The organism is Nocardia coubleae NBRC 108252 (genome assembly GCF_001612805.1).
In the GTDB taxonomy this organism is placed as follows: Bacteria; Actinomycetota; Actinomycetes; order Mycobacteriales; family Mycobacteriaceae; genus Nocardia; species Nocardia coubleae.
This window is the reverse complement of sequence record NZ_BDBD01000001.1, coordinates 1-112,101: the sequence shown is the minus strand read 5'-3', so window position 1 is coordinate 112,101 and position 112,101 is coordinate 1. Positions and strand designations below refer to the sequence as shown.

The following is a 112,101-nucleotide window of genomic DNA, read 5'->3' as shown; positions in this document are numbered from 1 at the left end:
GACGCCGTGATGGCCGGACTGGCCACCGCCGTCGCCGCGGTGCGCGGCATGTCACGCACCCCCGAATACGCGCCCTCGTGCACCTACGTCTCGGCGATCCTGCGCGACACCCCCGAGGGCACCGAGATCACCGTCGCCAATGTCGGTGACAGCCGGGCATTCTGGCTCGCCGCGGGCGATCCGACGGCGTCGCGCAGGCTCAGCGTCGACGACTCCTGGGCCCAGGCCCTCGTCGACGCGGGCGCCATGGACGAGGAAGCCGCCATGCGCGACCCGCGCGCGCACACCCTGCTGCGCTGGCTCGGCGCCGACGGCGGCGAGGCGCCCTGGTCGGCGAACTGCCTGCAGAGCATGCTCGTCACCGAACCCGGCACCCTGCTGTTGTGCACCGACGGGCTGTGGAACTACCTGCCCGATCCGGTCGCGCTGGCCGGGTTCACCGTCGAGACCACCCCGCAGGCCGCGGCGCGCGCCCTGGCCGACTTCGCGCTCGACAGCGGCGGCAGCGACAACATCACGGTCGCGCTCGCCCCCGTGCCCGCGCGCGCCGCTGTACCCGATCCAGGAGTGTCATGAGTTCCCCTGATATCGCAGGCCTTTCGGTCGCCGTCGACCAGAACGAATTCCTCGCCGAGGGTGCGAGCGTGGTGGACGCGGTGCTCACCGTCGCCACCGGCCCCGAACTGGCCGCCGTCGCCACCCCGCCGCCCCGGCTCGAGATCCTGATCATCGACTGCTCCGGCTCGATGGGGCACAAGCGCAAGTTCGAGAACGCGCGCACCGCCACCCGCGCCGCGCTCGACGAGATCCCCGACGGCACCGCCTTCGCCATCATCGAGGGCACCGAGTCCGCGCGGATGATCTACCCCACCGGCGCGCTGTCGGCGCCCGCCGACCACACCCACCGCACCGCCGCCAAGCGGGCCCTCGACCGGTTGCGGCCCGACGGCGGCACCGCCATGGGGTCCTGGCTCGCCCTTGCCCGCCAGGTCGCCGCCGGGCACCCGGGTGCCCAGGCGCACGCCATCCTGCTCACCGACGGCAAGAACGAACACGAGACCCCCGAGCAGCTGGCCACCGAACTCGACCGCGCCGAAGGACTTTTCGTCTGCGACTGCCGTGGTGTCGGCGCCGACTGGGCGGCGGCCGATCTGCACAAGATCTCCTCGAAGCTGTCCGGCGGCGCCGATATCGTCGCCGATCCCAAGGACCTGGCGGCCGATTTCGCCGCCATGATGCGCTCGTCGGCGGCCCGGGTGATCCCGGAACTCACCCTGCGCGTGTGGACTCCGGCCGGCGCGCGGGTGCGCATGGTCAAGCAGGTCGCACCCGTGCTGGAGGACCTCACCGGGCGCCGTACCGATTCCGGTGCGCAGGTGGGGGACTACCCGCTGTCGTCGTGGGCGGCCGAGGAACGCGAATACCATCTGCAGATCGAACTGGAACCGGCCGCGCCCGGGCGGGAGAAGCTCGCGGCCCGCCTCAGCGTGCTCGCGGGTGAGGACGTGCTCGGTCAGGGGCTGGTCCGCGCGGTGTGGACCACCGACTCCACGCTGTCGACCAGGATCAGCACCCGCGTCGCCCACTACACCGGCCAGGTCGAACTCGCCCAGGCCGTTCAGGAGGGTCTCGCCGCCCGCCGCGAGGGCGACTTGTCCACGGCCACCGCGAAATTGCGCCGCGCGGTGGAACTGGCCGCCGCCTCGGGACACGAGTCGACCGCCAAACTGCTTCGCACCGTTGTCGAGGTCGACGAGAAGGACGGAACGGTGAAGCTGCGCGGTCAGGTCGCGGCCGCCGACGAACTCGCACTCGACATCCGCTCCACCAAGACCACCCGATTGCGGTCGGAGGGTTCCTGACATGGCGGTGTGCGCGGACGGTCACCAGACGCAGGCCACCGACTACTGCGATGTGTGCGGGTCGGCGCTCACCGGTGTCCCGGCAGCCGATCCGGCCGATCTGCGCCTGTGCCCCGCGTGTTCGGTGCCGACCAGCGGACGCTTCTGCGAGAACTGCGGATACGACTCGGCCCTGCCCGCCCCGCCGCCACCGCGCACGGACTCACCCGCCGCCGATCTGCGCGGTACCGCCGATGCGCGCGAAACCGTCTGGGTGGCCAGGGTCTTCGCCGACCGCGAGTTCTACGACCGGGTGCAGGCCCGCAAAGGTCCCGACGCCGACCGGGTGGCCTTCCCCGGTTTCTACCCCGAACGCCGGATCGAGTTGCGCGGCAGCGAGTTCCTGATCGGCAAACGCTCGGCCTCGCAGGGCATCGTGCCCGAGATCGACCTGGGTATCGCCCCGGCCGACCCGGGTGTGTCGCGTGCGCACGCCCTGCTGCGCGTCGGGACCGACGGCTCGCTCACCGTCACCGACCTCGGTTCGACCAACGGGACCAGCCTCGACGGCACCGAGACACCGCTGTCGCCACAGGTTCCGCTGCCGTTGCGGGCGGGTAGCCGCCTGCACGTCGGCGGCTGGACGACCATAACCATCGATACCCTGTCGTAGACGGGAACATCGAGCGAACCGTAGGGTCGGGGCCATGACGAAGTTCGACGGGAAGACCTGTTTGATCACCGGCGCCGCCAGCGGTCTCGGCCGGGCAACCGCCTTCGCGGCCGCCGCCAAGGGCGCGTCGCTGGTGCTCACCGACATCACCGCCGACACGCTGGCCACCACCGCCGAGGAACTGCGCGCCGCCGGTGCCACCGTGCACCTGGCCCATCCCGCCGATGTGAGCGACCATTCGGCCGTCGTCGGGCTGGCCGCGCACACCTTCGACGCCGTCGGGCACGTCGACATCGTGATGAACGTGGCGGGCATCGCCACCTGGGGCACCGTCGACAAACTCACCCATCAGCAGTGGCGGCGCACCATCGACATCAACCTCATGGGCCCCATCCACGTCATCGAGGAGTTCCTGCCGCCGATGATCGCCGCGCGGCGTGGCGGTCATCTGGTGAACGTGTCCTCGGCGGCCGGACTGTTCGGGTTGCCGTGGCACGCGCCCTACAGCGCCACGAAGTTCGGGCTACGCGGTGTGTCGGAGGTGCTGCGGTTCGACCTACGCAGGCACAAGATCGGCGTCAGCCTCGTACTTCCCGGGGCGATGGCCACCCCGATGGTCGACAGCGTCGACATCGCGGGCGTCGACCGCGACAACGCCGCGCTGCGCAAGGCCATCGGCCTGTTCCTGCGCCATGCCGTCACGCCGGAACAGGCCGCCGACGCGGTGATCCGCGGTGTGGAACGCAACCGCTACTGGGTCTACACCTCCCGCGACATCCACCTCGCCCACTGGGGCCAGCGCTACGTCCCGTACGGCTACACGCTGGCCATGCGCGGCCTCAACGCCGCGATGACCAACTACGCCACCAAGAACGAACTGGTGCGCTGAGCACGCTCACACCAGGTCCGACGGGTCGGTGTTGGCACCGCACAGGATGACGCAGACCCGCTCGCCCTCGGCGGGCCGGTAGGCAGCACCGGAACCGGTGTCGCGCAGCGCCGCCAGCGCGGTCGCGGCACCGTTCTCCACGGCGATCCGGTGCTCGTCCCAGAGCTGTCGGCGCGCGGCGCGAATCGCCTCGTCCGCGACCAGCACCGACACCACGTCGGGGTGCTGGGCGGCGGCCAGCGCCATCTCCGACACGTTCGGTGCGCCGAGCGAATCGGCGGCGATCGAGTCGACGCTCACCTGCACCGGACGGCCCGCCTCGAGCGCGGCGTTCAGCGAGCGGCAGCCCACCGGTTCCACCGCGACGGTGCGGATGCCGAAATGCTGTGCGGCGACCGCGGTTCCGGTGAACAGTCCACCGCCGCCCACCGCGACGACCACCGTATCCAGATCGGGCACGCGCTGCTGGATCTCCCGCATCAGGGTGCCCGCGCCCGCCGCTATGAGCGGGTGATCGTAGGCGTGCGAGAACAGCGCCCCGGTGTCCGCCGCGAACTCCTGGCACGCGGCAAGCGCCTGCTTGTACTCGGGACCGATCAGTCGTACATCGGCGCCCAAGTCACGAAGTCGACGGATTTTGACCGGCGGCGCCGATTCGGGCAGAAACACGGTCGCCGGCACCCCCGCTTCCCGCGCCGACCACGCGCACGCGAGTCCCGCATTGCCGCCTGAGGCGATCGTCACACCGGCGGCGGGCAACTCCCCGGCGGCGCGCAGGAAGTTCTGCGCGCCACGCGCCTTGAAAGTCCCGGTGAACTGCAAGAACTCCAGTGCGAACCAGAGCGGGGAATCCCCAGGTCCAGCGGGTGCAACCGTCACCGGGCGAACCCGGCCCTCGATCCGCGCGGCGGCGGCCTCGATGTCGTCGAAAGTGGGCATCACCCCGTCGACTATGCCACCGCGCGCGGCAGCCCGGCCGACCTTGAAACCGTGCAAATCGGGCACGAATTGTTACGGCGGGTTTACGCGACGAGCGCTCTGGGTAAGTAACGGATTGGTAACAAGCTCGAAAGCGGGATGTCGTGTCGGACTGGGGACGCGAATTCCCCAGGTGTACCGGCCGCACGCACGAGCGTGTCAGCAAAGGAAGTGCACATGAGCGAGCATTGGCAGAACACAGCCGCATCGGCGGTCACGGTCGCGCCGGGCGGCAGCGAGGTGCGAGGATGACCGCCAACTTGATGATCGTCGACGACGATGTGCAGATGCGGGGCGATCTGCGCCGCGCGATGGAAGACGAGGGCTACGCCGTGGCCGAGGCGGGTGTCCCCGAGGACGCCCTCGACCGGCTGCGCAACGACGGACCGCCCGATCTGATGATCGTGGACCTGATGCGCGGGGCCACCGACGGCTTCGACTGCATCCGCGAGATCCGCCGCGACCACGACGTGCCGATCATCGTGATCAGCACCAGATACGACACCCACGACGTGGTCGCGGCCCTGGAAGCCGGTGCCGACGACTTCGTCAGCAAGCCGTTCGAGATCAAGGAGATCACCGCCCGGATGCGCGCCCTGCGCCGCCGCGCCAGGATCGCCGCCGAACGCGATGCCACTCCCGAAGTGGTCCTCGACGACGACCCGGTGCGTCCCCTTGTCCTCGCGGCCGACGCGGGCGCGGTGCGCCGTGGCAGCGAGGAACTGCACCTCACGGTCACCGAGTTCCGGTTGCTGTGCGAACTCGCCGAGACCCCCGGCCGCGTGCTCAGCCGCGCGGTGCTGCTCGAAAGAGTCTGGGATCAAGGCTTTTTCGGTGACGAACGCATCGTCGACGTCCACGTGCGCCGGTTGCGCACCAAGATCGAGCGTGACGCCTCGGATCCGCGCATCGTGGTGACCGTGCGCGGGCTGGGTTACCGGCTGGATATCCAGCCGCAGTAAACGATTCGTCATACAACCGCAAAGAGCTCGACACAAAGACCGTAAAGTCTCTTAGTCAAGGTGGAATGTATGCCGAGTCCGACTATGTCCATGGAGCCGACCGATACCGCGACGGCTCGAGGTTCGGAAATTATTCTCAGACACCCGAGATTGGGTGACGGTGCCCAATTGTGGCGCATCGCGCGCGATTCCCGCGTACTCGACGTGAATACGAGCTACGCCTATCTGCTGTGGTGCCGGGATTTCGAGGCGACCTCCATGGTCGTCGAATGTGGCGGGCAGGCAGTGGGATTCGTGATCGGGTATGTTCGTCCCGATGCGCCGGACACGCTTTTCGTCTGGCAGATCGCCGTCGACGCCGAATTCCGCGGCCGGGGTTTGGCCGCGAAACTCCTGCACGCCCTGCTCGATTCCGTGGCACCCGCCGGGATCAACACCCTGGAAACGACGATCTCCCCCGATAATTCCGCTTCCCAGGCGTTGTTCTCCGCGGTGGCCCGCGAACGTGGCGCGCAATTGCGTACCGAGGAACTATTCGAAGCACATCATTTTCCAGATTCCCACGAAGCCGAGCACCTCTACATTATTTCGCCCGCTCAGCGCCAGGAGGCATGATCATGATCACGACCACCGACACCAGCATTTTCGAAGCGATGGAATCGAATGTGCGTGGCTACTGCCGCGACTGGCCCGCCGTGTTCACCACCGCCGAAGGTGCCTGGATCCGCGATGAGCAGGGCCGCGACTATCTCGACTTCTTCGCGGGCGCAGGCGCGCTGAACTACGGCCACAACAACCCGGTGCTCAAGAAGGCGCTGCTGGAATACATCGGCAGCAACGGCATCACCCACGGTCTGGACATGTCGACCGTGGCCAAGCGTGAACTGCTCGAGACCATCCGCGAAACCCTGCTCACCCCGCGCGGGCTCGACTACAAGGTGCAGTTCCCCGGCCCCACGGGCGCCAACGCGGTCGAGGCGGCGCTGAAGCTGGCCCGCAAGGTCACCGGCCGCAAGACGATCCTGAGCTTCACCAACGCCTTCCACGGCATGACGCTCGGCGCGCTGTCGGTCACCGGCAACGCGGCCAAGCGGGCGGGCGCCGGTGTGCCGCTCGAGCACGCCACCCCGATGCCCTACGACGGCTACTTCGACAACACCATCGAGGACTTCGGCTGGATGCAGCGGGTGCTCGACGACAGCTCCTCGGGTTTCGACCGCCCCGCCGCGGTGATCGTAGAGACCGTGCAGGGTGAGGGCGGTGTGAACCTGGCCCGCGCCGAGTGGCTGCGCCACCTGGCCGGCCTGTGCGCCGCGCGCGACATCCTGCTCATCGTCGACGACGTGCAGATGGGCTGCGGCCGCACCGGCCCGTTCTTCTCCTTCGAGATCGCGGGCATCACCCCCGACATCGTCACCCTGTCCAAGTCGATCGGTGGCTACGGCCTGCCGATGGCACTGGTGCTGCTCAAGCCCGAGCACGACCAGTGGGCTCCTGGTGAGCACAACGGCACCTTCCGCGGCAACAACCCCGCCTTCGTCACCGCGACCGCCGCGCTGCGCGAGTACTGGTCCGACGACAAGCTGGCCCGGCTCACCGCCGCCAACGGCGAGTACATCGGCCGCACGCTCTCGGCTGTGGCGCAGCGGCACGAGGGCATCACCACCCGCGGTCGCGGCATGGTGCACGGCATCGTGTTCGACGACCCGTCGCAGGCGGGCAAGGTGTGCCGTACCGCGTTCGAGCAGGGTCTGCTCGTGGAGACCTCGGGTTCGATGGACGAGGTCGTGAAGTTGTTGCCGCCGTTGACCTTGCGCAGCGACGAGCTCGATCGCGGTCTGTCGATCCTGTCCGACAGCATCGATACCGTGTGTGGCGGTGCCGCATGATCGTGCGCACCACCGCCGAGATCACCGGAACCGACCGCGATGTGGCCGGCCCGGGGTGGCGAAGCAAACGGATCGTGCTCGCCGGCGACAAGGTCGGGTTCTCGTTCCACGAGACCACGATCGAGGCCGGCACCGTGCACCGGTTCCACTACCAAAACCATGTGGAAGCGGTGTGGCTGGTCGAGGGCGAGGGTGAACTGCTCGACCTCGAGGACCAGACCGTCTATCCGCTCGGTCCCGGGTCGATGTACCTGCTCGACGGTCATGAACGTCATCAGGTCACCGCCCGCACCACGCTGCGGATGTTGTGTGTGTTCAATCCGCCGGTCACCGGCCGCGAGGTACACGACGAGAACGGGGTGTATCCGCTGATTATCGAGGAGGATGCCAGTGTCTGATCGGTCCGACCGCTACCCCACGCGGTTGTCCGAGCCCGCCCCCCACATCGAGCGCACCGATCCGACGGTGTGGGGGCAGGTGAGTACACCCGAGCTGGCCGAGTTCGACGCGAACGGTTTCGCGACGATCCCGGATCTGCTCAGTGCGGACGAGGTGGCGGCTTTCGGGGCCGAGATAGGGCACCTGGCGGCCGACCCGGTGCTCTACGGCGACGAGCGAGTGATCGTGGAACCCGTTGCCGGACAGGTTCGTTCGGTGTTCCAGGTGCACCGGCTGAGCAAGCCGATCGCGGAACTGCTCGCCGAGTCGCGCATCGTCGGGCTCGCCGAGCAGATCCTCGGTTCGCCGGTGTATCTGCATCAGAGCCGGGTGAACTACATGCCGGGTTTCGGTGGCAGCGGCTTCGGCTGGCACTCCGATTTCGAGACCTGGCATGCCGAGGACGGGATGCCGACCCCGCGCGCGGTGAGTCTGTCGATCGCGTTGACCGACAACTACCCGTTCAACGGGTCGCTGATGGTGATGCCGGGCTCGCATCGCACGTTCGTGCCGTGCCTGGGTGAGACGCCGGAGGGTCATTATCGGGAGTCGTTGCGCGAGCAGCGCATCGGCATCCCGACCAACGACGACATCACCTTCCTCGCCGCGCGCTACGGGATCACCCAGTTCACCGGCAAGGCAGGCTCGGCGCTGCTGTTCGATTCCAACCTGATGCACGGGTCGTCGAACAACATCACGCCGTATGCCAGGTCGAACATCTTCCTGGTGTTCAACAGTGTCGAGAACGCACTGGTCGAGCCGTTCGCGGCGCCGCAGCGCAGGCCGGAGCACATCGCCGCACGTGATTTCACGCCCGTGCGGTCGTTATCCGCCGAGCGGCACCTGGTGGATCAGGTGCGCTGAGGCAGCTCGGCCAGGCAGGCCGCGGCCCGGGGATCCTCGTGGGCCGCGGCCTGCCACCAGGTGCGGGCGGCGCCGATATCGCCCACGTGCAGGGCGAGCAGGCCCAGGTCGTAGGCGGCGGCGCTGTTTCCGGCCTCGGCGGCTTGGGCCCAGAGCACACGAGCCGAGTCGTGTTCTCCCCGTGCGAACATGGCCGAGCCCAGGTCGTGCAGCGCGCGTCCGACATTCTGCTCCGCGTATGGCTGCGCGGTCGGTTCGGCGGCGACGACCGGCTGGACACGCGCGGTCGGCTTGGCGTACAGGGGCGGCTCAGCCCGCACGAGTGGCTGGGCGCCGACCCGCGGCAGCTGATCGGTCGGTGCGGGGTCCGCGTCGGCCCGGGTGAGTTCGACGACGAGTTCGTTGAAGTCGGGGGTACCCGGGCCGGTGCTGCACCAGAGCGTCGACGCACCGTCGGGCAGCAGGTCGACGACCATGCCGTAGTTGCCGGTCCACGACTGCTGCGGACCCGCACCGGCCACCCAGACGGGCGTGAGGGTGAACAGGGCCTCGGGCGCCTCGGCGGTGACGGTGATGTCGATGCCCGCCGCGAGCGCGTCGGACCAGATGTCCACGCCGCCTAGGGTTCGCCCGCCGAGATTCACGTGGCCGTCTGTGACGGTGAGCCCGAGACCCAATCCGGATACGTCGGCGGGCGGCATCACCGACAGCGCGCGCAGTCGTAGCGCGGTCGTCCCGGTGGGTAGTGCCTCGGTGTACATCGGGTACACGTCGGCACCGCACCAGTCGATGGGATCGGCCCCGGTGTAGCGGTGCTCGAGCGGCACGTCACCGGGGCGCTGTGCGCCAGGACGATTCATCGGTGCAGCCCACCCTTTCCGACGTAGTACCCCCTGCATCGGTCGCGCGCTACACCGTACCCGCGTCCCACCCCGAACGCGGGCTGATTCATGACACGGAATCGGTCATCTCACCTCCTCGTGATCTACCTGCGCCTCGCCGATCCGGTACCCACCGCTGCGCGGCTCACCGGATGATCTCGGCCCGGGCTCGCTCGTTCGGCGTGGCGATGTCCCAGAACCGGACGGTGCCCCGCGCCTCGCGGTAGTCGCCGGTGCCACCGGAGATCGCCATGTCGAGCGGGCTCGTCCCGCGTCTCCACAGCGACTGCATGGTGATCGAGCCGTTGCCGAGCTCCATCGTGATCGAGCACTGCATGGTGGCGTTGCCGCCGTCGATACGGAGGGTCTGACAGGTGCCGCCACCGTGGCCGACCGCGCGTCCGTCTTGGATCGCGTCGCCGGAGTAGACATCCATGTCGCCCAGGCTGGGCCCCGCCGGGCCGAGGTCGATCGCCTCGTACCGGATGTTCTGCACGCGCAGCTCGAGGACCTCGACCTGACCGGGCGGGTCGGCCGTCTCGGTCTCCGCCGTGCCGCAGCCACCGGCCACGGCGCCGATGAGCGTCATCGCGACGAGGCACTGACCGGCTTTGCCGAAACGGTTCTCGCTGAAGGGCATTCGTTCTTCCTGTCTGTCAGTTCGGGTTGCGGATGGCGTGGATGTCGGTGGTCACGATGACGGGACTCCCCGCGCCGGGGCCGCGGGAGCCTCGGGCCGGGTGCCGCCCTTGGGCCAGACCACGGAACCGGGCTTGCGCGCTTCCCGGCGGATCTTCGCCACGCCGAGTCTGCAGGTCAGTTCCTTGATCGCGGCGCCCGCACGCCCGCCGATGTAGACGTTCACCGCAACGTCGTCCTTGCGCGCGAGCTGGCGGATCCCACGACGCCTGCCGAGACTCACGCACGCTCCCGAGAACGCCACGCTCAGCGGCGCGGGGGTGGTTCCGGCGAGACGGCTCAGCACGGTGTCCACCGCTTGCGCTCCGAGCGGTCCCGCGGCGTAGGAGCTCATCCGCAGTGGGTGTCCCGACGGCGCCGCGGCGTCTCCGGCCGCGACGATCCGGTCGTCGTCGAGGCTGGTCAGCGTTTCGTCGGTGAGCAGGCGCCCGAGGGCGTCGGTGCGTAGGCCGCTCGCGCGAGCCAGGTCCGGCACGCCGAAGCCGCTCGCCCAGATGGTGACCGCGCTCGGCCGCCGGACACCGTCGGCGAGGACCACCGCGTCAGGTTCGACCTCGGCCACCGTGGCGTTCTCTAGCACATCGACACCGTGGCGGGACAACCATTTGACGATGGACCGGCGCGCAAACGTGCTGAAGGTGGGCGCCGGCGCCGTACCGCAGATCAGCGTGACGCTGCGACCGCGCTCGGCCAGTTCGGCCGCGGCCTCGATGCCGGTCAGCCCGCCACCGACGACGGTGACCGGCGAGTCGAGCGGCAGCTCGTCGAGCCTGGTGCGCAGCCGGTGTGCGTCCTCGAATTCGGCAGGGGAGCAGGCGAACTCGTCCGCGCCGAGTACTGCCGCAGTGCCTCCGGTGCTGCCGACCGCATAGATCAGGTAGTCGTAGTCCAAGGTGGACCCGGAGGCCAGTGCCACGGTGCGAGTGGCGGTATCGATGCGGGCGGCACGGTCGACGACCAGCCGCACTTGCTCGGCGAGCAGCGTGCCGAAGTCGACCTCGACCCCACCCGTGCCCGCCACGTACTGGTGGAGCCGGACCCGGTCGACGAAGGTGGGGCGTGGGTTGATCAGCGTGATGTCGACATCGGGGCGCATCCGCAGCCGGTTGGCCGCGAGCGCCCCGGCGTAACCACCGCCGACCACGAGAACCTGCTTGCTCGGTGTGCTGTGTTCAGACATGCCTCCCGAGACACCGCCGCGCGCCGGAATGTGACACCGCGGAAGCGGTTGTGGCGCACGTCACTCGATTCAGACGGCTGCCGATTCGCCGATCTCCTCCTCGATCGCACGCTCGCTGACCGGCGCAGGGGCATGCCGCGCCTCGTACTTACCCGCGACGGCGACGAGCAGCACACCGACCGCCAGCCACACGAACAACCCGCCGAGGCGTGCGCTGAAACCGGCGCCACCGTCGAAGTACAGCAGGCTGCGCAGACCTTCGACGAAATCGGCACCGTTCCAGAACGAATGCGGCGCGCCGAAGAACCCGTTCTGCAGTTCCGGCCGGTAGACACCGCCGGAGGTGGTGAAGTTGAGCATCACGAAGAGGGTGATCAGGGCGAGCGTGGTCCAGCGCTTCAGGAAGGTGTGCAGGCCGATACCGATCAGGATGATGCCCGCGGAATACAGCCAGGCGATGCCGAACACGCTCGCGAAGTCGCTGTCGATCACCCCGAACACCGGCCCCGCCACCACGACTCCGATCAGGCTCACCACCAGGGCCGTCAGCACGCCGATCGCCGCGCGCACCCGCATCCGCAGCATCGCGCCCGCGGCGCCGATCACCGCGACACTGCCGTAGGAGCCGACACTCAACGCCACCAGCAGGAAGAACAGCCCCTGCCCGGTCGGATCGCCCTCGGCCTTGCTTGTCACGTCGGTGACCACCAGCGGCACGCCCTGATGGTCGGCGACCGACCGGAACGCCACCTCGGCGGCCATCGCACTGGTGTCCGAACCGGCGGTGGCCACGAGCAGTTCGGGGCGCGCGGCATCGGGCACGTAGGCGCCGACGAGGTCGCGCTCGTGCAGCAGGTCCGCCGCTGCCTCGCGGGTGGGCACGGTGATCACGTCGACACCCGACCCACCCCGGTTCTGCATCGTCTGGGCGAGCACCATCGCCTGCGGGGAATCACCGACGACGGCCAGCGCCAGATGGTTCGGCGTGGGCTGATGGAAGGCGCCGAGATAAGCCAGAGCCATGCCGAGACACATCAACAAAGGGGTGAGCAGGTGGCCGGCGAGGTGCCGCAGCTGGGTGACGGTCATCGAGGGAAATCTCCAAGAAGGTTGGTAAATGCAACTATGATTGTTGTATCCTACAACTGTGACTGAGTCAGAGGCAAGGGACGACGCCGTCGATGTCATCCAGCGGGAGCTGACCGCCTTCGCCCGCCGCGCCCGCGGCCGCGCCGCCGAACTGCACCCGGAATTGAGCCTGGTCGCCTACAGCATCCTCGACCTGGTCCTCGAACGCGACGGCTGCCAGGCCGCCGACGTGGCCGCACAGTTCCTGCTCGACAAGTCGACCGTCAGCAGACAGGTCGGGGCGCTCGAGCAGCTCGGCTACCTCGAACGCGAAATCGACCCCGCCAACCGGCGCAACCACATCCTGCGCGCCACCCCCGAGGGCCGCGCTGCCGCACGCAAGGCCGAACGCACCCGCCGAGCCGCCTTCACGGCCCGTTTCGCCGACTGGTCCGACGACGATGTCCGCACCCTTGCCCGCCTGCTCGTCCGCTACAACCAAGGCTGAACGGGGTGTCGTGCGCGTCACTGCCGCCGAAGGTCGGTGCCCCGACTCGGGCGCCCGGTCGGTATAGTCGCCGCGGATGAGTAGTGACACCACCCACCCCGCGCAACCGACCCCACGCCCGATCAATCGAGCCTGGTGGCTGGTGCCGGTGTTGCTCGGTGTTGTCGCGGTGGTGTGCATGCGCACCCCGCTGTGGCCGTTCGAACCGTACTCCGGCGCCTTCATCGACCTGCAGGTGTATCGCCTCGGGATCGAGGCCATGCGCGACGGCGCCGACATGTACGGCCAGCTCCCCAAGACGAGTGTCGGGATCGGACTGCCGTTCATCTATCCGCCGTTCGCGGCGATCGCGCTCGCGCCGTTCGCGTTGCTGCCGTGGGGTGCGGCCAAAACCCTCTACGTCGCGGTGTCGGTCGCCGCGCTGGCCTGGACGCTGTACCTGGTTGCCCGCCGCTACAACCCCGAGCGCAAGCAGGTTGCCCTCCTGGTCACCGCCTGTGCGCTACCGGTCGCGATGCTGCTCGAACCGGTGCGTGCCACCATCGACTTCGGGCAGGTGAACCTGCTGCTCATGGTCCTGGTCGCCACCGACTGCCTGCTGCCCAAGACCCGCTACCCGCGCGGCATGCTCATCGGCCTGGCCGCCGCCGTCAAGCTCACGCCCGCCGCCTTCGTGCTGTTCTTCCTCGTCCGCAAGGACTACAAGGCCGCCGCCACCGCGGCCGCGACCGGCGCGATCGCCACGCTCGCCTCGTTCGCGATCCTGCCGACGGAGTCCGTGCGCTACTGGTTCGGGGGCCTCGGCAATGTCTCGGGGCTGAGCGGTTCGGCCTTCCACACGAACCAGTCGATTCAGGCGGTACTGGCCCGCCTGCACGTCACGGGCCTGCCGTTCGACGCCCTGTGGTTGTTCTTCGGCGCCTTGCTGCTCGCCCTCGTCGTGGTCGCCATGCGCAAGGCCGCCGACGCTCCCGCGATCGCCCTTGCCCTCAACGCCGTCTTCACCCTGCTGCTGTCGCCGATCTCGTGGTCGCACCACTGGGTGTGGATCGCACCCGCGCTGCTGGCCATCGTCTGCCACGCTCGCACCCTGCCCGCCGCGAGCGCGCGCGGCTGGTACGCCACGGCTGTCGTTGTCGCCGCTGTCTTCGTCATCGCGCCGCACAGTTTCCTGCCCGACGGTGAACACCGGGAAACGTCGTGGACCTGGGATCAGCACCTCATCGGCGATACCTATGTGTGGTTGGCGGTGGCGCTGGTTGTGCTGTTCCTCGTCACCGGCAGACGCGCGGACCGCAAGTCCGTCGCGGTGGAGCCCGCCCGTCCGGAAGTCATCCCCGCCGCCTGAGGACCGCCCTGTTTGAGGCCGGTCCGCCCGGGTATTTCGGCAGCCGTTCGAGGAAACTGACGCAGGTCGCTTCGGCGCCCGGAAAGGTTCCGTGATGGTGACTACCGATGTGCAGCGGGTCGAGCGAGCGTTGTCGGAGGTGGATTTCCCGGCGAACAAGGACGACCTGGTGCGGTGCGCGACCGACGCGAAAGCCGACGAGGACACGGTGCGCGCCCTGCGCGCCATCCCGCCGGTGGCCTACGCCAACATGACCGAAGTGCTGCAGTCGGTGACTCTCGACGACGGACGAACCGAGGCACAGCGCATGGCACAGAGCCGCGATCACGCGCACCCCGGTGTCGCCGAGCGGGACCGCGAGGTACCGCCGAACCCGATCGTGGAGGAACTGGGGGAGAACCGGGACAGCTGACGGAGGTGTGACGCATGGCCGAGACACAGGTCGACGACGAACTCTGGGACGAATTCCATCGCGTGGTGAACATGTCCTCACGCGAGCTGAGCGACTGGTTGCGCACCGCGGCGGCGGGTACCGACGCGGAACGGGAGCCGGATCTGTCCGGACCCGAGATCGGCAGGCACGTGCTGGCGATCCTCGGCAAACGCCGCACCGACGTGACCGCCGACGATGTGGCGGTCATGCGGCAGGTGGTCGACGAGATCAACGCCTCGCGCCGAGCCGATCTGGAACCCGTCGCCGGTGAGGCCCAGTTCCGGCACCGGCTCATGAGCCTCGGCCACGATCCGTTGAAAGCGCCCTGACCGGCACCTGTGTCACCGCTGTTGCGCCGCCGGGATCCGCGATGTATCCGCCAGCCCGGTTCCCGTCACCAGCGGGAGGTCGAGCGTGGTGCGGATGCCCGCCGGTGCGGCGACGACGGCGGGGATGGCGTTGACCAGGCGCATCGCGGTGCCGACGAGGCTGGCGTGGTTGTGGTCGCCGTGGTCGCTGAACATGGCCAGATCGAGGGTGTAGTTCGGCTCGCCGGTGACCTCCACCCGGTAGGAACCGCCGGCCCGGGCGGGCTGAGGCCAGTCGGGTGCGAGATCGGCGCGCAACCGGGTGACGTGCTCGAGCACCGTGACGGCGCGATCACCCACCATGCCGCGTACTTCGAACCGCAGCGCCGCCGCCGTACCCGCCTCGATGGTGCCGGAGTCGATGTCGAAGGTCTCCGGGGCGGGCAACCGCTGGTACTCCTGGGTGACGGCGTCGAGTTCGATGCCGAGCCCGGCCGCGAGCTGACGCACGACGCTGCCCCAGGCCAGCGACAGCACCCCCGGCTGCAACAGCAGCGGCGTCTCGGTCATCGGCTTGCCGAACCCCATGATGTCGAACATGACCGCCGGATTGTCGTAGGTCGAGTAGTCGACGATCTCGAGGCAGCGCACCTGCTCGACGTACCGGCAGGTGCCGAGCAGAGCGAGGGGGAGCAGATCATTGGCGAACCCGGGGTCGATCCCGTTCACGAACAGCGACGAATCACCCTGTGCCGCAGCCTGTTCGATGGAATCGAGCAGTTCCGCCGGGAGTACACCCCACGGGTACTGCAGGAACACCGGCGCGCTCGCCACCACATCGATGCCCGCGGCGAGCAACCTGCGCAGGTCTTCGAGCGCCTCGGGTAGCCGGTTGTCGGTCATCGCGGTGTAGACGACACAGTCGGGACGGCGCGCCAGCACCTCTTCGATGCCGGTGGTGGCCAGCACGCCGGACGGGGTGGCGAGTCCTGCCAGTTCCGCCGCGTCGAGACCGACCTTGTCGGGTCCGGAAACATGGACCCCGATCAGCTCGAACCGCGGGTCGGCGAGCACACCCGCCAACGCGTGCCTTCCGACATTGCCGGTACCCCAGTGGATTACGCGAACAGTCATGATGTGGTCCTCACAGATCGGGAAGTGGAATCGTCAGATTGGGTGCGATCAGGCCGCCGTCGACCTCGAGCACCTTGCCGGTGAGAAACGACCCGGCGGGCGAGGCGAGATACACCGCCGCCGCCGCGATATCGGTGGGCTCACCGAGGCGCCGCAGTGGCGTCGCCTGTTCCATCTGGCCGCGCATCTGCTCGTTGCCAGCGACGACCGCCAGCGCCGAGGTGAGGATCGAACCGGGTGCGATGGCGTTGACCCGTACCCGCGGGCTCAGATCGGCCGCGGCGGTGCGCGTGTAGTGGGCAAGCGCGGCCTTGGCCGTCGCGTACGCGGCGAACGCGCGCCCGGGCAACCGGCCCATGGTCGAGGTGATGTTGATGATCGAACCGCCCTCGGCCGTGGCGAGCATCTTCGGCACCGCGGCCCGCACCAGGGCGTGTGCGGTGCCGACATTGAAGGTGAAGGCCTCGGCCAGGTCCTCGGGGGTGGTGTCCAGCAACGGTTTCGGCAGCGCCCCACCGACATTGTTGACGGCGATGTCGAGGCGCCCGAACCGCTCGACCGCCACCTCGGCGAGCGCGGCGACCGCCGCCGGGTCGGCGAGGTCGGCGACCACGACCTCCGCTCGTCGGCCGGTGGCCGCCACCTGCTCGGCGACCGCACGCAGATCCGACTCGGTCCGCGCGGCGATCACCACATCGGCGCCCGCCTCGGCGAATCCGACGGCGATCGCGGCCCCGAGTCCGCGTCCTGCCCCGGTGACGACGGCGACGCGGTCGTCGAGCCGGAAGTGATCGAGAATCATGAAAGCCCCTCAGGCGTCGAATATTCGACTAATGTGTGGCGAATAGTCGAAGCAGTGTAGGGCGGGGCGACCCCGCGGACAAGGGGTTGTCATGGTGCAGCCGGCATCGCCGCCGACCCGACGGGTGGTCGAGGTGATGGAGTTGCTCGCGAGCGCGGGCAAGCCGCTCACGGCCTCGGAGGTCGCGACGGCACTGTCACTGGCGCGCGCCACGGTCACCGCCGTCCTCACCGAACTCGCCGCGGCCGGATGGGTGCGCCGGGACGGGGAACGCCGCTTCCGCCCCGGCCCGGCCCTGGCGGCGCTGTCTCCGGCGGAATCCGAACTGCCCGAGGGGGCCGTGCGGGCCGAACTGCGGGCGCTCGCGGTCGCGGCGGGCTGCGGGGTGACGCTGAGCAGGATCGAACGCGCCACCCTGACCGTCGTCGCGAAGGAGTACGCACCGGATGCCCGTGTGGTGCCGGGACTCGCTGTGGGTCAATCGATTCCGCTGGCCTACCCCGCGGGCGCGGCCGTGATGCCGTGGCGCGCGGAGGCCGAGCGTGCCGCGTGGTCGAAGACCGCTCCCGGCGAGGCCGCGGCACTGCTGGAATTCGTGCGGGCCAACGGGTGCGCGGTCTTCCGTCCCGACTCCGACGATGCGGGTGTTGTCGACGTGCTCGCCGACCTGCTCGGCGCCCTCGGCGCGGAACTCCTGCAACCCGACCTGCGCGCCCGCGTCCTGCGCCAGCTCGCCCGTCTCACCGCTCGCCCGTATCGCGATACCGAATTCACCGGCGACGATCCGCTGCCCGTGAGCTATCTGTCGGCCCCGGTGTTCGCCGGTGGCGCCGCACCCTACGAACTGCAGCTCGGCCCGCTGCGCCCGGCTGTCGGCCGCGCCGAGCGAATGGTCTATGTCGAGGCGATAGCCGCAGGGGCCCAAGCGATGTCGGTCGTGCTGGGCAGGTAGTTCTCAGGCGGGCCGGGGCGTCAGGATCACCACCGGTATCCGGCGTTCGGTCCACGCCTGATAGGTGTCGAAATCGGCGTAGAGGTCGACCAGTGCCGGCCACAGCCGAGTCCGCTGCTCGTCGTCGGCGACCACCGCCCGCACGGCCCGGCGCTCACGCCCGATCTGCACGTGCGTGTCCGGGTGTACGCACAGGTTCCGGTACCACTGCGGATGATTCGCCAACCCGCCCTGGGAGGCGACGACCACGATGTCGGCGCCGTCGACCAGATAGAGCAGCGGAACAGTGAACTGCTTGCCCGACTTACGGCCGCGATGCTCGAGCAACAGGGTGGGCACCGGCTTGCGGAAGCCCGCGCCGATGCGCCAGGTGCCGCCGATGCGCCCACCGGTGCGCCGGTAGATCGCCACCTGTGCGCGGCCGACGATCCGGAAGATCTTGGGCAGCACCGGATGATCGAGCTGACGAGGTCGGGGCGGAGTGGTCACGCACCAACCATACATAGCACGCCAAGATTGTATGGTCTGTTTCTCGTGCCCCGCCGCGAGTCGGCGCGGGATCAGCGGCTGCGGCCGGTGAATAATCACCACGGAAGCCGGGTAGGTCCGGGCGGCGGCGAGAGGTGCGACGATGACCGCGATCGGTTTGGTCTTCACCGGGGTGGCGGTGCTTCTGCACGCCTACATCTTCGTGATGGAGTCGCTGCAATGGACGGCTCCGAGCACCCGGCGGACCTTCGGGATGTCGGCCGCCGAGGCCGAGTCCACCAAGGAGATGGCCTTCAATCAGGGCTTCTACAACCTCTTCCTGGCCGTCGTCGCGGCCATCGGAATGGGGTTCATCGCCTTCGGCGACAAGGGCATCGGGCTCGCGCTCGTGCTCGCGGGAGCCGGTTCGATGGTCGCGGCGGGTGTCGTGCTGCTCGCGTCCTCGCCGAGCAAGGCGCGCCCGGCCCTGATCCAGTTGGTCCCGCCGCTGATCGGCTGCCTCGCGCTGGTGATCGCCCGCTTCTGAACTCGTCGGTAACTACACCTTCCGCTCGAGTAGTAACAGTGTTACTCTTCCCCGCGGCGCAGGTGTGACGGGCCTCATGGTTCCTTTCACCTGCGTCGTGAATCACTAAGGCGACGTCGCCGGGCGGTGGAAGGAAAGGTTCTCGATGGATCAGCAGGGTATCGGGCGACGACGGCCGAAGACAGGCCGCGTCGTCCTGGGAGCAGCCGTTGCTTGTGCGATGGCGGCCACCGTCATGGTCACGCAGACCGATGCCTCGTCGGCCGAGCCGGTTGGCTCGTTCTACACCCCGCCCGCGCAGATCCCGCAGGAACCCGGCGCCATTGTCAAGACCGCCCCGATGACCCTGCTCGCCACCCCGCCCACGGAGAACGGCTGGCCGGGCGCCGCCCAGCACGTCATGTACACCTCACGCCTGCAGGACGGGTCGCCCGTCGCGGTGTCGGGTACCTACCTCGAACCGACCGGCCCCTGGCTGGGTGCCGGCCCGCGCCCGACCGTCGTCATCGCGCCCGGCACCTCGGGCCAAGCCGACCGGTGCGCCATGTCGCAGGCGTTCTCCACCGGCCTGAGCGTGCACACCGATCCCGCGCTCGGCCTGTCGGCGAACCAGGAACTGCCGTCCTCGGCGGTGTGGAGCCGGCTCGGCGCCCGCGTGCTCGTCACCGACTACATCGGACTCGGCACCCCGGGCATCCACACCTACGCCAATCGCATCGAGAGCGCCCACGCGGTGCTCGACGGCGCACGCGCGGCACATCGCCTGGCGGGGGTCGGCCCGGAGACACCGGTGGTGCTCTGGGGCTACTCGCAGGGCGGCGGTTCGACCGCGGCCGCCGCGGAGATGGCGCCGGACTACGCACCGGAACTCACGGTGAAGGGCACCTGGGCGGGTGGTCCCGTCGCCGACCTGTCCGCGATCCTCGCCAAGATCGACGGCGCCCTGATCAGCGGGGCCATCGGCTTCGCCGTGAACGGCATGGTCGCCCGCTACCCCGAGCTGAACCAGGCCGTCGACCGGGTCATCAGCCCGTCGGGCCGCGACATGCTCGCCACCCTGAGCGACTCGTGCATCGCCGACCTCATCACCCGACACCCGTTCCTGAAGACCACGACGCTGACCAAGGACGGTCGCACGCTGACCGAGCACCTGGCCGAAATGCCCGAAGCCGCAGCGGCTCTGGAAGAACTCCGGGTCGGCTCGATGACCCCGGCCACACCGGTGCTCATCACCAGCGGGCTCAACGACGACACCGTCCCCTACGGCCAGGCCCGCGCGCTCGCCGAGACCTGGTGCGCCAAGGGTGCAACGGTCACCTTCCGCACCAACGACCTGCCGCCGATCCTGCCCGGGACCACCATCCCGAACCATTTCGGCCCCGAGATGATCGACGGTTTCGGTCCCGACAACGCGATCACCTACCTGCTCGATCGCCTCGCGGACAAGCCGGTCAGCGGCTGCACCTTCGACTGACTTCTTGCGAGGAAATCCCGTGAATACCTTCTCTCGCCGCAGCATGCTCGCGGCCGGGGCGGCGCTGGGCGGCATGCTGCTCGGCGCCGGCCCGGGCCTCGCCGCGCCGATTGCGGCGCGCACCGGCACCATTCCCCTGACTCGTGAGGACCATCGGGTCGTCGTCATCGGCTCCGGATTCGGTGGCGGAGTCAGCGCTCTGCGGCTGGCGCAGGCGGGCGTGCCGGTCACCGTGCTCGAACGCGGGCTGCGCTGGCCCACCGGCCCGAACGCCGAGACCTTCCCGCGCGCGTCCGCGCCGGACAAGCGGATGCTGTGGTGCCGGTCGAGCCCGAACCTGTTCGGGCGCCCACTGCTCGTCGAGCCCTATGCCGGGTTGGTCGAGGCAGTGACCGGTGAGAACATGACCGCCCTGTGCGCCGCCGGTGTCGGTGGCGGTTCGCTGGTCTATCAGGGCATGTCGCTGCAGCCCGCCCAGGACGTGTTCGAGGCGCACTTCCCGCAGGAGCTGGATTGGGCGCGGATGAACCGGGTCCACTACCCGAGGGTGGCGGCGATGCTCGGCCTCGCCGAGGCGCCCGACGAGTTGGTGAACACCGAGAACTACCGCGTCGCGAGGATCTTCGCCGAACGGGTGCGCCAGGCCGGGCTGCCGCTGTCGAAGATCCCGATGCCCATCGACTGGAACTTCGCCCTCGCCGAACTGCGCGGGGAGATGAAGGCCTCCTACACCAACGGCGACGGCGCGATGGGAGTCAACAACGGCGGCAAGCATTCCGTCGACGTCACCTATATCGCCGCCGCCGAGGCCACCGGCAACTGCCGGGTGGAGACCCTGCACGAGGTCACCGACGTCGAGCGCGCGGCCGACGGCCGCTGGGTGGTGCACGTGCAACGGCTCGACACCACGGGCGCCGTCGTCGAGCACAAGATCCTTTCCACCGGCGCGCTCATCATGGCCGCGGGCAGCCTCAACACGACCCGTCTGCTGGTCCGTGCCGGCGCCAAGGGCCTGATCCCGGACCTGCCCGACGACCTCGGCCGAGGCTGGGGAACCAATGCCGACCGCATCTACGTCTGGCGCGATCCGGCCGCGAATTTCGGTGCGGCACAGGGTGGTCCGGTGGTCTATGGCAGCAAGAACTGGCACGACCCGCACACCGCGCACACGGTGATCCAGGCGTCCATCCCGCCCGTGTCCTTCGATGCGGGCAGCACGATGCTCGTCGGCTACGGCGTGAGCGACAGCCGTGGTGCCTTCACCTACGACGCCGCACGCGACGAGGCCGTGCTGCGCTGGCCCGCCGACGGCGACCGGACCATTCAGGACAATCACATCGGACCGACGGTCGCGCGCATCGCGGGCACCGGCGCCACGCTGCTCGACACCAACACCCTGTTCCCGTCCACGTGGCACCCGCTCGGCGGTGCCAATATGGGCGCGGTGTGCGACCTGAACGGCCGCGTACACGGCCAGCCGGGGCTCTACGTACTCGACGGCGCGCTGCTGCCGGGCAGCGCCGCCGCGTGCAATCCGTCCATGACCATCGCCGCCGTGGCCGAACGGGCCATGGACACCGTGGTCGCCGAAGACATCGGGACTCGCATCTGAGCTCCGTGCACTACCCTGTCCGGGTGGCACGAAGGGGCGAAGGCGATCCGGCGCGCAGGATCACCGAGGTGACCCTCACGCTGCTCGAGACCGAAGGGTACGAGGCGGTGCAGTTGCGCACCGTCGCCCGGCTCGCCCACGCGTCGCTGAGCACCGTCTACAAGCTCTACGCCACTCGCGACGAGTTGGTCCTCGCCGCCGTCGCGCAGTGGATGGCCACCAACACCTACACCGAACTCGAGCCGCCGCGCACGGGGGAGTCGCTGGCCGAGGTGCTCATCCGGGTGATCCGCTACGTCTTCGAGCCGTGGGAGCGTTATCCACGGATGCTGGCCGCCTACCATCACGCCAGGTCGGGTCCCGGCGGCCAGCGCCTCGACAACCAGGGCTTCGCCGCCATCCTGCCCGTGGTCGCCCCGATGTTCGCCACCCTCGACAAGGACTACGCGGCAGATCTCGCGCTGGTCCTGTCGAACATGGTCTTCGCCCTGCTCGCCCGCTTCGCGCACGGCGATCTCGATATCGCCGACATCGTGCCCGCCCTCGAGCGCGCCATCACCCGGCTCACCGGTGACAACACGCCGCACGCCGCCGCCGCGCTCCGGGTGACCACCGCCGACAGCGGCGATTTCGCGTGGAACTCCGGTTTCGGTTCGCCCTACTCGCCGGGCACCGCGACCGACGAGTCGTAACTGCACCTCCCGCATCCTGCACACACACCGATGGGCCATTGCTGTCCGCGCGCGTCGATGATACTGTCCAGACAGGTGTCCAGCTCGGTGTCTCGAAGCTGAGAACACCTGGGCGACAGGGGAAGGCGGGCGACGAGATGAGCAGACGCATCGTCGTTGATCTGGATCTGTGTCAGGGGCACGCCGCGTGCCAGGAGGAAGCGCCGGAGGTGTTCACGGTGCCCAAACGCGGGAAGGTCGAAATCCTCGTCGAACGGCCGTCGAGCGCCCAGCACGCGGCCGTCGCCGACGCGGTGACCTACTGCCCCACGCGGGCGCTGTCGATCGTCGACGACAGCGCGGCCGACGACGAAGGAGAATGACATGACCGGTTTTTCGCGCGGCGAACTGGAAGAGATGGTCCAGCGCTGGCTGGATGCGAACAAGCGCTGTGAGGCCGAAGGCGACTGGCGGCCGCTGGCCGACATGTACACCGAGGACGCCACCTACGGCTGGAACTACGGACCGAACCACGAGTTCATGGCGGTGGGTCGCGAGCAGATCCGCGAGATCGCGGTCGGCCAGGAGATGGACGGCCTCGAGGGCTGGACCTACCCGTATCAGCACGTGGTGATCGACGAGAAGACCGGTGACGTCGTCGGTTTCTGGAAGCAGACCTCGAGCGCGACCCGCCCCGACGGCAGCAACTATCAGGTGCAGGGCATCGGTGGCAGCTGGTTCCGTTACGGCGGCGACTTCCAATGGTCCTGGCAGCGCGACTTCTTCGACTACGGCAATGTCGGCGCCTTGTTCATGGAGATGATGACGAACAAGGCGATGACCCCCGGCATGCTCACCCGCATCAAGAAGGCGACGACCGAGCAGCCGCTGCCGGGGTGGTACCCGATCGGGAAAGCGCCGGTTCCGCTGTGGTGACACCGAATTCGCGACAGTCCTACGCCGGGCTGTCGCGCGCGCAACTGGCCACGCTCGTCCCGGAACTGCTGCTGTGCGGCCACCTGATCGACCGGTCGGGCATGCCGCACACGATCGGCGCGTTCGGTCGCGAGGGCATGACCGAGGTCGCCATCGACGAGTGGCAGGTCGCCAGTCCCGTCTACACCCGGCGGATGCAGACCGCGCTCGGCTTCACCGGTGACGGTGTCGAGACGATTTTCAAAGGCCTGCAGCTCGATATCGGTGCCCCGCCACAGTTTCTCGACTTCCGCTTCCGCGTCGAGGATCACGATCACGGCGAGTTCTGGCTCGACCACTGTGGTGCGCTGGCCGACGTGGAACCACTCGGCGACCAGTTCGTGCGGGCCATGTGTCACGACATCGAGGATCCGACCTTCGACGCGACCGCCCTGGCCACCAATCCGCACGCCCAGGTCCGCCCGATCCACCGCCCGCCGCGTGCGCCCGCCGACCGCAAGCCGGTGTGCGCGTGGCGGGTGAGTATCGACCCGGCCAACGAACCGCCGCCGATTCCGCGCAATGCGGGGCTGGTGGCCGGGTCCGTCGCGGCGACGGTGGCATTGTCACCGATCGACCCGGCCGACGACGGCACCGCCGACTACCGTGGCCCGTTGCTGAGCGATCTGCGGTTCGGCGATTTCTCCCGGTCGGCGCTGATCCGCATCGCCGAGGAGGTCGCGCTGCAACAGCACCTGCTGGTCGCCGGTTTCCTCATCGCGATCCGCGAACGGGTCGACGCGCAGCGTGCGGCGGAAATCGGCCGCAAGCAGTTCGCCGGTGTGGCGGGGGTGGCCGCGGAGCGGATCAGATCGGCCTTGGGCCTGGGTGGTGACCCGGAGTCGCTGGCGCGCGTGCTCGACCTGCATCCGGCGCTCAATCCACGGCAGTACGTCGGCGCGAGAGTCGAAAAGGCCGGTGCTGGAGTACGTCTCGTGCTAGAGCGCGGGTGCGGTGCGATCACCGACGGTGTGTGGCCAGCCCTGCTCGACCCGGACCATCTCGCGCCGCTCGACGCGCTGGTGCGTGGAGTCGACCCGCACTACACCTGCCACACCTCGAAGGCGACCGACACCGAACTCGTCGTCGATGTCGTGCGTGCCGAGGAGCCGGCCGCCGAAGCGGTGGAGGTGGCGCTGACCAGGATCAGCACCGGGGCCGCCTTCACCTTCACCGATCGCGGAATCCCGTTGCCGTTGACCGTCGTAGATTCACCTGGAGTGCGCAGTGACCGTTGACATGGAGACCTCGATCCCGTTCGACCCGTACGACTACGCCTTCCACGAGGACCCGTACCCCACCTACGCCCGGCTGCGGGCGGAGGCGCCGGTGTACCGCAACGCGTCGATGGACTTCTGGGCGTTGTCGCGGCACCGCGATGTGCGGGCAGCCCTGCGCGACAGCGCCCGCCTGTCCAACAGCTGGGGTGTCTCGCTCGACCCCACCGCCTACGGGCCGGAAGCGCACCGGTCCATGTCGTTCCTGGCGATGGACGACCCCAAACACGCGCGCATCCGCAAACTGGTGTCCAAGGGTTTCACCCCGCGCAGGCTCGCGGACCTGAGCGAACGGATCGCCGAACTCACCCGCAGCCACTGGGATCGGTGCCTGCAACTGGGCGAGTTCGACTACATCCGTGACTTCGCCGGACTGCTGCCGATGGACGTGGTCTCGGAGATGCTCGGCGTCCCCGAGTCGGACCGCGCCCATCTGCGCACCCAGTCGGATCTGCTGCTGCACCGTGAGGAAGGCGTGCTCGACGTGCCGCAGGGCGCGATCATGGCCTATCTCGAACTCACCGGTTACTACCGCGACCTGCTCGAAGGGCGCCGCAAGAACCCCGGTGAGGATCTGGTCTCGGTGCTGATGGACGCCGAGATCACCGACGGCGACGCGGGCACCACCCGCCTGTCCGACGCCGAGATCATCGGCTTCCTGATCCTGATGGTCGTCGCGGGCAACGAGACGACGACCAAACTGCTCGGCAACGCCATGTACTGGGGTTCGCGGTTCCCCGACGAGGTCGCCAAACCTTTGGCCGACCCTTCGCTCGTGCCGGACTGGACCGAAGAGACGCTGCGCTACGACAATTCGACCCAGATCCTGGTGCGCCGCGTCCTCACGGATGTCGAATTCGGGGAGCACACCATCGCGGCGGGGGAGCGGGTGCTGTTGCTGCTCGGTTCGGCCAACCGCGACGAGGACGTCTTCGACGCCGCCGCCGAGTACCGCATCGGCCGCGACAGCTCCCAGACCCTGCTGAGCTTCGGTCTCGGCGTGCACTTCTGCCTCGGTGCGCACCTGGCGCGGATGGAGGCCAATATCGGCCTCGGGCAGATCGCGGCCTCCATCCGCGGCTACGAGATCGACACCGCCGCCGCCGAACGGGTGCACTCGGTGAGCGTGCGCGGCTTCGCCACGCTGCCGATGTCGGTGCGGGCGAGATAGGTCACTTCAGTGGCAGGGCGTTCTGCAGCCCACCGACATCGGCGATCCGCCAGTCCGCGTTGCGGTCGACCGTGAGCGAATAGGCCACGGTGGTGAGGGTGCCGGTGGGATTCTGCACGCTGGTGGAGTTGACGGTGAGATAGGCGTTCACCTTGTACACCCCGCCCGACTCGGACACGACGCCGGCCGACAAGGGTGTCGCCGTCGAGGTCCACTGCAGCGGCAGCAGGATCTGCTCGAGTTGCGGCGCTGTCGCGTCGAACTTGCCCGAAAGCTGCGGTGTGGTACCGGTTTTCAGCCGGGCCAGCCACGCCTTGGCGTCCCGGTAGTCGATGGTCGACGCCCCGAGCGCGTAGTCGAGGGCGACCTGTTCGACCCGGCGATCCTCGGCAGCGCGCCGATCGTGGTCGGCGATGGTGGTGCGCGCCGACAGATACAGCAGGCCCAAGGTGGCCGTCGCCACCACGAGCGCCGCGACGGTGCACCCGGTGAGCACGCTCGACAGCCGGATCGAGAGGGTGCGTGGCTGGGGTCCGCCGGGGGCAGGCGTGTGGGGGCGGGTCTCGAGGTCAACGGTCATGGGGTGCCGGTCCTTTCGTGCCTATTTGATGCCGATGCGCAGATGCACCGTGTCGTCGCCGAGGCCATGCAGGGCCTGGTCGAGCAGGGCGCCGAGATCGAGATCGGGTGCGGTGGCCACCGCGTCGCGCACCACCGGTTGCAGCATCGGACCCAAGGCCGCGGCGCTCGGCCCGATCTTCGCGAGCAGCGCGTCGAGTTCACGCACGAACACCAGCACCCCGCTCCCGGAGAAATAGTCGGCGACCGGTCGGCTCTCGACCAGGGCCGACCCGGACTGCACGATGGCGCTGAGGGTGATGCCGAACTCGCCGAACAGCGGGCCCGCTGTGCTCAGCGACGGTCCCATCCAGTCGATGTCGGCGCCGAGGAATTGCAGGTCGGCGAACAGCTGACGCAGCCGGTCGGTGCGGCTGAGCAGCGTCGCCGCCAGCAATGTGGTGGAGCGGCGCAGGGTCTGCATGGTCGCCTCGGTGTCGGCGAGGGCACGGTCGAAGGTGTCGACCAGGCCTGCCATCACCTCGGGGCGGATCTGATCGAGCAGGTCGATCAGCCGGGTGGACAGGGTGGTGATGGTCATCGGCGCGGGCACGCGGTGCGCCGGAATGCGTTGCCCGTCGGTGAGATACGGCCCCGCGTCGTCGACCGGGTCGAAACCGATGTAGGGCTCGCCGAGTGCCGAAAGCTGCTCCACGCGGATCCGGCTCGACACCGGAATCGGATACCGCTCGTCGATCCGCAAGGCGACGAGCACCCCGCTCGCCTGCTTGCGCACCGACTCGGCCCGGCCCACCGCGATCCCGTTGAGCAGCACCGGCGCGCCGGGACCGAGCCCTCCCGAGGTGCTCAGCTCCAGCTCGACGGCCAGGTAATCGCGACGCGGGTCGATATTCAGTACCCCGAACGTCATGTACGCGACGCCGAGCACCAGCACGGCTGCGATGGCCGAGAGCGACAGTGCGGCACGGGTATTCATCGGACGGCTCCGATCATCCGCAGCAGGTCGACGATTCGCGCGGTCTGCTCGTCGGTACTCATCGCCCCCGTGACCCCGATCTCGACCACGTCGACCTTCGGCCCGCGCTGAGCGAAGGGCAGCACCCTGGTATGGATCAGGTCGACGAGCGTCTTCAGGTTCGACGGCGACGAAGTGTCGAACGGTCTGCTGCCGAACAGCATCGGCACCACCGCGGCGGTCGTGGCGTCGAGCGAACCGAGCAGCGGCCCGAGCCAGGCGGCGCTCGGCGCGACCGGGCCGAGCGCGGTGAGGACGAAGATGACACCGATCTGGGCGTTGATCGCATCGGTGGTCTGGGTGACGCCGTAGGGCGTGAGCAGCTCGGCCAGCACGGGGGCATTGTCGAGAACCCCGTCCTCGAGGGTGGCACCGAGACCGTCGAGGATCGCGTCGACCGAGTCGAGATGATCGGCCAGGTCCGACAGGTCCGTGCCGAGGGTTTCGGAGAGGCGGGCGGTGTCGCGCGGATCGGCGGGCAGCACCCCGTTCATCGTGGTGACGATGTCCTGCAGATCGGTGACCGCGCCGGTGCCGATGAACACCGACAGCGTGGCGAGAATGTCCTCGATGGCCGGGGCGCGGGCGGTGTCGGCCAGCGGGATCGTCGCGCCAGGTCCCAGCGTGCCGGTGGTGGATTCGCGCGGTTCGGTGAGCGCGATGTGCACGTCGCCCAGTGGGGTGCTCTGGCGCAGCTCGGCCGTGGTGCCCACCGGCAGCCGAACCGCGTCGTCGATCTCGACTTCCGCTGTGGCATAGCCGTTTTCGCTGAGAGTGACCGACGAGAGCTTGCCCACCCGGACACCGTCGGCGATCACCTTCGCGCCCTGCGGCAGGTTGAGGACACTGGCGAATTCGATGCGCAGCCGATAGGTGGGTTCACCGGTGCCGGGCAGCGTCGTTCCGCATCCGAGCACAGTGCAGGCCACCACGACGATCAGGAACAGGTGCCGGAACCGGCCGCGCCACCTGAGTGAAAGCTGGTTCCGTGCCCGGCATGTCGTCGGTGTGGAGCGGGTTCGGGAAGTCGGTTCGGGGTGACCGCTGACACTCGGGCGGCCGCCGATCTTCGGAGTCAGGTGGCGGGGGCCGTGGAGAACGCGTGGTGTGCGGCTGGGCGAACGGGCTACTTCCCGCTGCAGCGCAGGGCTTGTCGTCATCGCGCACTCACCGCCGCGAGCAGTGCCGCGAGCGGGGGCACGGTGACGGTACCGTCCGGCCCGAGCGCACATGGCTGACCGGTCACCACCTGGATCGCGGCGCACAGCTGCGGGGAATCTGCCTGGGGCACAGCCAGTCTCGCGGGTGCATAGGTGATGGTCGGCCGTCCGTCCGGAGCGATGCTCGTGACCAAGCCCGTGGCGAGGGCGGGGGTGAGCCGGATGACCTCGGCAAGGGAACCGAATCCCGCCGTCAGCAGTGCGGGCAGGTCGGCGATCTTGTCGAGCGCACGGACCGCCGGGGTGCCGATCATCATCATCACGTCGTTGAGCTGGGGTAGGACCTGGATCAGGTAGGTGACGATGTCGATGATCGGTGGGAAGGCGATGGTGACGATGTCGTCGAACGTCCGCGGCAGCTCGATCGTCATCGCCCGCACGGTGTCCCACCCGTTGCGGGCGTGCCGTACCAGCTCGGTGAGGGCGTCGATGAGACTGCCGAGGTGCCCGATCGCGGCATCGGGGGCGGCCAGTGCCCGGCCGAGCTGGTGCAGGACCGCGTTGATGTCGTCGCCGGTGCCCGCGGTCGCCCGGTCGAGCGCCGACAAGCCCGAGCCGAGGGCCGTGCGCTGGGCGGGATCGTCGGCGGCGTTCAGTTCGTCGGCCAGCCCGGCGAGCGCGTCGAAGGTCTCCGAAAGGCTCAGCGGCGTCAGTGTTCTGGTGATGCACGTGCCGGGCTCCCGGCCACCGGCAGCCGGTTCGTCGCCGACGAGAGCGAGATGGCGATCGGCCACCAGGGTGTCGCTCACGGTCACCGCGCCCACATCAGGGGGCAGCCGGCGATCGGCGCGCACGGTGAACCGTACGCGAGCCGAGGCGCCGTATGGCTCGATGCCGGTGACCTCACCGACCGGGATGCCGAGCACAGTGACGGAGCTGCCCCGGTAGAGCCCGATGCTGTCGGGCATGTCCGCGCAATAGGTGTGCACCGGCGGCGCGGGCCGGGACAGCTGTAGTGCCACCGCGCCCGCGAGGACGACGACAAGCACCACCACCGTGGACATGAACCCGCGCGAACCGAGCAGGCGTGTCACCATCAGCACCCACCTCCCGGCACCGGCACACAGATACGGTCCGGCACGATCGTCACCGCCGAATGGTCGATGCTCGCCCCGTCACCACCGGCGAGCAGCGGCGTCAATCGCTGTTCCAGCGCCACCAGGGCCTCGAATAGCGAACCCAGCTGCGTACCAAGGGTTTCCAGGCCGGTGACGGCGTCGGCGAGAGGTTGGGCGCGTGCGCGCAGGTCGCGGTCCCACGCCCGCCCGAGCGGGGATGCCTTGCGCAGCACATCGGAGAGGTCGCCGAGGGCCTGGCTCACGATGGCTTTGTTGGTCTGCACCAGCGTCTCCAAGGTGTGCAGGTTGCGCACCAACTGGGCGAGTACCTGCGAACTTCCATTCAACGCGGTGAGGTACTCGTCGGCGAAGGCGAGTGCGCGCGAGATATCGGCGTTCTGGGCGTTCAGCACCGCGACGAGATCACCGGCGGCCTTCAGCGCCGACCGGAACGCGTCGGGGCTGCCGTCGAACGAGGTGGACAGCGCGGCCAGGTTCTGCCGCAGCACCGCGCCGTCGATCTCGCGCACAGGGCGTACCGCGTCCTGGAAGACCTCGGTCAGGTTATAGGGCAGGATCACCCGCTCCCGGGGGATCGTCGCCGAGCCGAGGGGAGTGGAGCCCGCCGGTCGCAACGCGACGTAGTAGCCGCCGACCACGGTCAGCATGCGGATCTCCAGGATCGTCTGATCGCCGACGGTCACGTCTTCGCGCACGGTGAACTCCATCCGCACCCGGTCCGCCAGCAGCGTCAATCCCCGCACCCGGCCCACGCTGATCCCCGCTACCCGCACGTCGTCGCCCGCGCGCAGCGCACCCGCGTCGGCCAACTCGGCGTGGTACACCCGCTCGGCCTCCGTCCCGACAACCGCGACCACGCCGAGCGCGATCATGAGCAGCACGGCACCGCACAACCCCGCCAATCCCCAGCGCAGGTCACCGGCCCGTCCATCCGCCCGATGGCCGAGCAAGGCCCGAAAGCGCGGCACAGCGCCACCCCTTACCCGTCGATCAGCACCCGCGCCGCCGCGCGCCCGTGGGTGCAAGTCCCTGCGGTCGAACATGGCGCGAAGTCGTGTCATCGGGTGCGGCACAGTGTCACCCCCTGCCCGTCGACGAGCACCCGCAGTGGTTCGGGCGCGACCGCGACCCCATGGGTGCAGGTCCCGGTCCGACCGCTCACGGGCACCGTGGCGGCCATCGTCTGGATCAATCCCGGCAGCCCGGCGAACACCTCGGCCGCCACCTGTGGATCCGGAAAAGCGTTGCGTAACACCAGGTCCAGGTCGCTGCCTTCGTCGCCGGTGATGCCCGCGACGTTCAGCATCGACCGGATCGGTTGCAGCACAGGGGGAATGGCGATGGAGAAGTCGACGAGCCCGGGCAGCTTCTCGGCGATGGCGGTGAACAACCCGGTCAGATTGGTCAGCATCCGCACCGCCTGCGCGGACTTACCGCCCAGACGCTCCGCGATCAGCGCCAGATTGCGCACCAGCGTCGACAGCACGACCTGCCGGTCGGAGGCGTAGTGGCTCAGGGTGTCGACCGCGTCGAGGGCGGGACCGAGACCGGCGCCGTCCCCCTGGACCACGGCGAGCAGGCTGGTGGTGAACCGGTTGATCTCCTCGGTGGACAGCTGCGCGAGCACCGGCTGCAACCCCTTGAACAGGGTGGTGATGTCGAACGAAGGAACGGTTTCGGCGGTCCCGAACACCTGCTCGGGCGCGCGCGGTGTGCTCGGCCGCTGCGGTGCGACGATCTCCAGATACCGGAAGCCGGTGAGGTTCTGGTACCGGACGGCGATGGTCGCGGCCGTGTCGACCGGGTGCGCGCGCAGCACGGTGAACCGGACGCGGGCCAGTGCGCCGTCGAGCTCGATTCCCGACACCTTGCCGACCGCGACACCGTGCAACCGCACGTCGTCGCCCGTGCGCAACCCGTTGGCATCGGTGAACAGCGCGGTGAAGGACTCGGTGTCGCCGCGCACCGGTCGCTCGATCAACCGGAAGATCCCGGCCAGCGCGACGGCGGTGAGCGTCAGTGCGATCACCACCCGCACGGCGAGCCCGCGAGTCCTCATCAGCGCCCTCCGCTCGGCAGCAGCGCGGCCAGCGGCCCGGCCAGACCCGGCACGGTGTCGAGTTCGACCGAGACCCGGAGCACGGGGCCGTCGGGGGTGTCACGGAACGCGGCGCCGAGGCGTTCCAGCAGCGTGGCGAGCTGATCCGCCGATCGTCCGGTTGGACCCATGGTCGCGGACACCTCGTCGAGCAGCAGTGTGGCCATCGGCATCATGTCGCCGAAATGTGTTCGCGCGGTGGTCATCAGCGCGGTGACGGCGGGCAGGAGCTGGTATTGCATATCGCCCCAGAACTGTCCGAACCGCGCGATATTCGCCGGTGAGCGCAGGTACTCGTTGGTGTAGGCGGCCTCGAGCACGTCTACGGCGCCGGTCAGCATCGGCGGCATACCGGCCAGCACCGAACCGAAGGAACTCGCCAGCTCCGACGGCGGCAGTTCGCGGGTGTCGGCGTAGGCGCGCAGGGTAGCGCCGAGGGCTTCCAGCAGCGGGGTGAAGGCACGCAGGTCACCGGCGATGGTGTGCAGCAGCGCGGCCAGTTTCGGGGTGAGTACCTGCTCGACCAGTCCGCCGGTGGAGCGCAGCAGCGCCGCCAGCGTGGCGTCGCGGACGCGGCCGTCGTCGAGGTCGACCGAGGAACCGTTCCCGAGCTCGGTGCCACCGGGCCGCGCCACGAGATTCAGCGCGCTGATGCCGAACAGATTGCCCGGCGCGAACTCGACATCGACGGTGTCGGTGAGCCCGAACAGCTGCGGCCGGTCGAGCACCAGGGTGAGCTGTTCGCGCCCCCGCCCGGCCGGTGCGATGGCCTCGACCGTCCCGACCCGCACCCCGTCGAGACGGACATCGGTGCCGGGGGCGATGCCCGCACCGACCCGCTCGGTTCGCAACGTCACCCGGATCTGCTCGGCGGCAAGAGATTCCGGCCACACCTGCCAAGCCAGCACACTCGCCAGCGCGACCAGGAGCGCGCAGACGCCGAGGACGCGGGCACGCAACGGCCCGACCTCGGTCCCGGGAAGTGCGTACGGAGGCATGCGCGTCACCCCGTGAACGTGATCGGGGAGCGCCAGCCCCACAGGACGACGGTGGCCACCATGTCGAGCGCGATGATCGCCACCAGGCTGGCGCGGATGGCCCGCCCCGAACCGATACCGACACCTTCGGGTCCACCGACCGCGAAATAGCCCTGGTAACAATGGATCAGGACCACCGCGACGGCGAACACCACCACCTTTACGGTCGCGGCGAACACATCCCAGCCGAGGACGAACTGGTCGAAGTAGTGGTCGTAGGTCCCGGTCGGCACCTCGTGGATCGATGTCACGATCAGCTGACACGACAGATAGCTCAGGATCAGCGCCACCACGAAAGCCGGTGCCACCGCGACGATCCCGGCCACCACCCGGGTGGTGACCACGAACGGCACCGACCGGATCCCCATGGATTCGAGTGCGTCGATCTCCTCCGAGATCCGCATCGACCCGATCTCCGCCGTCATCCGGCAGCCCGCCTGGGCGGCGAAACCCACCCCGGCCGCGATCGGTGCCAGCTCCCGGGTCACCCCGAACGCGGAGATGAGCCCGCTGAGCTGACCGAGTGCCAGCGCGTCCAGCGCGTGATGGGCCTCGATGCCGATGGAGGCACCCATCGCCGCACCCATCAGCAACATCAGCGGCACCACCCCGCCGCCGACGATCACCGAGCCGCGCCCCCAGGTCATATCGGTGATCGCGGTGAGTGTCTGGCGCCGGTAGTGCGCGAGGGTGTACGGCACCGACGACAGCACCTGCCAGCAGAACCCGATCACGAACCCGAGCGACTCCACGGGGCGCACCGGGCCGATGCGGCGACGCAGCCGGCCGATCCAGCGCACTCCGAACGGCAGATACGGGCTCGCGGTCATCAGGCCGCCCGCAGTGGTACGAACACCGTGACCACCTGGGTGACAACGGTATTGAGCACAGTGATCGCCGCGACCGACATCACCACCGCCGCGTTGACACCGTCGGCCACCCCGCGTGGTCCACCCCGCGCCTCCAGCCCGCGCTGACAGGCGATCACCACCACGAGGAACCCGAACATCAGCGACTTCACCAGCGACACCCACACATCCAGCGAGGTGGTGAACGCGCCGAAGGAGTCCCAATAGCTGCCCGGCGTGACATCCAGGGCCGTGACCGCCACGCCGTATCCGGCGGCGATCCCGACAACGATGATGAGCACGTCGAGCAGCGGCGCGATCAGCATCATGGCGGCGATGCGCGGAACGACCAAGCGCTGCACCGGATCCACGCCCATCACGCGCATGGCGTCGACCTCCTCGCGCACGGTGCGCGCACCGAGGTCGGCGGCGATCGCGGCGGCGCCCGCCCCGCCGAGCAGAATGCCCGCGGCCATCGGCGCGCCCTGTTTGATCACCCCCAGCCCGCCCGCGGCACCGATCATCGAGTCGGCGCCCAGCTGGGAGACGATATTGCCGACCTGGGTGGACAGGATCACCCCGAACGGCACGGCCATCAGCACGGCCGGAATCGCGGTCACCTTCACCAGGAACCAGGCCTGTTCCAAGGCCTCGTGCACCGGAAACCGCAGGCGCACGGCATCGTTCGCACCGATCCGCACGGCCGAGGTGCCCATGCGCAGGGCGCGGCCGAAGGTGGCCAGCGCCGACAGCACGGTGTCGGCGAAGTTGCGGCGCAGCACCGCGCCCGCGGTGCGTGGCTGCGCGAGTGGCTCGGCGTCGGTGGAATGGCCGTGCCCGGCTCGCGATGTGGTCCGCCCGAACAATGCACACCCCCTCGGTGTTCGAATGCCCGTTCAATTGCCTGGACACCAGTCTGGACGGTACTACACCTAGCTTCGGCGGAAGGTCGTAATCGCGAATCACTCCGAACGAGAGCGATTCTCCGTATCATGGACACCTGTCTGGACAGAAATTCAGAAATAGCGAACCGGTATCGAGTTGCGAGGCACTGCATGGTTGGTTTCAGTTTGTCGAACGTATTCGCGACCGTGGCGGCGGCGATTCCGGAGCGCGAATTCCTCGTGCACGGTGACCGCCGGCTGTCCTATGCCGAAACCGACCGCAGGGTAACGGGATTCGCGAAATTCCTGGCCGCGCGGGGGATCGGCGCCGAGATCGAGCGGACGGCCCAGCATTTGTCCGGGCAGGACCATTTGGGCGTCTATTTGCGCAACGGCACCGAGTACCCGGAGATCTTGATCGGTGCCTACCGGGCGCGCGCGGTGCCTTTCAATATCAACTACCGCTACGTCGAAGAGGAATTGCTGTACCTGCTCCGCGACGCCCGGGCACGAGTGCTGGTGTACCACGCCGAATTCGCTCCACGGGTGGCCGCGGTACTGCCCACGCTGACCGACCCGCCGCTCCTGATCCAGGTCGCCGACAGCAGTGGCAACGACCTGTTGCGGGGCGCGATCGACTACGAGACCACCGTCGCCACCACCGAGGGCGAGCTGCCGGAACCCGACGGCGACGATCTGTACCTGCTCTACACCGGCGGCACCACCGGGATGCCCAAGGGTGTGCTGTGGCGTCAGGACGACATCTACCTCGCCGCCATGGGCGGCACCCGCTTCGGCACCGGCGTGCAACTGGATTCCTATGCGGAACTGGCCGATTCGGCCACGGTCACCGGCGGCGCCTACCGCTTGGTCGTCGCCGCCCCGTTCATGCACGGCGCCGCCCAGTGGTTGCTGTTCCAGTGCGTCACCAACGGCGGAACCCTGGTGCTGCCCACCGTCGTCGACCGCTTCGACGCCACCTCGGTCCTCGAGGCCGTGGCCAGGGAGAACGTGATCGCCCTTCCGCTGGTCGGTGACGCCATGGCGCGACCGATCGTCGCCGAACTCGAGCGGCGCCACTACGATCTGCCGACGCTGGCCGCCGTGCACAACGCAGGCGCCCCGCTCACCCCGGCCGTGCGACAGCGATTGATCGCGGCCTTCGGCAAACCCGTACTCGTCGTCGACTCGGTGGGCTCCTCGGAGTCCGGCATCCAGATGACCCAGATCTACGACGCCGACGCCCGAACCACAGCGAGCAGCTTCGTCCCCGCCGACACCGACACCGCCGTGATCGACGAGGACCTCACCCGGCTGCTCGACGAACCGGGCGCCTCGGGCTGGCTGGCGCGCAAGGGCCGCATCCCGCTGGGCTATCTGGGCGACGAGGAGAAGACACGGCGCACCTTTCCGGTCGTCGACGGTGTGCGCTGGTCCATCGCGGGTGATCGCGCGAAGGTGCTGGGCGACGGCCGGATCGAACTGCTCGGCCGCGACAACCTGACCATCAACTCCGGCGGTGAGAAGATCTTCGTCGAAGAGGTCGAGCGCGCCGTCGCCGCCCACGCGAGCGTGCTCGACGTGGTCGTGGTCGGCAGACCGTCACAGCGGTGGGGTAGTGAGGTCGTCGCCCTCGTACAGATGGACGACGAGACCGTCACCGATGCCGAGCTGCTCGACGAATGCGCCAAGCACATCGCCCGCTACAAACTGCCCAAAGCCATTCTGCGCTGTCGCGAAATCCTGCGCTCACCCACCGGCAAGGCCGACTACCGGTGGGCGCGCGGCGTCGCGACGCGGATGTGAGGAGATCCCGATGCCCCCACTCACCCTGCCCGCCGGCCTCGACTTCTCCGACCCGGGACTCTGGGCCCAGCGCACGCCCGTCGAGGAATTCGCGATGTTGCGCAAGGCTGCCCCCGTGTGGTGGAACGCGCAGTCCGACGACATGTGCGTGCCCCACGACGACGGCGGATTCTGGGTCGTGAGCCGTCACGAGGACGTGCGAACGATCTCGCGCAACCCCACCCTGTTCTCCGCGAGCACCAAGGGTTCGGTGATCCGCTTCCCCGGCACCGTCACCGCCGACACCTTCGAAGCGACGAAATCCATGCTCCTCAACATGGATCCACCCAAGCACTCGGCCGTGCGCCGCATCATCTCGCGCGGATTCACCCCACGCGCGGTCGAGGCGCTGCGCGCCGCGCTGGCCGAACGCGCCGAGGCCATCGTGCACGCCGCCCGTGCGACCGGCGGCGGCGACTTCGTCCACCAGGTGGCGCGCGAGCTGCCGCTGCAGGCCATCGCCGAACTGTTCGGCATCCCGCAACCGGATCGGCTGCGCCTGTTCGACTGGTCCAACCAGATGCTCAATTTCGACGACCCCGAATACGGCGACCCCATCGGCGCCACCGCGGATCTGCTCGGCTACGCCTGGCAGCTGGCCGAATCGCGACGCCTCGACCCCGCCGGCGACCTGGTGTCGAAACTGGTCACCGCCGATATCGACGGCGGCTCACTGACACCCGACGAATTCGGCTTCTTCATGATCCTGCTGACCGTCGCGGGCAACGAGACCACCCGCAATGCCACCACCCATGGCATGAAGGCCTTCGTGGATCATCCGGAGCAGTGGGAACTCTTCCGCGCGCAGCGCCCACGCACCGCCGCCGACGAGATCGTCCGCTGGGCGACTCCGGTGATCGCGTTCCAGCGCACGGCCACCGAGGACACCGAACTGAGCGGTCAGCCGATCCGCGCGGGGCAGCGGGTGGCGATGTTCTACAGCTCGGCCAATTTCGACGAATCGGCCTTCGGCAACCCCTTCACCTTCGACATCCTGCGAGACCCCAACCCGCACCTGGGTTTCGGTGGTACAGGCCCGCACTACTGCGTGGGCGCGAATCTGGCGCGACTGCAACTGGAGCTGATCTTCGGGGCCATCGCCGACGCCATGCCGCGCCTACGGCAAGTGGCCGAGCCGACCAGGTTGCGGTCGAGCTTCGTCAACGGGATCAAGCACTGGCAGGTCGCCTACGAGTGAGGCGGATTGCCGGTCGCCGGGACCGATCCGTAGTAATGTCCAGACAGGTGTCCAGGCTCCGTCTGGACGGAAGGAAGGTGTGACCATGCCACGATTCGAACCCCACCCGCCGGCGCGCCCCGCCCTGGTCACCGGCGGCTCGTCCGGCATCGGCGCCGCCACCGCGAAAGCCCTTGCCGAACTGGGCCATCCGGTCGCGCTCGGTGCCCGGCGCGAGGCCGAGTGCGAGGCCGTCGCGGCGGCCATCCGGGAGAAGGGCGGCACCGCGTTCGCCCACCGGCTCGATGTCACCGACAACGACTCGGTGGAGGAGTTCGTCGCCGCCGCGCAGCGTGAACTCGGCGACATCGAGATCCTGGTTTCGGCCGCCGGGGTGGTGAAATTCGGGTGCGTGCACGAGCTGTCCTCGGCCGACTTCGTCCGCCAGCTCGACCTGCACCTGGCGGGCCCGCAGCGCCTGCTGCGCCTGCTCGTGCCCGGCATGATCGAACGGCGGCGCGGCGATGTGGTGCTCATCGGCTCGGACTGCTCGGTGACGCCACGTCCGCGCACCGGCGCCTACAGCGCCGCCAAAGCGGGCATCGAGACCCTGGCCACCCAGATGCGGATGGAGCTGGAGGGCACCGGCGTTCGCGTGTCGCTGGTCCGCCCCGGTCCCACCGCCACCGAGATGGGCACCGACGCGACCGTCGAGGACATCGAGCCGCTGCTGAAGGACTGGGCACGCTGGGGCTTCGCACGCCACCCCTACATGCTGCGCGCCGCCGACCTGGCCGACGCCGTCACCGCGGTGGTGTCCACGCCGCGCGGTGCCCATGTGATCGTCAGCGAGGTCCAGCCCGAGTCGCCGCTGCGCTGACTCGCCAGACGTCGAAAGCCGCCCCGAACCTTTCGGGGCGGCTTTCGCGTGTGACGTCAGCGGCGCCTGCGGTAGCGCACCCGGCACGGCTGCTGCAGCTGCACGACCATCTTGGAGTGATCGTTGCGATAGCTGTCCGACGGCTGCGCCATCTCGAACTCCCAGTCGCGCAACAGGATCGAGAAGATCGCCTTCATCTGCATGAGCGCGAACGCGGCACCGACGCAGCGATGCCTGCCCGCGCCGAACGGGATCCAGGTCCAGCGGTTGACGATATCGGCCTGTTCGGGGTCGATATAGCGGCCGGGATCGAAGGCGTCGGGATCGGGGAAGCATTCGGGCAGCCGGTTGGACACCGCCGGGGTGGCCGCCACCAGGTCGCCCGGCGCGATGCGATGCCCGCACACCTCGAACTCGTCCCTGGCCACCCGCATCAGGATGATGAGCGGCGGATGGAGCCGCAGCGTCTCCTTCAACGCCGCTTCCAACCGCGGAATCTGGCGCAACGCACGGAAACTCACCTCGGTGTCGTCGGCGAAGAGGCTGTCGAGCTCCCCGACCACATCGGCGAGCGTGCCGGGGTGGCGCAGCAGTTCGATCATCGTCCACGCCGAGGTCCCCGAGGTGGTGTGGTGACCGGCGAACATCATCGAGATGAAGATGCCGGTGACCACCGACGCCGAGAAGCGCGGTGCGCCCTGTTCGTCGCGCACCGACACCAGCACGTCGAGCAGGTCGCGTTCCTCCTTGCCCTGGGGAGGCGCGGCGATGCGGCGGTCCATGATCTCGCCGACCAATTCGACGAGTCGGCTCCGCGATTCGTCGCGTTTACGGAAGCTCTCGATCGGCATATACGGATCGACGTAGGCCAGCGCGTCGGTGCCGCGTTCGAGATCGTGATAGAGCTCGGCGAAACGGCTGTCGAGTTCATTGCGGAATTTGGTGCCGATCAGGCACGCCGAGGAGGTGTAGATGGTGAGCTCGGCGAAGAAGCCGAGCAGATCTATTTCGCCGGAATCACCCCAGTCCGCGATCATCCGGTCCACCTCGTGCGAAATCGTCGCCGCGTGGCCGCGCATGTAGTCGGCGCGCAACGCCTGATTGTGCAGCATCTCCTTGCGCCGCTCCGGGCTGGCGTCGAAGACGACGCCCTCGCCGAAGATCGGCTTCATGAAGGGATACGCGGCCTCCTGGTCGAGGTCCTCGTCGCCGGCGCGGAAGAAGAATTCATTGGCCTCGGCGCCCGAGAGCAACACCACGTCGCGCCCGGCCAACTCGAAAACGCCCACGTCGCCACATTCCTCGCGCACCCGGCGCATGAGGGCGATCGGATCGGAACGCAGTTCCTCGAGGTGACCGTGCTCGTGTTCGCCGCCGGAGACCCGTCGCGGTTTCAGAAGCGTCATCGAAGACCTCTCAATCTCTGGGTCATATAGACACGTGTCCAGACGGTACTACAGTTCTCGGGCGTGGCGCAATGCGCGAGAAAGCCGCCACCCGGTTACCCGGATGACGGCTTCTGTTGTCGCGGAGACTATTTCAGGATCAGATAGACCGATTTCTCGATCCGGTCCGCCATTTCGTCGTAGGTCCCGTATCCCATCCCGGCGCGTACCAGTGCGCCCGCGTAGAGCAATTCGAACGCCTCGAGCACATCCGGATCGTGGTCGGGACCCAGTGCCCGCGCGATCCGCTGCCGGATCTCCAGGCCGATCCGCACCCGCAGATGCGACACGTCGGGGTCCTGGCCGAGCAGGGCGCTGGTCACGGCACCTGCCAGCTCGTTCTCCCCGCCGACCATCAGCGACACCTGCCGCAGCGTCTCGACGACCCGCTCGGCCGCCGACTTGTCGTCGTCGTGTTCGAGCTGCGGCGTCTGCAGCAGGCGCCGCCAGAACACCTCGGCGACGAGGTGTTCCTTCGACGAGAAATAGGTGTAGGCGGTCGCGGTTCCCACGCCCGCGGCGGCGGCCACCTGGCGCACGGTGAGTCCGGAATAACCCTGCTCGGTGATGACGTCGACGGCGGCGCGGGTGAGCCGGTCGACCGTATCGGCCTGTTTCTCGGTCAGGCGCCTGCGCGTGGCCTCGAGAATCGCGGGATCAGAATGGTTTTCGGACACGATTCCATATTAGTCGCAGGTACATGGGATACCTATTTGGGCCTGCGCATGCGCGGTTCGCCGCCCCCGCGCGCCCGTTCGGAAACGGTGCTGATCGCGGTATCGAGCCGGGTCCCGTTGGGCCAGCCGACATAGTGGCACAGGAACAGGGCGATTTCGCGGAGCTGTTCCTCGGTGAGCTCTTTGTTGTGCAGGGCGGCGTGGATCTGGATTTCGGCGGTTTCCATGCGGCCCTGAGCGGTGAGCGCGCCGAGCAGCAGCAGCCGACGGTCGCGGTCGGTGAGTCCGGGGCGCGACCAGATCTCGGCGAAGAGGTGATCGACGGTGGTGGCGAAGAACGCGCCGTCGATCTCCGGTGGTTGCCAGCCGTAGACCTCTTTCATGCGGGCCAGGCCGCGGGCGCGGGCGTCGTCGGTCATGTGCTGCTCCTGTCGGATGTGGGGACCCGAAGGCCGAGACCTTCGGCGAGATGTTCGAAACCCATTCGGGCGAGCGGTAATTCGACGCCGAGCCGGGCGCCGAGGTCCAGGGCCAGCGCCAGGTCCTTCTCGCCCAGATCGCGTACGTGCGACATGATCGGCAGCCACGGATCGCCCTCGGCGAGGCGGGCGGTGGACTCGCGCCACAGGATGGCACCCGGTCCGCCGGTGACGGCGTCGGAGTGGCGCACGACCTCACCGAGGCGGCGGATGTCTAGCCCGGCCGACTCGGCCAGGCGCGAGGCCTCGGCGGCGGCGGCGAAGGCGACGAAGTGCACCAGATTGCGGGCGAGCTTCATCCGCGTGCCCGCACCCACCGGGCCCGCGTGCACCACGAGATCGGCGAAGCGGGCGAACGGGGACCGTACCGCCTCGAACGCGGTCTCGCTGCCGCCGACCATCACCGCGAGGCGCCCCTGTTTCGCGCCGGGCGCACCACCGCTGACGGGTGCGTCGACCAGCTCGACCTCGTGGCGCGCGCATTCCTCGGCCAATTCGATCGCCGTGCTGTCGGCGATGGTCGAATGCACGGCGACCACCGTGCCCGCGGCGGCCGTCGACAGAATTCCCTGCGGACCGGTCAGCACATCGCGAACCTGGGCGTCGTCGAGGACGGTCACCGAGATCACCGCCGCACGGGCAGCGACCTCGGCCGGCGTCGCCGCCACCGCGACACCCGCGGCGGCGAACTTCTCGGTGGCATCGGCCCGCGCGTCGCACACCACCAGGCCGCCCGGCCAGTCGACGAGCCTGCGCGCCATGGGCGCACCCATATTGCCCAGCCCGATGTAGCCGAGACGTGGCGCGTTATCAGTGGTCATGAGCGAATCACCTGTCCGCCGTCGACATTGAAGATCTGCCCGGTCACCCAGGCGGCGTCGTCGGAGAGCAGATACAGGCAGGCGCCGACGAGATCCTGCGGTGTGCCCATCCGCTTGAGCGGCAACCGCTTCACCATGTCGTCGACGATGACCGACGGCGTGATCGTCTTGGTCGCCTCGGTATCGATGGGGCCCGGGGCGATGGCGTTGATCCGGATGCCGGAGCTGCCGAGCTCGTGGGCCAGCTGCTGGGTGAGGCCGTTCACGCCGACCTTGGCCAGCCCGTAGAAGCTCGAATAGGTCCACGCGGCGGTGGAGGACTGGTTCACGATGGACCCGCCACTGGCGCGCATCGTCGGCCAGACCGCGCGGGTCACGTTCAGCGCGCCGTCGAAGTTCACGCTCATGAAGTGCTTGTAGTAGTCCCACGGCACCGTGAGCAGCAGGTTCAGCTTCATGGTCCCGTAGATGGCCGCGTTGTTCACCAGATGGTCGATGCCGCCGAACTTCTCGACGGTGAACGCGGCGAGCGCGGCCGCGGAATCCGGGTCGGCGACATCGACCTCGCGGAAAGCGGCGACACCGCCGGCCGCGGTGATCTCCTTGGCGACCGATTCGCCCGCCTCGGCATTGATGTCGGCCACCACCACGCGGGCGCCCTCGGCGGCGAGCGCCTTGGCGTAGGCCGCGCCGATACCCTGTGCCGCGCCGGTGACGATCGCGGTCCGGTCGGTGAAACGTGTCATGTCTGTTCTCCTTCAGGCCGGGTAGGCCACGAGTTTGGTTTCGAGGTATTCCTCGAAACCGGCGACGCCCATCTCGCGTCCGATGCCGGACTGCTTGTAGCCGCCGAAGGGCGCGTCGACCGAGTACCAGGTGCCGCCGTTGACACCGAGGGTCCCGGTGCGGACGGCGGAGACGACCTTGTCGACGCGGGCGGGATCGGTGCCCCACACCGAGCCCGACAGGCCGTAGGGGGAGTCGTTGGCGATGCGGATCGCGTCGTCGTCGCCGTCGTGCGGCAGGATCACCAGCACGGGCCCGAAGATCTCCTCCCTGGCCACCCGGGACTCGTTCGTGAGCCCGGCGATCAGGGTCGGCTCGACGAAGTAGCCCGCGTCGCGGCCGGTCGGACGACCGCCGCCCACAACCACCTCACCGCCTTCGCTGCGAGCCAGCGAGATGTAGCCCTCCACGCGTTCGCGCTGTCGCTCGGAGATGAGCGGACCGCACACGGTGCGCCGGTCGTCCGGGTCGCCCGCGCGGATGCCGCCCATGGTCCTGGCTGTCGCTTCGAGAGCCGCCTCGTAAGCGTTGCGCGGTACCAGCAACCGGGTGGACAGCGCGCAACCCTGACCGGCGTGCACACACACCGAGAAGGCGGCCATCGCGCAGGCCGCCGCGATATCGGCGTCGTCGAGGACGACGAACGCGGACTTGCCGCCGAGCTCGAGGAACACCTTCTTCACCGTGGCCGCCGCCGCGGCCATCACCGACTTCCCGGTGCGGGTGGAACCGGTGAACGACACCAGATCCACGTCGGGATCCTCGGCGAGCTGGGCGCCGAGCCGGTGATCGGAGCCGGTCACCACATTGAACACACCCGCGGGAATATCGGTGTGCTCGGCGGCCAGAATCCCCAGCGCCGCACCGCACCACGGGGTGTCGGGGGCCGGTTTGAGCACCACGGTATTGCCCGCCGCCAGCGCGGGCCCGATCTTGGCCAGGTTGATCTGATGGGGGAAGTTCCACGGCGTGATCGCCCCGACGACGCCCACCGCCTCGCGGCGCAGTTCCCTGCGGGTACGCATCCCCATCGGTTCGGCGATCGGCATCTCGGTGCGCCAGGAATAGGATTCGGCGAGATCCGCGAAGTAGCCGAGATCGTTCACCGGCCCTTCCAGATGAGGTCCCGCCGTGAGCATCCGGGGTGCGCCCGCCTCCTCGATGGTGATCTCGCGCAGTTCCTCGATGTGCTCGCGCATGGCCTCGCGCAATTGGCGCAGGCAGCGCGCCCGGAACGCCGGATCGGTCGACCATCCGGTGGTGTCGAAAGCGGTGCGGGCCGCGGTGACGGCCGCTCGCATGTCCTCGGTCGTGGCATCGGCCGCCCAGCCGAGGCGCTCGCCGGTGGCGGGGCTGCCGGTCGCGAACACCCCGCCCGATCCCCGGCTCAGTTTTCCGTCGATCAGCAGCGTGCAGCCGTCCTCGGGACGTAAATTGCTCGGCACCGTGTCTCCCTCACTGTCTGGACAGGTGTCTAGACTGTATTTCACCATGCGGTCGGTGAGCAAGGGCGCGTCGGCCGGAACCGTTGCCCGCGAGAGGAAATGCCATGAAGACCAGACTGCGATGCCCCTGTGGAGACCTCGTCGTCGGCACCGACGAGGACGACCTGGTCGAGCACGCGAACGCGCACCTGGCGGCGAACCATCCCGACCACGACTACACCCGCGAGGAGATCCTGCTGTTCGCCTACTGACACGACAGCGGGCCCGCACCGTGTACCGGTGCGGGCCCGCTGTCGTGGGTCGGGTCAGGGTTTGCGGGCGACCCCGCCGTACGCGGAGATCGGCTGGACCTCGCCCACCTGGGCATCCTCGGGCCGCCACTGGGTGATCGAGGTGAAGCCGGGCTCCACGAACTCCAGGCCGTCGAACACCGCCTGGATCTGGGCCTGCGTGCGCGGAATGTAGGGGGTGCCGCCGGTGCCGGTGTAGTTCTCGCACAGCGTCACGTAGGCCTGGCTGTCGTCGGTGCCGTCCCACATGATGAGGTAGCTGCCCGACGGGACCGCCGCCAGCACGGTGCCGACGATGCGGAGCAGGTCCTCGTAGGTCTTGGCGTGGCCGAGCACGCCCATGAACATCACCGCGATGGGCTCGTTGAAGTTCAGCACGTTGCGGGCGTCGGCGACGATCTTCTCGGGCTCGTGGAAGTCGGCGTCGATGTAGGTGGTGACACCCTCGGGGGTGGTGCTGGTGAGCAGCGCCCGCGCGTGGGTGAGCACCAGCGGATCGTTGTCGACGTACACCACGCGGGCGTCGGGGGTGACGCCCTGGGCGACCTCGTGGGTGTTCTGCATGGTCGGCAGGCCGGTGCCGATGTCGAGGAACTGCCGGATGCCGCGCTCGCGGGCCAGGAACCGGACCGCCCGGATCAGGAACTGCCGCGACTGCACCGCCATGGTCGAGATGTCAGGGTCGACGGCCAAGCCCGCGTCACCGGCGATCTTGTCGATGTCATAGTGGTCTTTGCCCCCCATCCAGTAGTTCCAGATCCGCGCCGAATGCGGGATGTCGGTCCTGATCTGTGGGGTGTCTACGTCGGCCATGGGTCTCGTTCCTCTGCGAATCGACTGTGACTTAGCCGGCCCGCCGGTCCACACCGCCGGCGCGGGACAGCATCTGATCTGGTTGCGACAGTACAAGATTGACGCCGTGCTCGAGCAGATTCGTGGTTCACCTGTTCGGGCCGATCGAAACCGGTCCTCGCACTGCGGATCTCGCGCCCGACAAGGGGGTCCCGGACGGGAACGGTCAGGTCGAATTCCCGCCGGTGACCCGATTCGCGGCTCCCTACGGTCGGTCGAGTGAACCCTGATACCTACGCAGAGACCCCGGTGACAGACCGGCTCCACCGTCCCCTGATCCTGTTCATGGCACTCGCGGCAGCCGTCGGTACATCGACGATCTATCCGATGCAGCCCGCGATCGCGGACGTGGCGGATTCGCTCGGCACCCAGATCACCGCTGTCGGATTCGCCCTGGCCTGCGGGCCGATCGGCTACATGCTCGGACTCGGCCTGCTGGTGCCGCTGGTCGACCGCTTCGCTCCCGGCCGCGTCCTGGCCGCTCAGTTCGGGGTACTCGCATGTGCGCTCGCGGCGAGTGCCGCCGCGGGCAGCGCCACCGTGCTGGCTCCGATGATCGGTCTGGTCGGCGCCTGCTCGGCGGTCGGGGCCGGGTTGAGCTCCGTCGCCGGCCGGTTGGCGCACCCGCACCGGCGCGCGACGGTCCTGGGGGTGGTGACCGCGGGCATCTCCGTCGGCATCCTCGCCGGCCGGATCGTGGGTGGGTGGCTCGCGGATGAGATCGGCTGGCGCGCGATGCTGCTCGTCTTCGCGGCCGGCTGCGCCCTGCTCGCCGTCTGCTGCCTCACCGCGCTGCCCGCCGTGACCGGCACCGCCGAGCGCGGCTACTTCTCGACCTTGCGTTCCCTACCCGGATTGTTCGTCCACCACGCGACGCTTCGCGTTGCCGCTGTGCGTGGATTCCTGTGGTTCTTCGCCTTCTGCGCGATCTGGGCGGGCATCGCCGTGGCACTCTCGGAGCCCCCGTACTCCTACTCGGCCGAACGGATCGGCCTCTACGCGCTGGCGGGTCTCTCGGGCATCCTGGCCACCCGGATCGCGGGCACACGGACCGACCGCGACGGCGCTCGCCGGGTGATCCTCGCCGGCCTCGTCCTCGCCGGGGCCGCCACCGTCGTCCTGGGTTTCGGCCTCGCGAACACGCTCGTGACGCTGGTCTGCCTGGCGGCCTTCGACGCCGGGCTCTTCGCTGCCCAGGTCGCCAACCAGAGCACGGTCCTGGCGATCGAACCCGACGCACCGGCACGCTTCAACAGCGCGTACATGCTGGTCTACTTCGTCGGTGGCAGCCTCGGGACCGCCTTCGGTGCCGCGGCGGTCGAGTGGTTCGGGTGGCAGGCCACCGCCCTGATCGCGGCGGCAGCCATCGTCGCCGCCGCGATCAGCACAGCACGATCGCCGCTCGTATAATATGAAACTCGTATGGTCGTTCGGTGGGTAGGAGAAGAGGCGCGGATGGCGGCGGACGAAGCGACTCGGCGACGCAAGCTCACGGTGGCGGTCAAAGACGCCCTGCGTGACTTGAATATCGAACTGTCCCTGCTCAATCGGCGCTTCGGCGGCCAGGTGGAGCTGCGGGAGGTGGACTTCAGCTGTCTCGACCTCATCAACCGGCACGGGCCGATGTCGCCGAAGGAACTCTCACGCCGGGCCGGCCTGCACCCGGCCACGCTGACCGGGATTCTCGACCGGTTGCAGAACGGTGGATGGATCGTGCGCGAACGCGACCCGGAGTCCGCCGACCGCAGGGCGGTCACCGTCCGTGCTGTGCGCGAACGCAATTCGGCGCTCTACGAGGTGTTTTCCGGCATGAACAACCGGATGGACGCGCTGTGCGCCGACTACACCGACGACGAGCTGACGGTGATCGCCGACTTCCTCCGGCGCACCGGTGGTGCCGGGCAGCAATCCGCCGACGAACTCGCCCGCTGAACGGCACCGCTGGGATTCGATGTCATCGGCAAGCCCTCCGGTCAGCGGGTGAAGGCTGCCGCATGGTCGGTGACCCAGGCGGCGAAATCCTGTGCGGGACGGTCCAGGAGGTCGGCGACCGTGGTGGTCGTCGGGCCGGGAACGCGGGCGTAGTCCGCGAGCGACCCGAGCAGCCGGGCCGGGATGTCCTCGGGGAGTCCCTGTGCCGTCATCGCGGCCCGCACCTGGTCGGGGGTGAGTTCGAGGAACGAGAGGTCGCGGCCGGTCACCTCGCCGAGAATGCGGACCTTGTCGGGTTGGGTCAGTGATCGGGGACCGGTGAGGACATAGGAGCGATTCCCGTGTCCGTCCTCGGTCAGCGCGCGCACCGCGACGGCGGCGATATCGCGTTCGTGGATCGGCGAGGTGGCCGCATCCCGATACGCACCGCGAACCACGTCACCGGCGCGTAGCTGCGGCGCCCACGCCAGGGTGTTGGCGGCGAAGTCGCTGCAGCGCAAGGCGGTCCACACCATGCCCGAACTCTGGGCGGCGGCTTCGAGTGCTCGGAACCCCGCCATGAAGCGCGGTTCCCCCGCGGGGAACTCGACGGTCGCCGCGGAGACGACCACAACCCGCTCGACCCCGTGATCCGCTGCCGCGGCGAGGATCGCGGTCGCGGAGTCGAGGGCGCCACGCGAACTCAACAGCACCGCTTCTGCGCCCTTCCATACGTCGGCCGGAAGGTGCGGACGCGCTGGATCACCCTGTGCGACAACAACTCCGCTCGGTAGGACGGCATCACGATCCCGGGTGACTGCCGTGACGGGTGCGCCTGCCGCTACCAAGTGGGAGATGACTTCACGGCCCACGATCCCGGTGGCTCCGATGACGACGAACATGGTCTACTTCCCTTCCCTTTCGGCACCAACAAGTACCGAACACATATGATATGAAAGCCATAGTAACCGCCTGGGGAGGGATGTAATACGGAAATCAAACTACTTCGCCGTGATGCTCGTCACCGGGGGAAGGGCTAATCTGGGGCGAACGGACATGGGGGAGTCGATGGACGACGCGGGTTTCGATCGGAAACTGGACGCATTCGAACGATGGCAGTCGACCCCCTGGGGCGGGCTCCGATACCGCATGGCCGCCGCAAACCTCGCCACGCATCTCCCGGCCGGGCGCAGCCTCACGGCCCTCGATGTCGGTGGGGGCAACGGGCTGGATGCCCTAGAGCTGGCCGCTCTCGGTCACCGGGTGACCATCGCCGATCTCTCACGGCCATCCCTCGCCTCGGCCGAGGCGCTCGCCGCCGAGCGCGGACTCGCCGGCCACATCACCACCGCACCGGTCGCCATCGACGACCTGGCGACCGAATTCGGGCACGCGGCGTTCGATATCGTGCTGTGCCACAACGTGATCCAATACCTCTCCGAATCACCGATATCCGCCCTCGCGGCCCAGCTCGCGCCCACAGGTCTGCTTTCCGTCCTCGCTCCCAACGCGGCCGCGGACCCCCTTCTCACCGCGGTCCGTTCCCGGAATCTCACCGAGGCGCTGCGCCTACTCGACGCCCCGACCCGTGTCACCGTCACCTACGACACCGAAGCGCGAGCCTGCTACGCCGACGGCATCGCAGGCGACCTGCGCGACGCGGGCCTGGAAGTGCTGGCCCACAGCGGAATCCGCGTCGTCTGCGACCTCATCACCGACGACGCCCGTAAATCCGACCCCCACTTCTACGCCGATCTGGAACGCCTGGAACTGGCCTTGGCCAACCGGGCGCCGTACCCCCACTTCGCCCGCATGTTCCAGCTCATCGCCCGTCCGTCGCGTACACGCTGAAACTCTCGCCGTCGGCGATCCGGCGCATCGCCGCCACCTGATAGGCGATCGCGTCGCCGGGAATCTCGCTCATCTGCCGCCATGTCAGCTCGGAGCACTTGTGCGGTTCGCGGTTGACCACGTCGTCGTCCCACCGTTCGGCGCGGAAGAAGAACCCCACTCTGTGCGGCTGATTTCCGTACCGGTGCTGCATGACGTGCACGCACGTCAGATCCTCGGGGCGTAACCGGATCCCCACTTCCTCCTCGGCCTCCCGAATGGCTGTCTCGACCACGTCCTCGCCCTCTTCGAGGTGCCCGGCCACCAATCCCAGCTGCCCATCGGCGAATCCGGTGTTCGACCGCCGCGACCACAACAACTTCCCGTCGCGCACCAAGACCAGATGCACATCCACCACGCTCCGAAACCGTTCGACCACGCTTGTCTCCCAACAGCTCCCGGCATCGCACCCCGGTGGACGCGACCGAGCACGATCGTATTTCCCGCAGGCGCCGAGCGGTTCGGGAATGCACGTCCATTGATGGTCGTCGGTCAGTGGTATTCGGGTGCCCATCGCACGAGCCGGTTCACGGCCGAAGGTCGATCGCGCACGCCCGCATTCGCTGACGCGTCATCATTCCCGCTGGTCAACCCCCACGCCGCCGCTGATCGGGACGACACCCCGACTCGACCGCGACACACCTGATCCAGGGTAGCGATTGCTGGATGATTGCGGTTGCGCGCGCCGGACGGAGAGCAAACCCCGGACCCGGAGGCAGGCGATCAGTGTTCGGCTGTGTCCGGAGTCATGGAGGAGTCCGACGGTATGGGTGTGCTCAATTCTACTGCCCCGAAGGGCATTCCGTGTGGCCGTGGGCCGCCGCCGCGGTCGGTCGTTCGTGTACAGGACCGGGGCCGCGCCGTTGTGCTGGTGCGGATTCTCCCCGGACATCGGATCGGGTGCCTCCCCGCGAGCACGGGGAGACACCCGAAAGAGCTCTGCGTGGCGGTCGCCACCGCCGCGCGGAGCAACGCAGACACTGGGAGAGCGCTGCTGTGACCACACTAGATGTTCCTGTTGTTCCCGTGTGCCCGGATTCGGCCCATCGGCCGCTCACGGCACCGGCCGACCCGACGGTCGAGTCGTTGCGAACGGCGATTCTCGGCGATTCGCGTGCGACGCACCGCCGGGTGCGCGCCGCGACCATCGCCCTGAACGACCGGCCACGATCGGGACTCACCTCCTCGGCCGAAGCCGCGCTGGCACCGGATCTGCTGCGCGCGACGATCGCGGTCCTCGGTGGATCGGCAACGGCCATCGCCGCCGACCCCCGGTTGCGCGGTGCGCTGTGCGAGTGGGCGGCTGTCTACGCCCCGCACCTGTTGCCCGTGCTCACCGGCCACCTCGACTTGGCGATCGGGGCGATCACCGCACTCGGCAATGGTTCGGCGTACCAGCGGGAACTGCTCGCCGAGCTCGACACCGGGGAGGCGATCGGCCTGTTGCTGCTGACCGAGCTCGGTGGCACCAACGGCGCCGACCAGCAGACCACCGCCACCTGGGACGGCGCCCGTGGTGGGTTCTGGCTCGACTCGCCCGGTACCGCGAGCTGGAAGTTCATGCCGAACATGGCTGATCCGACCACCCGCAAGACGGGTGTGGTCACCGCCCGCCTGATCGCACATGGTCGCGACGAAGGCGTGCTGCCCTTCCTGCTGAGGTTGCGTACCGGGCAGGGCCTCGTGCCCGGTCTGAATGTCGCGCCGCTGCCCGATAAGGGCTGGGCGCCGATGGATCACGCGCTGATCCGGTTCGACGCGGTGTTCGTCCCGGCCGACGCACTGCTCGGCGGCCGGTGGGCCGTGCTCGGCGCTGCTGGAATCGAATCGGAAGTTCCGGTGCGGCAACGCTTTCACCGCGCGATCACGGCTTTGGGGGAGGGCAGGCTGGACTTGGCAGGCGCGGCTGCCGCCGGTGCGCGTGCGGCGCTGGCGGTGACGGTGAACTACGCCGATCAGCGTCGCCCGGGCGGCCGGACCTCGATGGCCGACCGGGGAACGGTTCGCCGTGATCTGGTCTCCGCACTGGCCTCGACCTACGCCAGCAGCATCCTCGGCCGCCGCATCCAGGACCTGCGCGTGGCCGCCGCCGAACCCTTCTCCGCGCTGTGGTCGATGCTGGCCAAACCGTTGCTGGCCTACACCGCCCACGACGTGCTGCTGACCTGCCGTCAGCGCAGTGCGGCGCAGGGATCGCTGCGCACCAACTGGATCATCGACTGGATCGGCAACACCGAAGGCATCATCACCGCCGAGGGCGAGTCCCAGCTGCTCTGGAAGCAGGCCGGACACCTCATCGCCCGCGCGGAGACCGCCCTGACGCTGCCTGCCACGCCGGACCTTCTGCCCTGGTACATCCGCATGCTCGCCGAGCGGGAGTCGGCGCTCGCCGCCGCACTGCGCCGTGGTGACATCGCCGTCGCGAGCACCGCGGTCGACGGCGATACCGCCGCCGTCGAGCTCGCCGCCGCCACCAGCGAAAGGCTCGCCGCCACCGCGTTGTTCCAGGCCTGCGTCACGGCCGACGACGCATCGGCCCGCCACCTGCTCGAGTCCGCCTGCGTGGTGTACGCGCTGGAGCGAATCCGCGCGCACGGCACCTGGTTCGCTGCCCACGGACAGCTGACACCCCGGCACGCCCACCGCGTGCACGAGGAATTGCGTTGTGGCATCGACCATCTCGGTGCGCATCTGAATCTTCTGGTCGACGGCTTCGACATCGAACTCGAGCCTTTCGACGCGCCGATGGCGTCGCCGGACTACCTGCGGTGGTGGGAGACCTGGGCGGGCGGGAAGACCGCGCCGTTCGGCGAGGCGCTGCGCTCGATCACCGGGCAGGTGCGGGCATGACCGGACACAGTGTCGAATACGAGGTCGTCGTCGTAGGGGCCGGGTTCGGTGGGCTCACCATGGCATGGGAACTCAAAGAGGCAGGCGTGCGGAACTTCCTGATCCTCGAGGAGGGGCCCGAGGTCGGCGGTGTGTGGCGGGAGAACACCTATCCGGGCTGTTCCTGCGACGTGCCCGCACACCTGTATTCGCTCGCCTTCGACCCCTACCGTGACCCCCGGGTGCGCTACCCCGACGCGCAAGCGATCCTGTCCTACCTGGGTGCGATCACCGACCGGCACGGGCTGCGTCCTCATCTGCGCTGCGACACCGCCGTGGTGGGCGCCGATTACCGCGACGCCGACCGCACCTGGTCGCTGACCACGTCGGCGGGAGACCAGATCCGCACCAGAGCGGTGGTGTGGGCGGTCGGCCAGCTGCACCGGCCCGCTGTCGCACAGCTGCGCGGAGCCGACACCTTCGGTGGCCCGATGTTCCACTCCGCGCGCTGGGATCACACGGCCGACCTCACCGGACACATCGCCGTGGTCGGTACCGGATCCTCGGCGGCACAGATGATTCCGGAGCTGGCTCGCACCGCTTCGTCGGTCACCGTCTACCAGCGGAGCCCGTCGTGGGTACTGCCCAAGCCCGCCGCATCGTTCGGAGCGATGTCGCGGTGGGCACTGACCCACATACCCGGCCTGCACGGCTTGTACCGCGCCGGACTGTACCGCGCCGCCGACCTGGTGCTGGCCCCGACCACTCATGCCGGGTGGTCGGCCAAGGCGCTGGAATTGGTTGCGCGGGAACATCTTCGCCGCCAGGTGCGCGATCCGGAGCTGCGCCGAACGCTCACCCCGGACCACCGGATCGGGGAGAAGCGCATCCTCATCGACAGCGGGTACTACCGCGCGCTCACCGAGCCCCACGTAGAACTCGTCACCGACCCGATCGACCGGATCGTCCCGGACGGTATCCGCACCGTCGACGGCATCGAACGCCGCGCCGACCTCATCGTCCTGGCCACCGGCTTCCGCGCCCGGGAGTTCCTCGACGGCGTCCGGGTCCGTGGCCGGGGTGGTGTCGAACTGCACGACCGGTGGCGAACCGAGGGCCGCCCGACCGCCTTCTACGGACTGGCCGTTCCCGGCTTTCCCAATCTCTACCTGATCGCGGGCCCGCACTCGTTCACCCCGACCAACAGCAACCCCGCCGTCAAACAACACCAGGTCCGCTACATCATGCGCTGCCTGGCACTCAGCGCCCGCCTGCGCGAACCGATCGAGGTCACCGAACAGGCGATGGCGACCTACCTGAACCACCTCGACGACGCGCTCGACCGCACCGTCTGGCGCGACGGCAAGGCAACCACCTGGTGGAAAACGGCCGACGGCACCGTCACCAATGCTTGGCCGGGGACGGTAGCCGCCTTCGGAAAGGCGCTCACCGGAAACAACCCGGCCCTCTCGTTCACGGTGCCGGACTCACGGGGAGGGCTCTCGGGCGCCCCGCAACCACGTCCACACGACGAACCGTGCCGAACGGGATAGTGGCGTCGATCCGCGCGATCAGCACCGAGTGGAGCTGATCGTGCTGTGCACGCCCTCGAGGAGATCTCATCTTCCTCGAGGGCGTCGCCGGTGTGACACGATCACTCCTCGGCAGCTCCGGATTGTGCTTGCTGCGAAACAATGTTCGCGACTGTCCACATGATGTCGTTCAGCGGTTTACGTAGACGATCCGTACCAGTGGCGTCACCGACCGGCAGCCCGACGGCCGCCATCGTCGCGATCTCCCAATGATCGGGCAACGCGAACTCGTGGTGCAGTCCGTCCCGGTCGAATGCCCGGAACTGATGCACCTGGAGTCCGAGTTCGTGTGCCTGAAAGGTCAGGTGCGCCACGGCCTGTCCGAGGTCGTAGTCGGCGAACTCGGAGTACTCGAATTCGGTGTCCTCCACCCGCCGCTGCACGAGGTTGGCGACGAGGAGGCTCGCATCCGGCGCCCACGCCGCGGAACTTCGGGCGAGAAAACCGGCGAGCCGCCGATGAACAGCGTCCCCGCGCACAGCGGCGATGACCCGCCACGGTTGCGAATTGCCAGCCGAGGGCGCGCGCCGGGCAGCTTCGAACAGCGAGCTGACCTCGGCCGACGACAGCGTGTGGTCACGGCGGAAACCGTTGGGGCTGTAGCGCTCGAGGACGAAGGGGTGCAGGGCGGGAGCGTGGACGGTCACACGAAAGGCAACCACTCGAGCGGGCCCGACCTTCCCGGGCACGCCCGCAGTTCGGACGGTCCGACCGTCCTGAACCGAGGGAAACCGGACGGGCATGCGACCATACAGAGGTTGTCGGAGGTCGTCGCTATGCTCGGTGTCACCACGGCTCGAAGCCACTCCCAGGGGGAATCCATGACCGACCTACACCCGCGCACGTCCGGCCGTCCTCCGGAACCCGCCCGCACCGACGAGGTAGAACTCGCCGTCTCTTCGAACGCTGTCCCGTTGTTCAGCACCCCCCACCACAACGAACCAACGACGGCAACACCGACCACCACCGGTCACCAGTTCCCGACCTTCCTCGCCCCCGCACACCACCGGTCCGACGACGACCCGCAACGCTAGAGTCCCTCTCCGGCTCGCGTCGGCCATACCCGAGCGAGGTCCGCGGTGCCGTCATAGTTCTCGGCGGCCGAGCGCTTCACCCAGTGTAATCCCGTATCGAGCGGCGAAGGCTTTTCGTGCCCGCACCTGGGCACGAGTGCGCGGCCGGAATTTCGGTTCACGCCCGCACCCGCACGGCTCGAAACCCTCGTACCGCAGTCCTTCGCCGATCACGACGCCGACCACCGACCATCCGTCGACATCACGGCGCGCAGGCGCGGCGAAATCACGCCCCCCGCACGACATCGGCCGTTTACACCGCGGACAACGATGCGGCACACCGTCTTTCGACGGGTGACGTTTGAACGACAACCGACACGGGACGCATACCCAGCGCAGCTTGTGGTGCACGAACGCATAGGTACACATGCTGTCGCATGGTATCCGTCCGGCAGGACATCGAGGGTGTCCGAGCGCCGTGACCCGGAGTCTTCACGGCGCTCGGGCACTGCCGTCAGAGCACGGCGTCGGCGAGACGATCGATCTGGTCGGGATCGGTGCCGTAGCAATACAGCATGACTTCGTCGGCGCCGAGGTCCTCGAATTGCCTGATGGCGGAACCGATTCGGTCGGCAGTGGTGAGCATGCCGTCGGCCATGTAGCCGGCACGGCCGCTGAACTCGTAGTAGTCGAGGACGGCGGCGCGGGCCTGATCGACCACTGGCTGCGGACCGAGGACTACGTTGAGCTGGGCGACGATGCGTGGTGAGCCGTAACGGCCGTGGCTGCTCCAGGATTCGCGAGCCAGCTCGAAGAGTCTGCCTGCCCAGGACGGCGCGGCAGCGGCGAGGAACCCGCCACCCCAGCGGCCGACGCGGTCGATCGCGGCGGGCTGGAAGCCGCCGAACAGCAGTTCAGGGCCCGTCGGTCTGGTCGGTGACGGACCGATGGGCCCGCAGCTGTCACTGAATCGGTCACCGGACCACAACCGGCGCATGAGGGCGAGCTGTTCGTCCATACGGCGGCCGCGGCTGCGGATATCGGTGGCGCTCGCCTCGTGATCGTCGTCGCGACCGCCGACACCGAGGCCGAGCACGAAGCGACCACCGGACATCCGATCGAGCGTCGCGACCTGTTTCGCGAGCAGCGCGGGCTCACGCAGCGGTGCGACGAGCACCTCGGTCTGCAAGCGGATACGAGTGGTGCGGCCAGCGAGCACCGCCAAGGTGACCAGCGGTTCGGGGTTGTCGTAGACCAGCCGGTCGAGCAGTCCGAGGGTGGCGAAGCCGGCGGCTTCGGCACGGACAGCCCATTCGGGCAGCGTGCTGGGATCGGCGATGGGAAGGCCGAGACCGATATGCATGGAATCCTCCACGGGAGATGGGTGTGCGTCATCACGCCGCCCACTCCACGCCTCCTCAGATGAGGCGGGGCTCCCACACTGCGACTGTATTCCTGGAGAGCACCGATCGGATTGCGGCCACGATACGACGCTCGCCCCGAAACCCGCAAGACGGACGGGGGACCGGTCTCGGCGGGCTCGATGCATCGACCCGATCGGGCCGGGTTGAAGGCAGCGGGTAGGCTCACCAGGTGAAGCAACTGTGAAAGACCTGACCGTCGGCGTCGTCGCGACCTCCCGCAAGGAAAACGAGCATCGGCTGGCCATCCATCCGGCCCACCTCGACCGCATCGACCCAGGACTGCGCGGGCAGATCTTTCTCGAACGTGGCTATGGTGATCGTTTCGGTTACTCCGACGAGGCACTCGTTCCGCAGGTGGCCGGGTTCCGCACCCGCGAAGAGCTTTTCGCCGAATGCGACGTGCTGCTGCTGGCCAAACCGCTGGCCGAAGACCTCGAGCAGATGCGGCCCGGAACGATCGTGTGGGGCTGGCCGCACTGTGTGCAGGACGCGCGAATCACTCAGCTGGCCATCGATCGGGAGCTGACCCTGATCGCGTGGGAAGCGATGAATCACTGGACGAAGGCAGGCGTGTTCAGCGTCCACGTCTTCCACAAGAACAACGAGCTCGCCGGCTACTGCTCGGTGCTGCACGCTCTCCAATTGCGTGGTGTCACCGGCGATTACGGTCGCCGGATGCGAGCCGCGGTGATCAGCTTCGGTGCTACCGCGCGCGGCGCGGTGCGGGCGCTGTCGGCGCTGGGCATCAGCGATGTGACGGTGCTGACCCAGCGCAGCGTGTCCGCGGTGGCCTCGCCCTTCGCCTCGGTGCGGATGCAGCACTTCGAGCGCGACCCGGCCACCCCGAGCCGTACGTTGTCATTGAAGGCACCGGAACCGGGACCGCTCGCGGAGATGCTGGCCGGTTACGACGTTGTCGTGAACTGCATGTTCCAGGACACCGAGGCACCCCTGACTTTCGTGACCAACGACGACCTCGACCTGTTCTCGCGCGGCACGCTGTTCATCGACGTGTCCTGCGACGAGGGGATGGGTTTCGAATGGGCGCGCCCCACCTCGTTCGCCGACCCCATGTTCACCGTGGGTACCGAACTGCACTACTACGGTGTCGACCACAGCCCGTCGTTCCTGTGGGACTCGGCGACCTGGGAGAACTCCGAGGCTCTGCTCGAGTACCTCCCGGTCGTGCTCGCCGGTCCCGACGCGTGGGACGCCAGTGACACGATTCGCCGCGCCATCGAGATTCGAGGCGGTCGCGTGCAGAACCCCCGGATCCTGTCGTTCCAGGACCGTTCCGACGCCTACCCCTACGCGGTGAACTGAGCAGGCCACCATCTCCATCGTGCACGTCGCGTAGCTCGACGAGACGCAGTTCAGCGGGCTTTCCGTCGGCACTGAGCGTGACGACCTCGTAGGTACCGATGTGTGGGCCCCTCCTGAAACCGATGTGGATGCCGGTGCTCGCCGAGCTCAGGATTCGCGTGGTGGTCTGCGAGGCGTCTACCTCGTTGTCGTTGCTGGTGACGACGTGGACGGTGGGCGCGCGAGGGATGGAGTCGGGCGTGCGCGCTTCGTCGCAGTCGGCGTCGTAGTCGCGGGAGGGGGCCGCGTCGTTGTGGTCGTCGGTGGCGCGGCGGTGGTCGAGCTCGGTGGGACTGTGGTGCGGGGTGTTGTCGTCGTGGTGGTCGGCGCAGCGGTGGTCGTGGTGGTAGATGTGACGGTGACGGTCGGCGGATCAGCCGTTACCGTCACTGTGCTCGGACTGACGGTCGAGGTGTCCGGGGGAATCGCGGTGACGGGCACTGTGGATTCCGGGACCGACGCGACACCCGGATCTTGTGGCGGCGGTGTGGCCTGTACCGAAAAGCTCGCCGTGGCAGACAAACTCACGCTGACCGAGGTATCCGGCGAATCCGCAGGCAAGGGATCGGTGGTCACGATGGTCGGCGTTTCCGGTGCGGGGGCAGTGCTCGGCGTTTCGGTGTCGGGTGGGACGAATCCGGCATCGGTAGCCGGGCCGGCATCCGAGGCGACATCAGGAACGGCGATCTCACTCGGTGCGTCGGCTGCCGCGCCGGAATCGACCACAGCGGGACTGTCGTCGACGGCGCAGTAGCCGGGAGTCTGTACGGACGGTTCGCCCGAGAACGTCGCCGCGTTGTTCGCCGGTATCGGCGGGCTCGAATCCGCCGGCACTATCAGCGATATCCCGATTCCCGTGCCGATGACCGCAGCCGCGACCCCCGTACGTGACATCCGCCGCCGGTACCGATCGGCGGGTACCGCCGAGGCGTGCCGCCCGTATCGACGCAGAGGCCGAATCCCGGGTTCGATTTCGCTGTGGTCGACGGATTCCATCCTGCGTTCTCCCTCGAGGTATGTCCACCGTGCGAACCGGTGGCAACAATGCGGGTGTCGCGGCCCATTCAGGGTTTCGAGTAGGGATGCACCTCGCGTAACCGTTGCCGGTGTATTTGTTGCAGTTCGCCCGCGCGGGTCAGAAAGTCCGCGATTATTTCGAGTTCGGCGGTGTTGTAATAGCTCAGCAACATCTTGTAACTCTCGACGATCATGGGTACGACGATTTCCCGTACCCGATGGGCCGCGAGGTCGGTGGCCATCACTATCACCCGACGACGATCGGTCGGATGCAGCGACCGGACGATATAGCCCTGTTTCTCCAGCCGGTTGAGCATGATCGTGACGCCCGCCGCGGTGAGGCCGAGCCGTTCGGCCAGCCTTCCCGGAGTGGTGGATTTCTCGTCCTCTAGCAGCACGATTTCGAGTGCGCGTCGATCGGTCTCGTTCACGCCGAGCACTCGGATCAATTCGCGAATCAGATCCTCGACGGATCCGTGATAGAACTCCAGCGCCCTTTTGAGCTCGACCGAGATCCGGGCGGGTTCGCTAGTAGTGGGGCACACGAGCTTTCCCATCAGCAGTCACCGATCAGAGGTTCCCTACGGGCGGAAAGATCGCCGCCGGGCGTTCGAAGGGGGCATGGTGGCTCCTGTCGATCGAACATCACGAGAGCGGCACCACCGCGGCCGCCGAAGTGAACCGTGGCTGTGTCGAACATGCAGCGTACGACACGATGGCCGGTGCGATACGCCCATCGGACTTTTCGGTCGAAATGGTTACCCCGCACCAAAGCCTAAGTGGGGCAACCATTGTCGATAGTGATGTATATGGTCTCGCCGGGACCGGACCGGACCGGGCCGCTCTCGCGACCCGGTCCGGACATCTTCACCGCGGATTGTCGGCGCGGGCGCGGGTCATCGTGCCGTAGCGCCTGTCCATGGGCCTAGGTGACGGTGGTTGTGGTAAGGGTCGGGGAGGGGTTCGGGTAGCACGAAGTCGCTACGTTGCCGACGAATGACACGTTGGTGGTCATGGTCATACCGGGGCTGGTGTAGCTGGTCCCCGCGTACTTGCTGGTGATCGACGTCCCCGCGGCACCCGCAGTGACATTGAGGGTCACCGCCGGCGGGGTGAAGCTGGTGCCGCCGGCGATCGGCCCGGGAATGGTGAGCACGACGTTCCCACCGGACGTCGCGACAGTGCCCGCCACGCTACCTCCGGAGGCGGTAGCCGAGACCAGAGTCGAATTCGCCGGCGTGGGGATGGTCATCTTCAGGTTGCTGATGTTGTTCACCGTGAAGCCGGAAGCCGAACTCGGCACCGACGACGCACCAGGTGTGATGGTGATGGCCACGGCGGATCCCGATGCCGCCGAGCCCGGTGCCGTACCGGTGACCGTCGTGTTCATGCTCGAGGTCTGGCTGATCCCGAGGACGGTGCCCCGGCAGGCCCAGTTCACGCTGACCGGCGCCGCGTTGACGGGTGCGGCCAGACAAAAGACGGTAGCGACGGCTACCGGAGCGATAAAGCCTGCACGAAACAGGGAAGTGGTCGATATCATGGCGATCTCCAGGAAATGTCGAGCAGTGGTGTGACGGTATGCCCAACTGCAAAGTGGGTGTTTTAAAAATATAGCTCGCCATCTTCTTGCCGTGGCCTGAAATCGTGAATCGATACACCCCGGAATATCCTTATCCGCTATTAGTTATTTTCTCCGAATAGTTAATTGTGGAAAGGTTTCCACTTATTTCGGAACCGCGGAACGAACTGGGCGGCCAGGGGGCACCGGCGCCGATGGCCGCCCGCGCCGCGCGGAGTTCCCGAGGCCTGGCCATCGCGACGGCGCCGACGGGCAGGCCGTCGCGGACGGCCACGGCGAGGAAGTCCCGGGATTCCACGGTGCCTTCGACGACGAGGTCGTCGTGCGGGTGGACCCAGCCGGCGAATTGCAGGGAGAGCCCGTGCTGATCGGTCCAGCCCCAGGGGATCTCGACGGGGACGGCGGGGCGGCCCAGCATGGCCCTGGCCGCGGCGGCCCCCGCGGACATCGCCGAGTTCCACTGCCGCCCGCTCTCGAACTCGCCGCGATGGGAGTTGAAGGCGGTGGTCGCATCGCCCGCGGCGAACACTCCCGGTGCCGATGTGCGGTAGTGCTGATCGATGACGATGCCCTTCTTGACGGCCAGGCCGGCGGCTTCGGCCAAGGCGGTGTCGGGCGCCGTTCCGATGGCGACCAGAGCGGCCCCGGCCGACCAGCTGCGCCCGTCGGCCGCCATGGCCGTCACGCCGTCGGCTGTGTCACCGAGATACGTTGTACTGACCTCTGTTTCGACGACGACGCCGTGCTCCTGATGGATGTCGCGCAGCAGGTTCGACACCGCCCGCGGCACCACCCGGTCGAGCAGCGCGGGGCCCGCGTGCACCAGCGTCACATCGGCGCCGAGGCTGCGGGCGGTGGCGGCCACCTCGCAGCCGATCAGCCCGCCGCCGATGATCAGCAGCGACCCGCCGGCGTCGATCGCCGCTCGCAGGCCCGTGATGTCGGCCAGCGTCCGCAAGGTGTGCATGCGGGTGGACGTGGTCTCGATGTGGCGTGCCCGCGCGCCGGTCGCGAGTAGCAAGCTGTCGTAGCCGAGGTCTCCGCCCGTGCTCAATCGCACCGACGCGCGGTCGATGTCGATCGCGTCGACCCTGGTCGCCGGCCGAAGATCGATGACATTGTCGGCCCAGAACTTCGCGGGCTTCAGCAGGGTGCGTTCCGCCGAGGCGGTGCCCGCCAGTAGTTCCTTCGAGACCGCGGGCCGACGATAGGGCATCATCGGTTCCGCGCCGACGAGCACGATCTCGCCGGCATACCCCTCGCGGCGCAAGGTGTGTGCCGCGGTGGCACCGGCGACACCGGCGCCGACGATCACGATCCGCCCGCTCATCCGCGACTCACCTCACGCATGTCGAAGTCGGCCTTGGCCGCACCGCAGTCGGGGCAGGACCAGTCGTCGGGAATGTCGTCCCACCGGGTGCCGGGTTCGATCCCGTCCTCCGGCCAGCCGAGTGCCTCGTCGTACTCGAATCCGCATTGGACGCACTGGAACAGCTTGTAGTCGTTCATCGTCGGAGTTCCTTCGGTTCGAAATCGACCTTCTCGCGGACACCACAGTCGGGACAGCACCACTGTTCGGGAATCAGCGACCAAGCGGTGCCTGCGGCGAAACCCTCACGGGGAGCACCGAATCGCTCGTCGTAGACGTAATCGCACACGGGGCAGAGGTAGGCAGCCATCAGATCGCTCCGTACCGCGCGAGGATCTCGGCGCGCTTGCTCGGCTGGATGTTCACCCGGGTGATGTCGCCGTTGTAGTGCGCGAGCACGCGATGGTCCATCACTTTGCGCCACAAGGGGGTCAGGTAGGCCAGGCCGATCAGGCTCGCGTAGCCACTGGGCAGTTGGGGCGCGCCGTCCATGTGGCGCAGGATCTGGTAGCGCCGGGTGGGATTGGCGTGGTGGTCGCTGTGGCGTTGCAGGTGGTAGAGGAAGATATTGGTGACGATGTGGTCGGAGTTCCAGCTGTGCTCGGGGGCGCAGCGCTCGTAGCGACCCGAGGCGGTCCTGCTCCGCAGCAGACCGTAGTGCTCGAGGTAGTTCACTGTCTCCAGCAGGGAGAATCCGTAGACGGCCTGGATCACCAGGAACGGCAGGATCGCGGGGCCGAACACCGCGACCAGCGCCACCCACAGCACCACCGACATCGCCCACGCGTTGAGCACGTCGTTGTGCGGAGAGAACGGGCTCTTGTCGAGCCGGCGCAGGCGGGTGGCCTCCAGTTCCCACGCGGACTTCAGGCTGCCCCACACACTGCGCGGCAGAAAGCTCCAGAACGATTCGCCGAAGCGGGCACTTGCCGGGTCCTCCGGCGTCGCGACACGCACGTGGTGGCCGCGGTTGTGCTCGATGTAGAAGTGCCCGTAGAAGGTCTGGGCCAGCGTGATCTTCGACAGCCAGCGCTCGAGTTCGTCCTTCTTGTGGCCGAGTTCGTGTGCGGTGTTGATCCCGACGCCGCCCATCGCCCCGATGGTGAAGGCCAACCCGATCTTCGAGGCCAGGCCGAGACCGCCGTCGATCCCGAGCCAGGACAGGTTGTCCGCAGTCCAGAGATAGCAGGCGAAGACCAGGCTGAACAGCTGTAGCGGAATGTAGGCATAGGTGCAGTAGCGGTAGTACCTGTCGTTCTCCAGCCGTGCCATCACCTCTTCCGGTGGGTTCGCACCGTCGGGCCCGAAGAAGCGGTCGAGGGTCGGCAGCAGGACGTACACCAGGATCGGGCCGAGCCACCACCACACCGGCGCCACCACCTGCCAGCCCAGCTGGTTGAACGCCCAGACGAGCGCCGTGGCCAGCATTGCCGCACTGGGGGCGACGAGCCCGAACAACCACAGATAGCGCTTGGAATCACGCCATTGCAGGGTCGTGGTCGGTTCTTCGTGGTTTCGCGATGTCGTCATCTCGTTCTCCTGATCACCAAGACATGTCCCGGGTGTTGTCGAGCGTGTTTACAACTGACGCCGATGTGTTCTCAGTAAATACACACGTATACTAGTTGTCAACGAAGCTGTCACTTCCGGGCACATGTACGATGATTGGGTGGCCGAATCGCCGAACTTCCAGTCCGAGATGCGTCAGCTGTTGCGCGACCGCATGCTCGACGCCGCCCGCACCATGGTCGTGTCCGAAGGGTGGGGCGCGGTGAACATGTCGCGCATCGCAAAGGAAGTCGGCATCAGCAGGCCGGTCCTCTACAAGGAGATCGGCACCAAGCAGGCGTTGGCGGACGCCCTCATCGAGCGCGAGACCGGCATCTACCTGAGCGGGGTGGCCGACACGCTGGCCGAGCATCCGGCCGACCCACTCGCCGGGATCACCGCCGCTGCCGAGTACACCCTGCGTACCGCCGGTGACAACACGCTGATCAAGGCCGTCCTCTCCGCACGTCAGGACGCCGACACCGCCCTGCTGCCCGCCCTGGTGAGCGACGCGCAACCGGTGCTCGTCCGGGCGGTCGACGCGCTAACGATCACGGTGCGCGACTACTACCGACTGCCTCAGCTGTCCGACGAGGAGATCACCACGATCGTCGAGATCATGGTGCGGCTCACCCTGAGTCACCTGTTCCAGCCGACCGGCAGTGTCGACCGTGCGGTGGCGCAGATCGGTGCTGTGCTGGCCGGTGTGTTCCCGTCCTGAGTCGAACGCCGTGCTGCGGGCGTGCTGCTGTGGAGCAATAATTCCTGACTGATTGGTTTGAAAACGAATTAGTTCAAAGCTTGTGCTGAGCAATAGGTTTCGTTGATACGGTCACCTGGCTGGGCCGTTATGCCCGGTGCGTCTCGCGGCACGACGGTCTGGTCGGTCGCCTGATGTGTTCTCTGGCTTGATGAATCGAGACCACTATGTTCGGAATGCGCACCAGCCACCTTCTGGCGGCGATCACCGTGGCCGCACCCTTGCTCGCGACCGCCGCGCTCTCGGCGCCCGCGCACGCGGCAACCACCACCTGGACAGTCGTCAACCCCAACAGCAACGGCGCCTTCTCGGCGGTGTCGGGACCGCTGGTCGTGAAGAACAAAAGCGGCACAACGATATTCACCTGTCCGAGGCTGTCCTCGTCGGGCTCCCTGCCCGCAGGTACCCGGACGACCTCCGGGCTCGGTGCCATCAAGTACACGGACCTGATCAACTGCACCGCTCCCGACGGCACGGCGTGGCGAGGGCAGTTCACCGCAGCGGCAGGCGCCTCGAACTTCACGGGCAAGTCTTACAATGCGGCCACAGGGACGACCTCGCTGGTCAATGGCGACCTGTTCAACTCGATCAACCTGGTCTTCACTACGGTCGTCGGAAACTCGTGCGGGTTCTGGACTCATCACACCGCGATGACGTACACGAACGCCACCTCCACCCTCAAAGCGACCACGGCCGTGGTGAAGTTGGCCACGGCCGAGGGGACGCCGACGTGTCAGGGACTCCTGACGCAGGGTGAGACGATCACCTTCGCCACCGAGTACAAGGTGACACCGGCGATCAAGATCACTGCCACGGTCAGCTGACCTGGCACCAGGCTGCCCTGACTGTCGGCGCGGCTGTGCTCTCGGCGCCGGGACGTCGTCAATTCCGTCCCGGCGCCGATCGTCCGAGTGCAGCATCGACCGAACTCACCGGCAGAGTGCGCGTAGGCCCGGTCCCGCACTGTGCCGGACGAAATCGCAGTCGGCGAGGCGCTCGACCGAGCCGAAAGCAACTGTGAGACTGGTGGATTCGGCGATCCGATAGGGTCGGCTCGCCACCACCGAACCGAGCGTCCGCCGCAATCGGGAGATCTCGGCCCGGACCGCGACGGCGTGGTCCGCATCGCCGAACAGCGCTTCGCTGAGCCGTCCGACCGTCATGCCCTGCCGGCCGTGCAGGTGCAACAGCAGCAGGATCTCGGCATGGCGCGCCGACAGTGCGCAGCACCAGGCGGATTCGCCGCCGAGTGCGCGCAGGGTCGGCGGACCGGACAGGTCCAGTTCCAATCGGGTGAGCCGGGAGCCGGAGTCCGGGCGGATCAGCCATCCGTCGGCGAGTTGTTCGGCGGTGCACGGTCCGAGCCCGGGGACGGTGATCGGGCGGTCTGGTCCTGGCACGGCCACCCGGTGCGTGGCGCCGACACCGACGGCCTGGGCGACCCAGCCGTTGTCGTCGACGACCAGGGCGGGGCCGGACAACCCGGCCAGGGCAGGGCCCGCCGCCGAACGCAGCCGGTCGAGTCGGATCTCGTGATGACGCCACAGTTGCGCTTCGGCGAGCCGCACGCCGGTGCGCACGAGCGCGGTGACAGCCGGATGCAGGGCCAGTGCGGGACCGCTGATGTCGACGATCCCGAGCAGGGTGCCGGTGCGTGGGTCGTGGATCGGGGCCGCCGTGCAGAACCAGGGGTGCTGGAACTGCTCGAAGTGCTCACCGGAGAACAACTGGACCGGATTGGCCTCGGCCAGCGCGGTGCCGATCGCGTTCGTGCCGACCGCGTCCTCGGTCCAGCGCGCGCCCTCACGGAAACCGAGGGTGTCGGCCCGGTGGCGCACCTTCGCCGAACCGTGCCGCCAGAGGATCACACCCTCGGCGTCGGCGACCACCAGCATCAGTTGGGAAGCGGTGTCGGTGAGGTCGGACAGCACCTGCGTGAGGTCCTCGATCACCGCGGTGAGCGAGGATTCGCGGCGCCGACGTTCGACATCGTCGACGGCCAGCATCGAGCGCGCCCTCGGCTGGTCGGGCACCAGACCCGCCGCCAGCACCCGCGACCACGACCGGGCCACGAGCGGACGCGGCCGCAGCGGCGAACGCCCACCGGCGATCACGGCGTCGTGCATGCGGATCAGCTCACGCGCGTACCCGGAGAGGTCGGTGCCGGGTTCGAACGCGCCGAAATCGCCCACGCCTGCGCCCTTCATCGGTGCTGTCTGCCAGCGCTGCAACGCGCTGCAACGATTGTGCCACCCGCGCCGCATGACGTGTGCTTCATGTCACAGATTGTGGAGGAGGATTCGATGACCCAGACACTCGATCCCGTCGTCGACGGATCGGACGTAGCCGGACCCCAGCAGCGGGTGGACGCCTGGCTGACGGCGTTCGAAGCGGCCCTGGCCGCGCGCGATGTCGACACGGCGGCGAGCATGTTCGCCACCGACAGCTTCTGGCGCGACCTGATCGCGTTCACCTGGAATATCAAGACAGTCGAAGGCCGGGCGGGCGTCGCCGACATGCTGCGCGCCCAGCTCGCCGACACCGACCCGTCCGGATTTCACACCACCGAGACACCGACCGAGGCCGACGGGGTGGTCAGCGCGTGGATCGGTTTCGAGACCGGGGCCGGACGCGGTGTCGGGCACCTGCGGCTCACCGACGAAGGCGCCTGGACGCTGCTCACCACAATGCAGGAACTGAAGGGGTTCGAGGAGAACAAGGGCCCGCGCCGGCCACGGGGTGTGCGTCACGGCGCCGACCGCGCCCGGGTGACCTGGTCCGAGCAACGCGAACGCGAACAGCACGAACTCGGCTACACCCGGCAGCCGTTCGTGCTCGTCGTCGGTGGGGGACAGGGCGGCATCGCCCTCGGTGCGCGGCTGCGCCAGCTCGGCGTGCCCGCACTCGTCGTCGACATGCACGAGCGGCCCGGTGACCAGTGGCGCAAGCGGTACAAGTCGCTGTGCCTGCACGATCCGGTCTGGTACGACCACCTGCCGTATCTGCCGTTCCCCGACAACTGGCCGGTGTTCGCGCCGAAGGACAAGATCGGCGACTGGCTCGAGATGTACACCAAGGTGATGGAGGTGCCGTACTGGTCCAAGACCACCTGCACCTCAGCGCGCTACGACACCGCGAGCGAAACCTGGGTGGTCGAGGTGGAACGCGACGGTGACCCGCTCGTGCTGCGCCCCCACCACCTGGTGCTCGCGACCGGGATGTCGGGCAAACCGAACATCCCGAATTTCCCAGGGATGGACCGCTTTCGGGGCGACCAGCACCACTCCAGCCTGCACCCCGGGCCGGACCGCTACGCGGGCAGACGTGCCGTGGTGATCGGGGCCAACAATTCCGCCCACGACATCTGTGGCGCCCTGTGGGAGGCGGGTGCCGACGTCACCATGGTGCAGCGGTCGTCCACCCACATCGTGAAGTCGGATTCGCTGATGGAACTCGGCCTCGGCGACCTGTACTCCGAGCGAGCCCTGGCTGCCGGAATGACCACGCAGAAAGCCGATCTCACCTTCGCGTCGCTGCCGTACCGGATCATGCCCGACTTCCAGATCCCCGTCTACGCCGCGATCCGTGAGCGCGACGCCGACTTCTACGCGCGCCTGGAACGCGCCGGGTTCGAGCTCGACTGGGGCGACGACGGCTCGGGTTTGTTCATGAAATACCTGCGTCGAGGCTCGGGCTACTACATCGACGTCGGCGCGGCCGAACTCGTCGCCAACGGCGATATCCGTCTGGCGCACGGACAAGTTCGTGAACTCACCGAGGACAGCGTGATCCTCGACAACGGCACCGAACTGCCCGCCGATCTCGTCGTCTACGCGACCGGCTACGGGTCGATGAACGGCTGGGCGGCCGACCTCATCGGCCAGGACGTCGCCGACGCGGTGGGCAAATGCTGGGGTTACGGCTCGGGCACCACCAAGGACCCCGGCCCCTGGGAAGGGGAGCTGCGCAATATGTGGAAACCGACCAAGCAGCCCGGCTTGTGGTTCCACGGCGGCAACCTGCACCAATCCCGCCACTATTCGCTGTACCTGGCGCTGCAGTTGAAGGCCCGGTTCGAAGGGGTGCCGACCCCGGTCTACGGCATGCAGGAGGTGCATCACCTGAGCTGACCGACCTCGACGCGGGGAGCAGTCGGTGGCTCAGGCCGGTGGGATGAGGTCGCTTTTGCTGACGGTGTAGGTCAGCGGCGGGTAGACGAAGTCTGTTTCGTTGTTCTCACGTCGTCGCAGGCGGTAGAACTCTCGTCGCTGATCGTCGTCGGCCGAGGTGAGAAGTGGGCCATGCGGCAGGTACGGCCGGCCCTCGCGGAACCGTACGAAGGTCTTCGATTTCCGGAATGTCACGCCGAGCCACTGGTTTTCGACCGACCGTGCGCACGGCTCGAGCACGATCTTGTGCTTGTACCGCCGATTGGCGGCGACGGAGAACACGACGACGCTGTGGTGGGCAAGGGGGATCGCGAAACTCTCCTCGGTCCCCTTCCGTTCGAAGATCAGCGTCCGCGGCGGTGCCTCGGGGTAGCGATAGCAGGAGAAGACGGCGATGAAGGAGTGATCGGCGAGGTCGAGTGCTTGGTCGGAATGGCCGCCCATGGTGGTGTAGGCGTTCGTGTAGCTCTCGATGAGCGCGTTGTCGAAACCGACCGCGAGTCCCGCTCGGGCTTGTATCCGCTGTGCCAGGTGGTGATGTACCGGCTGGAAGCGCTGCGTCGGGCGGGCATAGCGGGTGGTGGTTCGGACGAGCGGCACGCGACCCGCCGCATCGGGGTCGGTGAGAGTCGCGCCGCGCCGGCCGTTTCCCGTTTCCTCCAGGAGAGCCGAACCGGAAAGCTCCGTGAAGAGGTTGGGCTCGAACGGCAAGGAGTACGAAGCTATTTCGTCGGAGATGTCAGATTCGGGGAGCATCGTAGTCTCCTGCGTTCATGCTGAAGGGGAACCGGTCGCCGTAGTCGATGAAGGACGTGGTTCTGTTCTCTTGGGCGTAGAGTCCGCGCAATTCGTCGACGCCTTCTGGAGTAGACGGTTCCAGCTTCACCAAGCCACCGGCTCGCTTCAGGAAGGTCTGGCCGTCCCTGTGAACGGCTTCGGCGTTCGAGCAGCGCACCACGTAGCCCAGTCGGGTCGGCGGCCATGGGCGCCAGCATGTCGAGTCCGTCGTAGAAGGTGCAGAAGGCCATGATGCCGCCGACGGGCATGTCCTTGGTCTTGTCGGCATGGGCCGAGATCTTGGCCTTGGACTGTTTGCGCCCGGCCATGGCCGGGGTGTTGTGATAGATCTGGGCGAGAACGTGATTGAGCGGCGCGTAGCCACGGAACACAGTGGCGGCCTCGTTGTTCAGGGCGTCGACGATGCTCGTGTCGGTCGGGCCGAAGCCCTCGGTCGGCCCCGAGAGATTCGTCGAGCAGCGCAACAGCCGGAAAAGAACGTGGTTCCGAAGAAGTCCGGGATCGCGGTGTCGCGCGATTCCGTCGGTGCGATCAAGACGTTGCTCGTGTCGTCCAAGCGGGCTTCCGACTCGGTGTGCTTCATACGATCACGGCTTCCTGATTCGGGTGGAGCGGTAGTGGCTCGGCGCGCTACCGGTCCACCGGTGAAACGCCCGGCGGAAGGCGCTGGCCTCCGAATAGCCCAGGCGGGCGGCGAGATCCGCGATCGGCTCGTCTCCGTGTACCAGCGCTTCGACGGCGCGGTCGCGCAGGATCTCCTCCTGGATCCGGCGCTGGCTGGTGCCTTCGGCACGCAGCAGCCGCCGCAGGTGCGGCGCGCTGATCGATAGGCGGCGGGCGAGTTCGTCGGCGCCGAGCCAGGGACCGTTCCGGTTGCGCTCCATGATCGCGCGCACCCGTGCCGCGGTGGTCGTGGCCTGCTCCTGCGCGTAGAACAGCACACCGGGGGAGTCACGGAGGAACCGTTTGAGGTCGGCTTCGTCGCGCACCACCGGCATGGGCAGCAACGCCGCGTCGAACGACATCGCCAACCGCGATGCGCGGAAGGTCGGCCGGACTCCGAAGATCGTCGTGTACTCGTCGGCCAAGTGCTCGGCATCGAACGGGAAATCCACGGAAAGCAACGTGATCGGCGCCCCGATCAGCCAGCCGGCGAACCGGTGCACCCCACCGGTCATCGCGAACGCGACGAACGGATCGAGGCGCACGTCGGAATCGGCGATGCCGATCGTGGCGCGGCCGGAGTCGTCGGCCCGCATCTCCCAGCGGATGCCGGTGGTCACGGAGGACAGTTCGAACATGCGGCCGAGCGCGCCGCGCAGATCCCGAGTGTGGATGACGGTGAGTCCGGCCAGTCGCAAGGTGCCGCGTGCAACCGGTCGCGGACCCAAGCCCAGCAGTTCGTCGTCGGTCTGCTCCCAGAGAGCGCGGATCACCCCGGTCGTCTGCTCCGGTGTCATCCGGGCACGGTCCTCGGCGTAGAGCCGCCAGTCGAGTCCCGCTCCGCGCAGCGCGCGCTCCACATCGAGGCCGCGTTTCACCATCGACTCGACTGTCGCCCGGAAGAACCGCATCGGAATCGTTTGCGCCACTTGGCTCCTTCGACGTCGGGCGAGGCGATTCGTACGGTACCGCAGCGGCGATGATCGTTTCGGTCCCCCGAACGGCCCGCTGCGGTCCTCGTCGGGTGGCAATCGAACTCCTAGCGTCATAGGTGACAGCCGCATGGCTGATCTATGGAGAGGACTGTCCTGTGACGCAACGGGTATTCGTCGTCGGTGTCGGTATGACGAAATTCGAGAAGCCGGGTCGGCGATTCAACGAAGACGGCAGCATCTGGGACTACCCGGACATGGCACGGGAATCGGGCACCAAAGCCCTCACCGACGCGGGCATTTCCTATACCGAGGTGCAGCAGGCGTACGTCGGCTATGTGTACGGCGAGTCGACGTCGGGGCAGCGGGCGGTCTACGAACTCGGCATGACCGGTATCCCGGTGGTCAATGTGAACAACAACTGCTCGACCGGGTCGACCGCGCTGTATCTGGCGGCGCAGACGATCCGCGGCGGCCTGGCCGACTGCACGCTCGCGCTCGGTTTCGAGAAGATGCAGCCCGGCTCGCTCGGCACCACCTTCGACGACCGCGAGCAGCCGATGGCCAAACACATGCAGGCATTGGCCGAAATCTCCGAGGTGCTCTTTCCACCCGCGCCCTGGATGTTCGGCGCCGCGGGCCGTGAGCACATGAAGGAATACGGCACCACCGCCGAGCATTTCGCGAAAATCGGTTACAAGAACCACAAGCACTCGGTGAACAACCCGTATTCGCAATTCCGTGACGAATACACCATGGACCAGATCCTCGATTCGCGAATGATCTACGACCCGCTCACCAAGCTCCAATGCTCGCCGACCTCCGATGGTTCCGGCGCGGCGATCCTGGCGAGCGAAGATTTCGTGAACGAACACGACCTCGCCGACCAGGCGGTCGAAATCGTGGGTCAAGCCATGACCACCGACTTCGCCTCGACCTTCGACGGCACCGCCAAGAACATCATCGGCTACGACATGAATGTCGCCGCCGCGGCCGAGGTGTACAAGCAGGCCGGTCTCGGTGCCGAGGACTTCCAGGTCATCGAACTGCACGACTGCTTCTCGGCCAATGAGCTGCTGCTCTACGAAGCCCTAGGCCTGTGCGCGCCGGGCGAGGCCGGTCGGTTGCTCGACGACAACCAGACCACCTACGGCGGCAAGTGGGTCGTGAACCCCTCCGGCGGCCTGATCTCGAAGGGGCACCCGCTCGGCGCCACCGGATTGGCCCAGTGCGCCGAGCTCACCTGGCAGCTGCGCGGCACCGCCGATGCCCGTCAGGTCGACAACGTGACCGCTGCCCTGCAGCACAACATCGGCTTGGGCGGCGCCGCGGTCGTCACCGCATACCAGCGCGCCGACCGCTGACCGACCTTCCACCACACCACCATTCGCAGGAGAACACTCATGGGTCACATCGAGAAGACCGCCACCCTCAACGCCCCCGCCGAGAAGCTGATGGGCGTGATCACCGACCCGTCCACCTGGGGCGACTGGTTCACCATCCACGAGCGCTGGATGGTCGAACCGCCGGCCACCCTGACCGAGGGCGCGACGCTGACCGCCAAGATCTTCATGCTCGGCATGGCCAACAAGATGGAGTGGGTCGTCGGCGAGGTCGCCCCGACCAAGCTGGTCATGACGGGCACCGGGATGGCCGGGGTGAAGGCCACCTTCTCCTTCGACCTGACCCCCGACGGCGACAAGACCGAGGTCCAGGTCGCAGGAGAATTCGAGGGCTCGCTGATCAAGGGCGCCCTCGGCAAGGCCGTCGAAAAGGACGGCACCAAGCAGCTGCAGACCTCGCTGGACAAGCTCGCCGCCCTCGCCGCCGGAGCCTGACCATGGGCGACGTCTTCGAGTTCGACCGCGACGGTCTGAACCTGTGGTCGGACGAAGTGCGGTTCGAGGTCACCAGGGAGCGGCTGGCCGAGTACGCGGCCGCGACCAACGACCCGATCCCCGCGCATCGCCGCGGTGACGTGGGCTCGCCGGTGTTCGCCATCGTCCCGGCCTTCGACGCGCTGATGGCACCCGCCGTCGACGTGGTGCCGATGGACATCTTCGGCCGGATCACCCATGGCGAGCAGGACTTCCACTTCCACCGCCCGATCAAGCCCGGTGACCAACTGGTCTCGCGCGGGCGGGTGATCGGCTGGGAGACCAAGTCCACCGGCTCGCTGGTCTACATCCACCTCACCTGCAAGGACGAGGTGAGCGGTGACCTGGTCAACGAGCAGTACCTGTCCGGGTTCTTCCGCGGGGTGGACGCCGGCGACAGAGTCGGCGAGGCGATCCCGGTGATCGAGCCCTATACCGAGCTCAAACAGTCCTCGCCGCAGGCGAAGACCGCCCACCATGTGGACGACGACCAGACGTTCCGGTACGCGCCCGCCTCGGGTGACCCGGTACCGCTGCATCTGGACGAGGAAGTCGCCAAGGACGCCGGTCTGCCCGGCATCATCGCGCACGGTCTGTGCACGATGGCGATGGCCGGGTGGGGCGTCCTCGCCGAAGTCGCCGATTCCGATGTTTCGCGGGTGAAGCGCTTGGCCGTGCGTTTCTCCAAGTTCGTCTTCCCCGGTGACGACCTCGAGACGCGAATCTGGAACGCGGGCACCGACAACGGTGTCACAACGTACGCGTTCGAGACCGTGCGAGGGACCGATGTGGTGCTGAGCAACGGCATCGCCGAAATCACGGACTGACCCCACGACCCGCCCGCGCCGAATCCTCGTGCGCGGGCAGGTCTCCGACCGGCTGTCGGACCCACATCCGTGGCGACCGACCAAGACTGTGAACGAAGGAGTAGGCATGGGTGCCCTGGAAGGACGGGTCGCGGTGATCACCGGTGCCGGTCGCGGTATCGGACGTGAGCACGCGCTGCTGTTCGCCCGCGAGGGTGCCGCGGTCGTCGTCAACGACCGGGGCGGCAGCAACAGCGGTGACGGTGTCGATGTGGGCCCGGCGCAGGAAGTGGCGAACGAGATCGTCGCCGCGGGCGGCCGGGCGGCGGCCAACACCGATGACGTCGCCACCTGGGCCGGAGCTGAAGCCCTGGTCGCGCAAGCGATCTCGGCATTCGGTGGTCTCGACGTGGTCGTCAACAACGCCGGCATTCTGCGAGACGGCTTCATCCCCAGCCTTTCGGAGTCGGACTGGGACGCCGTGGTCGCGGTGCATCTCAAGGGTCATTTCGCGGTCATCCACCACGCCTCGGCGTACTGGAAGGCCGAGGCCAAGGCAGGCCGTCGACCCAACGCGGCGATCATCAACACCGCCTCGGCGTCGGGCGTGACCGTGCCCAACGCGGGCCAGGCAAATTACGGTTCCGCCAAGGCCGCGATCGCGGCGCTGACCCTGGTCGCTGCCGACGAGCTCGAGCGCTACGGCGTGCGGGCCAACGCGATCGCCCCGATCGCCCGCACCCGCCTGACCCTGGCCACCCCGGGAATGGGCGCGCTGATGGCGGCCGAGGCCGAAGCCGAGGGCAGCTTCGACGCTTTCAGCCCGGCCAACATCTCACCGCTGGTCGCCTACCTGGCAGGCGAGAAGTGCCCGATCACCGGCAAGGTGTTCGCGGTGCAAGGCGGCGCGATCAGCGAACTCGCCGGCTGGCACGACGTCAAGACCATCGAGACCGACGAGGCATGGTCGATCGACGACATCGCCGCCCGACTGCCCTGAACCACGAATCCTGGAGTGAACAACGATGTTCGAATGGTCCGAGACCGACGAGATGATCCGCGAATCCGTGCGCGCGTTCATCGACAAGGAAGTTCGTCCCCACATCGACGAACTCGAACACGGCGAGCTGCCGCCGTACGACATCATGCGCACACTGTTCAGCCAGTTCGGGCTCGATGTGATGGCCGGTGAGGCTGTCGACAAGATGCTGGCGAAGGAACAGGCCAGGGCCGACCGGATCGCGGCGGGTGAGCCCGCGCCGGAGAAGCCGGACAAGAAGGCCGCGTCGAACCCGCTTGCGGCGCAGGGCAGTATGGCCGCGGTACTCGTCAGCGAACTGACCGGCGTCACCCTGGGTAGCGTCGCGGCGGTCGGTGTCAGCCTCGGGCTCGGGGCGGCGACCATCGCCGCACGCGGCACGCTCGCGCAGAAGCAGCGGTGGCTCAAAGACATCGTCACCCTGAAGAAGGTCGCGGCGTGGGCGATCACCGAGCCCGACTCCGGTTCCGACGCGTTCGGCGGCATGAAAACCTACGTCCGCCGCGATGGTGAGGACTACATCCTCAACGGGCAGAAGACGTTCATCACCAACGGCCCGTTCGCCGACACCGTGGTCGTCTACGCCAAGCTCGACGAAGGCGACGGCGGCGACAAGCGCGACCGCAAGGTGCTCACCTTCGTGCTGGACAAGGGCATGGAGGGGTTCACTCAGGGCAAACCGTTCAAGAAGATGGGCATGCATTCCTCGCCCACCGGTGAGTTGTTCTTCGACAATGTGCGGCTGAGCAAGGACCGGCTGCTCGGTGAGACCGAGGATCACCAGGGCGGTGACGGCCGGGAAAGCGCGCGCGCCAGTTTCATCGTCGAACGGGTCGGCTGCGCGATCTTGTCGATGGGCATCATCAACGAATGCCACCGGCTGTGCATCGAATACGCCAAGTCGCGCAAGCTGTGGGGGCAGGAGATCGGCCGCTTCCAGCTGGTCCAGTTGAAGCTGGCCGAAATGGAGATCGCGCGTTTGAACGTCGAGAACATGGTGTTCCGGGCGTTGGAGAGCTCGGCGGCGGGCAAGATGCCGACGCTGGCGCAGGCCTCGGCGATGAAGCTGTATTCCACCAGGGCCGCCACCGATGTCGCGATGGAAGCGGTGCAGTTGTTCGGCGGCAACGGTTACATGGCCGAGTACCGGGTCGAGCAGTTGGCCCGTGACGCGAAGTCGTTGATGATCTACGCGGGTAGCAACGAGATCCAGGTGACCCACGTCGCCAAGGGCTTGCTCGCGCAGTGAGCCATGCGCTCGCTGACCGCGGCGTCGGGCGGTCAGCGAGTCGGCTGATCGGTCAGCTGGAACCGCTGGGCAGCCCCGCCGAGCCGCTGCCCAGCTGGGGATCACCGGTGACCTCGACGACGAGGGTCTTGGTGGAGGAGCCCTGGGTCGCCACGATCGTGTACGTGCCCTTGGCCGGCGGGCGCCAGGTGCCGCGGATCGCGCTGCGCTGCCGGTCCGGGTAGTCGAGGCGCTCGGGTGAGGTGAGCTCGCTGCCGTTGATCGTGACGGTGGCGGGCAGTGCGTAGTCGGCGCCGAACATCCGGGCCATGACCGTGCAGTTGGCACCCACATAGTCACAGGCGACGGGCATTTCGCTGTTGCCCCAGGCGTAGATGGTGATGTCCTCCACCTCCGCCGAGGCCGCGGGAGCCAAGGTGGCCGGGAGGATCAGTGCGCCCGCCGCGAGGGCGGTCAGTCCTGCGATTCGCATGGGTTCGGTGGTCCTTCGCATCGGTGTAGTCGGTCCCGGTGTTCGATCGGGACCGCGTGAAGCGGAAGAGTTCCACAATTCTCCCAGGGCCGGTACCCCGAAAACCCACGGCTTGACCCTCGCTTCGCGCCGATCGCCGGAGCCGGTGCCGCGCGCCGAAATACTGTTGCGAATCGTGTGTGACGGGACTTTACGGTGTCCGCTCGGTCCGCTCGCGGCGCGGCCCGCCGCGTGCCCGTACTCTGTTGAGTGCCTGCGTATTTGGCGGCCAAAAGCCCGTAGAATGGAGCCCGATGGACCACTCGGACCGTTTCCCTCGTCCTGTTCCAGTGACGGTGCCGAAGCTACTGGTCGGTTTAGGGGCGGTACTGGTTGTCGCCGCGGCGATCGCCTCCTTCACCTTCACCTCGACTCTCGCGGCGGTGGCAGGGGTTCCGGAACACCTGACGTGGTTGTGGCCGCTCGTCGTCGGTCTGACGGTCGCGCTGGTCGCTTGCACTTTCATCACGCTGGTCGGCATCCGTGACGAGAAGGCCACGTCCCTCGTCCGGTTCTACGAGTTGCTGCTCCTCGTCACCGTGGCGGCCAGCATCTGCGGCAACGTCGTGTCCATCTCGCGCGATCCGATCCAGATGGGGACCCTCGCGACGGCGATCGTGGTCTCGGTTCCCCCGATCTGTCTGATGGTCTGCGTCGGAAACTGCTTGCTGCTCACGGCCGTCGTGCCCGTGCGCATCGTGGCCGCCATCCCGCAGGACGACTGGCGGCTCAGAGTCCTCGGCATACCGAGTACACCGGCACCGTCCAAGGACCAGGAGACCGCCCAGCAGGAAAGCGCCTCCTGGTGGGACCAGCACCGCAACGAGGCACGGACCCCACCCGCGACCCCGAAAACCCGCACGTAGGCAGAGCGACCGCGGTGCGCTGCTCGGCTGAGTAGGGTCGGCGGAAAGTGACCAGGACCGGAAGGTGGCCAGTAGTGGGGATCGATCAGCGAGCCGTGGTGCGGATGAATGCGCTGGAAATCGCGGAGTTTCTCGACAGCACGAGGGTGCTCACGCTGGCCACTCTCGACCGGTCGGGAAAACCGCACCTCACCGCCATGTGGTTCGGCCACATCGACGGTGTCGTCTACTTCGAGACCAAGTCGAAATCGCAGAAGGCGGTGAACCTGCGCCGCGACCCGACCATCGCCTGCATGGCCGAAGCGGGCGACACCTACGACCAGCTGCGTGGCGTGTCGATCGAGGGCACCGCCCACCTGATCGAGGACACACAGGACGAGGAGTACTGGCGGGCCGCCGTCGACATCTACGAACGCTACGTCGGTCCGTACAGCCCCGAGGTCCATCCGTTCGTCGAGCAGATGATGAACAAGCGCATCGTGATCCGGGTCGACCAGACCAGGGTCAGGTCCTGGGACCACCGCAAGCTCGGCCTGCCCGCGATGCCGCTGTCGGGTCGTACCGCCGAGGCCTGAGCTCATGTAGTTGCAGTTTCTGAAAAATTGCAGTTTGTGCTAACTTGGCGGCATGTCTTCCGAGCCGGCCAAGCAGCCCTCGATCGGTCTGCGTGAACAGAAGAAGCAGCGGACCCTGATCGAACTGTGCCTTGCCGCACGGCGATTGGCGGTCGAGCACGGGCTGGACGCGACCAATGTCGACGACATCGCCAAGGCGGTCGGCGTCTCGCCGCGCACCTTCTTCAACTACTACGACACCAAGCTCGACGCGGTGGTCGGCCCGATCGGCGACATCGGCACGCCCGAAGCGCGGCAGGAGTTCGTCGCCGGCGGTCCGACCGGGGTGCTCATCGAGGACCTCACCTGGCTGCACGCCGCCGGATTACAGCCCGAAAACGAAGTGCGCGAAGGTATCTCGCTGGTCACCGAGCTGATCACCGCCGAGCCGAGAGTGCTCGCCGCCTTCATCGCCTCCGGCGCCCGTTTGGAAGCCGCCACCGCCGAACTCCTCTCGGCGCGGCTCGGTGCCGAGGTCGAGCCCGAATTCGCCTCGCTCACCGCGGGAATCATGACGACCATCACCACGCGGGCGGCGATGTCGCTGGCCGCCGATCCGAACGGGTCGCTCGCCGCAGCGCTGCACGAGCACTGCGCCATGGCCGCCCGGCTGTTCGACCGGCCGGACGGCACGACAAGGGAGACGCACCGATGACCACGACGGCCGACTCGCCGCCGACCCCGATCGTCCTCACGCAGAAGCGGATCTGGCTGATCTTCTCCGCGCTGATCGCTGGCATGTTCCTGGCCAGCCTCGACCAGATGATCGTCGGCACCGCGATGCCGACCATCGTCGGCGAACTCGGTGGGGTCTCCCACATGGCCTGGACCGCCACCTCGTATCTGCTCGCCACCACCATCGTGATGCCGATCTACGGAAAACTCGGCGACATGTTCGGCAGGCGCTGGCTGTTCCTGTTCGCGATCACCGTCTTCACCGCCGCCTCCGTCGGTGCCGCCGCGTCGACGGGATTCTGGGAGTTCATCGCCTTCCGCGGCCTGCAGGGTGTCGGTGGCGGCGGTCTGATGATCCTGGCGCAGGCCATCATCGCCGACGTGGTGCCTGCCAAGGACCGCGGCAAGTACATGGCGCCGATGGGCGCTGTCTTCGGCATCACCTCGGTCGCCGGGCCGCTGCTCGGCGGTCTGTTCGCCGACCACCTCGACTGGCGCTGGTGCTTCTGGATCAATTTGCCGATCGGCATCGCCGCGCTGTTCATCGCCTTCCGCTACCTGAGCATCCCCAGCCATCGACCCAAGTTCCGGCCCGACTACCTGGGCATCGTGCTCATGTCGGCCGCGACCACCTTGCTGATCCTGATCACCGACTGGGGCGGCAAGCAGTACGAGTGGAGTTCGACGGTGATGCTGTCGATGATCGCGGCGTTCGTCGTCGTGGTCGCGGCGTTCGTCTTCGTCGAGTCGCGTGCCGAGGAACCCATGCTGCCGCTGTGGCTGTTCCGCAACCGCACCTTCGTGCTCACCTCGGTGATCGGATTCCTGGTCGGCCTGGTGATGTTCGCGGCGATCGGTTTCATCCCCACCTACCTGCAGATGGCCAGCGGTACTTCTGCCTCGGTATCGGGTCTGCTGCTGATCCCGATGATGATCGGCATGATGCTCACGCTCATCACCTCGATGAACGTGATCACCAAGACCGGTCGCTACCGGGTGTATCCGCCCATCGGCGCCGCCCTCATCGCCATCGACATGCTGTGGCTGACCCGGCTGGACGCGAACACCTCGATGTGGGTGGTCTCGGCCATGCTCTTCGTCATGGGCGCGGGCCTCGGCCTGATCATGCAGATCATCGTGCTCGTGGTGCAGAACGCGGTGGCCCCCGACCAGATCGGCACGGCGACCAGTGCCAACAACTACTTCCGTGAGATGGGTGGCGCGCTCGGCATCGCGATCTTCGGTTCCATCTTCACCGGCCGGTTGACCGAGAATCTCACCGGTGCGTTCCAGGCGAACTGGCAGGAAGCGGCGGCGGCGAACATCGACCCGAGCGCGCTGATCCCCTCGGTGGTCAAGAACCTGCCGGACAAGCTGCACGACGCGATCGTCGGCGCCTACGTCGACGCGCTGGTCCCCGGCTTCTGGTACCTGATCCCCGGTGCGATCCTCGCCTTCGCGCTCGCGTTGTTCATCCCGCACCTGACGCTGTCCGACGAGGCAGGCATGGTCGCGCGCGGCGAAGCCGTGATGGCCGAGGAGGAGCCGGACCTGGTCAAGGAGGGCTGAGCGTCCGGGCCGCGCCTCAGTCGTCGATGTGCAGTTCGGCGCCGAGGGCGGTGAAGGCGGTGGGAGTCATGCCGAACATGGCCCGGAAGGTGTCACTGAGGTGCGAGGGTGAGGCGAAACCCGCGTCGGTGGCGGCGCGGGTCAGGTCGTGGCCCTCGGTGAAAGCCTTCGCCACTCGCAGCATTCGCGCCCACTGGACATAGCGGCGGAAACTCGTGCCGGTCTGCTCGGCGAAGGTGCGCAGGAAGTACGAGGTGGAAAGGCCTGCGGCCATGGCCTTTTCGGCCGCGCGTTGCTGCTGGGTCGGGTCGGCGCGGATCTGCGCGGCCACGGCGGCGATGCGTGGGTCGCCGATGGTCGGCACCGGGACGCTGGCCAGATCGAGTACTCGGTCGATATCGGGGTCGGGGGAGTTGCCCAGGTCGATCAGGGCGGCTTCGTTGCGCTGATCGGCGCTGAAACCGCCGATGTCGCGCGACATTCCGCCGAGACAACGGGTCATCCGGGACGAGGTCGGGTCGAAGAAGCAGAACAGTCGTCGCCCGTCCGTGTCGAGAATGTGGTGGGTGACTCGGGCGCGGAACAGGAAGCTGCGCGCGGTGACATCGGGAACGCCCGCGGCGCGGACCCGGAACGGCCCGTCCAAACCCACACCGAGACTCGCCACGGCGGTGGAATGCGGTCCCAGCGCCATACCGGGTCCGATATAGACCGCGTGTCCGAGACGCAGCCACAGCCGTGCCGGTGCGGTGGCGGCCGCCGGCTCGGTAGCGCACGTTTCTGGAAGTGCGGGCAACGCCATGCACGCGACCATACATCCACCGATCGTCACCACCGTGCGAGATGTGGAGCAGAGATGACGACAACCTTCGAACTGAACGAGGTCGGCGTCGACGGCGCGCGCCTGGCCTATGCCGATGTGGGACAGGGTGATCCGCTGGTTCTGCTGCACGGCTGGCCGGAGAGCCACGCCGCGTGGCGGCATCAGATCGGGCCGCTGTCCCGATCGCGCCGGGTGATCGCCCCCGACTGGCAAGGCTGGGGTGCTTCGGCTCGTGACCTGCGGTTGAGCTGCGACTACGACACCGAGGTCGACCGGATCGCGCGACTGTTCGACGCGCTCGGCCTGGACCGCGTCGATCTGGCCTGTCACGACTACGGCGGTTTCCTCGGACTCGGGTTCGTGCAGCGGTACCCCGACCGGGTCCAGCGTTTCGCGATCCTCAATTCCCGGGCTCACCGCACCTTCACCACGCCGTACTACCAACTGTTCGGGCTGTTCTCCGCCGCGGCGCGACGCCCGCTGCTGCGCCCGCTCCTCACGGCACGAACGATCGGACTCGTCCACCGCCTGGGATTGGCACAGTTCGTCCGCAACGGCTCGTTCGACACCCAACGCCTGTCTGGTTACCTCGATTTCCTGAACACCCGCGAAGGACGCCGCTGGTACGCCCATTTCTGGGCGGGCTACAGCGTCCGGGTGCGCCCGGAACTCGCGGCCGGACTGGGCGCCATCCGCTGCCCCACCGCAGTGATCTGGGGCGACAAGGACCCGGCGATCCCGTTTCGCTATGCCGAAGACCTCGCCGCACACATCCCGCACGCGACTCTCGTCCGGATCGCCGGCGGACATTTCATCATGGAACAGCGTCCCGCCGAAGTCACCGAGGCATTGGAGGCATGGTTGCGCCGCCCCGTCGAAGGCGACAGTTCCATACTTTCAGGTACGGAAGACTATTCGACATAGTATGGTCGACTGCGATCGCAGTCAGCGGGTGGATGCTCACGTCAGGAGGCCCGGTGTGGCCGAATCCGTCGAAGGTCAGGTCGAATACCTTCATGCCGGGGCAGCGGTGAAGTGCCCCAGTGCGTTTCGCTATTGGGAGGTGCGCGACACACTGCGGGTGCGGCGCCTCGAACGCGTCTTCACGGCCGTCACCAGGCAGCGGCTGTTCCCGACCGACGAGCAGGCGATCGCCCTGTGCGAAGACCTGTTCGCCGGTGACCCGGTGGCCGAGCGGTTCGTCGCGGAGGTGATGCACGGCGAGATCGGGCCGAAAGCCGGGCGCCGGATGCTGGAGCAGGCCCTGCGCGAGGGCATCGACGCGGTCCCGGAGGCACCGGAATCGATGCGTGAACTGTTCGCCGAGTTCGAGACGGTGCCCGACTGGGTGGTGCCCGAACTCGTCGAGCAGGGCGCCGCGATCTGGCGGCGCTGGGGCACCATGCTGTTCAGTTTCGCCGGGGCCGAGACACTCGAGATGTACACCGAGGCAGCGGTCGCCACGCCACTGTCGCTGGCCGGTGGGTACGCGGGCGACAGCGCGCTGCGCCGGTTCCTCGAGACCTGCCGGTTCTGGATGGACGTCTCCGAGCGCGGCGCGCTGCTCACCGCCGGTTCGACGGGTCGGGCCACCGCGCTGAAGGTGCGGGTCATGCACGTGTCGGTGCGTGCGAAGGTCGCCGGTCATCCCGAGTGGGACATCGAACGGTGGGGGCTGCCGATCAGCCAGACCTACCAGATGCTCACCCTGCTGGCGGGCAGCGTGACGCCCGGGCTCGGTCTGTGGGCGCTGGGCTATCAGACGACACCGTCGGAAATCCGTGCGCTGCTGCACTTCCAGAAGTACATGGGCCACCTGCTCGGGGTCCGGCTGCGCTGGTACCCCGACACGGTTCTCGACGCACTGCGCGTGCTGGCGATGACCATCGCGTCGCGGTCCTACGACGCCGGACAGCACGGGACCGAACTGATCGAGTCGTACCCGGCGGCGTTCGCGCCCCGCGACGGTCACCGCGGCCTGACCCGGCTGCGCGAGATGTACAACTTCCGGATCAACTCGGTGTACGCCGCGATGTACATGGCCCCCGGTACGCGCCGGCACTACACCATGCCACCGGCGTTCCCGTGGATCCTCGTCCCGATCGTGCGCTTCCCGCTGATCACCGTGACGGAACTCGTGCGCCGGTTCTGCCCGCCGTTCGCGCGGGCACACGAGAAACTCATGCTCGCCCATCGCGAGAACTGGTACCGGGCGCAGATGCGGGGGCGCGAAGCGGCCTTCGACGCAGGCGGAGCCCTGCGCCGATGAACGGACGGAAAGCGACCATGACTGCCACCGACATCGTCGAAGTATGGAACGGGCCCGGCCGCGGCGACGGCGAGCTGACGCCGATCGAGCCGCACCACAACGCTTTTCATCCCGCCGCGAGCAGGCTCGCCTTCGAACACTGGTATTTCGACGCGCACCTCGACACCGGCCACGTGGTGATCGGCTTCCTGATCAAACGTCGCCCCGAGGACCTGCCGCTGTCGCGACCCTGGGTGGAGATGATCGTCTACGCGCCCGACGGCACCCGCCGCCAGGTGTCGCGGCGGTATCCGCACTCGGCGGCCGCGTTCTCACCGGATGCCTGCGATGTACGTATCGGTGACAACACCGCCCGCACCGAATCGCACGACGACGGTCTGCCCACCCACCATCTTCGGATGGCGGAGGACGGCTTGGTCTTCGACCTGCGGTTCCACAACGAGGTCCCCGGCTGGATGCCCGGCAAGGGCGAAACCCGTTTCGGCGGTCGGGATTCCTTCGGCTGGATGGTCGCCGCGCCCCGCGCGCGAGTGACCGGGACCATCGAGCTCGACGGCGTGCGGCACGAGGTCACCGGACGTGGCTACCACGACCACAACTGGGGCGTCGGTGACATGAAGAAGATCATCGAGCGCTGGCACTGGGGCCGGTTGTACGTGGAGGACTACTCGCTGCTGTTCGCCTCGGTGCTCACCCAGCAGCGCAAGGGCGGCCATGAGATCAACCCGCTGATGCTGGCCAACCACACCGACATCGTGCTGTCCACCGGCGAGACAGTACTCACCGAGGGCCCCGCCCGTTTCGACGCCACCGCGGGCCGCACCTACCCCGAATGGGTCGAACTGCGGGTGCCCGGGCGACTCGAACTGCGCCTGGACATCACCCGGGTCATCCACGCCCACGATCTGCTCGACGATCTGCCGGTCGTGCGTTCACCACTGGTCAAGCCGCTCGTACACCGGCTCGTGGGGCACCCGGGCTACTTCCGGTTCGAGTCGACCTTCGAGCTGAGCGTGCACACCGGCAACGGCACCGCACAGCGGGACGGAACGACGCTGCACGAACTGGTCGCACTGACCTGAGCGCCGCCGCGGAAATACGGGATCAGCACCGCGGCCCGGCACTGGTGATGAACCGGAAGAACTCCCGACGCTGAGCCGCGGTGGGCACCGGCAGGTTCTGATTGCCGTGCACGAAACCGATGCCGGCGAAGCACATCAGCCCGGCCCGCATCTCCGACTGTTCGGGCGAGAACCCCAGCTCGATCAGGGCTTTGGACAGGGTGTGGAAGATCCGCTGATCCAGTGCCTTCACCGCCTCGGCCACCTTCGCGTTGGTGCGTGCCCAGTCGCGGACCGCGAGCTCGATCTGCCAGACCCGCTCCTCGGTGAGCAACGCGCCCATGCGTTCCAGGCGTTGCTCGACGGGCAGTTCGTCGAGGTCGTGGAAGCCGCGGGCGGCGTCGTTGTGATCGGCGCACCAGAATTGCGCTGTGGTCTCGAGCAGCTGGTCGATGCCGTCGAAGTGCCAGTAGAAGCTGCCTTTGGTGACCCCGAGTTCCTCGCAGACCTTGGCGATGGTGACGGCTCCGACGCCGTCGCGCAGCAACACCCGCAGTGCCGCGTTCGTCCAGTCCTCGACACCGAGCCTGCGGGCCGCTCCCCGGGCCGCCGCTTTGCGTTTGGACACCGGCGCCGGCGGTCGGGAATTCCCGGGCTCGTCGGTCATGGCCGTCTCCTCTCGGCATCGCGGGCGGTCTACCGTGCGGTCCGCGGTCACCGGACAGTGTTTCACGGAGCCGGCCTGCCACGTGCCGATGGTGCGGGCGCGCTGACCGAATCAGCTGTCGAGCAGGTGCGGCAGTCCGGCTCGGAAGCGGTCGGCGTCGACGGCTTTGGCACCGGCGAAGACGGGCAGGCCGACCAGCGGGAAGCGGGTCGCCCGGTTGCCCGGATCGTCGGCCGAGTCGAGGACCGCATTGGCTGCGGCGCGCCCGGATTCGTTGGCCCCCTCCATCGTCGCCAGGTCGATATGGCTGCGGATGTGGTCGCCGCCGAAATAGAGATTCGGAATCGCGCAGTGCGCGTCGGGCCGGTTGTCGTAGGACCCGACCGTATTGACCAAGAGCGGGGTCTCGTTGTGAATGCCGTTCCCGGACCAGGTGATGCCGGGATCGAGGTGCCAGGAGTGGATGTCCTCGTCGCGCAACCAGCCGGTGCCGGTGTTGAGCCAGGTCGTGAGCTGTGCCCACACCTCCGCCGCGATCTCCTCGGCACTGCACTCCTTGGCGGTGCGTCCGTAGAGGATCCCGGGGGTGTCCCAGTCGGAGATGTCGACCGACAGGCATTCCACGACGGAGCCGTCGCCGTAGGTCGCGGCGAAATCTCCCACCCACATCGGTGCCTGGCGTAGTGCGGTGATCGCCCATGGCGACCCGAGTGCGGCGATGTGGCCCTCGGGGATGTCCGTGGGGCGGCGCAGGAAGTACTGGATGCCGACCATCCAGTCCGTGACCAGCTCGCGCATCCCCGCCAAACGTGGGTCGGCGTCGAGGATCGCCGGGCTCAGCAGATCGACCACCCGGTCGACGGGAACGGCGCAGATGTAGTGATCCGCGGTCACCGTGGTCGTGCCCCCGCCACCGGTCACCGTGGCCGACTCGATCCGGCCGCCGGCCAGCCGCAACGCGGTCACGGCCCGGCCCAGGACGAACCGGACGCCGAGGGAACGCAGATACGCCACCCACGGATCGATCCACGCGGCGTTGGTCGGCCGGTTGAGGATGCGGTCCACCCCGCCGGAGAACTCCGGAACGAGCCCCGTGCCTGCCAGGACGAGTGCCTCGCCGATGGTGCCGATCGTGCGCGCCGAACTGGTCTGCGGTTTGGCGGCCACGGTGATCCGGGTCAGCGCGCTGACCAGGTACTTGCGATAGGCAGGCGACTTGCCCTCGGCCCGCATGATCTGTTCCCAGGTGACGTACTCCCACTGCCCGAAGCGACGTTCCGTGCTCGAGGTGAACCACATGGCCATCTGTTTGGCGAAGAAGGCCAGTTCGTGGGCGGGCAGGTCGGGGATGAACCGCAGCGAACCGATGATGCTGTTCTGGATCACCTGCGGGGTCAGCTGGGTGAGGCCGCCCGGTTCGACAGGAAGGAAGATCGGCGCGGTGTTCTCGAAACCGGCGACCGTGCCCTCGACCCGCACGAGGTTGTCGAGCACGCCGTTCGGGTTGCCCGGGAACGGGATTCGGCTCATCGTGTCGGGGACATTGCGGTAACAGCCGGGAAAGAAGCGGAAGCCGTGCTCGCCGGGCAGATCCTGCCTGCCCGGGCCGGCCGTGCCGGGAACGCCGAGGCTGCGGGCTTTGCCGCCGAGATGAGCGGGTTCGTAGACGGTCACGTCGTAGCCGCGTTCGGCCAGTTCGTGCGCCGCGCTCAGGCCCGCCATCCCGCCACCGAAGATCGCGACGGTTCTGCCCGTCGTTCGCAGCAGCGGCGAGCGTGGGCCGGGGGCGGCGCCCACCGTGGGTGCCGGGACGGCCAGCGCGGCACCGACGGCCAGCCCGGCTCGCAGGGCTGTGCGGCGGGTGCAGGTGAACGGGCTATCGGACATGCTGAGCTCCGGGTGTCGCAGAGGTGAGCAGGGTGGGCGTCGGCACCCGAGGGGGAGTGCCGCGCAACGTGGTTCGCGTCAGCTGTCGTTCGGCGACCGCGTCGCGGATCTCGCGCGCCATGTCGGCGAGGACGGCGGGCACCTGATCGCGTTGATGGCGCAGCGCGTCCCAGCCGAGCCGCAACGCGCGAGCCGGGGTGTAGAGATCGGCGGGTTTGCGCGTGCGCGAGAAGATGCCGGTGGTGATCTCGGCCAGCTCGGCATCCACCTCGGCGCTGCGGTAGAGCTCGATCTCCAAGGGCCGCATGGCCTCGCCGCGGGCGAGCCGGTTGGTCCAGTGGAAGATGTCGCGGCACTCGATCACCCGCGTGCGCTCCCACTGTGCCAGCGCCGCATCCAGATCGGCCGGGTCGTCGAGGACATCGGTGACGGCTTCGGCCAGCCGCCGGCCGTAGTGCAGTGCGTCACGGATGCCCTGCGCGGTGACGGGATCCTTGAAATGGCCCGCGTCGCCGGGCAGCGCCCAGCCGGGGCCCGCGGAACGACGGAAGTACGAGGCGATGCCGACGGCCGACCGGACGCGCCCGACTCGTTCGCAACCGCGTAGCCGGTCGACCAGACCCGGAATCCGTTGAACCGCCGAGGAATAGCGGTGCTCGGCCACGCCCGAACCGAGCCTGCCCTCGACTCGTGGCGGTTGCACCAGGCTCAGTACCAGACCGTCGTCACAGGGGAACGCGGTGCCCAGATCCGCCCCGACCCGCCACTGCGCGGCGATGTGGCGTGCGGCATCGGGCGAGTCACGCCAATAGGCGAAATAGCAGTCACGGCCGCTGGGTACCGTCAGGAACGGCTCCTCCGCGCCGACCGCGCGGGCGACGGTGCTGCGCCGCCCGTCCGCACCGACTACCAGCGCCGCCCTGATCTCGGTGACGGCGCCGGCGCTATCGCTGTATCGCACACCGGCACAGCGGGTTCCGTCGAAGACCACTGACTGCACCCGGCATCTCGGCCGCACGTCCGCGCCCGCCGCGATCACCGCCCGCACGAGCACTCCGTCGAGTCCGGTCCGCCGCACGCACATCGCGTAGTCGATACCGTCGACCGGCTGGAACGCCGACCCGATACCGAATCCCGCGCCTTCGGCATAGGCGTGGGTCAGCTGGGGCGCGCCGAGTGCGGCCACCTCGGGAAGGACGCCCAGTCGCTGGAGTTCGGCCATGCCCGCGGGCCAGAGCAGGTGGGTGGACAACGTATCCGAGGGCAGGGGAGCGGAATCCAGGATGATCACTCGGCGACCGGCCGCGGCCAAGGTCAGCGCTGTCGCGGAGCCGGCGCAGCGCGCACCGACCACGACGACATCGGCGGACTCGATGCTGGGGACGGGGGAAGGGGTCATGTGAGCCGCCTCGGTCATCGAGTCTCGGACAGTGTGTCCGATAAAATGATGAGGTGCGTCACACCTCGAGTCAATACCGCACGGTCACAACATGTTTGCCGGAGGTGTACCGCTCCCGAGAGCGACATACGCGGCGCGGCAGGCACAATGAGGGCATGCCTTCAGCACACGAGCGCGGCGCCGAGCGGGATCCAGGGCGCCGATGCCCTCGCTGACGCGCATTCCGCGATCGGCCCGCAAATCCTCCGACGACCGGCGGGTGGAGTTCGAGCGCCGGGTACTGAGCGCGGTGGAGGACCTGCTCGGCGACGGCACGCCGTACACCGAGCTCGCCGTGCAGCGGATCGCGGCCGCGTCCGGCGCGGCCCGGTCGACCTTCTACCGCTACTTTCCGGACAAGAGCAGCCTGCTGGTCCGGATGGCCGAACTGGCCACCGCCGACCTCTTCGCGGCCGCCGAAACGTGGTGGCGCGCAGAACACACCGACGAGCAGGCCGGTGTCGTCGCGGCGATCGCCGCGATGATCAGCGGCTTCCGTGCACACCGCTACCTGCTGCTCGCCCTGAGCGAGGTGTCGGCCTACGACCGCGCGGTGGCGCGCTACTGGCGGACGAGGGTTGCCGGCTTCGCCGAACTGGTGTGTACCCGCCTCGACACCGAGCGCGCGGCAGGCCGCGTAGCGCCCCGACTCGACCCGCAGTCGACCGCCCTGGTTCTCACCTCGATGGTCGAACGGACACTAACGGTCGCTTTCGCTTCGGAAACGGGCATCACCGACGAGGAGCTGGCCGCATCGCTCGGCCGCGCCATCTGGCTCGTCGTCTACGGCGACGCACAGACGACCGCCTGACCCCGCCGGCGTGATCGTGTCCGCACAGGCGAAAGCTGCCAGGTTCGAATGCCCTTGGCACACAAGGCGTAGCTACCAGCGGTCGTCGTAGTCGAACGACTACTATCCCCCGAACAGCAGGTACAGCCCGGTGAAAGTGAAGGCGACCATGGTCAGCATCAAGGCCAGCTGGCCGGTCAACCGGTGACGAGGCGGGAGAAGGGCCAGACAGCGGTCGTGTGCGGCGGCGACGCCGAGGACATGGCCGGTCAGCACCGCGAGCACCTTGCAGGTGGCGAGCACACCCGGATGGCTCGACAGCACGTAGGCCACGTCTCGATCGGCCAGGCCCGCGAGGTTCCAGCCGCGGTCGAGCGGGTCCGCGAACAGCAGCACCGTCGCCTGCCCCTTCTCGACGAGAAACGTGAGGTAGTGGGCGATCAGGTAGCCCGCGACGATGGGGGTGAGGCTGAGCGCCAGTCGTCGGGGGAGCAGCGCGCGATCGGCGGGGGAGACACCGCCGGTGGCGCGCGCGGCGAGGGAGAACAGTCCGCCCACGACCCCGATGAAGACCAGTAGTCCGGTCGTGCGCACCAGCGTCACGTCGACGACCGGAGCCAGGTCGTCGACCAGGTCGCGCCACCACGGGAACGTGGAGAAGCTGTCGAAGGCGGTGGATCCGAGCAATGTCGCGGCGACCGCGACCGATCCGGCGAGCCCGGGGGTCCCCGCGAGATTGTTCAGCGGCATCCGCAGTACCGGTTGTCCCGCGTGGTCGCGGCCGAACGGACTCAGGTGCGCCAGCAGCGTGCTGTACACCTCGAGCGGGTCGGCTCGCTCGGCCCACACGGTGCCGAACAGTACGAGGCCGATCGAGGTGACGACCAGATAGCCGATCAACCAGGTCAGCACCGAGCTCACCGAACCTGGTGTGCGCCAAGCCAATTCCAGCCACACGAAGGAGAACAGGCCGACAGCGGCGGGGAGGTGGCCCCATTCCTCGCGATAACGGAGAACTCCGTGTTCCGGCGTGCGCCGCAGCAGTGCACACCCGAATCGGTGGATCGCTCTGACCGGGGAGATGACCTTCCAGACCGGTCCGATCAGCAGCGACGCCACCATCACCCCGACCCAGACGCCGATATACAGCACTCCGGGAACCGGATTCAGGGCCGGATCGGAGGAACCGAACACCGCGATGACGAGCACGCACGCGGTGAACACAACGCTGACCGTGGAAGCTACGCCGCGAGCCACGGGCGCGTCGATCAGCCGGCGCACCGGCGTGGGCAGCGGCAATCCCGGCGACTGCGGGTCGAGTCGCGGCTGACGCCAGGCCACGAACAGCAGCGCGAACGAGAAGGTCAGCGCCCACGCCGCACCGACCAAGGCGTAGCTGAGCGGAATCGGCAGGTCGGCGGCGCCGTTGAGGCCGTGGGCGAGGGGGCTCACCGCCGGACCAGCAGCGTCGTCACCGTCCGTCCGAGGTGGTGGAGTTCGATGTCCACCTGGCCCGGAACCGCCACCGTGAATTCGAACTCTTGGCCGGCGGCCGCGGCGACGGGAAAGGTGTGCGCGGGAGCGGAATGGACGTGCAGTTCGTCGGTGGCATCACTGTCGACCCGCAACACGATGCGTTGCCCGACCTCGGCTTCGGTGCGCGTATTGACCGGAGACACTTCACCGTCGGCTATCCGGATGTCGATGGTGTGTGCTGTTTCCACCGGCTCGACGGTCGGCTCGCCTGACGAGCAGCTCGTCAGCAGTGCACCCGCGCAGACCGTCACAAGACCGAGCCGGAGTCGACGAGTGCTCACGGATTCTCCTCACTGCGGTCGGTCCGCGCGGATTCGGTTTCGGCGCCCTCGTTTTCGCGCTTCTCCGCGCGCCGATCGCGCATCGCGATGAACAACACCAGCCCGACCAACGCGACTGCGGGCAGGAAGGCCGGAATCGCCAGCAGAAGGGAGTGGTCGGCGAGAATGTCGACGTTCTCCTCGCGAATCACGCGTCGACCGTTGCCTTCTGATCCGGTGTGCTGCCCGCCGCCAGGTAGCGGTCGTTGACACGCGCGGCGCCCCACGCCATCGCCGCGATCAAGGCCAGGCTGCACGCCAGCACAACCAGGCCGGCGAGGCCGATCAACCAGGACGGATGGTCGAAGGACCGCTCACGCTGCAGCACCGAGATCTCCTCGACGAACGGCCGTGTGAAGCTCGCGGGCGCGGCCACCTCCGCGGCGCCGATGCCGGGATCGAGCGGCATGAAGAGAGGCAGCGCGGATTGCATGCGCCCGTCCTGCAGGCGCAGCACTGTTTTCCAGGTGCCGTGCACGGGCACCGGGCGGGTGGAGACGAAGTGGTCGTCGGCGACGCGACGCAGTTTGTCCACGACCAGGCCGTGGCCGGGACTGTCGTCACCGGTACCGCCTTGCCACGCCAGGATCTCCACCCATTCCGGATCGGCTCCGATCAGATCGGTGGGGGAGAGCCGGATGTCGGCGGTGACCATCCGCCCGCCCCGCACGGGCTCGGCGTCGGTGAGCACGACCGTCGCCGACGCGTTCTCCGGTACCCGGATGATCAATCCGTTCGTGGTGGCCGCGGCGGCGATCACCACCGCGGCGACCACCAGTCCGCGCCGTACCGCGGGCCTGGGCAGTGGCTCGCCGCGTAAGACGGTGCCGAGCATCGCGCCGATCACACCGCCCGCCACACCGACCGGCACCGCCATCGCCAGCAGTTCGGGCCACATCCCGGCGACCCACGGATTGACGAACATCCGCTCGATCCACAGCGATTCCAGCCAGATGCCCACGGTCGCCACCGCGAGCCCGGTCAGCGCGCCCCACCAGAGCGGTCGCCGGATCAACGGCAGGAGGGCGAGCAGTTCGACCACGACCGCGGCACCGAGGTAGAGCGGAAACACATTGCGCGGCGCCTCGAATCCGGTGCCGACCAGGACCGCCACGACCCAGCGCACGCCGAAGGCGAAGGCCACGAGCAGCAACGTGCTGAGCGGGCCGAGCGTGAGGCGCGCCGAGATCAGGGCGATCGTCGCGGCGAAGACGATCAACATCGGTTGCAGCACCAGCCGGAACTGCTGCACACCGAAGTCGAATTCGACGCCGAACACCGACAGCCCGATCACCAGGCCGCCGAAAGCGAACGCCTGAACCGCCCACAACACCCGGCCGTCGATGCGCGCGGGGTCGGGCCGGTTGTATCGGCCTTCGAGTTCGAGCAGCAGCACGCCGACCAGCGACAGACCCGCACCACCGATGAGCATCAGGTGGGTCGGCCCCCAGAGCGTCACATCCTGGCCGAACAGCCGATGCCAGATGTCGTCGAGCGGAAAACCGATCAGCGCGTACAAACCGGCACCGGCGATCAGGATGCCGCCCACGGGCGCGTACCAGTCGCGGGTGATCTTCACCGCGGCCCGGCCCGGCTTCTCGTCGAGCGGCAGGATGACGGCAAGCATGCCCGCCATGAAGAGGAAGAACAGGCCGACCAGGATGAAGTAGTGCGCCGGGTTCGCCAGTGGTCCGGCGTCGCGGCCCTTGCCGACGTGCAGGCTCACATCCCAGATGAAGCCGAGAAACGCCGTCAGGATGGTCGCGAGGAACATCGCGATCGGGAGCGCCACCCAGCCCGGCCGGTTCATGATGCGACCGCTGAAGTCCGCCAGCCGTTGCAGCCAGGTGATGCGCCGGGTCCGGTGCAGGTACGCCACCCACAGCAGCACCGCGCCGATCACCGCGGCCGCACCGGTCATGAGCGCGACCTGATCGAGGGCGGCGCCACCGCCTTCGGTGCCCTGCGCGACCGGCATCGTCGACGGAGCGGATATCGCTGTGGACACGGCAGTCCTCCGATGTGTCGAAGCGCCCGGTCGATGGGGTACCGAACAGTATCCCGAAATCCGCGCGGTGCCGATACCCCACGCGCGCAGGTCGCGGATCCGATCCTGCGCGCGGGGAACGACGCCGTGGGTCAGCGCGTGGCGATGATCGCCGATCCGTGGCCGAAGAGGCCCTGGTTCACCGCGATGCCCGCGCGGGCGTTGTCCACCTGGCGGCCCTCGGCCTGACCGCGCAGCTGCCAGGTGAGTTCGCAGATCTGGGCGATGGCCTGAGCGGGGATGGCTTCGCCGAAGCAGGCCAGGCCTCCGCTGGGATTCACCGGTACCCGTCCGCCCAATGTCGTTGCGCCGCTGCGTAGTAGGGTCTCCGCTTCGCCGGTCTCGCAGAGTCCGATGTCCTCGTACCAGTCCAGTTCCAGCGCGGTGGACAAGTCGTAGACCTCCGCGAGGGACAGGTCTTCGGGACCGATCCCGGCCTCCTCGTAGGCGGCGTGCGCGATGGCCGACCGGAAGGTGCGCGAGGGCGGCTCGACGGCAACGGCCGAATCCGTCGAGAAGTCCGGCAGATCGAGCACGGTCTTGGGGAAGGTCGGCGTGACCGTCGACAGCGCGGAGATGCGCACCGGATCGGTGATGCCGTGGCGACGGGCGTAGTCCATCGATGTGAGTACCAGCGCGGCGCCGCCGTCGCTGGTCGCGCAGATGTCGAGCAACCGCAGCGGGTCCGACACGATCGCCGAGGCCGAGATCTCCTCGACCGAGACCTCCTTGCGGTAGCGGGCGTTCGGGTTGTTCAGGCCGTGCCTGGAGTTCTTCACCTTGACGGCGGCGAAGTCGTCGAGGGTGGCACCATGCAAGGCCATCCGGCGGCGGGCGTACAGCGCGAAATAGATGGGGTTGGTGGCACCGAGCAGATGGAAGCGCAACCAGTCCGGGTCGTCGCGGCGCTCGCCACCGACCGGCTGGAAGAACCCCTTCGGGGTGGTGTCCGCGCCGACTACCAGCGCGACCTCACACAGTCCGGCCAGGATCTGCGCACGCGCGTTGGCGATGGCCTGCGCACCCGAGGCGCACGCGGCGTAGCTGCTCGAGATCTGCGCACCCGACCAACCGAGCGCCTGCGCGAACGTCGCGCCCGAGACGAAGCCGGGGTAACCGTTGCGGATGGTGTCGGCGCCGGCGATGTAGCCGACGTCGCGGTGGTCCAACCCGGCATCGGCCAGCGCCGCACGCGCCGCCACCAGACCGTATTCGACGAAATTGCGGCCCCACTTGCCCCACGGGTGCATGCCCGCGCCGAGGACGGCGATGTCGCGATCGTTGGTGTCAGTCATTGACCGGCCTCCACATCCACACCGTGTGCTCGGCGTCGTCGTCCTCGTACAGCGTGCCGACGGTCAATTCGACCGGCATGCCGACGGCCAGGTCGTCCACGGTGAGACCGCGCTCGACCTGCCCGAGAATCACCATCTGCTCGACCTCGAGCTCCACCGCCGCGACGACGTAGGGCACGAACGGATCGGCCGAGACGTAGGGCGCGGGCGGTTTGTACCGAGCGTCGGCGTACGACCAGATCCGCCCGCGCGTGGAGAACAGATACTCGACGAGCTCGGAGCCGTCGTGGGCACCTGTGCACTGCGGATTGCGGCAGGCGAGCGTGTTCTTCGGGAAGTACGGCGTGCCGCAGTCGTTGCAGCGGGTGCCTTTGAGGCGTACCTGGCCGTCGTCCGCAGTGAACCAGTCAGCCACGGCGGGGCGTTGTTCTTTCTGCACGTGGCCGACGGTATAGGAACACGTTCTATTTTGGGGCGGAATTCCGATCCGGCGCCGCTCGGGCGGAGGTACGGTGAGCGCGTCGAGGATGCGATGACGTCGATCTGGAGTACCGCAACGCGATGGGCACCAAAGCTATTGACCCGCAGTCGATCCGCAACGTCACGATCGTCGGGGATCCCGCCGGGGCCACCCGCCTGACCCATCGCCTGCGCCGGTGCTTCGGCGACACGGAGAACACCGTCCGCTGGTCGACGGACGGTGTCGAGCACACGATCCGCATCACCGCGCCGTCGAACGAGGCGCTCATCGCCGACCTGGAACGCTCCATCCGCGTAGCCGACGGGCTCGTCGTGGTCGTGAGCGCCGCCGCGCACAGCACTCCACGGCTGGAAACGATGTTGCGAGTCGCCGACGACCATCAGGTCGCCCGCCTGTGCCTGGTCATCGGACTCGACCGACCCGCCGCCGACTTCGACCGCTGCGTTCGTACGATCGCCGACACTCGCGGGGCAGCGCCGCTGGCACTACAGGTCCCGTTCGGCGCTGGAGGCGGCTTCGACGGTGTCATCGATCTGGTCTCGGCCGCGGTGTTCGGGACTGTCGGACACCATCGGGAGTCAGCCGGGCGCTGGTGCCGCGCGCTCGTCGAGACGCTCACCGAATCGGACCCCGCGGTGTCGGACTTCCTCACCCTCGCGGACCTGCACAACCGCATCCGGCGGCGCACCCGGAACGGCGACGTCGTTCCCATCCTGTGCGACGCACCCCGCGCCAGCGACGACATCGCCGCGCTCCTGGACGCCGTCGTCCGCTACCTGCCGTCACCCATGTATGTCTGCCAGCCCGAACACGTCCTCGACTACTGAACGGCGTGGCCGACGTCGGAGGCCGTCCCGCCGTCGAGCGCTCGCTTCGCGCAGTGCGGTGCGCAGGCCACGCCGGATCGTTCCCGGCTCGGCGGGGACCGCGGTGGCGAACTTGCGTTCGGAGGCGGTTTCGGGCGCGTCGTCGGTGGTTGCCAGCAGGAAGGAGTCGGGGAGGGCGAGTTTGTTGATCGTGCGCAGGGTGAGCAGGTACTGCCGGGGCAGCGGACCGGTGGTGTAGGGCAGGTCGTATTTGTCGCAGATCGCGCGGACCCGGACCGCGATCTCGGCGTAGCGGTTGCTCGGGAGGTCGGGGAAGAGGTGGTGCTCGATCTGGTGTGAGAGGTGGCCGCTGAGGAAGGCCAGGATCGGGCCCGCGTCGAAGTTGGCGCTGCCGAGCATCTGGCGCAGGTACCACTCGCCGTGGGTTTCGTGCTCGATCGCCTCCGGGGTGAACTTCTCGGCGCCGTCGGGGAAGTGGCCGCAGAAGATCACGACGTAGGCCCAGAGGTTGCGCAGCGCGTTGGCGGTGATGCCCGCGGTCAGCGTGCGGCGCCAGCGCCGTCTGCTGAGGATCGGGAAGAACAGGTAGTCCTTGGCCGTCTGCCTGCCGATCTTGCGGACCAGTGCCCGAGTGTGCGCGGTCTTCTCGGCGTCGGTCGCGGCGCGGTCGCGTTCGGAATACAGCCCGTGCAGGGCGATGCCCCATTCGAATGTCGCTGCCAGGAGCAGATTTTGCAGCGGTTGCAAAAGCAGGCGTGGTCGCCATCGCTGGTCCCTGGTCACCCGGATGACACCGAATCCGACGTCGTCGTCCATGCCGACCACATTGGTGAACATGTGATGGCGGTAGTTGTGCGAGTAGCGCCATTGCGACGACACTGCGGCCATGTCCCATTCCCAGGTGCGGGAGTGGATTTCGGGATCGTTCATCCAATCCCATTGGCCGTGCGACACATTGTGGCCGATCTCCATGTTCTCGATGCTCTTGGCCGCGGCCAGCGCCGAGGTGCCGACGACCCAGCCCAGTCGTGAGCCGGCGCCCGCCAGGAGCAGTCGCGCACTCGCGTCGAGGATGCGCTGGAAGGCGATCGTGCGCCGGATGTAGTCGGCGTCGGTGGTGCCGCGCCGTTCCTCGATGTCGCTTCGGATCATGTCGAGTTCCTCGCCGAGGGCTTCGACATCGGCCTTGCTCAGGCGCGCGTAGACCGCGACTTCGGTGATGGCCATGATTCCTCGCTGGTCGTACCGTGATTCTACGCCGTGGCCGAGGATCCGACAGCAGGCGTCCGCCGGCGCCGGCTGTTCGGCGGCGCCTGGTTGTTTCGGAATCAGCTCTGGTCGAGGTAGTTTTCGACGGCCGTGCCGACGGCTCGGGCGACGGTGGCAAGCGCTTCGGGTGAGGTGGTGTTGTCCGGTGTATCGGCCGGGGTGTGGAAGGCCGGAGTGATCCCGACGAACGACATCAGCGGCGCGGGGCTGGCATCGGCCCACAGTTCGCCTTCGCCGAACCACTTCGGCGGGTTGAGGATCGGTGCCAGCCCGGCCGTGGCGAGGGCCTTTTCCACCGGGCCGTAACGGCTTTCGTCCATCCTGACGAACAGCGAACGCCCGACGGCCGGGATGTGGTGCGGGTCGGTGACCGATGGGGCGAGTTCGAGCGGTGCGTCGGGTGTTTTCCGTACTCCCAGTGCGACATTGGCGCCCAGATGCACGATCAGCGCGGGATCGATGTCGAAGGTGCGCAGGTAGTGCTGCAAACCGATGTGGTGCAGGATCTCGTGTCCCGGCGCTCCGACGACGACCACCGGGTGCCGGCCGGCGAAGCGCTCTGCGAGAGCGAACGCGACGGCGATACCGGTGGCGCGTTCGGCCGCACAACCGAACCAGCCACTGAGCGGTGTCGCCAGCAGGAGGGGCTCGGCGTCGGCGTTGTCGGCGGCGAAGGTGGCGATCACATTCGTGCTCGAGCCCGCGATTGTCTCGGCGGAGAAGCGCAGGTGGACCGGTTTCGAGGCGAGGTCGTCGGCCACTCGGCCGGGGACCAGGACCACGGGCATCCGGCCGACGACGGTGGGATAGCGGTTGGGCATCACGAGCTGACCCAGCGGATTGAGAGTCGCGATCACCGCGGCGGGCGAACCCGCGTTGTCGGCGGCTGTGATCGCGGCGTCGAGGTCGTGGGAGGTGCGGTCGCCGTCGGTGGCGTGCACGGCGGCCGTATACGGGGAGTCGGTCTCCAGCGTGCCGACGCTCTGGTAGTACAGCGCGTCCGACTCGACCGGCGCACCGCCGATGGTCACCTGGGTGTCCGCAACGTAGCGGTCGAAGGCGAAACGCTGGTATTCGATGCCGGCGCCCAGGCGGGTCAACTCATCGGCGAACAGCGCGTTGGTGTCGTGGTCCACGTCGGTGCCCACGCGATGCTCGCCCATGCTCGCGTACTTCTCGACGAACTCGTAGAGCCGGGTCCCATCGGCCCATGACCGCTGTGGCGAAGTCATCGGGATGCCACCACCCGGATCACGGGCGGGTGCACGAGGATCCGGCCGACCACGCAGTGCCGCTCGGTGAGTTCGGCTCGGTAGCGCTGTTTCACCGCAGGTTGCCGGGCTTTCCACTGCGCCGTCGTGGCCATCTGTCGAGCGTAGTCCGCCGCGACGGCGGGGCTCTGCAGGCTGTGCGGAGGGTCGAGCAGCGAGTACCGTGAAAACCGGGGACCGCCGTTCGGACCGGTGCATCGTGTGGGCCGCGCTCGAGCACAACCAAGGGGCATCCGATGCCGATATTCATGGTGGAGCGGCAATTCGCCGAACAGCTCGAGGTGGCCCCGGAGACCGCCGCGGAGATCAACCGGATCAACGACGAGTTCGGGGTGCGCTGGCTCAGTTCGTTCCTGTCGCTGGACAAACGCAAGACGTTCTGCCTCTACGAGGCCGACAACGTCGAGGCGATCCGCGCCGCCGCGGTCAGGGCCGGAATCCCCGCCGACGCCATCATGGAACTGTCCGGCACCATCACCCCGGACGGAGCCTTCGCCCCGCTGTCGACAGCAGACGGCCCGACCATCGGCTAGAGCAGTCCGTGCTCGGTGGCGAAGATGGCGGCCCTGGTCCGATTCGGCGCGGCCGTCTTGATCAGGATGCTGCGTACATGGTTGGCGGCGGTGTTGGCGCTGATGAACAAGCGTTCGCCGATCTCGCGATTGGACAGCCCGTCGGCGACCAGGCGCAGCACATCCACCTCGCGATCGGTCAGCCCGTTCGGCAGCGTCACGTGCTCGCGGCGCGGCGCCGGGTCCGCGTCCAGATCCCGCAGAATGCGACGGTGTCCGATCCGCCGCGCCAGCGCGCGTGCCTCGGTGGCGAGGTCGGCGGCGGTGGGTCCGGGCACGGCCGCGGGACGACGGAGCCGGTGCCGGTACCAAGCCGCCAATGTCTCGGCCTGGTGAGTCACCGCCCCCATCCGGCGGTCCATCGCGAGAGCGTGCTCGAAGTGCATGTCGGCACTGCCTGCACCGAGCACCGAGTCGAGTTCGGCGAGATAGCGATCCGCACTGCCGAATACCGCCACGCTCGCACCGGTCATCAGATTGGCGCCGGCGTACTCGGCCATCAACGGGCGCAGTGTCGCCGCCACCTCGGTGTCGTCGAGCCGGACCGCCGCCTCGGTGGCGAAGGCCAGCACGCCCGCCCATTGGGCGCCGAAACGGTGATCGGCGAGGCGGTCGCACAGGTGGGTCAGCAGGCGTGCGGCCGGCTGCCACATCTCCAGTTCCGTGTACAGCGCCAAGAGTCCCGGCAACCAGTGATCGTCGAAGCTCTCGCGGCCGGAGATGTGCGGACGAACCTGCTCCAAGCCACCGGTGACCCGGCGGAGCATGAACTGCTGCACACCCCACGAGCCCTCGGTGGCGCCGCCGAACTCCTGGGCGAACTGGTCGTCGAGCCAGTCGATGATCCGCTCTGTGCCCGCGAAATCGCCCACTGCGAACCGGTGCGCGCAGCGCGAGCATCCGGCGACATACCGGAAGAACGGCTGCCCCCGAGCCAGCGCCAACTCGGTCAGGTCGCGCTGGGCACTGCTCCACGCCACCGCGTCGCCGAGCAGGTAGGCGAACACCGCGCGGTGGAAGGCGGCGGGTCCCCGGTAGTCGTCGTCACCGAGGCGCGCCCCGATGTCGTTGAGCTCCATCGCCCGTGCCAGCAGTTCGGGTGCCAGGTCCGGGCGCATACCCTGCCACAGTGTCGTGCACAGGGCGTGCGCGAGCAGCTCCGGATCACTGATGACCCTGGCCCGCGCCAACGCATCCTCACCGATCCGGCGAGCCCGCCGGGAATCGCCGGTGAACGACGCGGCGCGACCCATGCTCGCGTGAGCGCGTACCGACAGGGCGTCGTCGGGATCCAGCGCGGCGGCGCCCAGCGCCTCGCTCAGCAGCGTTAGCGAGCGCTGACCACTCGCGGAGGGCCGCCACGACGCGTTCTCGTGCCCGATCGCGGCGGCCAGCCGGACGCGCGGATCCCCGTCCGTCGCGAGCTCCTCGTAGAGCCGACGGGCGGTGTCGAAGTCGCCGCCGTGCAGGCGACAGCGCGCCGCCGCCGAGAGAAGCTCGACCCGGGTCGGGCCGTGCGCGGCATGCGCCTGCGCGGCCCGCTCGTACAGCGCCGCCGCCTCGCGATGAGCGATGCCGCGCTCGGCCTGGCGGGCCGCGAGCACCAGATAGTGCACCGCCTTGTCCGCGTATCCGAGAGCACGGGCCCGGAAATAGTGATGAGCCAGCGCGGCCACCCGGGTCGGGTCGCGATGCTCGAGGGCAACCGCGACCCTGGCGTGCGCGGCCGCGAGATCGCCCGCCGACATCCGGTCGAGCACGGCCTGGCGAGCGAGGGCGTGCGCGAAGCGATACTCGCCGTCCGCGGTCCCCGCGACGAGAAGTCCGGCACGCACACCGAAGTCGATTCCCGCGAGGACCTGGTTCGAGTCGAGTCCGTCGGTCAGGATCTCGGGGTCGACGACATCACCGGCGACCGCCGCCAGTTCGATCACCCGCGCGTGGCCCACATCGAAGGCCGCCAGCCGACGGGCCAGCGCGTCCTGGACCGATCGCGGTGCGGCGACAGCGGAACGTACCGCGGTCAAGCCGCCGCGGGTCGCGAGGTCGTGCCAGTACTCCTGGAGGAAGAACGGATTCCCGCCGGTGTGGTCACGCAGTACCGGCGCGGCCGAAAGCGCCGACCCCCGCGACACCCCGGCCGCCCGGACGAGGTACTCGGCCACCTCCTCGGTGCTGAGCCCGGCGAGGTCGATTCGGGCGACACCGTCGAGACGATGCAGATCGGCGAGGGCGAAGCTCACCGCGTCCGTGCGGTCCGGTGCGGTCGTCCGAAGGGTCGCCAGCACGAGTAACCGCTCACCAGCCGTGGACTCGACCAGATGAGACAGCATCGCCAACGTCGGTTCCGAGGCCCAGTGCAGATCCTCGAGGACGAGCACCAGCGGGCAGCGCTCGGCGGCCGCCAGCAAGACCCGCATGAGGGCGTCGAAGAGGTCGGGTCGCGAGTCCCGGTCACCCGGATTCGGTTGCGCCGACGGCCAGTACCGCGACACGCTCGTGGTGAGCCGCAGCAGCGGGGCAGCCGCGGTGGGCGCGATAGCGCGCAGAGCTTCGGGCGGGGCCTGCTCGATCGCCTGCTCGAGAATCGCGACGAAGGGCCGGTACGGGATGTCGAGGTCCTCGCGGCACGCGCCCCACAGCACGGTGGCACCCTGCGCGCGCAACGCGGTGGCCGCCTCACTCACCAACCGGGTCTTGCCGACGCCCGGTTCACCGCCGACGAAGACGACCTGCCGCCGATCACTCTCGACCGCCGCCCACACAGCCTCGAGCCGCGCGACTTCCGCGCCGCGACCGACGAAGGCCGTACCGCTGCTCGGCGACGCCGATTCGGTCACTCCTCGACCTTAGCCGGATTCGACGACCACCGAGATAGTCCGATCCGACCCCCTCACGCCCCCGCCGATCCGATCAGATCAGGTCAGGTGCGTGGCACCGGTTCTCCGTAGCGTCACAGGTAACGCCGACCGAGGAGCACGCCATGGCCACGAGGATCGAAGACCTGCCCATCGAGGTCGCCCAGGGCGAGTTGACCACCCGGTACATCGAATGGGGCGACATGGCGGTCCGGTACGCCAGCGTGCCGCCCGAGACCGACTTCGGCCCGGTCCTGCAGGGCCTTCCCGACGACCGTTGCCCCAGCCCGCACTGGGGAATCGTGCTGGAAGGATCGTTGCGGCTCGAGCACGCCGACGGCACGGTGGAGACCGCTGCCGCGGGGGAGGTCTACCACTGGCCTGCCGGGCACACCGCCAGCTCCGCTGGGGGAGCCGTCTTCCTCGAAGTCGGCCCGGTGGCGCAGATGCGTCAGTTCCACGACCACGTCCTGCGCCTGTTCGGCTGATCGCCGCACCGGCCGACCCCCAGGGAGCAGAAATGAACGGCACACCAGCACTGACCATGCTCGAAGCGGTACGCGGCGAGGTGATCACCGCGCAGTCACCCGGCTACGAGCAGGCCCGTTCGGTCTACAACGGGATGATCGACCGCAAACCCCTCGCGATCGTCGGCGCGGTCGACGTCGCCGACGTCCGCGTTGTCGTCGACACCGCCCGAGCGAGCGGCCTCGACCTCGCAGTGCGTGCGGGCGCGCACAGCGTGCCCGGTTTCGGCACCGTCGACGACGGCATCGTCTTGGACCTCAGCGCGATGAAGGGCATCCGCATCGATCCCGAGCGGCGGATCGCCCGGGTCCAGGGGGGCTGCACCTGGGGCGACTTCGACCACGCCGCACACACATTCGGTCTCGCCACCACCGGCGGCATCATCTCGACCACCGGGGTGGCCGGCCTGACGCTCGGCGGCGGCATCGGCTACCTCGCCCGCGCCTACGGGCTCTCGATCGACAACCTGCGATCCGCCGACGTCGTCCTGGCCGACGGCACCTTCGTCACCGCGAACGCGACCGAGCACCCCGATCTGTTCTGGGCGTTGCGTGGTGGCGGCGGCAATTTCGGTGTGGTCACCGAGATGGAGTTCGACCTGCACCCGGTGGACACCATCTACGGCGGACCCATGTTCTTCGAGCTCGAAGCCGCCGAACAACTGCTGCGGACCTACCGCGACTGGATCGCCGCGGCACCGCGCGCGATGGGCGCCTTCCCCGCCTTCCAGATCGCCCCGCCGCTGCCGTTCATCCCCGAAGACCGGGTCGGTGAGCCGTTCGTGCTCCTGGTGTCGTGCTTCAACGGCAGTGACGAGGAGGCCGAAGCACTGCTCGCGGAGCTGTGCGCGGTCGCGGCACCGGTCGCCGAGCACGTGGGCCGGATGCCCTACCCGGCTCTCAACGGCGCGTTCGACGCGCTGCTGCCCGCCGGACTGCAGCACTACTGGAAGGCGGCGTTCCAACCCGAACTGACCGACGGCGCCCTCGCCGCGCACCTGAAGTTCGGTCCACGGGTGCCCGCCATGCAGTCCACCATGCACCTGTACCCGATCGACGGCGCCGTCCACGACGTCGCGGCGGAAGACACCGCGTTCGCCTACCGGACCGCGAACTTCGCCCCGGTCATCGCGGGCATGTGGCCGGATGCGGCCGACAACGAAGCCAACATCGAGTGGGTGCGCGACTACCACGCCGCGCTCGAACCGCATACCGCCGACGGTGGCTACATCAATTTCATGGCCTCCGACGACCAGGGCCGCATCCGCGCCAACTACGGGCCCAACTACGACCGCTTGGCGGCGATCAAGAAGGCCTATGACCCGGCCAACCTGTTCCATCTCAACCAGAACATCGCACCGGCGAAGTAGGGCCACGGATGCGCGGCCGATGGGACGAGGCACGGCGAATCAGGCCGTGTGCGCGGAGTCCGGCGAGGTCGCGGTGATGCGTCGTCTGCGCGACGGCATCATCGTGGTCGGGTGCGAGACGCTCCAGGCCGCGCTCTTGCAGACGAACTCCTTGAGGCGCGCGGCCGGTCGTCCGGTGAGCGCGGAGGACTTGGGCCGGTCGTCGGGGGTGACCCACTGCACGATGGCGTCGCGGCGGCCGAGGCTGATGCACTGGCCGGTATAACCGATATCGTTGCGCGGCACCGCGCGGCCGGTCAGGCGGGCGGCGATGGCGTCGGCCGCCTGGTACGCCGTGGGGACACCGGAAGCGCAGGACATGCGCAGCGGGTCACCGCCCGCGCCGGGGGCGAGTGCGGCATCACCGACGGCATAGACATCGGGATGCGAGATCGAGCGCATCGTCTCGTCGACGACGATCCGACCGGTGTCCGACACGGTCAAGGTGGTGGCCGTGGGGATCGGATGGGCCGCGAAACCTGCTGTCCACACCGTCATCTCGGCATGGATGACCACACCGTCACCGGTGACGGCACCGGTTTCCTGCACGCGGGCGATATCGGTGTGCTCGCGCACCGTGATGCCTAGCCGGTCGAACGCGGCGCGCAGGTGTCGGCGCGCTTTGTCGCTCAGCCAGTCGCCCAGGCCGCCGCGCGCGACGAGCACGACCCCGAGATCCGGTCGGGCTTCGGCGATCTCGGTGGCCGCTTCGATGCCGGTGAGGCCACCGCCGACCACCAGCACGGTCGCACCGGCGCCCAGGCTCGCCAGCCGCGCACGAGCGCGGAGCGCGGACTGCTTGCCCGCGATGTCGTACGCGTGCTCGGCCACACCCGGCGCACCGGAAGCGGCGGTGCTGCCCAGGGCGTAAACCATTGTGTCGTAGGCGATCTCGTCTCTGTCATCGACGGAGACCGTCTTGTGGTCGACATCGATGGCGGTGACCCGCCCCAGCCGCACGCTCACCCCGGTACCCGCGAAGACCTCGGTCAACGGGCGGCTCTTCAGGTCCTGCCCGGCCGCGAGCTGGTGCACACGGACCCGTTCGACAAACTCCGGGTCGGCATTGACGACGGTGATGTCGACGTCGGCCGGGTGCAGCCGCTTGGCCAGACGTCCGGCGGCATTGGCTCCGGCGTAACCGGCGCCGAGAACGACGATGCGATGCTTCATGGTCTCACTCCTGTCCGCGTGCTGTTCGCTTCCTGAACCGGACAGCGAGGCGAAACCTGACAGCAGCCTGATGTGATCTAGGTCACCAGCCGGTGAGGAGTGGGTCGGCGTGCGGGGTTGTCGCCCAGTGCCGGGTTGCGCGCTCGAGCTTGGCCGGGTTGGCCTGGGTGTGCACGGCCACGATCCCGTCGGTCGTCACCTCGAAGGTGATGAGGGCGACGATGCGGTCGGCGGCCACGATCACCAGTGCGGGAACACCATTGGCGACCGCGGCGTACAGATCGGCGCGGCCGCCGATCATCGCCCACTTGTGCTCGTTCGGTACGAACAAGCGGCGCAGGAACCGTGCCACCTGAAGCGAACCGGTGATCGGCCGGTCCAGCGACGGGACCACGCCACCACCGTCGCCCGCGCTGATCGCGTCGTCGGTCAGCAACCGGATCAGCGACTCGGTGTTGCCGCTCAGCGTGGCGGCCAGGAACTCCTCGACCACCTTTCGTGCGGCCGCCTCGTCGACCTGCACGCGAGTCCGGTCGTCGGTCACGTGCTGTTTGGCGCGCCGGTAGATCTGGTAGCAGTTGGCCTCGGTGATATCGAGGATGTCGGCGATCTCGTTGTGCGCGTAGCCGAATGCCTCGCGCAACACGTACACGGCGCGCTCCTTCGGCGAGAGCCGTTCCATCAGGGCGAGTACGGCCATCGACACCGACTCGCGCTGCTCGACGGTGTCGGCCGGGCCCGCGATCGGGTCGGTGGCGAAGACCGGCTCGGGCAACCACTGGCCCACATACGCCTCCCGGCGCACCCGCGCCGACGTGAGCTGGTTGAGGCAGATATTGGTGAGCACCTTCGTGAGCCAGGCGGCGGGCGTCTCGACGAACCGGTTCGCGAACTCGGGCGCTACTGGCAGTTGCGTTCGTCGCTCCCGTCGCCGCAGTCGTCGTCGCCGTCGCACAGCCATTGTTTCTGAACGCACCGGTCGTTGTCGCATTTGAATTCTGTCGGTTCACAAGGGAACCGGCCGCTGTGGCATTCGGTGCGGGTATTTCCCGGCCCGAATTCGAAGGACACCAGCGGGTCGGTGTCTACGGTGGATTCTGCTTCGGCTGGGGTCACCACGAGCGCGAGCGATAGGGCGGCGGACCCGAGCATTGTCGCGAGAACGGAAACAGCACGCATGAAAACCCTCCATAGCTAGTGGGGGACACGCTTGCGGAAATGCGGTGTTCCAGCAGTGTACGACGCAGACGGGGCAATTCTCGCAAACCGCTCACCCGTACGAAACGCCGGTCAGATCCTCCGAGATCTTCCAGAGTCGCGAGGCGCTGTCGGTGTCGCGCAGTGGTTTCCACAGCTTCTGCTCTCCGGGCGGGCCGCCGACTCGGCCCGGCCATTGCGGACCGTAGAAACCACCGTCTTTGGATTCAGGAGTGACCGCGGCCATGAGCGCGGGAAGTTTGGCGCTGTCCACGGTTCCCGCGATGATTCCGTGCGCAGAAAGCCAACGGATGATCCGTACCTGCATGGTGTCGCCGGTCCGTCCGATTTCCGGGCGTGCCGCGAGGAGGCTTGTCGGTGCGACACCGGGATGAGAGATATTGCTGGTGATTCCCCAATTTTTCGCGCGGCTGAGGCGACCGAGTTCGAGCCCGAACAGCCCACACGCGAGCTTGGATTGCCGGTAGGACCGCATTCCGTCGTATTTCCGTTCCCAGTTCAGGTCTGTCCAGTTGATCTCGGCGTTGCGGGCCGCCACGCTCGATTGCGTGGTCACCCGCGCGTGACCGGCGCGTAGGAGTGGTAGGAGGTGGCCCGTGAACGCGAAATGACCGAGGTGGTTGGTGCCGAACTGCAGCTCGAATCCATCGGTGGTGGCCTGCCGCTCGGGCGGGGTCATGACGCCCGCGTTGTTCACCAGGAAATGGATCGGTGAACCGTCAGCACGCAACTGGTCGCCGAGCGCCGCGATCGACGCCAGCGAAGACAGGTCCAGATCGCGCAGAAAAAGTATCGCGTCAGGGTGCTGCTCGCGGATCTTCGCAATGGCCGCCTCGCCTTTGCGGCGATTACGGACGGGCAGGACGACTTCGGCGCCCGCGCCGGCGAGCATCGTCGCGATACCGAGTCCGATGCCATCGCTTCCTCCCGTCACGACCGCTCGTTTTCCGGAAAGGTCGGGGATCGCTATGTCGTAATTCTCGCGCACCATGGGCTACTCCTGATGTCGACCTGCGCTGTGCACCGTTTCGGTACCTCAGGACGAGCCTTCCGCTCGCTACGGAACTTATCCAGGACTCGACGATCAGTGGCTGAGAGACCGCGTCCCGGCGGAGAAGGGGGAGGATGTACAGATGATCGATCGAGCGGGACTCGCGGAGTTCCTCCTTGGCCGACGGCAGGCATTGCAGCCCGAAGATGTCGGTCTCCCGCGTGGCAAACGTCGTCGAACTCGTGGGTTGCGGCGTGAAGAGGTCGCCGCGCTGTGTCACATGTCCCCGGACTATTTCGCACGTCTCGAAAGAGCAAGCGGCCCGCAGCCTTCCGAGCAGATGATCGCATCTATCGCGCAGGGCCTGCACTTGTCGCGGGACGAGCGCGACCATCTCTTCCGCCTAGCCGGGCACCAGCCGCCGAGCCGAGATGGCGACAGCGAGTTCATCAGTCCGGGCATGATGCGGATTTTCGACAGACTGACCGACGACACTCCGGCCGAGATCGTCACCGAACTCGGTGAAACGTTGCGCCAGACTCCGCTCGGTGTCGCGCTCGTAGGCGACCTGACTCGATACACCGGACCGTCGCGCAGCATCGGATACAGATGGTTCACCGACCCAGCGGCGCGTGCCCTGCATCCTGCCGAGGACCACGAGTTCTTGTCGAGAATGTATGTCTCGGGTCTTCGGGGCGTGCTCGCCCTTCGTGGGCCGACGTCCAAAGCTGCCCATCTCGCGGAGTTGCTCACCACCGAAAGCGAGCAGTTCCGCACCCTGTGGAAAGACCACGAGGTCGGCATCAAACCACGAGCGGTCAAGCGATACCTACACCCGACCGTCGGACCACTGGAACTGAACTGTCAAATCCTTCTGGACCCAGACCAATCCAATCTATTGCTCGTCTACACAGCGGTACCAGGAAGCGAAAGCTACGAGAAACTACAGCTGCTGTCCGTCATAGGTGCGACCACGCCTCTCGAGGCGCGTTGAACGCGCAACAGTCCTCCCGAACCAGACCTTCGGTGGCGGGAAAACCACCATGCCGGGGCACCCCTCGGTGCCGATCAGGAGGGTGGTCCGTCGGCCTCGTCCGCGCGGTGGGAGCGTGCGGCCTGCATGTACTCGCGCACGGTCATGGCTGCTCTCAGCCTCGTGATGAGCTCCGGGCTGCGGGGGTCGAGTCCGGCGAGTCGGTAGATCCGGCGAAGCCGATAGTCGACGGTGTTCTCGTGGATGTGCATCTCACGTGCGGTGAGCCGACGATGCAGTCCGTTGTTCAGATGGACCCGCAGCGTAGTCACCAGCTCGGGATCTACCGCGACCGCATCGAGCGCGGTTTCGAGGTGGTCGCGGCCGGGGCCGGGACGAGTCAGCTGATATTCGACTGCGAGATCGTCGAAATGGTAGAGGCCTGGTCGTTTGCGGAGTCTGCGCGCGACGTCGAGCAATTCGTGGCCGACTTCGGTGGCCGCCGGAATACCGTCACGCGCTGCCTCGATCGCGATCACGATCAGTGATGTCCGCGTGAGCATGTGCCGAATGGTTTCGGTATCCGGCGTGCCGTGAATCAAGACGGTGCCACCGAGCGTGCTGTGCAGCGCGGAAATAGGTTGTGTGAAAAGGTCTTCCAGCATCTCGACGAAGTTGCCGGGTGAAAGGGTTCTTTGCCCCGACGAGTGGGTGGCCACCGACAAGACGAGGTACCGCTCGGTGAGTGGTGTGCCGTGTTCACGGGCGATCGCGGATGCGTTTCGTCCGCTGAGCAGGGCGCGAGCGACTGCCTGCCGACCATGGTGATCGGCGACGAACCGATCGACCTCGAGATACACCCGGTAGATCGTTGCGTCGACCGTGTGCATTGCCTCCATGATCTTGGCGACATCGCCGAGGTTCTTGTGCTGCCTCGGATTCGAGGTGTGGTCGTTCAGGTGAACGCGGAACCCTGTCTGCACGAGTCGGTGGACGGTTTCGATGGGGACACCGGTGGTCGCCCATCGTGCGGCAGCGGGGTGGAGTGCAGCGCGTACATCGTGACCGCGCGCACCGCTCACCAATTCCAGACACTCTCTGACCACGGCATGTATTTCGTCACGCAGGACATCGCTGTGCGCATTGTGCGGGCGAATCGCGTGCAGAACTCCGTCGACGATCCGCTGCGTCGCCCGCGAGATCTGCGCGGACGGCGGGGTCGTCATGGCACTGGTGTCGAACATGGTCATCGTCGGTGTGGGCCGCATCTCCGCAAGTAGGGTCACGAAAGTTTGGCGTGCACAGGACGCACCGTCACTCCACTGAGCGACGATTACGAGTAGCAACACGTTGTAGTCGGAGACGTTCGTTGCACCGTGCGCTGAGATGACGGTGACGAGATTGGTGCGGACACCAGGATTTGGCTGTATTCGACCGGACCTACCACTGTCGGCCTGTCTTGGGAACACAATCGGGGCATGCTCGTCGAAAAGCCTGTTTCCGTGCGACCCGCTCTGACTGCCCGCATGCTCGCTCGATGGCCGCAGATCTCCGAGCGCATGCTCGCGGAAGGCCTCGGTGCGACCACGCCCGCCGACCTACCCGCCGACCACTTCACCGCGGAGGTGCTGCCGACGATCCTGACCTGCGGCCGTGCGGTCTTGGGGGCCATCGCCGCCGGCCGTGACTTCAGTCAGGCCGAGGTCGCGGTATTCGTCGGACCCGTCGCCGAACGGCACGCCGAGGACCGGCTGCCGCTACGCATGCTCATCGCCGCGATCCACGCCTCGGCGAAGTCGTTGCTGGCCGAGGCATCAGCGTTGGTCGAACCGGACGAGATGGACGAGTTCCTGGTGGCATTCGGCAGACTTCTCGATCTGCTCCGCGATATCAATCTGACGGTAGTGGAGGCGTATACCGAGGTCGAGCGCTCGATCTATCACGCCGAGCGGGAGGCGCGTCGCGAATTGTGCTCGGCACTGGTGCGTGGCCTGCCCGCCGAGGAACTCGCGGCACGCGCGGACACGGTTCTCGCCGATCACTACACCGTCTTGGCGATACACCTGAGCGAACCGTCGCTGACCGGCAGCGCCGCGAATCTGGTGGCCCGGCGCCGGATCCGGGTGCTACAGCACGCGCTCGACGACCTCACCGGCACCACCACCCCCGCCACGTTCGACGGGAAGAGTGGCATCGCGTTGGTGAGCGACAGCTCCGAGACCGGCACCCTCGAAGCCCAGCGGTTCGACCGACTCGCCGCGCGACTGTCGGAGCAATTCGGCGTCACCGTATATCTGGCCGAACTCCCCGGCATCAGCCGTGCGGATATTCCGGCCGCCGCCGAAGACGCCATCGAGCTGACCGAATTGGCGCGCCTGCGCGGCAGGCCGGGTGGCTGCTACCGGCTCGACGATCTGCTGCTGGAGTATCAGCTCACGCGTCCGGGCCCCGCGCGAGCGAGATTGGCGCAACGCGTGATTCCGTTGTTGGCGAGCCCGCACCTGCTCGACGCGCTGGAAGCCCATCTGCACTACGGTGCCGACCGCAAAACAGCCTCGCGCCGCCTCCACGTCCATCCCAACACCTTCACCTACCGACTGCACCGCATCGCCGAACTCACCGGCCTCGACCCCACCGTCCCCCGGGAATCCCGCATGCTCGCGGCCGCCCTCACCGTGCACCGACTCGACTCGGTCCGACGCGCGGTGGATTGAGCTACGTCCCGCGTACGCCCCTGGTCATCGCCACCGTGAGAAGTGCGCCTTCTGCAGCGCCCGCTCGGCGGCGTTCGCGCCACACATACCGTGCGCACCCGGGCCCGGTGGCGTCGCCGCCGAGCACAGGTAGTGACCCGGGACGCCGATGTCGTAGGGCTGGAGGGTCTTTCGCGGGCCGAAGACCAGCTGCGGGATGTCCTTGGCGCCGGTCATGATGTTGCCGCCGACGAAATTCGGGTTGCCCGCAGCGAATTCGGCCGTGCTGTGGACCGTCATGCCGATCACCCGGTCGCGGAACCCGGGGGCGAAGCGTTCGAGTTGGGCGATGATCGCCTCGGTGGCGTCGCCGGTGTAACCGTTGGGCACGTGGGCGTAGGTCCACACTGGGTGGATGTCACCCACCGATCGTCCGGGGTCGGCCAGATACTGCTGACCGACCAGGACGAAGGGACGCTGGGGCATCCGGCCCGCGTGGATGTCGCGCTCGGCCACGGCGATCTCGGCGAAGTCGCCACCCAGGTGCACTGTGCCCGCCCGTCGCGCGGCGGTCGCGGTCCACGGGACACCGCCCTCGAGAGCGAAGTCCACTTTGAAAGCGCCCGGCCCATAACGGAATCGGCGATAGGCGCGGGCGACACGGGCGGGCAGCCGGTCGCCCAGGATCTCGGCGACCGCGGTCGGCGCGAGATCCCAGATCGTGATATCCGAAGGCGGCAGATCCGCCGTCGAGTGCACCCGGACACCGGTTTCGATCTTGCCGCCGTGGTCACCGAGGACCCCGACCATGGCGTCGGCGATGCGCTGAGAGCCTCCGACCGCCACCGCCCACCCGTATCGGTGGCCCGCGGTGAGGATGCCGAGACCGATACTGGCACTCAGCGGCCGGTGCAGCGGGTGGAAGGCGTGCGCGGCGATGCCGCCGAACAGCGCACGACCCTGCTCGGTGCGGAAGGCCCGTGCCAGAAGTGTGGCCGGCAGCGTCGCGGGAATCCCGAAGCGGGCCAGCCGGATCGGATGCCGGGGGAGGCGCAGCAGCGGCCGCATGATGTCCGCGCTGGTGTGGTCGTAGCCGGCCACCGGGCCCTCGAACAGCCTCCGCCACAGCCGCTCGTCGGCGCCGAGTCCGGCGGCGGTGTCGCAGACCGAGCGGTGCAGCACCCCCGCGCTGCCGTCGTCGAGGGGGTGCACGCAGTCCAATTCGGCGTGCGCCCAACGCAATCCGTAACGTTCCACGTCGATGGTGCGCAGGAAGGGCGAGCCGACGGCCATCGGATGGATGGCCGAGCAGTGGTCGTGCAGCAGGCCGGGCACGATCGCCTCGTGGGAGCGGGTGCCGCCGCCGACGGTGTCGGCCGCTTCCAGCACTGTCACTTCCAGGCCCGCCCGGGCCAGGGTGATCGCCGCCGCCAACCCGTTGGGGCCGCTGCCGACCACTGTCGCCGTCTTCATCGACTCGTCCTGTCTGTCTGCGGTTTCCGGGCTATTCGGCGGGCTGGACGGTGGTGTCCGGCCGGTGCGACACGATGGGGGTGTCGACGTCTTCGCGTCGCCAGGTCACCTGATGAGGGATGGGACCACCGGGCAGCCAGGGCAGTGCCTCGACCGCGTCGGCGACCCGCCAGGTGCCGCGCTCGATCACGCCGACGGCGGCGTCGATCACCATGTACTCCTGGGTGGGTTTGTGGATGGGCTGCGATTCGACCCAGACCACGATCCATTCTCCGGGCGCGAACCCGACCCGTTGCTGGATCGCCTCGATCAGGTCGAGATTGTGCAGGTGCCCGTCGCCGAAGTTGAAGCCGATCAGCGAGTTGCAGGCGAACTCGGCTTCGCGCACGGTCCAGCGGTCGATATCGGGAATGTGCTTGTACAGCAGGGAGAACAGGCCGCGGCCCTGGCTATGCATGGAGCGCCAGCCGATGGTCTGCTGCATCGTGATCTCGGCGACGGCAGGCTCGTAACCCATGGCCCGGAGTTGTTCGAGCTGGTTGAGTGTGGGCCGGTGCTCGATAGTGTTCAGCTTCTGCTCCGCGCCGGGGGCGAAGGCCCACAGCGCCGAGGCCCAGTTGCCCGCGTACTGACGCATCGATGGCAGGAACGACACCAGGTCCGGGCGCA

At 67.9% G+C, this 112,101-nt stretch carries 116 protein-coding genes (1 of these 116 only partly in view); 57 read left to right on the top strand and 59 right to left on the bottom strand.

Features of this window, described 5'->3' with window-relative positions; all coding sequences use genetic code 11:
• The 4 genes in view from NCO8_RS00575 to NCO8_RS00560 are tightly spaced (at most 34 nt apart) and all read left to right on the top strand, a layout consistent with a single transcriptional unit that may run on beyond the window.
• Window positions 1-576 carry the 3' portion of a PP2C family protein-serine/threonine phosphatase gene (locus tag NCO8_RS00575; RefSeq protein ID WP_245655187.1) on the top strand. Its footprint begins 438 nt before the window's first position, so the window shows 576 of its 1,014 coding nt (coding positions 439-1,014); its start codon lies beyond the left edge, outside the window; the stop codon is at window positions 574-576.
• A complete protein-coding gene (locus NCO8_RS00570; RefSeq protein ID WP_067635448.1) occupies window positions 573-1,862 on the top strand; it encodes a VWA domain-containing protein in 1,290 nt (429 codons plus the stop codon). Before NCO8_RS00575 ends, NCO8_RS00570 begins: the two co-directional genes overlap by 4 nt.
• Before the next feature lies 1 nt (window position 1,863).
• Window positions 1,864-2,514, top strand: a complete 651-nt coding sequence (locus tag NCO8_RS00565; protein WP_067635446.1) for a double zinc ribbon and FHA domain-containing protein — start codon at window positions 1,864-1,866, stop codon at window positions 2,512-2,514.
• A gap of 34 nt (window positions 2,515-2,548) precedes the next feature.
• Window positions 2,549-3,403, top strand: coding sequence for an SDR family oxidoreductase (locus tag NCO8_RS00560; protein WP_067635444.1), 855 nt, complete (start codon window positions 2,549-2,551; stop codon window positions 3,401-3,403).
• A 6-nt stretch (window positions 3,404-3,409) separates the two neighbouring features.
• Here NCO8_RS00560 and NCO8_RS00555 read toward each other — a convergent pair whose 3' ends face one another.
• Window positions 3,410-4,342, bottom strand: coding sequence for a threonine/serine dehydratase (locus tag NCO8_RS00555; protein WP_067635550.1), 933 nt, complete (start codon window positions 4,340-4,342; stop codon window positions 3,410-3,412).
• 287 nt (window positions 4,343-4,629) lie between these two features.
• Here NCO8_RS00555 and NCO8_RS00550 point away from each other — a divergent pair, with 287 nt between their 5' ends.
• From NCO8_RS00550 to thpD, 5 genes are all read left to right on the top strand, one after another.
• The gene (locus tag NCO8_RS00550; protein WP_067635442.1) at window positions 4,630-5,343 is read left to right on the top strand and encodes a response regulator transcription factor; all 714 of its coding nucleotides are present in this window, start codon (window positions 4,630-4,632) and stop codon (window positions 5,341-5,343) included.
• A 90-nt stretch (window positions 5,344-5,433) separates the two neighbouring features.
• A complete protein-coding gene (gene ectA, locus NCO8_RS00545) occupies window positions 5,434-5,958 on the top strand; it encodes a diaminobutyrate acetyltransferase (protein ID WP_067635440.1) in 525 nt (174 codons plus the stop codon).
• A gap of 5 nt (window positions 5,959-5,963) precedes the next feature.
• On the top strand, window positions 5,964-7,232 hold the full coding sequence (gene ectB / locus NCO8_RS00540; protein ID WP_067635548.1) for a diaminobutyrate--2-oxoglutarate transaminase: 1,269 nt from the start codon (window positions 5,964-5,966) through the stop codon (window positions 7,230-7,232).
• Entirely contained in the window at window positions 7,229-7,630 is a 402-nt protein-coding gene (locus NCO8_RS00535) for an ectoine synthase (RefSeq protein WP_067487457.1), read from the top strand. The genes ectB and NCO8_RS00535 overlap by 4 nt, the downstream gene beginning before the upstream one ends.
• Window positions 7,617-8,534 (top strand): ectoine hydroxylase, encoded by a 918-nt coding sequence (thpD, locus tag NCO8_RS00530; protein WP_067635438.1) that lies wholly within the window; start codon window positions 7,617-7,619, stop codon window positions 8,532-8,534. Before NCO8_RS00535 ends, thpD begins: the two co-directional genes overlap by 14 nt.
• Here thpD and NCO8_RS00525 read toward each other — a convergent pair.
• The 4 genes from NCO8_RS00525 to NCO8_RS00510 form a co-directional block, all read right to left on the bottom strand.
• A complete protein-coding gene (locus NCO8_RS00525; RefSeq protein ID WP_157104730.1) occupies window positions 8,522-9,394 on the bottom strand; it encodes a tetratricopeptide repeat protein in 873 nt (290 codons plus the stop codon). The genes thpD and NCO8_RS00525 overlap by 13 nt on opposite strands.
• 166 nt (window positions 9,395-9,560) lie before the next feature.
• Complete coding sequence (locus NCO8_RS00520; RefSeq protein WP_067635434.1) at window positions 9,561-10,055, bottom strand: allene oxide cyclase barrel-like domain-containing protein; 495 nt, start codon at window positions 10,053-10,055, stop codon at window positions 9,561-9,563.
• A 51-nt stretch (window positions 10,056-10,106) separates the two neighbouring features.
• Window positions 10,107-11,294 (bottom strand): NAD(P)/FAD-dependent oxidoreductase, encoded by a 1,188-nt coding sequence (locus NCO8_RS00515; protein ID WP_067635432.1) that lies wholly within the window; start codon window positions 11,292-11,294, stop codon window positions 10,107-10,109.
• A 69-nt stretch (window positions 11,295-11,363) separates the two neighbouring features.
• Complete coding sequence (locus NCO8_RS00510) at window positions 11,364-12,383, bottom strand: ABC-2 transporter permease (RefSeq protein WP_067635430.1); 1,020 nt, start codon at window positions 12,381-12,383, stop codon at window positions 11,364-11,366.
• A gap of 58 nt (window positions 12,384-12,441) precedes the next feature.
• Between NCO8_RS00510 and NCO8_RS00505 the strand changes: the two genes are divergently transcribed.
• From NCO8_RS00505 to NCO8_RS00490, 4 genes are all read left to right on the top strand, one after another.
• Entirely contained in the window at window positions 12,442-12,870 is a 429-nt protein-coding gene (locus NCO8_RS00505; protein WP_067635428.1) for a MarR family winged helix-turn-helix transcriptional regulator, read from the top strand.
• A 76-nt stretch (window positions 12,871-12,946) separates the two neighbouring features.
• A complete protein-coding gene (locus NCO8_RS00500; protein WP_245655186.1) occupies window positions 12,947-14,218 on the top strand; it encodes a glycosyltransferase 87 family protein in 1,272 nt (423 codons plus the stop codon).
• Window positions 14,219-14,312: 94 nt separating this feature from the next.
• The gene (locus NCO8_RS00495) at window positions 14,313-14,630 is read left to right on the top strand and encodes a DUF2795 domain-containing protein (RefSeq protein WP_084456260.1); all 318 of its coding nucleotides are present in this window, start codon (window positions 14,313-14,315) and stop codon (window positions 14,628-14,630) included.
• A gap of 14 nt (window positions 14,631-14,644) precedes the next feature.
• Complete coding sequence (locus NCO8_RS00490) at window positions 14,645-14,980, top strand: DUF3140 domain-containing protein (RefSeq protein ID WP_067487467.1); 336 nt, start codon at window positions 14,645-14,647, stop codon at window positions 14,978-14,980.
• 12 nt (window positions 14,981-14,992) lie between these two features.
• Here NCO8_RS00490 and NCO8_RS00485 read toward each other — a convergent pair whose 3' ends face one another.
• Window positions 14,993-16,093, bottom strand: coding sequence for an NAD(P)H-dependent amine dehydrogenase family protein (locus tag NCO8_RS00485; protein WP_067635426.1), 1,101 nt, complete (start codon window positions 16,091-16,093; stop codon window positions 14,993-14,995).
• Window positions 16,094-16,103: 10 nt separating this feature from the next.
• The gene (locus NCO8_RS00480) at window positions 16,104-16,895 is read right to left on the bottom strand and encodes an SDR family oxidoreductase (RefSeq protein WP_067635424.1); all 792 of its coding nucleotides are present in this window, start codon (window positions 16,893-16,895) and stop codon (window positions 16,104-16,106) included.
• Between the two features lie 94 nt (window positions 16,896-16,989).
• Here NCO8_RS00480 and NCO8_RS00475 point away from each other — a divergent pair, with 94 nt between their 5' ends.
• The gene (locus tag NCO8_RS00475) at window positions 16,990-17,847 is read left to right on the top strand and encodes a helix-turn-helix domain-containing protein (protein WP_376739923.1); all 858 of its coding nucleotides are present in this window, start codon (window positions 16,990-16,992) and stop codon (window positions 17,845-17,847) included.
• A gap of 3 nt (window positions 17,848-17,850) precedes the next feature.
• Here NCO8_RS00475 and NCO8_RS00470 read toward each other — a convergent pair whose 3' ends face one another.
• Window positions 17,851-18,336, bottom strand: coding sequence for a nitroreductase family deazaflavin-dependent oxidoreductase (locus NCO8_RS00470; protein WP_084456290.1), 486 nt, complete (start codon window positions 18,334-18,336; stop codon window positions 17,851-17,853).
• Window positions 18,337-18,478: 142 nt separating this feature from the next.
• On the opposite strand from NCO8_RS00470, the gene NCO8_RS00465 reads away from it, so the two are divergent.
• From NCO8_RS00465 to NCO8_RS00430, 8 genes are all read left to right on the top strand, one after another.
• Window positions 18,479-18,862, top strand: a complete 384-nt coding sequence (locus NCO8_RS00465; protein ID WP_067635422.1) for a DUF1304 domain-containing protein — start codon at window positions 18,479-18,481, stop codon at window positions 18,860-18,862.
• 145 nt (window positions 18,863-19,007) lie between these two features.
• The gene (locus NCO8_RS00460) at window positions 19,008-20,336 is read left to right on the top strand and encodes a lipase family protein (protein ID WP_067635420.1); all 1,329 of its coding nucleotides are present in this window, start codon (window positions 19,008-19,010) and stop codon (window positions 20,334-20,336) included.
• Window positions 20,337-20,355: 19 nt separating this feature from the next.
• Window positions 20,356-21,948 carry a GMC oxidoreductase gene (locus NCO8_RS00455; protein ID WP_067635418.1) on the top strand — a complete coding sequence of 531 codons (1,593 nt, stop codon included), beginning with the start codon at window positions 20,356-20,358 and terminating at the stop codon, window positions 21,946-21,948.
• A 23-nt stretch (window positions 21,949-21,971) separates the two neighbouring features.
• Window positions 21,972-22,640, top strand: a complete 669-nt coding sequence (locus NCO8_RS00450; protein ID WP_084456288.1) for a TetR family transcriptional regulator — start codon at window positions 21,972-21,974, stop codon at window positions 22,638-22,640.
• Window positions 22,641-22,777: 137 nt separating this feature from the next.
• On the top strand, window positions 22,778-23,002 hold the full coding sequence (locus NCO8_RS00445) for a ferredoxin (RefSeq protein WP_067487825.1): 225 nt from the start codon (window positions 22,778-22,780) through the stop codon (window positions 23,000-23,002).
• Between the two features lies 1 nt (window position 23,003).
• Entirely contained in the window at window positions 23,004-23,555 is a 552-nt protein-coding gene (locus NCO8_RS00440) for a nuclear transport factor 2 family protein (RefSeq protein ID WP_067487481.1), read from the top strand.
• Entirely contained in the window at window positions 23,549-24,832 is a 1,284-nt protein-coding gene (locus tag NCO8_RS00435; RefSeq protein ID WP_067635416.1) for a hypothetical protein, read from the top strand. The genes NCO8_RS00440 and NCO8_RS00435 overlap by 7 nt, the downstream gene beginning before the upstream one ends.
• Before the next feature lies 1 nt (window position 24,833).
• Window positions 24,834-26,042 (top strand): cytochrome P450, encoded by a 1,209-nt coding sequence (locus NCO8_RS00430; protein WP_067635414.1) that lies wholly within the window; start codon window positions 24,834-24,836, stop codon window positions 26,040-26,042.
• Between the two features lies 1 nt (window position 26,043).
• Here NCO8_RS00430 and NCO8_RS00425 read toward each other — a convergent pair whose 3' ends face one another.
• The 9 genes from NCO8_RS00425 to NCO8_RS00385 all read right to left on the bottom strand — a co-directional run bounded on the left by NCO8_RS00425 (window position 26,044) and on the right by NCO8_RS00385 (window position 34,634).
• Window positions 26,044-26,622, bottom strand: coding sequence for a hypothetical protein (locus NCO8_RS00425; protein WP_067635412.1), 579 nt, complete (start codon window positions 26,620-26,622; stop codon window positions 26,044-26,046).
• 21 nt (window positions 26,623-26,643) lie between these two features.
• On the bottom strand, window positions 26,644-27,597 hold the full coding sequence (locus NCO8_RS00420; protein WP_067635410.1) for an MlaD family protein: 954 nt from the start codon (window positions 27,595-27,597) through the stop codon (window positions 26,644-26,646).
• Window positions 27,594-28,568: an MlaD family protein gene (locus tag NCO8_RS00415; protein ID WP_245655184.1), complete on the bottom strand. Its 975-nt coding sequence runs from the start codon at window positions 28,566-28,568 to the stop codon at window positions 27,594-27,596. Before NCO8_RS00415 ends, NCO8_RS00420 begins: the two co-directional genes overlap by 4 nt.
• A 224-nt stretch (window positions 28,569-28,792) precedes the next feature.
• On the bottom strand, window positions 28,793-29,893 hold the full coding sequence (locus NCO8_RS00410) for an MlaD family protein (protein ID WP_067635536.1): 1,101 nt from the start codon (window positions 29,891-29,893) through the stop codon (window positions 28,793-28,795).
• Entirely contained in the window at window positions 29,893-30,903 is a 1,011-nt protein-coding gene (locus NCO8_RS00405) for an MlaD family protein (RefSeq protein WP_245655183.1), read from the bottom strand. The genes NCO8_RS00410 and NCO8_RS00405 overlap by 1 nt, the downstream gene beginning before the upstream one ends.
• Before the next feature lie 89 nt (window positions 30,904-30,992).
• Entirely contained in the window at window positions 30,993-31,994 is a 1,002-nt protein-coding gene (locus NCO8_RS00400; RefSeq protein ID WP_067635408.1) for an MlaD family protein, read from the bottom strand.
• Window positions 31,994-33,031, bottom strand: a complete 1,038-nt coding sequence (locus tag NCO8_RS00395; RefSeq protein ID WP_245655190.1) for an MlaD family protein — start codon at window positions 33,029-33,031, stop codon at window positions 31,994-31,996. Before NCO8_RS00395 ends, NCO8_RS00400 begins: the two co-directional genes overlap by 1 nt.
• Window positions 33,032-33,036: 5 nt before the next feature.
• Complete coding sequence (locus NCO8_RS00390) at window positions 33,037-33,900, bottom strand: ABC transporter permease (protein WP_067487495.1); 864 nt, start codon at window positions 33,898-33,900, stop codon at window positions 33,037-33,039.
• On the bottom strand, window positions 33,900-34,634 hold the full coding sequence (locus NCO8_RS00385) for an ABC transporter permease (RefSeq protein ID WP_312032647.1): 735 nt from the start codon (window positions 34,632-34,634) through the stop codon (window positions 33,900-33,902). Before NCO8_RS00385 ends, NCO8_RS00390 begins: the two co-directional genes overlap by 1 nt.
• A 339-nt stretch (window positions 34,635-34,973) precedes the next feature.
• Here NCO8_RS00385 and NCO8_RS00380 point away from each other — a divergent pair, with 339 nt between their 5' ends.
• The 3 genes from NCO8_RS00380 (at window position 34,974) to NCO8_RS00370 (ending at window position 38,704) form a co-directional block, all read left to right on the top strand.
• Window positions 34,974-36,608 (top strand): acyl-CoA synthetase, encoded by a 1,635-nt coding sequence (locus NCO8_RS00380; RefSeq protein ID WP_067635404.1) that lies wholly within the window; start codon window positions 34,974-34,976, stop codon window positions 36,606-36,608.
• 10 nt (window positions 36,609-36,618) lie between these two features.
• Window positions 36,619-37,845: a cytochrome P450 gene (locus NCO8_RS00375; protein ID WP_067635402.1), complete on the top strand. Its 1,227-nt coding sequence runs from the start codon at window positions 36,619-36,621 to the stop codon at window positions 37,843-37,845.
• Between the two features lie 85 nt (window positions 37,846-37,930).
• A complete protein-coding gene (locus tag NCO8_RS00370) occupies window positions 37,931-38,704 on the top strand; it encodes an SDR family oxidoreductase (RefSeq protein ID WP_067487837.1) in 774 nt (257 codons plus the stop codon).
• A gap of 56 nt (window positions 38,705-38,760) precedes the next feature.
• On the opposite strand, the gene cyp51 is transcribed toward NCO8_RS00370, so the two are convergent.
• The 6 genes from cyp51 to NCO8_RS00340 form a co-directional block, all read right to left on the bottom strand.
• Entirely contained in the window at window positions 38,761-40,110 is a 1,350-nt protein-coding gene (gene cyp51 / locus NCO8_RS00365; RefSeq protein WP_067635400.1) for a lanosterol 14-alpha demethylase, read from the bottom strand.
• A 128-nt stretch (window positions 40,111-40,238) separates the two neighbouring features.
• Window positions 40,239-40,826: a TetR/AcrR family transcriptional regulator gene (locus tag NCO8_RS00360; RefSeq protein ID WP_067487504.1), complete on the bottom strand. Its 588-nt coding sequence runs from the start codon at window positions 40,824-40,826 to the stop codon at window positions 40,239-40,241.
• Between the two features lie 32 nt (window positions 40,827-40,858).
• Entirely contained in the window at window positions 40,859-41,245 is a 387-nt protein-coding gene (locus tag NCO8_RS00355; RefSeq protein WP_067635398.1) for a carboxymuconolactone decarboxylase family protein, read from the bottom strand.
• Window positions 41,242-42,126 (bottom strand): NAD(P)-dependent oxidoreductase, encoded by an 885-nt coding sequence (locus NCO8_RS00350; protein ID WP_067635396.1) that lies wholly within the window; start codon window positions 42,124-42,126, stop codon window positions 41,242-41,244. The genes NCO8_RS00355 and NCO8_RS00350 overlap by 4 nt, the downstream gene beginning before the upstream one ends.
• Window positions 42,123-42,872 (bottom strand): SDR family oxidoreductase, encoded by a 750-nt coding sequence (locus tag NCO8_RS00345; protein ID WP_067487511.1) that lies wholly within the window; start codon window positions 42,870-42,872, stop codon window positions 42,123-42,125. The genes NCO8_RS00350 and NCO8_RS00345 overlap by 4 nt, the downstream gene beginning before the upstream one ends.
• 12 nt (window positions 42,873-42,884) lie before the next feature.
• Window positions 42,885-44,357 (bottom strand): aldehyde dehydrogenase, encoded by a 1,473-nt coding sequence (locus tag NCO8_RS00340; RefSeq protein ID WP_245655182.1) that lies wholly within the window; start codon window positions 44,355-44,357, stop codon window positions 42,885-42,887.
• A 104-nt stretch (window positions 44,358-44,461) separates the two neighbouring features.
• Here NCO8_RS00340 and NCO8_RS30360 point away from each other — a divergent pair, with 104 nt between their 5' ends.
• Window positions 44,462-44,608, top strand: a complete 147-nt coding sequence (locus NCO8_RS30360) for a DUF1059 domain-containing protein (protein WP_084456251.1) — start codon at window positions 44,462-44,464, stop codon at window positions 44,606-44,608.
• A 54-nt stretch (window positions 44,609-44,662) separates the two neighbouring features.
• Here the strand turns inward: NCO8_RS30360 and NCO8_RS00335 are convergent, their stop codons facing one another.
• Entirely contained in the window at window positions 44,663-45,460 is a 798-nt protein-coding gene (locus tag NCO8_RS00335) for an SAM-dependent methyltransferase (RefSeq protein WP_067635394.1), read from the bottom strand.
• Window positions 45,461-45,748: 288 nt separating this feature from the next.
• Here NCO8_RS00335 and NCO8_RS00330 point away from each other — a divergent pair, with 288 nt between their 5' ends.
• Both NCO8_RS00330 and NCO8_RS00325 read left to right on the top strand, forming a co-directional pair.
• Window positions 45,749-46,909, top strand: coding sequence for an MFS transporter (locus NCO8_RS00330; RefSeq protein WP_245655181.1), 1,161 nt, complete (start codon window positions 45,749-45,751; stop codon window positions 46,907-46,909).
• A gap of 45 nt (window positions 46,910-46,954) precedes the next feature.
• Window positions 46,955-47,431 (top strand): MarR family winged helix-turn-helix transcriptional regulator, encoded by a 477-nt coding sequence (locus NCO8_RS00325; protein WP_067635391.1) that lies wholly within the window; start codon window positions 46,955-46,957, stop codon window positions 47,429-47,431.
• 41 nt (window positions 47,432-47,472) lie between these two features.
• On the opposite strand, the gene NCO8_RS00320 is transcribed toward NCO8_RS00325, so the two are convergent.
• A complete protein-coding gene (locus NCO8_RS00320; RefSeq protein ID WP_067635389.1) occupies window positions 47,473-48,312 on the bottom strand; it encodes an NAD(P)H-binding protein in 840 nt (279 codons plus the stop codon).
• A 154-nt stretch (window positions 48,313-48,466) separates the two neighbouring features.
• Between NCO8_RS00320 and NCO8_RS00315 the strand changes: the two genes are divergently transcribed.
• Window positions 48,467-49,261, top strand: a complete 795-nt coding sequence (locus NCO8_RS00315; protein ID WP_167353227.1) for a class I SAM-dependent methyltransferase — start codon at window positions 48,467-48,469, stop codon at window positions 49,259-49,261.
• Here the strand turns inward: NCO8_RS00315 and NCO8_RS00310 are convergent.
• A complete protein-coding gene (locus NCO8_RS00310; RefSeq protein WP_208115395.1) occupies window positions 49,233-49,658 on the bottom strand; it encodes an NUDIX hydrolase in 426 nt (141 codons plus the stop codon). The genes NCO8_RS00315 and NCO8_RS00310 overlap by 29 nt on opposite strands.
• 638 nt (window positions 49,659-50,296) lie before the next feature.
• On the opposite strand from NCO8_RS00310, the gene NCO8_RS00305 reads away from it, so the two are divergent.
• Window positions 50,297-52,150 carry an acyl-CoA dehydrogenase family protein gene (locus tag NCO8_RS00305; protein ID WP_167353226.1) on the top strand — a complete coding sequence of 618 codons (1,854 nt, stop codon included), beginning with the start codon at window positions 50,297-50,299 and terminating at the stop codon, window positions 52,148-52,150.
• A complete protein-coding gene (locus NCO8_RS00300; protein WP_084456245.1) occupies window positions 52,147-53,682 on the top strand; it encodes a flavin-containing monooxygenase in 1,536 nt (511 codons plus the stop codon). The genes NCO8_RS00305 and NCO8_RS00300 overlap by 4 nt, the downstream gene beginning before the upstream one ends.
• 101 nt (window positions 53,683-53,783) lie before the next feature.
• Here the strand turns inward: NCO8_RS00300 and NCO8_RS00295 are convergent, their stop codons facing one another.
• Window positions 53,784-54,368 carry a nitroreductase family protein gene (locus NCO8_RS00295; RefSeq protein WP_067635383.1) on the bottom strand — a complete coding sequence of 195 codons (585 nt, stop codon included), beginning with the start codon at window positions 54,366-54,368 and terminating at the stop codon, window positions 53,784-53,786.
• A 174-nt stretch (window positions 54,369-54,542) separates the two neighbouring features.
• On the opposite strand from NCO8_RS00295, the gene NCO8_RS00290 reads away from it, so the two are divergent.
• Complete coding sequence (locus NCO8_RS00290; RefSeq protein ID WP_067635381.1) at window positions 54,543-54,755, top strand: hypothetical protein; 213 nt, start codon at window positions 54,543-54,545, stop codon at window positions 54,753-54,755.
• A 493-nt stretch (window positions 54,756-55,248) separates the two neighbouring features.
• Here the strand turns inward: NCO8_RS00290 and NCO8_RS00285 are convergent, their stop codons facing one another.
• Window positions 55,249-56,097, bottom strand: a complete 849-nt coding sequence (locus NCO8_RS00285; RefSeq protein ID WP_067635530.1) for an LLM class flavin-dependent oxidoreductase — start codon at window positions 56,095-56,097, stop codon at window positions 55,249-55,251.
• Window positions 56,098-56,338: 241 nt separating this feature from the next.
• Here NCO8_RS00285 and NCO8_RS00280 point away from each other — a divergent pair, with 241 nt between their 5' ends.
• Together NCO8_RS00280 and NCO8_RS00275 are read left to right on the top strand one after the other, a co-directional pair.
• Window positions 56,339-57,481, top strand: a complete 1,143-nt coding sequence (locus NCO8_RS00280) for a N(5)-(carboxyethyl)ornithine synthase (RefSeq protein WP_067635379.1) — start codon at window positions 56,339-56,341, stop codon at window positions 57,479-57,481.
• Window positions 57,482-57,773: 292 nt separating this feature from the next.
• Complete coding sequence (locus tag NCO8_RS00275; RefSeq protein ID WP_067635377.1) at window positions 57,774-58,274, top strand: hypothetical protein; 501 nt, start codon at window positions 57,774-57,776, stop codon at window positions 58,272-58,274.
• 310 nt (window positions 58,275-58,584) lie between these two features.
• On the opposite strand, the gene NCO8_RS00270 is transcribed toward NCO8_RS00275, so the two are convergent.
• A complete protein-coding gene (locus NCO8_RS00270; RefSeq protein ID WP_210739933.1) occupies window positions 58,585-59,094 on the bottom strand; it encodes a MarR family winged helix-turn-helix transcriptional regulator in 510 nt (169 codons plus the stop codon).
• Between the two features lie 368 nt (window positions 59,095-59,462).
• The gene (locus NCO8_RS00265; RefSeq protein ID WP_067487843.1) at window positions 59,463-59,729 is read right to left on the bottom strand and encodes a hypothetical protein; all 267 of its coding nucleotides are present in this window, start codon (window positions 59,727-59,729) and stop codon (window positions 59,463-59,465) included.
• Window positions 59,730-59,775: 46 nt separating this feature from the next.
• Between NCO8_RS00265 and NCO8_RS00260 the strand changes: the two genes are divergently transcribed.
• Window positions 59,776-60,114, top strand: coding sequence for a hypothetical protein (locus tag NCO8_RS00260; protein WP_157104725.1), 339 nt, complete (start codon window positions 59,776-59,778; stop codon window positions 60,112-60,114).
• A gap of 96 nt (window positions 60,115-60,210) precedes the next feature.
• Here the strand turns inward: NCO8_RS00260 and NCO8_RS00255 are convergent, their stop codons facing one another.
• The 4 genes from NCO8_RS00255 to NCO8_RS00240 are packed head-to-tail and all read right to left on the bottom strand — an operon-like array spanning window position 60,211 to window position 63,018.
• Window positions 60,211-61,449, bottom strand: coding sequence for an NAD(P)/FAD-dependent oxidoreductase (locus NCO8_RS00255; protein ID WP_067635373.1), 1,239 nt, complete (start codon window positions 61,447-61,449; stop codon window positions 60,211-60,213).
• A complete protein-coding gene (locus NCO8_RS00250) occupies window positions 61,446-61,628 on the bottom strand; it encodes a rubredoxin (RefSeq protein WP_067487552.1) in 183 nt (60 codons plus the stop codon). The genes NCO8_RS00255 and NCO8_RS00250 overlap by 4 nt, the downstream gene beginning before the upstream one ends.
• On the bottom strand, window positions 61,625-61,798 hold the full coding sequence (locus NCO8_RS00245) for a rubredoxin (RefSeq protein WP_067635371.1): 174 nt from the start codon (window positions 61,796-61,798) through the stop codon (window positions 61,625-61,627). Before NCO8_RS00245 ends, NCO8_RS00250 begins: the two co-directional genes overlap by 4 nt.
• Complete coding sequence (locus NCO8_RS00240; RefSeq protein ID WP_067635370.1) at window positions 61,798-63,018, bottom strand: alkane 1-monooxygenase; 1,221 nt, start codon at window positions 63,016-63,018, stop codon at window positions 61,798-61,800. The genes NCO8_RS00245 and NCO8_RS00240 overlap by 1 nt, the downstream gene beginning before the upstream one ends.
• A 139-nt stretch (window positions 63,019-63,157) precedes the next feature.
• Between NCO8_RS00240 and NCO8_RS00235 the strand changes: the two genes are divergently transcribed.
• Together NCO8_RS00235 and NCO8_RS00230 are read left to right on the top strand one after the other, a co-directional pair.
• A complete protein-coding gene (locus NCO8_RS00235; RefSeq protein WP_084456278.1) occupies window positions 63,158-63,757 on the top strand; it encodes a TetR/AcrR family transcriptional regulator in 600 nt (199 codons plus the stop codon).
• Between the two features lie 206 nt (window positions 63,758-63,963).
• Entirely contained in the window at window positions 63,964-64,620 is a 657-nt protein-coding gene (locus NCO8_RS00230; protein ID WP_067635366.1) for a hypothetical protein, read from the top strand.
• Between the two features lie 105 nt (window positions 64,621-64,725).
• Here the strand turns inward: NCO8_RS00230 and NCO8_RS00225 are convergent, their stop codons facing one another.
• On the bottom strand, window positions 64,726-65,988 hold the full coding sequence (locus NCO8_RS00225) for a helix-turn-helix domain-containing protein (protein ID WP_084456276.1): 1,263 nt from the start codon (window positions 65,986-65,988) through the stop codon (window positions 64,726-64,728).
• A gap of 111 nt (window positions 65,989-66,099) precedes the next feature.
• Here NCO8_RS00225 and NCO8_RS00220 point away from each other — a divergent pair, with 111 nt between their 5' ends.
• Window positions 66,100-67,926, top strand: a complete 1,827-nt coding sequence (locus tag NCO8_RS00220) for an NAD(P)/FAD-dependent oxidoreductase (RefSeq protein ID WP_067635523.1) — start codon at window positions 66,100-66,102, stop codon at window positions 67,924-67,926.
• A 30-nt stretch (window positions 67,927-67,956) separates the two neighbouring features.
• On the opposite strand, the gene NCO8_RS00215 is transcribed toward NCO8_RS00220, so the two are convergent.
• The 3 genes from NCO8_RS00215 to NCO8_RS00205 form a co-directional block, all read right to left on the bottom strand.
• A complete protein-coding gene (locus NCO8_RS00215) occupies window positions 67,957-68,721 on the bottom strand; it encodes an alpha-ketoglutarate-dependent dioxygenase AlkB family protein (RefSeq protein ID WP_067635362.1) in 765 nt (254 codons plus the stop codon).
• Window positions 68,688-69,227: a hypothetical protein gene (locus NCO8_RS30350; protein WP_210739935.1), complete on the bottom strand. Its 540-nt coding sequence runs from the start codon at window positions 69,225-69,227 to the stop codon at window positions 68,688-68,690. The genes NCO8_RS00215 and NCO8_RS30350 overlap by 34 nt, the downstream gene beginning before the upstream one ends.
• A gap of 123 nt (window positions 69,228-69,350) precedes the next feature.
• Window positions 69,351-70,355 carry an AraC family transcriptional regulator gene (locus NCO8_RS00205; protein ID WP_167353225.1) on the bottom strand — a complete coding sequence of 335 codons (1,005 nt, stop codon included), beginning with the start codon at window positions 70,353-70,355 and terminating at the stop codon, window positions 69,351-69,353.
• A gap of 161 nt (window positions 70,356-70,516) precedes the next feature.
• Here NCO8_RS00205 and NCO8_RS00200 point away from each other — a divergent pair, with 161 nt between their 5' ends.
• From NCO8_RS00200 to NCO8_RS00180, 5 genes are all read left to right on the top strand, one after another.
• On the top strand, window positions 70,517-71,722 hold the full coding sequence (locus NCO8_RS00200) for a lipid-transfer protein (RefSeq protein ID WP_084456239.1): 1,206 nt from the start codon (window positions 70,517-70,519) through the stop codon (window positions 71,720-71,722).
• A gap of 39 nt (window positions 71,723-71,761) precedes the next feature.
• Entirely contained in the window at window positions 71,762-72,196 is a 435-nt protein-coding gene (locus NCO8_RS00195; RefSeq protein WP_067487566.1) for a type II toxin-antitoxin system Rv0910 family toxin, read from the top strand.
• A 2-nt stretch (window positions 72,197-72,198) separates the two neighbouring features.
• On the top strand, window positions 72,199-73,062 hold the full coding sequence (locus tag NCO8_RS00190; protein ID WP_067635357.1) for a MaoC/PaaZ C-terminal domain-containing protein: 864 nt from the start codon (window positions 72,199-72,201) through the stop codon (window positions 73,060-73,062).
• Between the two features lie 106 nt (window positions 73,063-73,168).
• Window positions 73,169-74,041 carry an SDR family oxidoreductase gene (locus tag NCO8_RS00185; protein ID WP_067635354.1) on the top strand — a complete coding sequence of 291 codons (873 nt, stop codon included), beginning with the start codon at window positions 73,169-73,171 and terminating at the stop codon, window positions 74,039-74,041.
• Window positions 74,042-74,066: 25 nt separating this feature from the next.
• The gene (locus NCO8_RS00180; protein WP_067635352.1) at window positions 74,067-75,329 is read left to right on the top strand and encodes an acyl-CoA dehydrogenase family protein; all 1,263 of its coding nucleotides are present in this window, start codon (window positions 74,067-74,069) and stop codon (window positions 75,327-75,329) included.
• 52 nt (window positions 75,330-75,381) lie between these two features.
• Here the strand turns inward: NCO8_RS00180 and NCO8_RS00175 are convergent, their stop codons facing one another.
• Window positions 75,382-75,801, bottom strand: coding sequence for a hypothetical protein (locus tag NCO8_RS00175; protein WP_157104724.1), 420 nt, complete (start codon window positions 75,799-75,801; stop codon window positions 75,382-75,384).
• Window positions 75,802-76,094: 293 nt separating this feature from the next.
• On the opposite strand from NCO8_RS00175, the gene NCO8_RS00170 reads away from it, so the two are divergent.
• The 4 genes from NCO8_RS00170 (at window position 76,095) to NCO8_RS00155 (ending at window position 79,564) form a co-directional block, all read left to right on the top strand.
• Window positions 76,095-76,706: a DUF2637 domain-containing protein gene (locus NCO8_RS00170; protein WP_157104723.1), complete on the top strand. Its 612-nt coding sequence runs from the start codon at window positions 76,095-76,097 to the stop codon at window positions 76,704-76,706.
• A gap of 74 nt (window positions 76,707-76,780) precedes the next feature.
• Entirely contained in the window at window positions 76,781-77,281 is a 501-nt protein-coding gene (locus NCO8_RS00165; protein WP_067635347.1) for a pyridoxamine 5'-phosphate oxidase family protein, read from the top strand.
• Between the two features lie 52 nt (window positions 77,282-77,333).
• Window positions 77,334-77,975, top strand: a complete 642-nt coding sequence (locus tag NCO8_RS00160) for a TetR/AcrR family transcriptional regulator (RefSeq protein ID WP_067635346.1) — start codon at window positions 77,334-77,336, stop codon at window positions 77,973-77,975.
• Entirely contained in the window at window positions 77,972-79,564 is a 1,593-nt protein-coding gene (locus NCO8_RS00155) for an MDR family MFS transporter (protein ID WP_067635344.1), read from the top strand. The genes NCO8_RS00160 and NCO8_RS00155 overlap by 4 nt, the downstream gene beginning before the upstream one ends.
• A 16-nt stretch (window positions 79,565-79,580) precedes the next feature.
• Here NCO8_RS00155 and NCO8_RS00150 read toward each other — a convergent pair whose 3' ends face one another.
• A complete protein-coding gene (locus NCO8_RS00150) occupies window positions 79,581-80,366 on the bottom strand; it encodes an AraC family transcriptional regulator (RefSeq protein WP_067635519.1) in 786 nt (261 codons plus the stop codon).
• 54 nt (window positions 80,367-80,420) lie between these two features.
• On the opposite strand from NCO8_RS00150, the gene NCO8_RS00145 reads away from it, so the two are divergent.
• From NCO8_RS00145 to NCO8_RS00135, 3 genes are read left to right on the top strand one after another with little or no spacing between them, the layout of a single operon-like run.
• On the top strand, window positions 80,421-81,311 hold the full coding sequence (locus NCO8_RS00145; RefSeq protein WP_067635342.1) for an alpha/beta fold hydrolase: 891 nt from the start codon (window positions 80,421-80,423) through the stop codon (window positions 81,309-81,311).
• Window positions 81,312-81,366: 55 nt separating this feature from the next.
• On the top strand, window positions 81,367-82,656 hold the full coding sequence (locus NCO8_RS00140) for an oxygenase MpaB family protein (protein WP_067635517.1): 1,290 nt from the start codon (window positions 81,367-81,369) through the stop codon (window positions 82,654-82,656).
• A gap of 17 nt (window positions 82,657-82,673) precedes the next feature.
• On the top strand, window positions 82,674-83,738 hold the full coding sequence (locus tag NCO8_RS00135; RefSeq protein WP_084456274.1) for a lipocalin-like domain-containing protein: 1,065 nt from the start codon (window positions 82,674-82,676) through the stop codon (window positions 83,736-83,738).
• A 22-nt stretch (window positions 83,739-83,760) separates the two neighbouring features.
• Here NCO8_RS00135 and NCO8_RS00130 read toward each other — a convergent pair whose 3' ends face one another.
• The 3 genes from NCO8_RS00130 to NCO8_RS00120 all read right to left on the bottom strand — a co-directional run bounded on the left by NCO8_RS00130 (window position 83,761) and on the right by NCO8_RS00120 (window position 87,670).
• On the bottom strand, window positions 83,761-84,384 hold the full coding sequence (locus NCO8_RS00130; RefSeq protein ID WP_067635340.1) for a TetR/AcrR family transcriptional regulator: 624 nt from the start codon (window positions 84,382-84,384) through the stop codon (window positions 83,761-83,763).
• Between the two features lie 111 nt (window positions 84,385-84,495).
• The gene (locus tag NCO8_RS00125) at window positions 84,496-86,271 is read right to left on the bottom strand and encodes a hydroxysqualene dehydroxylase (RefSeq protein WP_067635339.1); all 1,776 of its coding nucleotides are present in this window, start codon (window positions 86,269-86,271) and stop codon (window positions 84,496-84,498) included.
• Window positions 86,261-87,670, bottom strand: coding sequence for an NAD(P)/FAD-dependent oxidoreductase (locus NCO8_RS00120; protein ID WP_245655180.1), 1,410 nt, complete (start codon window positions 87,668-87,670; stop codon window positions 86,261-86,263). The genes NCO8_RS00125 and NCO8_RS00120 overlap by 11 nt, the downstream gene beginning before the upstream one ends.
• A 202-nt stretch (window positions 87,671-87,872) precedes the next feature.
• Here NCO8_RS00120 and NCO8_RS00115 point away from each other — a divergent pair, with 202 nt between their 5' ends.
• Window positions 87,873-88,520, top strand: a complete 648-nt coding sequence (locus NCO8_RS00115; protein ID WP_067635338.1) for a TetR/AcrR family transcriptional regulator — start codon at window positions 87,873-87,875, stop codon at window positions 88,518-88,520.
• Window positions 88,521-88,622: 102 nt separating this feature from the next.
• Here NCO8_RS00115 and NCO8_RS00110 read toward each other — a convergent pair whose 3' ends face one another.
• From NCO8_RS00110 to NCO8_RS00085, 6 genes are all read right to left on the bottom strand, one after another.
• Entirely contained in the window at window positions 88,623-89,951 is a 1,329-nt protein-coding gene (locus NCO8_RS00110) for a hypothetical protein (RefSeq protein ID WP_067635337.1), read from the bottom strand.
• Window positions 89,948-90,316, bottom strand: a complete 369-nt coding sequence (locus NCO8_RS00105; protein ID WP_067635335.1) for a hypothetical protein — start codon at window positions 90,314-90,316, stop codon at window positions 89,948-89,950. The genes NCO8_RS00110 and NCO8_RS00105 overlap by 4 nt, the downstream gene beginning before the upstream one ends.
• Window positions 90,313-90,507: a hypothetical protein gene (locus NCO8_RS00100; RefSeq protein WP_067635333.1), complete on the bottom strand. Its 195-nt coding sequence runs from the start codon at window positions 90,505-90,507 to the stop codon at window positions 90,313-90,315. The genes NCO8_RS00105 and NCO8_RS00100 overlap by 4 nt, the downstream gene beginning before the upstream one ends.
• A complete protein-coding gene (locus NCO8_RS00095; protein WP_067635331.1) occupies window positions 90,504-92,333 on the bottom strand; it encodes a hypothetical protein in 1,830 nt (609 codons plus the stop codon). The genes NCO8_RS00100 and NCO8_RS00095 overlap by 4 nt, the downstream gene beginning before the upstream one ends.
• A 161-nt stretch (window positions 92,334-92,494) precedes the next feature.
• Window positions 92,495-93,697 carry a lipid-transfer protein gene (locus NCO8_RS00090; RefSeq protein ID WP_067635329.1) on the bottom strand — a complete coding sequence of 401 codons (1,203 nt, stop codon included), beginning with the start codon at window positions 93,695-93,697 and terminating at the stop codon, window positions 92,495-92,497.
• The gene (locus NCO8_RS00085) at window positions 93,690-94,136 is read right to left on the bottom strand and encodes a Zn-ribbon domain-containing OB-fold protein (RefSeq protein WP_370465644.1); all 447 of its coding nucleotides are present in this window, start codon (window positions 94,134-94,136) and stop codon (window positions 93,690-93,692) included. The genes NCO8_RS00090 and NCO8_RS00085 overlap by 8 nt, the downstream gene beginning before the upstream one ends.
• Window positions 94,137-94,258: 122 nt before the next feature.
• Here NCO8_RS00085 and NCO8_RS00080 point away from each other — a divergent pair, with 122 nt between their 5' ends.
• Window positions 94,259-95,005: a GTP-binding protein gene (locus NCO8_RS00080; RefSeq protein ID WP_067635323.1), complete on the top strand. Its 747-nt coding sequence runs from the start codon at window positions 94,259-94,261 to the stop codon at window positions 95,003-95,005.
• Here NCO8_RS00080 and NCO8_RS00075 read toward each other — a convergent pair.
• The 3 genes from NCO8_RS00075 to NCO8_RS31000 form a co-directional block, all read right to left on the bottom strand.
• A complete protein-coding gene (locus tag NCO8_RS00075) occupies window positions 94,961-96,232 on the bottom strand; it encodes a fatty acid desaturase family protein (RefSeq protein ID WP_084456233.1) in 1,272 nt (423 codons plus the stop codon). The two genes, NCO8_RS00080 and NCO8_RS00075, sit on opposite strands and share 45 nt — an antisense overlap.
• A gap of 101 nt (window positions 96,233-96,333) precedes the next feature.
• Window positions 96,334-97,506, bottom strand: a complete 1,173-nt coding sequence (locus NCO8_RS00070) for a hypothetical protein (RefSeq protein ID WP_067635320.1) — start codon at window positions 97,504-97,506, stop codon at window positions 96,334-96,336.
• Window positions 97,503-97,640, bottom strand: coding sequence for a hypothetical protein (locus NCO8_RS31000; RefSeq protein WP_157104722.1), 138 nt, complete (start codon window positions 97,638-97,640; stop codon window positions 97,503-97,505). The genes NCO8_RS00070 and NCO8_RS31000 overlap by 4 nt, the downstream gene beginning before the upstream one ends.
• A gap of 141 nt (window positions 97,641-97,781) precedes the next feature.
• Here NCO8_RS31000 and NCO8_RS00065 point away from each other — a divergent pair, with 141 nt between their 5' ends.
• A complete protein-coding gene (locus NCO8_RS00065; RefSeq protein WP_067487612.1) occupies window positions 97,782-98,078 on the top strand; it encodes a DUF4242 domain-containing protein in 297 nt (98 codons plus the stop codon).
• Here NCO8_RS00065 and NCO8_RS32700 read toward each other — a convergent pair.
• A complete protein-coding gene (locus tag NCO8_RS32700; RefSeq protein WP_067635318.1) occupies window positions 98,075-100,957 on the bottom strand; it encodes an ATP-binding protein in 2,883 nt (960 codons plus the stop codon). The genes NCO8_RS00065 and NCO8_RS32700 overlap by 4 nt on opposite strands.
• 143 nt (window positions 100,958-101,100) lie before the next feature.
• Between NCO8_RS32700 and NCO8_RS00055 the strand changes: the two genes are divergently transcribed.
• Window positions 101,101-101,463, top strand: coding sequence for a cupin domain-containing protein (locus NCO8_RS00055; RefSeq protein ID WP_067635313.1), 363 nt, complete (start codon window positions 101,101-101,103; stop codon window positions 101,461-101,463).
• Window positions 101,464-101,495: 32 nt separating this feature from the next.
• Complete coding sequence (locus NCO8_RS00050) at window positions 101,496-102,872, top strand: FAD-binding oxidoreductase (RefSeq protein WP_067635311.1); 1,377 nt, start codon at window positions 101,496-101,498, stop codon at window positions 102,870-102,872.
• Window positions 102,873-102,911: 39 nt separating this feature from the next.
• Here NCO8_RS00050 and NCO8_RS00045 read toward each other — a convergent pair whose 3' ends face one another.
• From NCO8_RS00045 to NCO8_RS00030, 3 genes are all read right to left on the bottom strand, one after another.
• On the bottom strand, window positions 102,912-104,084 hold the full coding sequence (locus NCO8_RS00045; protein ID WP_067635309.1) for an NAD(P)/FAD-dependent oxidoreductase: 1,173 nt from the start codon (window positions 104,082-104,084) through the stop codon (window positions 102,912-102,914).
• Between the two features lie 82 nt (window positions 104,085-104,166).
• Window positions 104,167-105,045, bottom strand: a complete 879-nt coding sequence (locus NCO8_RS00040; RefSeq protein WP_245655179.1) for a sigma factor-like helix-turn-helix DNA-binding protein — start codon at window positions 105,043-105,045, stop codon at window positions 104,167-104,169.
• A 309-nt stretch (window positions 105,046-105,354) separates the two neighbouring features.
• A complete protein-coding gene (locus tag NCO8_RS00030; RefSeq protein ID WP_067635303.1) occupies window positions 105,355-106,293 on the bottom strand; it encodes an SDR family oxidoreductase in 939 nt (312 codons plus the stop codon).
• Between the two features lie 142 nt (window positions 106,294-106,435).
• Here NCO8_RS00030 and NCO8_RS00025 point away from each other — a divergent pair, with 142 nt between their 5' ends.
• The gene (locus NCO8_RS00025; protein WP_084456229.1) at window positions 106,436-107,287 is read left to right on the top strand and encodes a helix-turn-helix transcriptional regulator; all 852 of its coding nucleotides are present in this window, start codon (window positions 106,436-106,438) and stop codon (window positions 107,285-107,287) included.
• A 74-nt stretch (window positions 107,288-107,361) separates the two neighbouring features.
• Here the strand turns inward: NCO8_RS00025 and NCO8_RS00020 are convergent, their stop codons facing one another.
• Window positions 107,362-108,510, bottom strand: a complete 1,149-nt coding sequence (locus NCO8_RS00020) for a PucR family transcriptional regulator (protein WP_167353224.1) — start codon at window positions 108,508-108,510, stop codon at window positions 107,362-107,364.
• Window positions 108,511-108,792: 282 nt separating this feature from the next.
• Between NCO8_RS00020 and NCO8_RS00015 the strand changes: the two genes are divergently transcribed.
• Window positions 108,793-109,980, top strand: coding sequence for a PucR family transcriptional regulator (locus NCO8_RS00015; protein WP_245655178.1), 1,188 nt, complete (start codon window positions 108,793-108,795; stop codon window positions 109,978-109,980).
• Window positions 109,981-110,004: 24 nt separating this feature from the next.
• Here NCO8_RS00015 and NCO8_RS00010 read toward each other — a convergent pair whose 3' ends face one another.
• Complete coding sequence (locus tag NCO8_RS00010) at window positions 110,005-111,432, bottom strand: phytoene desaturase family protein (protein WP_067635298.1); 1,428 nt, start codon at window positions 111,430-111,432, stop codon at window positions 110,005-110,007.
• A gap of 31 nt (window positions 111,433-111,463) precedes the next feature.
• On the bottom strand, window positions 111,464-112,101 hold a 638-nt coding region (locus NCO8_RS00005; RefSeq protein WP_167353223.1), incomplete at its 5' end, for a DUF3556 domain-containing protein.

Excerpts from the sequence above, each read along its gene's own strand:
- NCO8_RS00130 (WP_067635340.1), bottom strand. The coding sequence starts at position 84,384 with ATGACCGACGAGCCCGGGAATTCCCGACCGCCGGCGCCGGTGTCCAAA.
- ectA (WP_067635440.1), top strand. The coding sequence starts at position 5,434 with ATGGAGCCGACCGATACCGCGACGGCTCGAGGTTCGGAAATTATTCTC.
- NCO8_RS00135 (WP_084456274.1), top strand. The coding sequence starts at position 82,674 with ATGACTGCCACCGACATCGTCGAAGTATGGAACGGGCCCGGCCGCGGC.
- NCO8_RS00075 (WP_084456233.1), bottom strand. The coding sequence starts at position 96,232 with ATGGCCATCACCGAAGTCGCGGTCTACGCGCGCCTGAGCAAGGCCGAT.
- NCO8_RS00055 (WP_067635313.1), top strand. The coding sequence starts at position 101,101 with ATGGCCACGAGGATCGAAGACCTGCCCATCGAGGTCGCCCAGGGCGAG.
- NCO8_RS00485 (WP_067635426.1), bottom strand. The coding sequence starts at position 16,093 with ATGACTGTTCGCGTAATCCACTGGGGTACCGGCAATGTCGGAAGGCAC.
- NCO8_RS00445 (WP_067487825.1), top strand. The coding sequence starts at position 22,778 with ATGAGCAGACGCATCGTCGTTGATCTGGATCTGTGTCAGGGGCACGCC.
- NCO8_RS00440 (WP_067487481.1), top strand. The coding sequence starts at position 23,004 with ATGACCGGTTTTTCGCGCGGCGAACTGGAAGAGATGGTCCAGCGCTGG.
- NCO8_RS00010 (WP_067635298.1), bottom strand. The coding sequence starts at position 111,432 with ATGAAGACGGCGACAGTGGTCGGCAGCGGCCCCAACGGGTTGGCGGCG.
- NCO8_RS00370 (WP_067487837.1), top strand. The coding sequence starts at position 37,931 with ATGCCACGATTCGAACCCCACCCGCCGGCGCGCCCCGCCCTGGTCACC.
- NCO8_RS00245 (WP_067635371.1), bottom strand. The coding sequence starts at position 61,798 with ATGGCTGCCTACCTCTGCCCCGTGTGCGATTACGTCTACGACGAGCGA.
- NCO8_RS00015 (WP_245655178.1), top strand. The coding sequence starts at position 108,793 with ATGCTCGCTCGATGGCCGCAGATCTCCGAGCGCATGCTCGCGGAAGGC.
- NCO8_RS00535 (WP_067487457.1), top strand. The coding sequence starts at position 7,229 with ATGATCGTGCGCACCACCGCCGAGATCACCGGAACCGACCGCGATGTG.
- NCO8_RS00250 (WP_067487552.1), bottom strand. The coding sequence starts at position 61,628 with ATGAACGACTACAAGCTGTTCCAGTGCGTCCAATGCGGATTCGAGTAC.
- NCO8_RS00195 (WP_067487566.1), top strand. The coding sequence starts at position 71,762 with ATGGGTCACATCGAGAAGACCGCCACCCTCAACGCCCCCGCCGAGAAG.
- NCO8_RS00410 (WP_067635536.1), bottom strand. The coding sequence starts at position 29,893 with ATGGTGACACGCCTGCTCGGTTCGCGCGGGTTCATGTCCACGGTGGTG.
- NCO8_RS00285 (WP_067635530.1), bottom strand. The coding sequence starts at position 56,097 with ATGCATATCGGTCTCGGCCTTCCCATCGCCGATCCCAGCACGCTGCCC.
- NCO8_RS00520 (WP_067635434.1), bottom strand. The coding sequence starts at position 10,055 with ATGCCCTTCAGCGAGAACCGTTTCGGCAAAGCCGGTCAGTGCCTCGTC.
- NCO8_RS00350 (WP_067635396.1), bottom strand. The coding sequence starts at position 42,126 with ATGACCACTGATAACGCGCCACGTCTCGGCTACATCGGGCTGGGCAAT.
- NCO8_RS00020 (WP_167353224.1), bottom strand. The coding sequence starts at position 108,510 with ATGTTCGACACCAGTGCCATGACGACCCCGCCGTCCGCGCAGATCTCG.
- NCO8_RS00215 (WP_067635362.1), bottom strand. The coding sequence starts at position 68,721 with ATGCTCCCCGAATCTGACATCTCCGACGAAATAGCTTCGTACTCCTTG.
- NCO8_RS00315 (WP_167353227.1), top strand. The coding sequence starts at position 48,467 with ATGGGGGAGTCGATGGACGACGCGGGTTTCGATCGGAAACTGGACGCA.
- NCO8_RS00420 (WP_067635410.1), bottom strand. The coding sequence starts at position 27,597 with ATGAATACCCGTGCCGCACTGTCGCTCTCGGCCATCGCAGCCGTGCTG.
- NCO8_RS00090 (WP_067635329.1), bottom strand. The coding sequence starts at position 93,697 with ATGACTGACACCAACGATCGCGACATCGCCGTCCTCGGCGCGGGCATG.
- NCO8_RS00255 (WP_067635373.1), bottom strand. The coding sequence starts at position 61,449 with ATGAGCGGGCGGATCGTGATCGTCGGCGCCGGTGTCGCCGGTGCCACC.
- NCO8_RS00185 (WP_067635354.1), top strand. The coding sequence starts at position 73,169 with ATGGGTGCCCTGGAAGGACGGGTCGCGGTGATCACCGGTGCCGGTCGC.
- NCO8_RS00570 (WP_067635448.1), top strand. The coding sequence starts at position 573 with ATGAGTTCCCCTGATATCGCAGGCCTTTCGGTCGCCGTCGACCAGAAC.
- cyp51 (WP_067635400.1), bottom strand. The coding sequence starts at position 40,110 with ATGACGCTTCTGAAACCGCGACGGGTCTCCGGCGGCGAACACGAGCAC.
- NCO8_RS00465 (WP_067635422.1), top strand. The coding sequence starts at position 18,479 with ATGACCGCGATCGGTTTGGTCTTCACCGGGGTGGCGGTGCTTCTGCAC.
- NCO8_RS00550 (WP_067635442.1), top strand. The coding sequence starts at position 4,630 with ATGACCGCCAACTTGATGATCGTCGACGACGATGTGCAGATGCGGGGC.
- NCO8_RS00115 (WP_067635338.1), top strand. The coding sequence starts at position 87,873 with ATGCCCTCGCTGACGCGCATTCCGCGATCGGCCCGCAAATCCTCCGAC.
- NCO8_RS00145 (WP_067635342.1), top strand. The coding sequence starts at position 80,421 with ATGACGACAACCTTCGAACTGAACGAGGTCGGCGTCGACGGCGCGCGC.
- NCO8_RS00325 (WP_067635391.1), top strand. The coding sequence starts at position 46,955 with ATGGCGGCGGACGAAGCGACTCGGCGACGCAAGCTCACGGTGGCGGTC.
- NCO8_RS00385 (WP_312032647.1), bottom strand. The coding sequence starts at position 34,634 with ATGGGCACCTCGGCCGTGCGGATCGGTGCGAACGATGCCGTGCGCCTG.
- NCO8_RS00395 (WP_245655190.1), bottom strand. The coding sequence starts at position 33,031 with ATGCCTCCGTACGCACTTCCCGGGACCGAGGTCGGGCCGTTGCGTGCC.
- NCO8_RS00070 (WP_067635320.1), bottom strand. The coding sequence starts at position 97,506 with ATGACTTCGCCACAGCGGTCATGGGCCGATGGGACCCGGCTCTACGAG.
- NCO8_RS00270 (WP_210739933.1), bottom strand. The coding sequence starts at position 59,094 with ATGGGAAAGCTCGTGTGCCCCACTACTAGCGAACCCGCCCGGATCTCG.
- NCO8_RS00525 (WP_157104730.1), bottom strand. The coding sequence starts at position 9,394 with ATGAATCGTCCTGGCGCACAGCGCCCCGGTGACGTGCCGCTCGAGCAC.
- NCO8_RS00300 (WP_084456245.1), top strand. The coding sequence starts at position 52,147 with ATGACCGGACACAGTGTCGAATACGAGGTCGTCGTCGTAGGGGCCGGG.
- NCO8_RS00375 (WP_067635402.1), top strand. The coding sequence starts at position 36,619 with ATGCCCCCACTCACCCTGCCCGCCGGCCTCGACTTCTCCGACCCGGGA.
- NCO8_RS00150 (WP_067635519.1), bottom strand. The coding sequence starts at position 80,366 with ATGGCGTTGCCCGCACTTCCAGAAACGTGCGCTACCGAGCCGGCGGCC.
- NCO8_RS00030 (WP_067635303.1), bottom strand. The coding sequence starts at position 106,293 with ATGGTGCGCGAGAATTACGACATAGCGATCCCCGACCTTTCCGGAAAA.
- NCO8_RS00460 (WP_067635420.1), top strand. The coding sequence starts at position 19,008 with ATGGATCAGCAGGGTATCGGGCGACGACGGCCGAAGACAGGCCGCGTC.
- NCO8_RS00380 (WP_067635404.1), top strand. The coding sequence starts at position 34,974 with ATGGTTGGTTTCAGTTTGTCGAACGTATTCGCGACCGTGGCGGCGGCG.
- NCO8_RS00560 (WP_067635444.1), top strand. The coding sequence starts at position 2,549 with ATGACGAAGTTCGACGGGAAGACCTGTTTGATCACCGGCGCCGCCAGC.
- NCO8_RS00355 (WP_067635398.1), bottom strand. The coding sequence starts at position 41,245 with ATGACCGACGACGCCCGCGCCCGCGGCCTGGCCCGCATGAAAGAGGTC.
- NCO8_RS00230 (WP_067635366.1), top strand. The coding sequence starts at position 63,964 with ATGTTCGGAATGCGCACCAGCCACCTTCTGGCGGCGATCACCGTGGCC.
- NCO8_RS30360 (WP_084456251.1), top strand. The coding sequence starts at position 44,462 with ATGAAGACCAGACTGCGATGCCCCTGTGGAGACCTCGTCGTCGGCACC.
- NCO8_RS00025 (WP_084456229.1), top strand. The coding sequence starts at position 106,436 with ATGATCGATCGAGCGGGACTCGCGGAGTTCCTCCTTGGCCGACGGCAG.
- NCO8_RS00335 (WP_067635394.1), bottom strand. The coding sequence starts at position 45,460 with ATGGCCGACGTAGACACCCCACAGATCAGGACCGACATCCCGCATTCG.
- NCO8_RS00565 (WP_067635446.1), top strand. The coding sequence starts at position 1,864 with ATGGCGGTGTGCGCGGACGGTCACCAGACGCAGGCCACCGACTACTGC.
- NCO8_RS00490 (WP_067487467.1), top strand. The coding sequence starts at position 14,645 with ATGGCCGAGACACAGGTCGACGACGAACTCTGGGACGAATTCCATCGC.
- NCO8_RS00495 (WP_084456260.1), top strand. The coding sequence starts at position 14,313 with ATGGTGACTACCGATGTGCAGCGGGTCGAGCGAGCGTTGTCGGAGGTG.
- NCO8_RS00180 (WP_067635352.1), top strand. The coding sequence starts at position 74,067 with ATGTTCGAATGGTCCGAGACCGACGAGATGATCCGCGAATCCGTGCGC.
- NCO8_RS00430 (WP_067635414.1), top strand. The coding sequence starts at position 24,834 with ATGGAGACCTCGATCCCGTTCGACCCGTACGACTACGCCTTCCACGAG.
- NCO8_RS00125 (WP_067635339.1), bottom strand. The coding sequence starts at position 86,271 with ATGTCCGATAGCCCGTTCACCTGCACCCGCCGCACAGCCCTGCGAGCC.
- NCO8_RS31000 (WP_157104722.1), bottom strand. The coding sequence starts at position 97,640 with ATGGCCACGACGGCGCAGTGGAAAGCCCGGCAACCTGCGGTGAAACAG.
- NCO8_RS00425 (WP_067635412.1), bottom strand. The coding sequence starts at position 26,622 with ATGACCGTTGACCTCGAGACCCGCCCCCACACGCCTGCCCCCGGCGGA.
- NCO8_RS00170 (WP_157104723.1), top strand. The coding sequence starts at position 76,095 with ATGGACCACTCGGACCGTTTCCCTCGTCCTGTTCCAGTGACGGTGCCG.
- thpD (WP_067635438.1), top strand. The coding sequence starts at position 7,617 with ATGCCAGTGTCTGATCGGTCCGACCGCTACCCCACGCGGTTGTCCGAG.
- NCO8_RS00080 (WP_067635323.1), top strand. The coding sequence starts at position 94,259 with ATGGGCACCAAAGCTATTGACCCGCAGTCGATCCGCAACGTCACGATC.
- NCO8_RS00160 (WP_067635346.1), top strand. The coding sequence starts at position 77,334 with ATGTCTTCCGAGCCGGCCAAGCAGCCCTCGATCGGTCTGCGTGAACAG.
- NCO8_RS00240 (WP_067635370.1), bottom strand. The coding sequence starts at position 63,018 with ATGACGACATCGCGAAACCACGAAGAACCGACCACGACCCTGCAATGG.
- NCO8_RS00045 (WP_067635309.1), bottom strand. The coding sequence starts at position 104,084 with ATGAAGCATCGCATCGTCGTTCTCGGCGCCGGTTACGCCGGAGCCAAT.
- NCO8_RS00390 (WP_067487495.1), bottom strand. The coding sequence starts at position 33,900 with ATGACCGCGAGCCCGTATCTGCCGTTCGGAGTGCGCTGGATCGGCCGG.
- NCO8_RS00500 (WP_245655186.1), top strand. The coding sequence starts at position 12,947 with ATGAGTAGTGACACCACCCACCCCGCGCAACCGACCCCACGCCCGATC.
- NCO8_RS00065 (WP_067487612.1), top strand. The coding sequence starts at position 97,782 with ATGCCGATATTCATGGTGGAGCGGCAATTCGCCGAACAGCTCGAGGTG.
- NCO8_RS00175 (WP_157104724.1), bottom strand. The coding sequence starts at position 75,801 with ATGCGAATCGCAGGACTGACCGCCCTCGCGGCGGGCGCACTGATCCTC.
- NCO8_RS00510 (WP_067635430.1), bottom strand. The coding sequence starts at position 12,383 with ATGACCGTCACCCAGCTGCGGCACCTCGCCGGCCACCTGCTCACCCCT.
- NCO8_RS00555 (WP_067635550.1), bottom strand. The coding sequence starts at position 4,342 with ATGCCCACTTTCGACGACATCGAGGCCGCCGCCGCGCGGATCGAGGGC.
- NCO8_RS00050 (WP_067635311.1), top strand. The coding sequence starts at position 101,496 with ATGAACGGCACACCAGCACTGACCATGCTCGAAGCGGTACGCGGCGAG.
- NCO8_RS00290 (WP_067635381.1), top strand. The coding sequence starts at position 54,543 with ATGACCGACCTACACCCGCGCACGTCCGGCCGTCCTCCGGAACCCGCC.
- NCO8_RS00345 (WP_067487511.1), bottom strand. The coding sequence starts at position 42,872 with ATGACACGTTTCACCGACCGGACCGCGATCGTCACCGGCGCGGCACAG.
- NCO8_RS00220 (WP_067635523.1), top strand. The coding sequence starts at position 66,100 with ATGACCCAGACACTCGATCCCGTCGTCGACGGATCGGACGTAGCCGGA.
- NCO8_RS00400 (WP_067635408.1), bottom strand. The coding sequence starts at position 31,994 with ATGAGGACTCGCGGGCTCGCCGTGCGGGTGGTGATCGCACTGACGCTC.
- NCO8_RS00320 (WP_067635389.1), bottom strand. The coding sequence starts at position 48,312 with ATGTTCGTCGTCATCGGAGCCACCGGGATCGTGGGCCGTGAAGTCATC.
- NCO8_RS00480 (WP_067635424.1), bottom strand. The coding sequence starts at position 16,895 with ATGATTCTCGATCACTTCCGGCTCGACGACCGCGTCGCCGTCGTCACC.
- NCO8_RS00040 (WP_245655179.1), bottom strand. The coding sequence starts at position 105,045 with ATGGCTGTGCGACGGCGACGACGACTGCGGCGACGGGAGCGACGAACG.
- NCO8_RS00515 (WP_067635432.1), bottom strand. The coding sequence starts at position 11,294 with ATGTCTGAACACAGCACACCGAGCAAGCAGGTTCTCGTGGTCGGCGGT.
- NCO8_RS00095 (WP_067635331.1), bottom strand. The coding sequence starts at position 92,333 with ATGCCGGTCGCGCAGGGCACCGAAGGCGGTGGCGCCGCCCTCGATCAG.
- NCO8_RS00155 (WP_067635344.1), top strand. The coding sequence starts at position 77,972 with ATGACCACGACGGCCGACTCGCCGCCGACCCCGATCGTCCTCACGCAG.
- NCO8_RS00190 (WP_067635357.1), top strand. The coding sequence starts at position 72,199 with ATGGGCGACGTCTTCGAGTTCGACCGCGACGGTCTGAACCTGTGGTCG.
- NCO8_RS00120 (WP_245655180.1), bottom strand. The coding sequence starts at position 87,670 with ATGACCCCTTCCCCCGTCCCCAGCATCGAGTCCGCCGATGTCGTCGTG.